This window comes from Paenibacillus sp. XP01 (genome assembly GCF_057364885.1).
Map to the genome: position 1 here is coordinate 4,657,068 of NZ_CP139481.1, position 115,343 is coordinate 4,772,410.

The window sequence follows — 115,343 nt, forward strand, 5'->3', positions numbered from 1 at the left end:
CAACGTTTGAATGATCAAACCGTTCCAGCGCTTGCCCAAAAACGAAAACGCCGTTTCAAAACGCGGACACATCCGCAGATCTTGGCCTTCCACATTAATCACCCCTTAATGAATCATTACAACTTACATTTCGTTAGTATATATAATAATAACACATTTGCGTCACATTTAAAACGTCTGCGTGCAAAAAGTTAAGCAAAGAACGTCCAAATGCAGCTATACCAGTATACCTCACCGCGTTCCCGGGGGCCATGGGGAATTTTCTGCTAACACTTTTTACCATAAACGATTCCAAAAAGAACCCTGCCGCCATAGTCGTTCTGACTCGGAGAAGGGTTCTTAGTGTGACTATGCTGTTTATATAAACCGAATTAATCAATCACACTAGGGCACTTCGAGTCAGTACCATCTTCCGATCGCTATTATCCCCAGATTTTTTTGATTCCCTTTTCCAAAGGGAAAATCCGGTGATAAACGCGAACACTTCGCTTCTCCAGATTGGTTCTGCCTCTCTGTTAACGTGTAGATGTTTTTGCGGTTTATATAGTTATATTGTTGTCTGTTAAAGTCAGACAACTACGCCGCCAAACGGTCTGACAGGTGCGCTGTTCCCGTATTCAGGCTTCACGTTGCGAGATGGATACGCCCATTTGATCGCATTGCCGATGACTTTCAGCACGTCAGGCTGGTAATACGTCGGATACGTTTCGTGGCCTGGGCGGAAATAAAAGATTTTGCCCTCGCCGCGTTTGAACGTACACCCGCTGCGGAACACTTCTCCGCCTTGGAAATTGCTGACGAATACAAGTTCATCCGGTACCGGAATATCGAAATATTCGCCATACATTTCTTCATGCTCCAATACGATTTTTCCTTGAACGCCCTCCGCAATCGGGTGCGAAGGATTGACGCACCAAATGATTTCCTGTTCGTTCGCCACGCGCCACTTCAGATCACAGCTGGTGCCCATAAGCGCCTTGAACGGTTTGGAGAAATGGCCGGAATGCAGCACGATCAGCCCCATCCCGTTCAAAACCCGCTGAACCACCTTGTGCGTAATCTCGTCACTAACGCGATCATGTGCCATATGTCCCCACCATACCAGCACGTCTGTCGTATCCAGCACCTCGCTGCTCAGACCATGGTCCGGCTGATCCAGCGTCGCTGTCCGGATGGCAAAACCTTCGCCGCCCAGACCGTCAGCCAGTGCCCGATGCAGTCCGTCGGGATACACCTCCCTCACTTCATCATGAATCTTCTCATGGACATACTCATTCCAAATGGTGACGTTGATCATGCTTTAATTTCCCCCTAAAATGGCCCTACACCCACCACATTTCCCCCAGCGGCTCTTCGATCAGCACTTGCTGGAGATTTTGCACGGCTTTGGAGAAGCCTTCTTCGACAGACATCAGTCCGTCTTCATGTTCGATGCTAACGACATAATCATATCCGACCAGACGCAGGGCACTGATGATGTCGGCCCAAGTTTTGTTGTCGTGGCCGTAACCTACAGAACGGAACTGCCATGCCCGATCAAGCATGTTCGTGTAATCCTGCATATCGGTCAATCCGTATTTGTTCACATTCACCGGATCGATCGTTGTATCTTTCGCGTGGAAATGGTGGATAGCTCCTTCGCGTCCAAGAATATGAATCGCTTGCACCGGATCGATGCCTTGCCACCACATGTGGCTCGGATCCAGGTTGGCGCCGATGACTTCGCCCGCTGCTTCGCGGAGTCTCAGCAAAGTTGCCGGTGTATGCACCGAGAAGCCACCATGCAGCTCCAGACCGATTTTTACGCTGCGGTCCGCGGCGAATTTGCCCCACTCCGTCCAGTAAGGAATGACTTTGTTTTCCCACTGCCATTTCAAAATTTCCTGATAGTCGTTCGGCCATGGCGCTACAGGCCAGTTCGGGTATTTGGCGTCCTCATGGTCCCCAGGGCAACCGGAAAATGTGTTAACGACAGGCACTTCGAGCTTTTGTGCCAGTTCCACCGTTTTGACAAAATCGTCATGGAACGATTTGGCGATATCCTTTTGCGGATGAAGCGGATTGCCGTGTACGCTGAGCGCGCTGATGATCAAACCGCGGGATTCCACCGCGTTTTTGAAGTTTTTGAGCGCTGTCTCGTTTTCGAGAAGCTCAGCCGGGTTGCAGTGCGCATTGCCCGGATATCCTCCGGTGCCGATTTCCACGGCTTTCAGCCCTTTTGCAGCTACGTAATCAAGTGCGTCCTCCAGTTTGCGTCCACCGAACAGTACCAAAAATACGCCAAGTTTCATTTGAGATTCCTCCCTGGATTATAAGTTAAATAAATGGTATGAATGCTTGCTGGTCCGAATCCCGGTTCCGCCGTTATGCCCTTTGCATTGTACTTATTGTGGAAAATCAGGCCTCATTCTATCCTGAAAGCCAAAAATTCAAAGCACGGCTGCATGAATGGCGGCAACGGAGTCCGGATGTAGTTCAAATAAAATCTGCTTACGCATAGGTGCTCTCAAGCGCAATGTGTTTGCCTTCCAACGAAGAGCGCTGGAACGCATGCATGGCCTCCAATACATGATAAGCGAGCTTGCCGCTTGCCTGATGCTCTCTTCCGGCCCGTATCGATTCCACCATCTCCGTGACGCCGATGCCGCGTTCGTTGTGCCCGCTTTCGAATGCCGGAGGCAGCACCTCCCATTCATCCTGTCCCGGTCTGCGCAGCTTCACGTCCCCGTTGAAAAAGTTCGGGTCCGGCACGCTCAGCACGCCTTCGGTACCGTAGATTTCGATCCGCGGCAGATCCGATCCGCCCCGAATATCGAAGCTGGCAATCATCGTGGCGATGGCGCCCTGCTCAAAATCGATCGTGCCTGAAAGATGAGTCGGCGTTTCGACTTGCAGCGAAGTGCCTTCCTTCGGCCCCGAACCAATTTTGCGATCCGCGATCTGGATGCCCGCAGAAGCGCTGATCCGGCGAATCGGTCCAAGAAGTTTAATCAGGGCGGTCAAATAGTATGGCCCCATATCAAACATCGGTCCGCCGCCGACGGTGTAGAAAAATTCCGGATTCGGATGCCATGCTTCCGGTCCGCCGCCCATGAAAAATGCCGTTGCGGCAACGGGTTTGCCGATCAAGCCGTCCTCGATGGCCCGGCGGGCCGTCTGGATGCCCGAACCAAGGAACGTATCCGGCGCAGAGCCGACATACAGTCCTTTTTGTTCCGCCAGTTCAATGACCTTGCGTCCGTCCTCGAGCGAAATGGCGAGCGGCTTTTCGGCATACACATGTTTGCCGGCCTCCAGCGCAGCCAGATCGGTCATGGCATGGCTGCCCGGAATGGTCAGGTTCAGCACAAGCTCGATGTCTTCGTTTTGCAGCAGTTCATCTACATTGTAAACGTTTGCGATATTAAATTCATCTGCCCGTTCCTGCGCGCGTTCGCGGATCAGATCCGCTACGGCGACCACTTCAATGACTGGGCTGTTCTTCAGGTTTTCGAGATAAATGGCGCTTATGTTGCCGCACCCGATGATGCCTGCTTTCATTTTCTCCACTATGAGGTCATCTCCTTGCACGTTGAGTAGCTGTGCTGAAAATCTTGCTAACAACTTCCTCTATGGTATTCCGTTTCACCTTCGATTAAAATGAATAATATGATCGAAACATGAACTATCTGGTCATAATTTTCAAGTTGCAAGGAGAGTGCCAATGCAATCCGATCACGCTTGTCAGGTTCTTACAGCGGGCTTTTCGTTTCACCGTAAACCTTACAACTCCATCATGCCTGAAGGAGTTAAAAACTATTTGCTTCGCCTTCAAACCGATGGCCGCTGCCGTGCCCGTGTGGACGGATCGTTGTCCCTGGTGGATGTGGGTGATCTGCTTTTATTCAGTCCGGACGAGCCTTACGAACTCAAAATCGATGCAGAGCTGAATCCGCTCGGAGAACGTCTGGTGGAGAGCGGCGACTATCACATTTTTTTCAACGGACCATGGGTGGACGATTGGTGGCATCACCACAAGCGGCCCAACCGCATCAAGGTCGAATTGACCGAGAGCCTGCTGACGCTGTTTCGCCAGTTGGTTCTGGAACAGCGCCGAATCTCCAACCCTTATCCCGAAATTTCCAGCTATTATATGCGCATTCTGTGCCTCGAAGTAGACAGGCTGCTCTCAGAGCACCCCACCATGGCCAAAACCAATTATGTGGCTTACGAGATCAAGAGCTACATCGAGGAGAACGCTTCCTCCCTGTTCAAACTTGAAGATATCGCTTCCCATGTCGGGATCAGCGTTTCGCGCGGAGTTCATTTGTTTAAGGAAGTGTTCGGCAAAAGCATCATGCAGTACGCGCTCGATGTACGGCTGAACATGGCGCGGGAACGCATCATTTTCAGCCCGATGACGCTCGAGCATGTCGCCGAATCCTCGGGTTTCAACAATTATACGTATTTCCATCGCGTGTTTCGCTCCCGCTTCGGCATGTCGCCCAGAGAATTTCGGGCCATCCACCGGGAACAAATGTAACCACCAGGCGGGAAGCCCCCGATCGGGCACTGCGGAAACGCAACGTTTAAAAAAAACGGCTAACGAGCCGCGGGCTCTTTATGGGGAAAATGGATCTCCTTCATAAGAAACTCCGCTTCGTTAGCCTGTCATACTTGCACAACGACCTGCTTTCTCACTTTCGCGCAGAGATCGTTTCGGCCACAACCATGGCCAGATCATCGTTGCCAAACATGGAAAGCACGCCGAGCACCGTCTCGTCCGGAATGTCGCCGGCTTCCTCCTTAGGCACGACCAGCTTCAGCACTTGCTGCAGCCGCTCGTTGCCCTGTTGGTTCGGGTAGGCCTGCCGATACAGCTCCTCCGGATCAACTCCCTGGTTAACGCACCATTGCGCGAACACAAGGATCATCATTTCCTCTTCCTGCTTGTAACTTTCGATCACCGCTTCTTCGATTTGTTTGCTGCGTTCCTTCGATTCCATCGTGCAGACAACCTCCACTTTCCCTTGGTTCTTCGTTCTTGCTTATTTGCGGAGCAATTGCTCGGCCAACTCATGACTATCCATCACATGGGTCGCACTAATGATGCATTCGTCCGGCGTTTCCAAACACTGCAGGAAATCGTTCACGGCCCCGGCAAACCCTCTGCGTTTCAAAATATCATCCCAGCTGCCAAACGTTTCACGCTGCTCCAGAGCACCGCGCTCCGTATACACGGCCTTCTCCATATTGACGACTTCGACGGACCTGCCGCCGCCATGCAGCTCCAGTTTCTCCAAATCAGCCCCTGCTTCACGCACCATATCGAACCGGCCAATCGCATGACGTCCCAATCGGGCTGATCCGGCGGCATGCAGCAATCTGCCGGCGTCGTTCGTGCGCAACCAATGCTGAACCAATTCCGTATCATGACCCGAGTACCACATCATCAGATCGAGAATATGGATCAGGTCGTCATAGACCGTTTCCGCAGCCGGACGATCTTGAATGCTTGTCCGGTGCTTCGTCACCGTCAAAGACTCAAAGCCCTTTCCCGCCTGCATCCATTCCTTCGCCTTTTGGTACATCGGCGCAAACCTGCGGTTGAATCCCACCGCGAGCAGCAGTCCCTGTGCTTCGGCAAAAGCCGTCATCTCCTCCGATTCCCGCAGCAGATAAGACAACGGTTTGTCCACGTATACGGACAAGCCGCGTTCCAAGCATTGCATGACGAGCTCAAAATGCGCTTCGGTTGCCGTGTGTATGAACACCGCATCCAAATCCCAAGATAACAGTTCCTTTATATCGGTCGTCCCCTGCTCCAGCCTGTACAGCTGCTTTGCAGCGTCGGCCGGCCCCGGGGAGCGGTTCATCGCGCCCACAAGCTCCACGTTCGGATGGGCGGACAGCAGCGGCAGGTAGACCTTGCGCGCAATGCCCCCCAGACCGACGATGGCGGCACGGGTGCGTTTCGTTGTTTCCGTCATGATCATTCCACCTTCAGATGAGTTCTTCGTATCCACGCCCTATAGTGTAACGCTTCCTGCAGCAACATGCCAGCTTTCGCGCAAGCTTTACGGACGGTTGGCGAGCAGGCGTATCCATATCGAGAATTCGATTCGGAAAGCCTCCGCTTGCGCGGTCTCCTGCTCTATCTCGATCGTGATCGAACGTGGTACACTTGAACGAGAAATCAACGTTCAGGCAATTCCCTTATTTGGCGGGTTGTTGAAAGGAGCTTTTTGGATTTTGCGAAAATGGTTATGGATTCTGCTTTATGTTTTGCTCGCAGGAGCCACGTTTATTTACAGATATGAAGTGCTCGCCTGGACGGAGGCCCACCAGTCCATCCCGCTGCTCATCCTCATTGCCATGCTGTTTGCGCTGGTTCCCGTCATTCCGTACAAATTCGTCATCGTTGCCCTGGGTTACGGATATGGCGCCACAACGGCCGCCTGGGTCAGCTGGATCGGTACTTCGCTGGCTGCGCTGCTCATCTATGCGGGAGCGAGAACCGTGTTCCGGAGCCAGGCGCGAGCCTATCTGGAGCGCATTCGCGGGTTGAGCCGGTTCACCGCATGGATGGAACAACACCCGTTCATGGGCGTGATGACGCTGCGTCTGCTGCCGATCGTGCCCCAGGTGGCCGTCAATATTTATGCAGGCATGACGTACACCCCGGTCTGGACGTTTATGCTGGCAACGGCGATCGGCAAAATCCCGGCCATCGTTGTCTTTGCTTTTGCCGGAGCGCAAGCGGGAAGTTCCATCTGGCTCAGCCTGCTCATCTTGGCCGCTTATCTGACGCTCATGGCCCTGGTGTTATTCGGGTTCAGGCTCCGTTCGCGAAGCAAACGTTAACCGGCTCTGGGCTCCGTGCTTTAGGCAGAAGTTTTCTTTGTAATATTTGGTTCTCGGCATTTGGTAGTTGACAGCTTCTGATATTATAATAATGATGCAGCAAACATATCGTTCTTCAAGAAATGGAGTGAATCATACATGGAACAACATACAAGCGAAAAAGCAACGTTTGCAGGCGGGTGCTTCTGGTGCATGGTATCCCCGTTCGAGGAGCTGCCAGGTATCCAGGGAGTTGTATCCGGTTATACCGGGGGGCACACCGAGAATCCGACGTATGAAGAGGTCTGCTCCGAGACGACAGGACATGTGGAGGCCGTTCAAATTACGTTTGACCCGGCCATCTTCCCATATAGCAAGCTGGTCGAGCTGTTCTGGCAGCAGATTGATCCTACCGATGCGGGCGGACAGTTCCATGATCGCGGTTCTTCGTATCAAACGGCCATTTTTTACCACACCGAGGAGCAGCGCGAGATCGCGGAAGCCTCCAAGGCCGCGCTAGAGCAGAGCGGACGCTTCGACAAACCGATTTTCACGCCGATTCTGCCTGCCCAAACGTTCTATCCTGCAGAGGAGTACCATCAAGGGTACCACCGCAAAAACCCGGGCCACTACAAACGGTACAGCAAGGGTTCCGGACGTGAGGACTTCATCGAACGCAACTGGTCGGGCAAACTCGACAAAAGCGACCTGAAGGAACGGCTCACGCCGCTGCAATACGAGGTCACCCAAAACAACGCCACCGAGCGCCCGTTCGAAAACGAATTTTGGGACCATCACGGCGAGGGCATTTATGTGGATATCGTCTCCGGGGAACCGCTGTTCAGCTCGAAAGACAAGTACGATGCCGGTTGCGGCTGGCCTAGCTTCACGCGTCCTCTCCGCGAATACAGCATCAAGGAAAAAACGGATCTCAGCCATTTCATGATTCGTACCGAAGTGCGAAGCCGCGAGGGAGATTCCCATTTGGGTCACGTATTTAATGACGGTCCTGGCGAAAACGGACTGCGTTACTGCATTAATTCCGCTGCGCTGCGTTTCGTGCCGAAAGAAGACCTGGTCAAGGAAGGATACGGCGAGTACGCCATCCTGTTCAAATAAGAGCCGTATGGGACGGTTCGGATTGGTTTCCGCATCACCGTCCATAGATCAAGAGCATGGGCCCCAAGGGTCCATGCTCTTTTTATCGGGAATCGACACGCCCCGGCTCCAGCCGGTGCCATATTTATTGCGGCTCGTCGTGTATGCGGCCGGAACGAAAGGATTCACTCCAATCCATACTTTCCGCCCCTTTGCCTTACCCCATCAGGCTGACAACCCATCCGATCCAGTAAGCAAAGGGAATCAGCAGCAGCTGCGCCAACAGGGTTCCGAACAATCTCGATACGAGCATGCAGCCGTAAATTTGATTCATGCGGTCCAGACGGATCTCCCCGCGCAGCGATTTGTCGCTGAGCAATGAAATGCGCGGATCGATCAGAATCGTCAGCAATATGGTGGCCATGCCGTTGATCAGCCCCGTGGACTGCGATGCCGCAACAGCCCGGTCGGGATACAAATAGGCCGCATACAGGCTCGAAAGCACCCCGGTCGTATAAATGGCGGTTACGGCTGCATTCAACGCCATCAGCCTTCTCGGCATGCCGTGCTGCACCAGCCGCTTGGCCATCGTCCAAGAGGGGGGAGTAACGTAATGCATGGCGTTTCTGATCTTATCCCGACTGAGCAAGCGACGCCCCATCGCCGGAATGGAGCCGGCCGCTTCGAAATGCACGACCAAGCGGGACGCCAGCTTCACCATCGTCGGAAAACAGAGGATCGCGATGAGCGTGCCGACGCTGGCCGCTGCCATCAGCCAGTGCAATTGGCTCGAAAAGGGGAGATGGCCCCCGCTGGTCGCATTGTCGACCAACCTGCCGACCATAGGGCCTTGCGCCATATTGGACGTGCGGGAGACGAGCAGCAATATGCCTGACAACGACAGCGCGAGCGCAATGCGCCGCGTTCTCAGCCCTCCGAGACGCAAAGCATAAGACAGGCTGTCAGCTGCATGAATGACCATCGTAAACATCATTGGAATCAAAAGACTCATCGTTATTATCAATGCTGTCCTTCTCCTTTGTCTTGCTTTTTATGTACATAAACTCATCTCTGCATTATACGCCTCATGACTCCCATTGTATATCATCCCCAATTTACCCATTATCGACATATCCCTTGAAGTTGGACCACCTGATTGAAGCCCCGGGCTGCAGCTTTCTCGAAACCTCGGGCTCCCCAACGTCATGCTCCCCGGCGTAGTGGCAGGAAGTCATCGTTTATCGCTCCCCATGCAGGGTAATATATCACTAACCGCTATTGCAGAGGAGGAAACGATATGCCTTGGAACAAACGGGATTACCCTGTATCGATGAAAAATTTGAAACCGCGCGTGAGGCATAAAGCCATCGAGATTGCCAACGCCCTGCTGGATGAAGGATATGACGAAGGCCGCTCCATCGCCATCGCTACGGCAAAAGCGGAGGAATGGGACGCGAATCATCCAGCGGATGAACATTCTGCCTCCGATTCGGACAGGCACGGCCATCCTTCAGGAAACTCCCGTGCCTCTTCCGGACAAGGCCATTCCGAGCCCGTCTCTTCTTCCAAGAACCATGCCAACATTCATGTCGTTCCGAACGACGATGACGGCTGGTCCATCAAAAAGGAAGGAAAGGCGCAGCCCCTTTCCACGTACCGCACCAAAAACGAAGCGCTGAAGGCCGCACGCGAAATGAGCGGCAAACAAAACATTCGGGCGATTATCCATAACCGGGACGGCCAGATTGCTGCATCCTTCCGTGCATGACCGATGGTTCGGTTCGCTCGTCTTTGAACCAAAAAAGTCCTTTCGCTGCCAGACCGGCGAGCAAAAGGACTTTGTGATTTTCGCATGGTTTGCGAATCATCCAATATAAATTAATGCGTGACACCTCTTGCTATCGTAGGACGCGGGGCCGACGCGCCGGCAACCGCTTTGGGTGCGGATGGCACAGGTCGTTTGACCGCCGAAGTCGTGACCGTTTGAGGCGTACGAACAGTAACTACGAAAGTGATGACTTTGCTGGCAATCCATACGGCCAGAATCGTGAAAAGCGTTTCTTTGACCGGCAGGAAGAAAAGCGAGAGCAACAGCACGACGGCGTCGCTGACAAAAAATACCGTACCGAGCTTCCAGCCTTTCCAGCGGCTGACCAGCACGGCCAGAATGTCGTCTCCACCCGTGGCTCCGCCAAAGCGAAGCACGATTCCTGCACCGATTCCCGTCAGCAATCCGGATAGAATTGCGGGAATCCACAGATTGCCGTTAAATGAAATAACCAATGTGGAATAACGTTCGAATCCGTCGTAGAACAGGGAAAACGCAGCCGCGCCTATCAGCGCTTGAATCATGAATTTCCAGCCTTTGATGAACCAGGCCAGAATCATGACGGGTATATCGAGCAGCAGTATGCCCACCGCAGGCGATAATCCGGTTGCGTATTTAGCAAGCAATGCCAGACCGACAAAGCCGCCTTCCGATAATTCGTTTTGAAAATTAATGTGATAATAAGCAAACGCCAAAATAAAGGTTCCGAGCAGCATGAGGAGCAATTTCCCCGCTTCTGCCCTGATGTGTTGCAACGATGTTCTCTTCATTCAGAATCCCTCGCAGTTGGTATAGGTTGGTGTAAACCGACCGTACCCTGCAAAAGGCAAGTCTGGAAGGAAACATCGTGTTCATCCTTCGACTATTCATTCCAATCCCCTCTTTCGCAGAGTCAGCCGTTTGACGACGGTGATTTACCCTGCAGAGGAGCTAAGTGTAAGATAGATCGTAACGTTTCCAGATCATCCTTGGGGAGCTTATCCTTCGGGAGCTCATGGTATCCTGATCCTTTCTGCCAGTTTGTTGTTAACGGGCTGAGTTCGTGAAGTGAACCGTCTAGACGTTCTGTTCATTTTCCCACCGCTAACTAGCTTGTTATTTAATTATATAACACCAGCGAAGCTTGGTCTAAACAGACTTCCTCGCAAAAAACAGCCTTATTCCACTCTGTTCTGCCTAAGAAGCCGAATCCTTGAGCCAATGCAAGACAATCTTGCTAATGGTTCATCTTGCTCCTTCATTCTATGACATGAACCGGCTTCTAGAACTGTCCAGTCACCTAACCGCTGCAAATTGGGGCATTTTTTTATTTTAGGCAAAATTCACTGGAATCCTTTCGCGTCTCCACATACACTGTAACAAACGAAAACCGGCGCCTCGCCAAATATTACCAGCCTTTCCTAACTATTTATGGTATAATGTAACAATTCACTCCAATACCGTTTAAGCGAGGCGTATCCATGAAAACGTTCAAGCCAAGAGTATTTATTGGCTGCTCGCTGGAAGCGAAGCCGGTTGCAGCCGCCGTGCACGAAAATTTGCGTTTCTCTGCCGAAGTCACTCCCTGGTTTTCCGGGGTATTCCAGCCCAGCAGCTATACCATGGACGATTTGGAAGCCGAGGTCCGCACAACGGATTTTGCCATTTTTATTTTTCATCCGGATGACATATCCAAAATACGCGGCAAATATTATGCTTCCGTCCGTGACAATACGATGCTGGAAATGGGCTTGTTCATGGGCCGGTTAGGCCGCAAACGTATTTTTTTCATTCTTCCCGAACATATTACGGACAGCAAGGACGATACGAAGGTCGAGGGTCTGCGGATGCCTACCGACCTTCTGGGATTGAACCCGTTAACGTACGAAATCCGCTCCGACGGCAAGTGGGCTCCGGCCGTGTCCGTCGCCTGCTCGAAAATCGCCGACAGCATCGAGGAGCAAGGACGCTGGAGCGATCCCGAACTGGAGAAGCGTTTGGCCGAATTGAAACAAACCGAGAGCGAAGCCCGGATCCAGCTGCTTAAGCTGCTGCGCTTCTTCAGGGAATTGCTGCGTTCCCGCAGGCCCGATCCGGCCATGCTGGAACGCATGAGCGATGCACTCCGCACCGCTTTTGTCTCCCATCCCCCTTTTGCCGTACGCGGCACGGCGATCTACCGCAAGGACGATCAGGGGTATATCGAACAATTGTGCGGAAATGTTGGAGAACCGGGCAGAAGATACGATTTGACGGCCAACGACGACAAACCGCCTGATGATCCGAAGCGAATTTTGGTTATTGATTGTTATAAAGAAAATAAAATCAAGATCAATCTGTTTGACGATTACCTTGAGAAAGAATATTTGCTATGCTATCCTGTAGCCAAGAGGTATGTAATTACGGTGCATATCATTGGGCATACGGAAGCAGACGAGGCCGTTTTTCAGCAAATGGACATACAGAACCGTCAGCTGTTCAACGCCATCAACGATTTATTAGGAGGCGAACCGGAATGAAACCGGAAATGAAAAAAATAAGCAAACGCTGGGGCAGCGAAAAAAAAGTACGCCTCAGTTCTGCGCACGATTCATCACGGCCGGTTCCGGAACCCAAGGAAAAGGATAAGGATCGCTTCCACAAGCCAGCCGTACCGCTTACGACCATAGGCCCTTCCCTCAAGGGCAAAGAACGGCCTTACAAGGTCATTCTGGAAAAAGAAGCTTTATACGAAAAGCCGCAATATTTGGCTTAACGCTGCTAGAGCAACGCTGCCGTCTGTTCGGCAGCTTGGACCCGCCCCGTCTCCGGACAGGGCTTTTTTGTTTTTACCTTCGCGGTCGAAATCATGCCTTTGCATCTGCGCGATGTGGTCCGCACTTTTCGTTCGTTCCAGGTCTTCTATGCTTAGATTGCCTGCAACCCCCGCAAATTATACCCACATTTTGGAGAGGCTCGTCCCTTTTTCGCAGGCCCCTTTTGGGCTCCCGCCAATTCGGCGCCATATTTTTCCGCTTGTTTTTGGGTATGCCCCCTGCATATATTGAATATAATATAAGAACGTACGTTCCGAATATAATATTAATTCCGATTTCAGGTTAAGGAAGTGAAGGCGCATGCCCCTCCCCTCCTCCGTTCCCTCCCCTGCGGACGAAGACCACCATCTGGTCAAAAGCATCGTCGTGCGCACGCTGCTGCTGGATGTGCTCGAGCGCGATATGCGCACGCTGGGCACGCTGCCGCTGAAAATGCCCGAGGTCTACGTCCTGTCCCTGAAGAAGGTGCAAAATGACGTGCTGCGAGAAATGCAAGCCTTGCGCAAGCGGATGCGGAAGCGCGGCGTCAAAATTTTCGCGGAAAACCGTCAGGTCCAAGGCATTGAAGCATTATATTTATGCCGGGGATACCAACAGAGATTCTATATGTTATGGTCTTTTGCGCGCAGCGAGGTCAAAAAAGAGTTAAGCCTGCATCTTAACGTCGATTTGACGCAGACAGAATAGTTCATTCTCTCTCTTGATCACGATGATTGAAGTGGACTTCGGTGCAAAACAGGTTGACCTTGTCAGGAAGGGTTCATTAAGATGATAGATGTAAACGAAACCTTCCATCCATTCATCTGATTTCGACCCCGAATGCAGCTAAAGCACAAACAGGCCCGTCCGCCATTGGCGAACAGACCTGTTTGCAAGAAACGATGTTTGGGCGTGAACCTTCAAGGAGCTGGACCAACGTGAACTTACCTGTCAACCCTAAAGGCGTGGCTGCCAATGTCACCGAATTGATCGGCAACACCCCGGCCGTGAAATTGAATCGGCTTGCCGGGCCGGAATCGGCCGACGTATACGTCAAGCTGGAATATTTCAATCCGAGCGGCAGCGTCAAGGACCGTGCCGCCTATAACCTGATCGCCCAGGCCGAGAAAGCCGGGCTGCTGCGTCCCGGCGCAACCATCATCGAGCCGACCAGCGGCAATACGGGCATCGGCCTCGCCATGAACGCGGCGGCGAAAGGCTACAAAGCCATTCTGGTCATGCCGGACAACATGTCCATGGAGCGCATCAACATTTTGAAAGCCTACGGCGCACAGGTCGTGCTGACGCCTGCGGCCGAGCGCATGCCCGGCGCCATTCGCAAAGCGAAAGAGCTGCACGCGGACATTCCGGGCAGCTTCATTCCGCAGCAGTTCGAGAATCCGGCCAACCCGGACATTCACCGGGTTACGACCGCGCCGGAGATCATGGCGCAGATGGAAGGCCGGCTGGACGCGTTCGTTGCGACCGCAGGCACGGGCGGCACGATTACCGGCACCGGCGAGGAGCTGCGAAAGCAGCTGCCCGCCATCCGCATCTACGCGGTCGAGCCGATGGGCTCACCGGTGTTGTCCGGCGGCGAGCCGGGGCCGCACAAGCTCGTCGGTACCAGTCCGGGCTTCGTGCCGGACATCCTGAATACCGACGTCTGGGATGCCATCATCCAGGTGTCCGACGAGGACGCACTGGAGACGATGCGGCAGCTTGCCGCCCGCGAAGGGCTGCTGCTCGGCCCTTCATCGGGCGCCTCGGTGTGGGCATCCTTGCGCATCGCGCAGGAGCTTGGCCCGGGCCGCCGCGTGCTCTGCATTGCGCCCGATACCGGGGAACGGTATTTGAGCACAGGTTTCTTTTAAACGGAACGGGGCAGTACTGTCCATTCCACCCCTTCGGGAAGCAGGGCCGCGATGCGGTCCTTGGCTTCCTTTTTGCTGTGCAGCGTTTCGTCGAGAATGGCCGCCATGCCGGAGTCGGAGCTCGTCCGGATCAAACGTCCCAATCCCTGCTTCACCCGCAGCAGCATATACGGCAGATCGATCTCTTCGTACGGTGCGGCCGACGCTGTGCGTTTGGCGTTAAACACAGGATCCTGCGGCGGATAAGGGAGAGACCAGATGATGACGTTCGACAGGGACGGTCCCGGAACATCCAGCCCTTCCCACAGGTTTACCGAACACAGCACGCTCTCTTCGTCTTCCTGGAAAGCGGCGATGAGATCACTTATTTCGCGATCCCCTTCAAACATGAATCGCAGCCCGGAAACTTCCGGCATGCCCGCGATGTCCTGCTTGAACGTCCGCAATTCCTCCATCGTCCGGAACAGAATCAGCGCGCGACCTCCGCTTTGCTGCAATAACGAAACGGCATCTTGCATGCGGCGCGCATTTTCAGGTTGTCCCGTGGCAGTCTCAGCGGCAATGCGCATTTGCATTTTGTCCGCATATGCATACGGCGAAGCGACCGAGAAAGACACGAAATCGGAGATGCCAAGGCTATCCGCAACGTACCGGAACGATCCGTCCACGGACAGCGTTGCGGAGGAGAACACGATCGGCATGTTTTTGTTGAACACGCGTTCGTTCAAAATCTCCTTCACCGTGCGCGGCATGATCGACAGCGTCGTTTCCTCGTCGTTTTCCTCCGCCCAGCAAATGTAGCCGTCCTGCTTGCGGAACAGCGACAGCGCCGTTTGGATCATATCCAGATGCTCCTCGACGACGCGCATTTGATAACCGTCCAGCGAGAAGAGGCCGCTCTCGAACACGAGCTCTTCCCCGATGGCATCCAGCACGCTCGTCAGGCGTTCAATGGCTGCCAGCAAAGGCGCGTCCACGCGCACTTCTTTACGGTCCGACCCCGGAATGGCTACCGTGCTGCGATCCAGCAAAGCAAACAGCTGCTCGCTGCTCTCGATCGCTTCGTCGATGCGCTCCGCGAGCGATTCGCGGATTTCGCCTTCCAGCAGGCGGGTCACCAGTTCCTCGAAGATGCGATGTTTCAATTTATAGCTCAGCGCGTTCAGCGCAGCTTCCTCCAGCAAATGCCCTTCATCGAACACCACCGAACTATGATCCGGAAGCAGCGGCAGTTGACCCTCGCGTTTGCGCGCTTCATATGTCCACACATGCTCCATGTAATAATCATGGGAACAGATAATGATATCGCGCGATCGGCGGTAATGGTCACGAGATAACGTCAAGCCGCAGCGCTGCCGTTTGGGACAGACAAAACAGTCCTGGAACGGGTCCCAGTTGATTTTGCTCCACTGGCGGTCATTCAGGTGCGGATATTGCTTGCGATCCCCGTAAGGATGAAACGCCTGCAGCGTGCCCGGCGAGTTGACGAAATCCGGCAAGCTGTCGTGCACGTCTTCAATCACCGGCGCGTCCTCATCCGCGAACCGCACTGCGCTCAGTTTGTTCAAACAGATATATTGGTCGGGCGATTTGCCCAGCCTTGCATCCACCTGCAAATCCAGATGGCGCGCCAGCTTTTCGATATCGCCACCCGGTTTGACGAGCTGTTCGATCAGCGATTCGTCCGCGCAGGCGATGACCGCAGGTTTGCCCGTATACCGTGCATAACATACGGCGTAGAGCAGGTACACGAGCGTTTTGCCCGTACCCACGCCGGCTTCGGCCATAATCGTTTTTTTGTCTCCGTAAGCCCGCTCCAGCTGGTATGCCATAAAAATCTGCTCATCCCGAACCTCGAAGCCGGCCTCCGGCAAAATATCGTAAAACACATCGGCAACCCATTCCCCGAGCCGGGGAACGAACGATTCTGCCGGATCATATGCAAAAGGATAACGTTGTTCCATAGCCAATCCCGTGTCAGCCTCCATTCTTATACAAGCGGTCTGGCGGAACGGATTCCGTTTCGAAAAAAGACCGCTAGGCAAAAGTTAATTATCTCATGTCAGGCGCAGGCTGACAAGGTGTTTTTGTCTCCATTATGCATAGAACCACCGATCAGGGAAAATCTATACGGGAATCCAATGTCAGGAAAGGTGGGTTTTTCCATCATGAAAGAACATCATCCCCCTTCAGTTCAGTTTACCCCATCCGCAAACGACAGCGACATCTTAACGAACCGGCAGGGCCATCCCGTCACGGACAATCAAAACGTGCGCACCGTGGGCCGCCGCGGACCGACAACGCTGGAAAATTACGATTTTCTGGAGAAAATCACCCATTTCGACCGCGAGCGCATTCCGGAACGCGTCGTTCATGCGAGAGGCGCCGGAGCGCACGGCATTTTCGAGGCTTACGGCACCGCCGGGGACGAGCCGATCTCCAAGTACACAAGGGCACGCCTCTTTCAGGAGAAAGGGAAACAAACGCCGGTGTTTGTACGTTTCTCCACCGTCATTCACGGCGGGCATTCGCCCGAAACGCTGCGTGACCCGCGCGGATTCGCGGTCAAGTTCTATACCGAGGACGGCAACTGGGACCTGGTCGGGAACAATTTGAAAATCTTTTTCATCCGCGATCCGCTCAAATTTCCGGACATGGTTCATGCCTTCCGGCCCGATCCGCTGACGAACGCGCAGGATATGGAACGATTCTTCGATTTTATATCCCTTAGTCCCGAAGCTACGCACATGATCACGTTTGTTTTCTCCCCGTGGGGCATTCCGGCAAACTACCGCCAGATGCAGGGCTCCGGCGTGAATACATACAAATGGGTCAACCAGGAGGGCGTCGGCGTGCTCGTCAAATACCATTGGGAGCCCCTGCAGCAGGGGATTCGCAACCTGCTGCAGAAGGAAGCGAGCGAAATTCAGGGCATGGATTTCAACCATGGCACGCTGGATCTCTATCAGGCCATCGAGCGTGGAGATTATCCGGAGTGGGAGTTGTGCGTGCAAATCATGGAGGACGACTATCATCCGGAGCTCGACTTCGATCCGCTTGATCCAACCAAGCTGTGGCCGACCGATCGGTTCCCGTTCCTGCGCGTCGGCAAAATGACGCTGAACCGCAATCCGGAGGATTATTTCACTGAGGTCGAACAGGCAGCGTTCGGCACGGGCGTGCTGGTCGACGGGCTTGATTTCTCGGACGACAAGCTGCTGCAGGGCCGCACCTTCTCCTATTCGGATACCCAGCGGCACCGGGTCGGCACCAATTATTTGCAGCTGCCGATCAATGCGCCGAAGGCACCCGTAGCGACGAATCAAAGCGGCGGACAGATGCAGTACCGCGTCGACCGTGCCCCGGGGCAAAACCCGCACGTGAACTACGAGCCGTCCTCCCTCGGCGGGCTGAAGGAGGCGACCCAGCCCGGCAAGGAGCATGAACCGCTGGTCGAAGGGCGGCTTGTCCGCGAAAAGATCGACCGCACGAACGATTTCGGCCAAGCCGGGGATACGTATCGTGCGTTCGAGGATTGGGAGCGCGATGAGCTCATCGGCAATCTCGTCGGCGCGCTGGCGAAGTGCAAGCCGGACATCCGCGAGCGCATGATCGGCTACTTCACGCAGGCGGACGCGGATTACGGCCGCCGCGTGGCCGAAGGCTTGGCGTCGGTGCCGACCGACGACAGCGCCACCGTTCAGCCGAAGCGCTCCACAGCCGCCGAACAGGCGGAGCAGCGCGGTCGCGAGGCCGACCGGTATTGACCTGAAAGAAGCCAGGCGGGTTCCCGGGCATGCCTGCTTCGGCAGGCACGGGGCGTTGTCGCTGGCTTCTTCTTCCCCCTGGATGCACGCAGCCGCCGGCTGCCCGGCTTTAGGGGGATTTTTTTTGCAAGTACAACGTACGAAGTCAAAAAATAAACCAATGAACATCGAGCCCGATTCGAATTGGTTTATTTTTGTGCTGTATATGTAATTTATAATTGTCTATCGATGATTCGGGCCCATTCAGGCAATTCGTTTGTATAATATTTTATCCCACTTTGATCTGACCCTAGAATCATCTCGCCATCGTGTTTACTATTATCAACAACAATTAACCGATCAATAAGATCTAAGTGAGATAACAGATTATTCATACTTGTTACATGGCGTCTAACAATATCCTCGGTTTCAATATGATGACCACCATTCTTCACGCGCAAAGCCACACGTTCAATATTAAGTCGAACATCCCCTAGTCCCACATAAAACATCATGATTTCAAAGCCTTGTTCCTTTGCGGCTCTCATCTGCCTTATGACGTTGCCACCCGCTAAAGTGGTTTCCACAGTGAAGTCCCACTTATTTCGGATACATTCCCTTGCTATTCGGATGGCTTCTTTCCCAGCAGATACTTTACTCTTTTCAGGATGTCCATGATTCATTCTACGAGCGAGTGCATCCGGATCAATGTTTATACTTACCCCAAGCCGGTCAACAATCAAGTTACGAATGGTGCTCTTACCGCTTCCATTATTACCGGCAAACACAAACATCGTTGCAGTTGTCTCATTCATGGGTAAAGTCCTGTTCATTCATTTTCTCAATCTTACCCGTACTATATTCTCTAACAATTTGCCCATCAGTTGTCTTATATACTATATATGTCCCATTTGCTTTAGCATCCAATTTTGCACGGTCACCTGTCAGTCTGATTAATTTGGCAAGATCCTGCGTAAGGTCCGTCATATAGAAACACCTCATTTTCACTTTTATTTGGAGTATACCACAGTACCACATTCTATATCTGCCTAAAGCTTTAAGCATAAATGAGTCGGTGTCCTGGCCGATGCGGCCGGCAACACCCTCTTTGTCAAGCTCATCGAGATATCGAGAATGCGGTAAATGTTACTTGTTTTCTATCCTCAGATCAACTTCCTTCATTGACCGTCCATTTCCGAGCCGAAATATCAATTAGAGTGATCTCATTGCCTTCTTTATCCATCGGGAGGGTCATGAAGCGATACATCTTTACGTTTTTTCAAAGACCGAAGGTGCATCAAAATTTCATTTTCAATGCAACGGTCGGAAAAAAGTGGAAATCTTTCTCCCATTGGCGAGTCAAATCACTCTCAATCGCTTTAATCCAATCTTATCGTGCCGATGGAAATTAGGTCTTCTATTTCTTCGCTGGTTTACCAACATTCTTTGATGATTTCTACAAGATGAGCGAGCGTTGTACCATCCGTTTGATCCGTGAAGACTTTCATTTCATCCGTTTGGCCTTGGAACGCAGCGAGAACATAGTTTTCATCCACGATATAGTAGGTGGCATATCTGGTGAAGGAGTATTTGTCTTGTTGGGCCGGAGCTGTTCCTTTTTTCACCGAAACGACAATGTTCATGCCTGGCTTCAAATCAGGTTCAACGCCCTTGAAGTCCGCATTATAAAATAATTGAACGTGCCCTTCCACCTTCTCTCCCACAATCGTTTCCCGAACGTTTACGTTATAAGACACAAATGTAGGCTGGTATGGTTCGCCCCCTTGCTGCCGCTCCTTTTCTTTCAAGTCAGCTTCGGGAGTTCCGGGTTCTGCCGTTAAATCAACTTTAAAATCCGCGTCCTGCTGCAGAACTTCGGCAATAATGACCGCATCGGAATAATCCAGTATTTCGTCGAAAGGTACATCCCTCATCTGTATATTACTGGGATATCCTGTGGAGAAAGGATACTCCTTGCGCAGTTGTTGCATTCTTTCGTCTGAAAGACGGGGTGGCACATCTGGAACGGTTGAACAACCTGACACAATCAGGAAGGAAATGATCATCCACATGGTCCATCGAATCTTTTTCAATACGCCCACCTCCTTTACTATCATCGATTCGCCGTTTATCAGATCATACCTCCCTATGGGTAGCCGTCGTTTTGTACCTTGACTCACCTCGCCGTGTATCATTCTCAAGTTCAAACCGGAACAGCCAGGGTAATGACAGCACAAATCACATGCAAAACCCGGAAAAAATACGTTCAATCCAGCTGATAAAGCGTTAAAAACAAACGATAACCCGAGTAGGGGGATGGTTTCTGTATACCTAATCAAATGATTATTTATGGTAACGTTTACAACATTTACGATAAATATGTGCCGCAGGTGCTTGCCGCACATATTCCATCCAAGGAGGTTTTTGCCATGAATATCGCTTCCGTTTCGCCCACATCCCGTGACCGCTCATCTGCCCATCGCTCGTTGAAAAAGAAAATGACGCGTTTCTGCCTGGGTGCCGCCCTGCCTCTATTATTAATTAGCGGTGGAACGGCAGGTGCAGCTGACCTGAATCCGCCAACGTTGGCTGAGCCCTCCGCCATCGCTCAGGTGCTGGCCGCCGGGGATTTATATGTCGCGCCGAACGGCCTTGCCAGCAATCCGGGAACGCTGGACAGCCCCACGTCCTTGGCGAATGCCTTAACCCAGATCGCACCTGGCAAAACGATCTATTTGCGCGGCGGCACGTACAGCTTTTCCGAAACGATCACGATTCAGCGCGGCAACAGCGGCACGTCCGGGCAGCGCAAAGGGCTGGTTGCCTACGGCTCCGAGAAGCCTGTCCTCGATTTCTCGGCACAATCGTTCGGCTCCGCGAATCGCGGCTTGCAAATGTTCGGCGATTATTGGTTCGTCAAAGGGCTTGAAGTGAAGGGAGCCGGAGACAACGGCATCTTCATCGGCGGCAGCTACAACCGGTTGGAGCAGATCGAAGCGCATCATAATCGCGACACGGGCATCCAGCTCGGACGTTACGCTTCCACCGCAGCAACGAGCGAGTGGCCAGCATACAACGAAATCATACGTTCTTACTCCCACGACAACTACGATCCGGACGATGGCGAGGATGCCGACGGTTTTGCGGCCAAGCTGACCGTAGGCCCGGGCAACGTGTTCGATGGCTGCATCGCGGCCTACAATGTGGATGACGGTTGGGATCTGTACAGCAAAACAGACACAGGCCCCATTGGCGCTGTGACGATCCGCAACAGCATCGCCTACAGCAACGGCGCAACTTCCGACGGTACATCCACCTCCAACAGCGACGGCAACGGCTTCAAGCTGGGCGGCGAAAAAATCGCTGTAAACCATATTGTCGAGAACAGCATTGCGTTTAACAACAAAAAACACGGCTTCACCTATAACAGCAATCCCGGTTCCATTACGATGAAAAACAATACGTCCTGGAACAATGGGCAGAGCAACTTTGCCTTTGATGTCGGCACCCATATCTTCACCAACAACCTGTCCTTCCAAGGCGGCGCCAGCGACAAAACAAGCGGCACGGATGTGGACAGCACCAACGTTTGGTGGAAAAACAAAAAAAGCGTCAACGCCAAAGGACTGCTCGCAAGCGCGGACGATTTTGTCTCCCTGACACCGTCCGTCACCCGCGGCAGCGATGGCACGCCTGTGCTGGGTAATTTCCTGAAATTAGCCACCGGCAGCGACCTGATCGGTTCGGGTACGCCTTCGGGTACGAATATCGGTGCCAGGTAGGCGTTTCAATAAATCATAAATTAATAGTAAAGTCCCCTTCCCCGTGCAGACCTAAACGATGGTCATGGAGAAGGGGATTTTTGAATTGCCGTATGCCCCCTGCTAATTTATAGGATTATAAATACTCATGCTTGCCTAAAATCTCGATGATGAGTCTGCCGCCTGTGCGAAAACCTTGCTCGAACGCCGCTTCCACGTACATGGATGTGGATTGTCCGATTAAGTCTACCAGTTGCTCCAAGGTATCGTATTCGCTCTCGTTAAGTTGTTTCTTATAATCCTGCATAAGGTCTGATATTCGATGATTAATCTCTTGATACTCGGCATGCTCAGGATGAATCGACTCATCCAACCGCAGGTTCCCATGAAACAAATCTTCGATCAGGGTTGACATGTTATCCATCATGGTAAGGTCACCTCAGGAAGATTGTACATCAGAAGATGAGCTGATATGGGAATTTAGCGGGAAATCCGCTAGTATTGTTTTTTCGCTTTTGGTGAGATTGAGCCAAAGTTAAACGATGCCTCAACACCAAATGTCCGCTTAACTTGGCTGTAGTCAACGTGTATATGGCAAATACGAAAGTGGTGAGTTGGACATTCCTACAGTTATGTTATAAAGCTGGGCTGATTATCATCAGAACAGCAATGTTAATAGATTAACCCTATCTAACGATCTCCCATGTCGATAATCAAGACCAAGTGAAGGAAGTGGCGTGTCTAGCATGTTTTTGATGTTTTCCAGTGCCTTCTGCCCGCCCTTCTCATCACTACCACCTGTTTCTTGGCTAAATGAAAGAGGTGTGTCTCCCATAAGCAAGAAATTGTAGAGCGCATGAGAAATGTCTGGATGAACAGGAAGAACTTCAAGTAACTCTTCCGCTGTGTGATTCTGTAGCTTAGTCAGGTCAATATTGTGTGCGCTCTGATACTTTTTCGGAAGCTAGTTGAAAATATCCCAACTATTAGATGCTTTCAGCGTTGCCCTTCCAGTACCCATCATCTGACGTTTTCCGCAGCCGATAGAACCGCAATAGCAAGTGAATATAAAACTTTATGATACCATTTCAATGTTTCATCTCCAGATACAAAAATAGAAGGCAGGAAAAGTTTCCTTATCCTCTAAGTTCTTCGTATTTCTATGGATTTATAATATCATCGACTTAACGTTTGGCTTCAGCATGGAATCTAACGAATCTCCATTACTCCTACGATAGCAGAGAACTGAGTGGTAATTTCCCTTCTAGTACGAGATCAACTTTTGTGGGATCTATGACTTCATTCATTGTCTTCATCAGTTCATTTATTAAGTGTGTATTTACCTGTTCAATAACATATTCAAATGAGCATAGTTTCTTTGCTGCGTTAAATTTGGAAGGAAAAGTGTGATCTCTACCGTGGAATATTGGATTTCTTTCATTGTAAAGTTCATCACAGAAGTAGAATAGTAGGTCTTGATCCAAAACCTTTCCAAACTCAGATTGTTTGAGAAGATTTCCGACAGTATAATTGTCCATCTCCTTATCATTTGCGGTTAAGAGATAACGTTTATTCCCCTCAATTCTGTATACATTATTAAATTTCCGATTGAAGATTTCCGCATAATCCCAGATAACACCTTCAATTTGAGGTATTATTAGAGAGATGGCAGCACCATAGAAGCCCTGTTTATAACATTCAATCGCCTCTTCTATCAACGAGCAACGATTACTAAATTCCGGGAAATAGTGATCTTTAATTTGATCTATTAATCTTTCAAATCTGCTTTCATCATCATATCGAGAAGTAAAAACAGCTGAGTAATCTTGTCCACTTTTATAGTAGGTAAATAAGAGTCTGACATGAGCAGGAGACATTTGATTTACAAGCCATTTTAAAGGGAAGTCTTTCCACTCATCTTCCAATTCAAAATCGTTCGTAAGCACTTCGGGATGAAGAATGATATATGCATAGTAATTTATAAATTTCTCATCGTACAATATGTCGGGATGAAGCGAAAATGAATTATCTATGAAGGAAGTACTTAAATCAATTAATTCTATCTTTGCAGTGAGTTCAGGATGACTGTTGTAGCAAGATTGAGTTATACTTTCAGCGATTTGTTTTTTATGCTCCTCACCTGATTGCAATAGGTGTTCGATTTGTTGTCTTTTATCTTTAAATATTTCTCTCTCTAAGCTAAGTTTTAAGTCCTTAAATTTCTGGATTATTAATTCTTTTTTCTGAGTAAATATCTGTGATAGTTCATCTGGAATTTCATCTGTTTCCTTAGCAACAAGGAGCAATGAAACTACATATTGAAACTCCAGATCTCCTAGAACTTCTTCTAAGAAAGGCTTTGGTACAACGGAAGTGGCAATAATTGCTGAGTACAATATTCTTCTATCAGCTGTTGATAAGTTTTCAATTTGTTTTTTCTTTGTACTATTTTTAAGAAATTCGCTAATTAACCTTTCAGAAAAATTCATTTTTCTTAGCCCCCGTCTTCTTATTCTATATCGAAAGCAGCAATCTTCAGTTGTAATATAAGGCGCTCCATTCATTCACATGAAATTCATATCGTTTTGCTGCAAGCTATCTCCCCTCTGCTTGCACGAAAACATACGTGTTCTCGTCCGATCGTTCTTCTGAAAAACTAAAGTTCAGCCGATCGAAGCTTTTGACATCCTTTACATCTGTAATTTTATGCTCTGCCATATAACGTACCATCTCGCCTCTGGCCATCTTGGCCCGGGTTGCCTTTTCCACGACCTTCCCCTCTACCAATTGACCGAATACACAGGTGATGAACCGTGCTTCCTCACTCAGAAAAGGAATGATGTTTTTACTATACTCTTTGGAAGCCAGATTCAGGATACAGTTGCTTTCAGATAAAAGTTGATCCGCCAATTTCCTGCCCCAAAATTGATAGAGGGAGCTGAAACCCGGACCTTGCAGCTTTGCCTGCATCTCCAGCCGATAAGGATTTACGCCATCAAAAGGCCGTAACAGGCCATAAAAACCGGATAATATGCGTAAATGCTGCTGAAGATACTCCAGTTCCTCTTTTTGAAAAACACCAGGCGCCATATATTGATACTGAATGCCTTCATAGGCATAAATGGCTGGCGTAAGATTGTCCTTTAAGTTCATATTCCGAATCCGCTCCATATTCAGCTCGGCGATGGCATCGTTACACTTCCACAACGCTTTGAGTTCGTCATAGGTTAACTTTTGAAGCGTGCGAAGCAGCTGTTCTGATTCGGCCATAAAGTGCGGCATCTGTTTGCAAGCCATACTATCATTGTCTATCTTCATCTTTTTTGCAGGTGAAATAATAATTCGTATCATGCTGATCCATCCTTAATCTACCGTTGTTATTATCGTCATTCATTTTACATGACTGGTTAGGTGAATCCAACGTCGAAGTACATTCATTCGCATCGTGAACCCTTTTATTCATTATGAATTAGGCGCTAGTTGCACCTATTATTTTCGTTATTCAAAAAGAATACCCCGGTGCGTGCCTGCATTGAGCAGCACTCGCAACCGGGGTTTATTATTATATTCAAGCACTGCCTACTCTCTCATCCTATCTCACCGCGTAAAATCATGCTGCCCGATCGTCAGCAGCGTTGGCCTGCTCTTGCTCCACACGGACGTTGCAATCTTCGGGTTGTAATAATACAGCGCACCATTCGTCGGGTCCGAACCATTCAGCGCAGCGCGGGCGGCACGATACGATGTCTGGGTCGGCTTCTGGTTGAACTGGCCGTCATCGATCGCGGTAAACTGCCCTTTCTGGAAAATGACCCGCGAAATGGATGACGGGAACTTGCCGGACTGCACACGGTTGAGCACAACCGCACCGACAGCCACTTGTCCTTCAAACGATTCGCCCCGAGCTTCGCCGTGAATCAGCTTGGCGAGCTGGCGTAACGTACGGCCCTCAGCCTTTATTTTGGCATTCAGCTTGGTTAACGTCTTCGGGCCAGCGATGCCATCCGCGCTCAGACCAACATGGCGCTGGAAATTACGTACTGCACTCTTGGTCACCGATCCGTAATATCCCGTCAAACCTGCATTAAAATAGCCCAGGTCGCTAAGTTGTTCCTGCAGCTGCAGCACCTGATCACTCTGCACGCCTTGCGCCAGTTTCTGGGCCCCCGCCGAAGGTGTACCCACCGAGAAGGCCAGGCCTGCTGCCAACAGGCATGTGCCAAGCAGGACAGCTCCCCTCCCCGCACGTTGGTTGCGAGCTTGGCCGCGCTGCGGCCGCATGGGCTCTCCCAAGCTTGCTGTCTGAAGCGTCACCGATGGATGCTGCTCCAGCACATTCGAGGTTAAGTTATGCATATCGTTTGCGTCTATCGTATTTCGCGCGTTTTTCAAGTTTTTGAGTTGAATGAGTTTTTTCAGATCTTTCATCGATTTCAGCTTGTTCATCATTTCGGATTACCTCCACTTCAATGCATCCGGATTGGCTTCATGGATCGTTCATGCCGGTGAACGTTCCACGTTCTATAATCTTAGGCAATGCCGGAAACGAAGTCTATCGGACCGATGGAGCAGAGGCACACGCTCTGAAAACACAACGCAAAAAGGCATGAGTCCTTGGTCACGCCAAGCTCACGCCTTTCTTCTAACATTGCATTAAAACTTGCCCAATCGCGTATGACTTAGGCTGGCAGACCTGCACAGGGAATGATTGGTTTTCTTATGCCGTCTAATCCTCCAGCTCCCGCCCCTTGGTTTCCCGGCCCAGAAACAATACCGCCGCGGCTCCGATCAGGATCGTGACGAAGAAAATGGTGAAAATCGTGCTGATCTGCACCTCTCGCTGCACTAGCATGCCGACCATGAACGGGGCGATGACGCCGCCGATCCGGCCGACCGATGTCGCCAAGCCCACGCCCGTCGAACGCACTGATGTCGGATAGAGCTCCGGACTGTAGGCGTAAAGCCCGCCCCATGCACCGAGGTTGAAGAAAGAAAGGAAAATCCCTGCCGTCAAAATCGCCGCTTCCGTCGTTGCCAATCCAAAGGCAATCGCGCTCACTGCGGTCAGGGTCAGGTAAACGACCAACACAAACTTGCGACCAAACCGTTCAATGAAATACGCGGCGGTGAAATAACCCGGCAGCTGTGCCAGCGTCATGATCAACACGTACTGGAAGCTCTTCACCAGCGTGAAACCTTTGGCCATCACGACCGAAGGCAGCCACAAGAACATGCCGTAATACGAAAAAATGACGGTAAACCACAGAATCCACAGCATCAGCGTGGTACGGCGATGCGGAACGGACCAGACAGTAGCCACTTTTTCGCGGAACGTCGTTTTGCGGATGGTCGTGTTCTCCTTGAACCGTGGCGGGTCTTGGATGACTCTGCGCAAATAAAGCGCATAGATTGCGGGCACCGCGCCGATCGCAAAGGCAATGCGCCAGCCGTATTCCGGAATGACAAAGTTCGCCACCAGCGCGGATACGATCCAGCCGCCCGCCCAGAAGCTCTCCAGCAGCACGACGGCCCGGCCGCGTTCCTTGGTCGGAATCGACTCGGATACCAGCGTCGAAGCTACCGGCAGCTCTCCGCCCAGACCGATGCCGGCCACGAGGCGCAGCACGCACAGCACGGCGAATCCGGTGGCAAGCGCGGACAACCCGCTTGCGATCGTAAAAATTAACAGCGTCCAGATCAGGATCGCCCTGCGGCCGTAGCGATCGGCAAGCGCTCCCGCAAGAAGCGCGCCAAGCGCCATGCCGATGGAATTAATGCTGGTGAGCACGCCCACCTGACCTGCGCTCAGGTTCCATTCCTTGGCCAGCGCAGCCACGATGAAGGAGATCATGCCTACCTCCATCGCATCGAACAACCAGCTCATGCCGGCACTGAATAGCAGCTTGCGCTGCTTGGGATTACGCAATACTTCCAGATTGCTCATTCGATCATTGCTCCCTCGATCTCGTAATCGTCATAATGACACTAACCCATTATTATGCAGAATGATCCAGAAAGCAATGAAAAATACGTAGGAATGACCAACCGTTTACAGCCTGGTTGCGGCATTCATCCTGTTAATGGGAGAAAATAAAAAAACAGGATGCAACAACTCCTTGCACCCTGCGCCCTTACCTTCAAATTTGCCCTTTAAAATTTATATTCTGATATAAACCGCAAAAAAATATCCGCATGTTAACGGAGAGGCAGAACCAATCCGGAGAAGCAGAGCCGTCGCTTGAAAGCCTTCTGAAAGAAAGCTGCGTCGGAAGCATAGACTGTTCTCCGGATTTTCCCTTTGAAAGATGGAATTTGAATAAATCTGGGGATCCCAGCGATCGGAAGATGTTTCTAACTACGTAGTGGCTCCGTGTAAAAATCATTGGTTCAACTGATCTAATCGCTGCGAACCGTGGATAAAGAAACGAGAACCGGGCTGGCAAAATCGGATGCTTCCTCGCCTTTCGGATTATGAAGGCGGAACAGGAACGCATCTCCCGTTTCCGATTCCCACACCATGTAGTCCCACACTCCGTCCTCGCCCGAGGTTTGAAGATACAGCGCCGCAAAGCCCAGCGGATGTTCCACCAGTTCGCCGCTGTAATCGGCCACCTCGCCGTGGGCACCCAGCTCTTTCTCGCCCGCGGCCCGAAGCTCTTCCAGATTGTATCCTTCAGGCAGCGGTTCGATATCTGCATAATAATCAGCGTTTTTTTCCAGCGACAGACGGCCTTTCTCCGCATCAAAAGCAAATCCGTCAAACACGTACAGGGAAAATCCTTCGCCCTGATGAAGCTGGGCGGTCAGCGTCTGATTACCTTCCGGCGTCAACAGGCCAAAGCTTTCGCTCTGCGGACGTTCTGTTTCTGTAGCCGACGGTGACGTTCCCTCATGATCCTCACCCGGTTCGTTGCCCGGATTCGGTTCTCCTTCCCCAGCAGAAGGGGAAGACTCGGGCGCCTCCGTATTTTGCGATGGAACAGATGATTCAGGCGAAGAAGACGGTGCGTTCGTTCCGGAACAAGCCGCAAGCATAAACACCAAGGCCAACATCGGTACGCTCTTCCATACGTTAGATAACGAAATCATGGCAGATCTCCCTTTCGATTCGGTAAGCTCACTTACCTTTGTTACACTTACATACCCAAACGCGCTCTGGATTAAAAAGGTTACCGATATAAACGAAAATAGGTCCTCGTCCCTCCATTTCCCATATTACAAACCATAAACATCCTTTTAGTTTTTTACCTACCCATATACCTTGCAAGCACTTCATTGGCAATTCAGCCAGAATGCAACGCTCACAAAAAACCGGATCGAACGTTAAGTTCGATCCGGTTTCATGCATCTTTCTATCCTTTCAGCGATCCCGCCGTCATGCCTGCCACGAAATACCGCTGCAGCATGATGAACAGCGCGATCATCGGAACGGCCGTGATCAACACGCCGGCGAGCAGCATCGGATAGTTGGTGACATACTCGCCCCGGAACTGCATCAGCGCAAGCGGCAGCGTCAGCTTGGACTTGCTGCTCAGCATCAGCATCGGAATCAGCAGGTCGTTCCAGACCATCACGAGCAAAAAGGTGGTCGTGGCCGCCAGGGACGGCGCGGCCAGCGGCAGCGCGATGCGGGTATACAGCTTCCACTCACTCGCGCCGTCCATGCTGCCTGCCTCCAAAATTTCGGCATTCAGCATGCGCATGAACCCGGTCAGCATAAAGACGGAAACCGGCATCAGCATCGCGGCGGATACCACGATCAGCCCGGTCAGGCTATCCGACCACCCCAGCGTGCGCGTCAAGGAATAGATCGGCAGCATGCTGACCTGTGAAGGTACGATGAGCCCTGCCACGAACATGGCAAACACCACCTTGCCCACACTGCCTCCCCAACGGACGATGGCGTAGGCGATCATGCTGCTGAGCAGCAGTTCGATCGCAACGGTCGAGAGCGTGACGATCAGGCTGTTGCCAAAGTACTGCCACATCGGCTGGTTGCGAAACATGCCCGTGATGTTATCCCATGTGAACGGGTCCGGCCAGCCGAAGGGGCTCGTGAAGAAATGGCTGCTTGTTTTGAACGACGAGATGAATACAAAGTACAGCGGCACCAGAACGAGCAGTGCATAAATGAGCAGAATCAGGCGGCTAAACCATTTAAACAACTTGAAAACTCCCTTCTGCCTCGGCTCAGTGACGGATGTTCCGATATCAGTAGCTGACGCGATCGGCGCGCAGTGCTTTGAATTGCAAGAGCGTCAGCAGCGCAAGCAATACCAGGAAGATCATGGACCCCGCAGAGGCCAGACCAAACGAGTAACTGCCAAAGGCGGTATGGTAAATGTAGGTCGTCAATATTTCGGTCGCATAGTTGGGTCCGCCATCGGTCATCGTGAAGATCAGGTCGAACGCCTTGAACGATTGAATCGTCGTATACGCCACCACAATCGTTGCCGATGGAGCGAGCAGCGGCCAGGTCACGTTGCGGAACACCTGCCATCTGCCGCCTCCGTCCATGCGTGCCGCTTCGTACAACTCGACCGGGATGCTTTGCAGGCCGGCAATGAAAACGATCATCATTTGTCCGGCATGGGCCCACACCTGTACAAATGCAATGGAATAAATCGCGATGGACGGATCGCCGATCCAGTTGCGCGCCATGCTTGTCAGGCCAATCTCATTCAAGCCGTAGTTGATCAAACCGATGGACGGATCATATAAGAAAGCCCAGATCAGGCCGACCGATACCGAGGACAGAATGGCCGGCAGGAAATACAAAGCCCGTAATACAACGCTTCTTTTGCTATTGCGCACGAGCAGCAATGCCAATACCAGCGAAATAAACGTTTGCGCGATGACCACCGTCAGCATGAACTTGACATTGTTGCCAAAGGCTTTGTGGAAAACGATGCTGCCGAGACTGTCCTTGTAGTTGTCCAACCCCACAAATGCATAGGACGGGGAAACCCCGTCCCAATCCGTAAAGGAGTAGAACAGCCCCGTCAACGTTGGAAACACGAACAGCGCAGCGTACAGCAGCAACCCGGGCAGCAGGAACAGGGATAGCTGAAACCGATTTTTCATGGCTTATTTCCCGATATTCTGATCAATGATCGCCTGGGCTTGCTGCGCCGCCTCTTCGGGAGACGTGCCGCTCAGCACGGCCTGGATCGAGTTGGTGACCGCCTTTTGGTTGTCCCCGTTCAGAATCGTAAAGCGCGGCTGGAATACCGTTTTTTTGCCGGACCAGCCGCCTGCCACCTGTAGCTCCGGCGAATCGTATTTTACGTTGTCCACCGTTACGTTCTGTCCGGTCGCATTGGCATACTCGGCAGCCACGTCGGGCTTGCTCAGGAACTCGATGAACTTCTTCGCTTCCTCCGGATGTTTGGATTTGCTGTTCACTGCCAACATAAATGTGGTGGTATGCACGCCCTCATATTTGGCCTGGTCGGCGCTGACCGTAATCGGAGCAAGCAGCCCTTGTTCCAGATTCGGATTCTGCTGCTTGTTCTGCGCGAGCTGGTATGAACCGCTGGCCAGCATGGCCGCTTTCTCTTGAATGAAGAGCGCTCCGGCCGCAGCGTCTTTCGTTCCGAGCGCGTTCGGCTGGAAATATCCCTTGTCGTTCAATTCTTTGATTTGGGTCAGCGTTTTGACCCAGAATTCGTCGGTCAGCTTGGCTTCACCGGCTTCTACTTTTGTAAAAATGTCGTCACTCGGCGCATTGTTCATGACCATGGTGTTCATGAATTGCCCTGGTCCGATATCCGCTCCGGCAAAAGCAATCGGAATAATGCCATTATCCTTCAGCGTTTGGGCTGCCTTTAGGAAACCATCCCAGTCTGTCGGCGGCGTGAGGCCGTATTTTTCGAACAGTTTGACGTTATAGATTGGCATGTTGTACACGAGCTGGTATGGAATGGCATACTGCTTGCCATCCTTCTGCCCGGCTTCGATCAGTTTCGGATTATAAGACGACAGGAAGGAAGATCCCGTCAGATCGGTGAACAGTCCTGCTTTGGCAAAGGCCTCGAACTGCGCGCCCGGAAACGAAGTAAACACGTCGCCTACCGAACCGTCACCCAGCTTGGACTGCACCGTGGACTGATACTGATCGGAAGGAAGGGTCTGCATTTCCACCTTGATGTTCGGGTTCTCCTGCTCGAAGGCGGCAATCGTTTTGTTCAGCGCCTCGGAGTCTTCCCCGCGCCAGTGAATGAAGCTGATCGTCACCTTGCCCGAAGAATCCGAGGAGCCGTTTCCTCCTTCAGCCGCCCCGCTGCCGCAAGCGGACAGCACGATGGACAAGATGAGCAGGCTGACCAGGGGAAGCAGCATTTTTTTATGTTTTTTCATAAACATTGACCTCCAGATGAATAGTGAAATGAATTCGCCAAACCTTATGGCTGCGGCTGATGCTGCTTACGCCGTTCGTTCCATTTGCTGTGGATGAGCGGAAGCGTTGTGCGGCCGAAATTCTCAGCCTCTTCCAGGTGCGGGTATCCCGACAGGATGAACGTTTTCACGCCAAGGTCGGCATATTCCAGCAACCGTTCCGCGACCTGGTCCGCCGTACCTACGATCAGAATGGCACCCCCGGAACGAACGACGGACAATCCGGTCCAGAGGTTTGGTCCAACAACAAACTGCTGTTTCTCGGACAACTCCCGCAGCTCGTTCTGTCTGCGCTGATTGGTAGCATCTGTCTCGGCAAATGCCGCCTTCGCTTTTTCGATCGCTTCAGGCGGCACCTTGCTGATAATCTCCCACGCGGCGGCCCATGCTTCTTCTTCGGTATCGCGCACGAGCACTTGCGCCCGCATGCCGTAACGCATGTCGCGCTTCTGCCCCGTCTCCTGACGGATCTGCTCGCGGATCGTTTCGATTTCTTCGATCTGTTCCTGAATCCAGTCGTGCGGTTCTCCCCACATCAGGAACGTGTCCGCATGTTCCACCGCAATGCGTTTGGCAATGGGCGAGCTGCCTCCCAAATAAAAGGGCGGGTGCGGGTTTTGCACCGTTTCCGGCATGCCTACCGGCGCTTTGAAGTGGTAATATTTCCCCTTAAACTCCGTCTGCGATCCCTGCTCTTCTTCGCCTGCTCCGCTGCCTGTGAATTCCGTCAGATTCAGGCCGGATGCTTGGGTCCAGGATCGTTTCATCACTTCCATGTATTCGCTCGCCCGTTCATAACGTTCATCATGGGCATGAGCGAGCGGGTCGCCGAGCTCTTCCAAATCTTTGACCGAACTTCCGGTGACCACGTTGATCATGGCCCGTCCGCCGGACAGCTGATCCAGAGCCGCCCCCATCCGGGCAGCGAGTACAGGAGCCACCAACCCGGGCCGCACGGCGACGAGCGGGCGCAATGTCTGCGTATGGCTCATGACGGCCGAGCCGACAACCCATGCGTCCAGACACGCTCCACCCGTCGGAATCAACACGAATTCAAAACCAGCCGTTTCCGCCGTCTGAGCGACCTGCACCAGGTAATCCAGGCTTGGCTCTCTTTCCGGCGCAACGCCTACATATTTTCCGTCTCCCGCCGTCGGCAAAAACCAGCCGAACGACAATTCCTCGCGTTTGCTCTCTTCGTGTTTACTCAACATGGTCATTCCTTTCATCCGATAATTCTCCTGATCCCCTTTTTCAAAGGGAAATTCAACTTATATAGCTACTCATCGCTCTGATCATCATATTCTCAAATGCCTATTAGTTAACTTGGTTTAATAAGGTATGCACATCATAACAATTGATTTGTCTGTGATCAATGTCATTTTACGGCGACTTAAATTTGTCATTTTGTGGTCAATATAAAAAATGAAACGGATTCCATCTTGAATATGTACAAAACCCACCTGTATAATAGGTTATATACTTCTAGGGATAAAAGAGGTGTTCCCATGATTGAGCGCATGAAGGAGGACCACCACGAATTTTTGGATATCATTTTTTTCACTCCATCCGAATTCGAAAAATCCGGCGGAGCCTGGCCGATCCGCATCGGCCGCAACATGGCCAAAACCAACTATCACATTGGACCGCGGACCACGCCGTTCCATTATTTGTTGTTCGTGCTGGAGGGCGAGGGTACCTTCATTCAGAACGGGCAGCGTCATGCACTGCGTGCGCGAGATGCCTTCTGTCTTTTTCCCCACATCACGCACGAATATTGGACCCATCCGGAAGAACCTTTGCAAAAAATTTTCATCGCTTTCGACGGAAAACTGGCGACCGAGTTATTGGCACGCATCGGCCTTACGCCAGACTCTCCACACCGCTCAGGCGTACTCACGCCGGAAACAGCGAATGGCATGCGTGCTTTCATGGAGGAGGTTCGCGAGCCCAAAGGAGGTTCAAGCGACCTGGGCCGGCTTACCCGTTTTCTGGGGCTATTCGACCGGATCAGCCGTTCACCGGCAGCCCGTGAGCTTCAGCCCGACGTCTCCATCCCCTGGCTTCAAAAAGGCAAGGAGTACATGGACATTCATTTTGCGGGAGGCATTACGGTGGAAGGCGTATCGACGCATGCCGGGGTGGATCGCACCCATTTCGCGAAACAGTTCCGCAAAGCCTACGGTCTTTCTCCCGTGCAGTATATCCAACAGCTCAAAATGAACCAGGCCAAGCGTTTGCTTGTTCAGACACCGCTGACGTTAACCGAAGTCGCGCACTCGGTCGGTTATCCTGACTTGTTTTCGTTCTCCAAAGCGTTCAAAAAGCAGGTCGGGCAGCCGCCCAACCGATACCGGGTGATGGAGCGCAGCAGAAACTAAGCTTCTATTTCTATTTCGAATGTTTGGACATTTGACGGAGTATTCAACAAAAAAAGGCTATTTTACTGTCATGAATATGACCGTAAAATAGCCCTCAGTCCCTTTCTCACCTCCTCCCATCCCCCTACAAAAAGTGCAATGGCATAGAAATCCTTCCTTAGAGTTTTGCCTCTTGAGGGGTTACAAAGTTAACATGGCATAATCAGCCGGTAACTGTGATGTCAGTGAAGAAGGCCAATTCGCAATATCTGTACCATAAGTTTCCAAAATTGCATACACCCAACGATCGATTCCAAATGCCACACAACCGGAGTGAAGAAACTCATTTTTTGCGTTCGTTATCAAAAATTCTTTGCAAAGTGTATCTTTCACATTATTAAAGGACGCGATAGAAAATGCAGAACCGCGATTTTTCATTTCAGCTATCAACTCAAACTTCATACTTGACATTAGTTGATATTGCTGTTTGATTGCATCCTTAGGGAAATAGAATGGGTCATGTGCAGTCTCAATCTTCCCTGACATCCCTAGTCCCACAAAAAGTTCCCATATATCTTTCATAATGGCTGTGCGTGTTTCTTCAACAAAATCGGGTGAACCGATAAACACGATTTCCCTCATTTTAAATTCGCTTAATCGATGCTGCCCTAAACGCCAAGGAACCTCATGCCTGAAACAGTTACCTGCAGCTGTCAAAAGCACAGGTTGTTCCAATGTACGGTTCTTATACTCAGCATAGCAATGAAAACATACTGCCGGCGAAAGCAGTTTAGTAGAGTCCCTAAGATGTTGCTGGTAATTGTCATCCTCTCTCACTTTTTCAAGCGTGACATTGCGATGTGGAAATTCCGAAACTGCATAAAGATTTTGGGGGAAACTTTTAATATAATTACAAGTCTCCAAAACATCTTTATCAATCATGGAGGGGTACGATCTCAGAGATGCCTGCAGCGATTTGGCATACTGGCTAATCTTTTCGTCAATTGCCTCGTACAATATGACTGCAGCATCTTTTTTTAGGTTTCCATTAAATAACTCTGAGAGCTGTTCTTCATCTATGACATGTGAATCTAAAGAAAATCCATCATGCTCATGCAACGTCTGGACAGCAAATGGCCGGATCCCCTGTTGCTGTTCTATGAGTCGATTGACCGTTTCATCTATGGCCTCCAAGTTGGCCTCTGCTTTTGTTTCAATACATATAACCCCTTGATCTGTATCCAAATAACAATTTGACACTTCTTCGATACTGTATATAAGCTTAGAGAGGAGTGCCTCAGCTTGTTTTGTGGACAATCTCCCCTTAGTGACATAGGTTCTTTTCATTCTTCTTCCCCCTTTAACGTTATTTTCTTTTTTCAAGCAATTGGGCTATTTTTAATACCGTACGGAAATTTTCCAATAATAAATCCTCATCCTCAAACGTAACTTGAAACTCTTCTTCAAGCGAAACCAACATCCGGACCGTACTCATCGAATCAAGTCCGTAATTGGTCAAATCGGCATCATCATTGAATGCCTCCTCTATAGCTAGTTCACTAGCAACCTTAGATTTTACTGCTGTAATCAGTTCTTGACTGGTTAGTATATTTCCGCTCATGTAATCGCTCCCTTAAGATTTAGTGGATAAAGATTGTTTATAGCTATCAAGCTTGCTTCCAGAAGTCAATTGATCTCTGTTCGAATCGCTGAAAAATCTTTCAATAAACGGTTTTTCCCATTGGACTTTACGGTTGTAATCCGCCTGTCCGAACTGATCAATTTCAGTAATGTTCATCTCTTGTACATTAGCCATAAATTCATTTCCATAGTTTTCTCTATACAAAAAATTGCAAAAAAACAAACTGTAATACATGGAACTAACGGCATTTAACTGTTGTGCACGTTTATACACCATTTGCCAATCCAACTGTTCATTTATGCTCAGCAAATATTCTCTGAAATCGCAAAATTTAATAAGCGAAAGCTCTTCACCCATCGTAATCCACTTCACATTGCTTGCCTCTTTATATAAATGAATGGAAATATGGAGTAAAAAATCAATTTGATCTAATCTGTCAACCTTTATTTCCAATAACGTACTTTCCTTGGCATTCTGCATTAAGGATTGCGTTGCCTGAAAATCCTTTTGCAGATCCACATCATAGGAGAAGTCTACCCTTACGCATTTTAAGAACGGGTTTTCAACCATTTTCACATGAGGATGCAAATTACCTGCGTTCATTTTCCACATTAAAGCTTCTTCTTTCTTAGCGGGAATGATCTCTTGAGAAGCCCAATCATAATCGCCAATATCATATCCTTCTTCAAGCAGGGCGTTGGAGACCTTGGTTCGATCTTCCGGTCGAATGATGAAATCGATGTCATTCAATGTTCGAAGACCATAATCGCCATACAACTCGGGAGCAAGGATTACGCCTTTGACCGGAATCACCTTGATCCCCTTTTTCGCAAAGTGTCTGAGAAGGTTAGCAAGTTCTAGAAACAACAGATTGTTTTTTTCCTTGTTGCCCAAATAGTTATATTCGAAAAGCCGCTTGTACTGCATGTTCACTTTATCTTTATGGTCCAATCGTATAACATGGCGACTGGAAAGCTGCAGCACTTTATGTTTTACTGCAATGGCCGTATACCTTCCCACATCGAAACCTTCTTCAATTATAGTCCCGATCTGCTTCTCTTCTTCTGAGGTAAGTGCGATTTTGGAAGTCAACAAGATGAGTCGTTCTTCATTGTTTAACTGGTCATAATTTAAGTGATTCATACTATACGCTTTCCTCCAATCGAATAATCGCTTTCTCTGTAAACAAAACTTCCTCTTCATCTTTCAACGTTTCATACATCTCACCGCTAATCATCGCAGGGATCCCCGCCTCACGAAGCAAAATGCTCAAATGACATAAAACGGCGCCTTTTTCAAATATGAATCCGCTAACATAGGGAATCAGCGGTGCTAATGATCTTTTGGGAAAATCGCTCACCACGATAGGTTTATCGGATCCGATGCTATTAAAAATAGCTTGCTGGAAATGGCTTGAATTTATCTTTTCAATATAAGCTTGGGTCGGAATCACATTAATTTCATGAATTGTGCTAAATAAATTATCGAGTGCGTCGGCTGAAAGTCTTTTGACTTTACCTTGGCACGATCCATCCGATAAAATATTGAATGCGGTAGAGAATTGTGAATTCTTTTCCTGAGAAAGATCGAAAAATGTAACGCCTCCTTCCACTGGGGAAGAGGTCCACTCCACGCTTGCATTACTCAACTTGCTTTCAAGCAGCGTCGTTAATTGGACGATCTGCAAAATCTCACTTTGTTGTAAGATACACTCCGTTTCATCCTTCAGTTCGCATCTTTTCCATGCCCCTCTATCGGCATCGTATGCATAATAGAAGGCTGTACTATGAATTTCTGAAGATAGAACTGTTCCCTCCAACGTTACTTCATAACGCGACGGTATGCCCCCATCCTTCCAAAGCGCATTGAACCCACCGTTAATAGCCTCAATATAAATTCGATCGCCAACCTGCTTGGAATAACCGGACTTTCCTGCATGCAGGAATTCCGAAACGCATATGGTTGAAACTCCTTCACTGCACGAAAACATGGGGTTTCTTAATGCTTTCAATATATCTTCAGGGGTATTAAAAGTTCGAATAAGCCCATGATCCGTTTTCAGCTCAACCAGCTTGGTCTTGCAATGTCTCCCTATTACTTCAACATCCTTCATCGTTAATCTCGCAGTATCGACACATAAAAAACCTAGTACCGCAATCCGAATATGGTGTCTCTTTAAAACAAGCCTAGTCCAATACTTTTTGTTTAGATGCTGATTCAATAGTTCAAGGCAACCTTGATTGGGCTGAGCGAGCAGGAAATGCAGCGATTCCTCTTCTATCCATGTTCCATGTTCTAATGTTTTAACTGCCGCCTTACTAGTTATAGGTCTGCATTGGGTAATGTAGAGTTGTTCCTGTTTGACCCCCCATTCCAAATCGACGTGGCACCCCATGATCCTCTCTAATTCGAATATAAGCATCTGCAGTTCGGTCAATATTTCCTTGCTGAGTTTATTATCTTTCTTAGGCACTTCCCATCGGGACATTTTACAGACATGCGGAACAGCAATTCCATCCACTAGTTTCCCACATTCTCCCTCAACCATTTCAATCCATATGCATTCATCCGCATCGATTGTTTCTTTGAAAGAAGAGAACGCAACACCTGAAACATCAAACTCCACGAATTCTTGGATAATTAAATGGATACTTTCGGGATAAGTTCCGGTTACGGAATATACTTTGCTCGAAAAGGCGCTGTTCCAGCAAGCAACCATTCCTTGCCAAATTGTTGATGCTTCACCTGACACGATATGGCTCTCATAGACACCCGCCATACTACTTGTTTGCGTATCCTCATTGTCAGCCGAACTTCTTATGATGAAAGGCGGCTTAAGAAATTTCGAAATATCATTTAATAAAGATTCCGTATCACTATCCATAATAAGATTGTCTAACAAAGATTCGAGAAGAGAGTCACGATATAAAACCCATTCCCCTTGAATGACATCCATAAATTCATTGTATTTTTCGTTGTAGTGAAGTAACTTCGTTAATATGCTGAAAGGTATAATAACTCCTCGCGGCACCGTTATATCATGCCGGATTAATTGCCCCAGTGCGTTTGCTTTGCCACCTGCCTCAATATGTTCACCTAAATGGATAAAGGAATTTTTCATCTTAACCTTCCCTTCAGCTAGATCGCTTTTTGTTGCAAAAACATGTTTCGGTACACATGATTTTTTTCCAAAAGCTCATCGTGTTTTCCGCTTATCACGATTGATCCCTGATCTAGCAATACCGTGCGATCCGAAAACAACACGGATTGAAGACGATGGGTAACAATAATTAAGGTTATCCCTTGCAAGTGATGTTTTACGTCCCGAAGTAAACTATACTCGGATTCATGATCTAATTGAGATGTTGCTTCGTCAAAGACTACGATTCGGGGCTTCTGCAAAATTACCCGCGCAATCGCCAGCCTCTGCCGTTGACCGCCCGACAAATTGATTCCACGCTCACCGAGCATCGTTGAATACTGATCCGGTAATCCTTCCACCCAAGTATCAATCTGCGCGATTCGACATGCTTGACGAATTTCATCCATTGAAGCTTTTGGATTGGCAAGCAGCAAATTTTCTTTGACCGAAAGATTGAACAGAATACTTTCTTGCATAACGATACCGATGTTTCGGTTGATCTGTTCAACAACAGTTTCATGTATGACAACTGACCGATTTAACCACACTGCGCCATGGTCAGGTTCAACAATTCCCAATAGTATCTTTGCGATCGTTGACTTCCCACTACCGCTCCTTCCTACAATGGACACACATTCTCCCGCCTGAATATTCAATTGGATATTTTTCAGCACTGCATGCTTGGCTGCCGGATAAGTAAAACTAACCTCTTTAAAAGATATCTCCCCGTTGAAATGAACCGGTTCAACCCAGTTCTTCTGTTGCTTCATCTCAATATCCACGCTGTCCAGCACACGCTCTATACTTGGCCTTTGTTCCTGAAGTTGGATATCCAACTCATTGACATTTCCCAAACTTCGGAACGTTAAATCGTAATAACTCATAAACAATACCAGACTGCCAATGCTCAACTCACCATAGATAATAAGAAGGCCTCCGACAAAGTAAATATTCAACTTGGTAATAAAAAAGTCCTTAATAGAAATAAAGGTTCTATTCATACTCCAAAAAAGCTGTTTATTAAAGAACAATTGACTTAATCGATGCCAGTAGGAAGTGAATTGAATTTCTTGTTTCTGTTCTAATCCAAAGGACTTAATTTCCTTCCATTCTTGTAACACTTCCTTCAACCATTCTTCGTATCTCCCATAGACATGACGATAAGATTCAGATGTGCGATATACCGATTTTCCCAGCCATTTCGTCATCCAGAAGGACAGCGGAATCGATACAAAACCGATGAGAGCAAGTTTCCAGTTAATGCACAGCATAACAACAGAAAATGAAACGATCAGAACAACATGATAATAGTATTGAATGATATGTTTGTCTGGATACATCGCAAGCAAGTCAACATCATTGTCGATGCGATTTTTCAATTCTCCTGTTCCTAGAGATTGGAATTTCCCGTTGTAGTCGCGCAAATAATTATTCCACATCTTTTTTCGAATCATAATTGCCAGCAAGTTAGATAACCGATTTGTTTTTTGGGCGGAGTATGTTAATAACCCTGTTTCAAAAACATAGGAAACGATGTAGCCTGTGATAACGATCCACAGCAGTTCCAATTGGCCTGAAATGAGCACACCATCTACTAACAACTTGTATAAGTAGGGCGTTCCCAGGACGATTAATAACAACAAGAAACGGATCGAGCTCAGCAATACATAGGGATTCCGGCTGCCAGCAATATACTTGTTGATCTGCCTCATGAACTTGATTCGATCGGATTTAAGTACGTTCATATGCTGCATACCACTCCTTCTGTTCCGAATACAAATCATGGAATACTGAACAATTTTGCATGAGTTCTTCTATCTTCCCCATTCCCGCAACAGATCCCTGATCCAGTACGATAACTCTCTCTGCCTCTGCGATCATAGAGAAATTATGTGCAATTGTGATAATCGTTTTTCGAGATCTCAAAGACCGGATAACTTGACGTAAAGCTTGCTCCGATATGCCGTCCAAGGCAGAAGTCGCCTCATCAAATACAATAATTTCGGGATTCCTGATCAGCACTCTGGCAATGGATATCCGTTGCTTCTGTCCTCCAGACAGGCCTTCACCGTTGCTGTTTAAAAACGTATCTAACTGGTCAGGAAGCTGCTCTATTTCATTTGCAATGCCAGCTTGCCTGCAGGCCTCCCATATGGCGTCATCCGTGAAATGTTTTTCTCCCATACAAATGTTATGGCGAATGGTTCCTTTGAACATTACGGGCCTTTGATGTACTACTCCAACCATTCTCCGCAGCTCCTTCAGCGGATATTGTTGGATAGGAACTCCGTCCAGTTCGACGACACCTTCATCCGGTTCATAGAAACCCTGCAGCAATTGGATCAAGGAACTCTTCCCCGTCCCGCTTTTACCTACTATAGCAACATGTTCTCCATACCTTATAGTGAAAGAAAGCTGATCAAAAACAGGCTTTTCATTGTAAGCAAAGCGTACATTCCGAAAATCAATGCTCGTTCTGGTAGAATAACAACCATCTCCTGTTTTGCGTTCCTCACTTTGTCCCAAAATCGCAAATACACGATTGACCGACACAAAATTTTTCTGTAACCGCATATGCGCCTGAGCAAGATTACGAAACATATCGCTAATGATCGTGTAGTACATTAATGTCGCGATAACCCCTCCGACTGAAAAGGACCCGTTAACCACCAGAATACTTGAAAAAATAAACAAGGTAAGCTGAACAAGAAGTACCACCAATACATTTATTCGTTCTGATATGAATTCAATCCGATCTTTTGCAATTTTGGCCCTAGTAAGCTCCACATGTTTACCGATGAAAACAGAGTTGTTTCTTCTAACTTGCCCAAATATTCTTATTTCCCTCATACCCGATAACATCTCGAGCACCCAACTCGAAATCTTTCCATACAATTCTCGATGAATAAACGTTTTTTTGTACGCTCTCTCATTTATTTTCTGATTGATAAAGTAAGAAACCGGCACCAATACAGCAACTACAAGAGCCACTTTGACATTCAACACAGCTATAAAACAAAAAGCGCTAATCACTTTGATGGAGTTGGCGATTAAATAAAAAATATTCCAGTGAATCAAATTCATAAATTCATCTGTATCTTGGTTTATATTGACCATTGCTTCGCCAGTTTCCATTTGGGAGAGCCTGTCTGCCTGTGCGCGAATAAACTTTCGAATGACTTTTCTCCTGATCTCATAGACGAAACGTGTCATCAGGTATGACCATACGGCATTAAGCACGAAATGGAGAGACTGCTCTCCAATGAATACAACACCATAGCTAATTACAATAAGAATAAAAAAATCAATACTTTTCTTATAGAAGACCTCGTCTATCAACAAACTAAATATATAGGGATAGCTCATTGCGATGATGGAGGTCGCCACAACACAAATAAATAAGTTTACAAAACTCCACCGGAACGGCTTCATGAGCTTTAAGACTATTCCTATTTTCCGCTTTTTATCCATCACTCACCTATTTTCTAGACAACTTGTCGATAATTCGTTCCTGGCCTATCTTCAAGCTAACTTGAAGAGACTGTTTTGATAGATTTTCCTCGTCACTAAATTCATGGATAATGTCTTCAGTTAATGCTTGTGCTTGGATGCGAGTTCGAGTTCCCTCTCTAGACACCGTTATAATTTTTGCTTTATATTTTTGGGACGAGCGGTACCAGTTAACATACGAGGTAGCTTGGGCGTCTAGTCCTCCGTCAATCCAAAACTCCAATACGTATTCATTCTCTATCGATGATGGCTTGGGGATTAGATTGGCATTCACTGTATTTTCAATGTCCACCTTATATACGAACAAGGAATAAAATACAAAAACCGATATCGAAAAAACTAGTGCAAGCGATATCAAAGGCGTCTTGACCGCTAAGTGAAAGATTACCCTTGAAACACGATTCTGTTTTCTCATAAAGAAGCACTTTGCTTTTCCAGCAAATAATCCCCGAGTACAAGATAATCTAAATCAATTCTTAAAAAACACTGGACGGCATCCATTGGGCTTTCTACAATGGGTTCGTTATTATCGTTAAACGATGTATTTAATAGTACGGGTACACCTGTCAGCTCATAGAAGGAATTTAAAAGCTGATGAATCCTTGGATTCAGTTTTTTGTTGATCGTTTGAATCCTCCCGGTTCCGTCTTGATGTGTAACGGCTGGAATCACGGAATGCTTCGTTTCGTGAATTGGCGGAACAAACAACATATAATGAGACGGATGGTCCATATCTACATATTCCGTTTGATATTCTTCCAGAACAATTGGAGCAAATGGTCGAAAAGCCTCCCGATGTTTGATTCTTTCGTTAATAATATCTTTCATTTTGGGATGGCGGGCATCCGCGAGTATACTTCTGTTGCCCAATGCTCTTGGTCCAATTTCGGATCGTCCATTAAAAAAACCAATAATATTGCCTTTTGATATAAGGTCTGCGACCTTTGCATACAAATCCGACGGCCGACTCACTTTAATTTTCTCTTTAAAGGCGTCAAGTGCAGCCTCTACTTCGGTTGAAGTATATTCTTTTCCCAAGTATGGACTGAATATTTCATTTAACGGAGCCCATTGCTGTTTTCCTAAAATATAGTGACCATACATGGCACTTCCTACCGCTGTTCCAGCATCCCCGGCCGCAGGTTGAATAAATATTTGTTTAAATGGCGTTTGTGATAAAATTTTATAGTTAGCCACGCTATTTAGCGCAACACCTCCAGCTAAGCACAAATAGTCCAATTTTGTTCTTTTATATAAATAATTACTTAGCTGAACCATCGTTTTTTCAACATGATGCTGCCCTGCGTAAGCCAAATTTGCCTTAATTATAAATAACTCTTTATCGTTCGCAGCCCCATTCAACTGCAATTTAATATACTCAGCCATGCCGGCAGCTTGCTCCTCCGAAAAGTGGTACTCCCCTTCATCCCCACATCTGTAATACTCACTCATTTCTCTGATGAAACGGCTGTCACTGCCATAAGCAGCTAACCCCATCGTTTTTCCTTCCTGCAGGAACTCGAAACCTAGTCCCCGAGTTAACGTCAAATAAAACGCCCCAATCGAATTTTCGAAAACAGGATACTCTCTATCGCGATTAATCCTTCCAGAAACTTGGGATAACAGCTCAATAGACGAGCCACTTGCATGATAGAATGAAATGGTTTCATTCATGTCCGAATTTTGGCTTACCGGGCTCCCATATCCATCAACCACCAGAACCGCCGATTTCTCTAACCCCGAGGCGTAATAGGAACTTGAAGCATGCGCCAAATGGTGATTCATTAGTATGATGCGATCTTTAAAGCGTTCATAATACTTGGGGTCGAGAATATCATTCCCAACGATAAAATCAATATCATCCAAAGATAAACCAGCATGGTTTAACAGATAATCCGCCGACCGACATCTGACCGCTTTTAGACCTAATCCCAAAGAATGCTTTATTCTCGTCAAACGTTCCTCTTCTATTGCTCCTTGAACAACACCATCCACGATCAAACAAGCCGCAAAGTCGTGATTAGATCCACCAAGCCCTAACACTTTCATAGATATTACCTCTTTCTCGGTTATGATAAGGTGATTGAAAATATATGTACGTCTTCATTGGAAGAAAACGTGAGCGCAGCAACCTGAGATGCCTCGCTCAGCTGAAACCTAAGCGCATAAATTCGTCCTAACTGCGGCAACAAACGAACCTCTTCTTTTTCATATAGGGCCAATTGACCCGAGTATCCGATGTCTTTGCTAGAATCAGCCTGGCTGGTTATCCAGTGGTCCCCTTCCATAAGCCATTCTTGAAGCTCACCCAACGAATTTTCAATGAAAACCTGACAAGAGGTTTTTTTCGTGAAAGAAATAAGAAGATCGATCTTCTCAAAATATTGATCTGATCCAATTTCTACTCGTTGACCTCTCGCAATCATATTATCGTGACTGTAACCATCATAGTTCTGCATTAAAAAAGTAGTAGTAGATACTCCCCATATCGCCGTTGATGGCAAATCATGTGCCAAAAAGAAGATGTTATTGCAAAAATCAACCGGTGTATCGAATGAACCGAAAGCCCGATTATTCATTAAGTCACGTATCTCAACATGGTGGTAGCGTTTGACCGGTTGATGTCGAGTTTCACTTGTTTGAACCATGTCTGAAAATTGCTGCAGAATTTGAGCTTCGTCTTCAGCCATATCCTCAAGCTTACTTGCGACTCTTTGCAACATGACCATCGGATCAGCCAAATGGCTGGATTTCAGCAACATAACCCTTAAATTTTCCCAATTCCGGCTGGCCTGCTTCATCTCGGTTACAATGGGGCTCAATCTAACATCATTCATAAAGTTAAGAGCTTCGGCAAACAACAAACGTCCTTGACTTACTTTTATCAAACGTTTGAATAAAGGAGACGCCCACCACTTATCTTTGTACCGCCCAATTTCTTCTTTATAATTGAAATGCTTAATGATATCTTCGGAAAAAGAAATGATCGCTTCCTTCATCCCGTATTCACCCGAGAGCTTGTTCAAAGTATATATTGCGACCTCTTCTATCGAAGGAATAATTTGTTTTTTTTCGACATTCCTGATTGAATAACACACACTGCAATATTGATGCAAATCCTTTAAGGGCAAATGCTCGCGGTGTTTATCATAGAATCCGTCGACACAAATAAAATATTCCTTCTTCTCATCAATGCCAACAACAATCACAAAATGCATATTATGGTATGTCTGATATCCTGGATCCCATGGGCACCAATACGAATCAACGAATAATACTATGGGGATGTTCTCTGCTAGGTATAATCGTATTAAATCCATCATTGCAGAGGTCTTCCCAACCTGATGCTCTTCAATTTTTATGCCGTGATAATACTCCAAAGGTATAAAAGTGTCGTCCATTTGTGTCAGGATACGGTCTCCAGTTATGCTTGCTGTATCGTATTCCCTGTTTCTGAAAGAAAACCCCCACTTCCCCAAAAACATAAGCTCATATCTTTTATTCCATGACAACGCTATAGAGATGATTTGCGACTCTAAACAGTTAAGCGTCTCGTGCTTGAAAGGAGTAATTGCCAAACTCAATGTGGTTCACGATCCTTTATGGAAGTTTTAAAATATGGAATAATATGCTCTCCGATAACCTTACAGACTCCAGCATCCAAATATCCAGAAAAAAGAAAATAATCCACACCTGCCGAGTGATAGTGCTCCAGCTTCCTGCATACTTCCTCGTAGCTTCCTATCACGGTTAATCCTACAGAGCGGCTCACTTTCGAGAGTCCTGCCCAAAGATGGTCTTCCACCCATAGTTTATCGCATTCTGCATATTGCTTGTTTTTGCGAATACCTACCGAATCCACGCTATTGAGGTACATTTTAATCATTTTCTGCTGTGCATCCGTATACATCTCGAATTTCCGATTTGCGATTTGAACTGCTTCTGCCGTATTTTCCGCTGCTAAAATATCCACATACATTCCTAATTTCAAGCTTCTTCCCATAAGTAAAGCCTTTTGTTTCAATACGCTTGCTTTCTCTCTAAAATTCCCGACCGTATCCGCATAACAAATCAATACATCTCCCTGTGCCGCCGCGATATTCAAAGCCTCGTCCGAGCTTCCAGCAATGAATACTCTGGCATCTCGTGTATAGGGAGGTTCAATGGTCAATTGGTTGTAGTTGAAAACGGAACCTTTATAACTTGCCGCTCCTCCCTTTAACAAATGAACACATTTCACAAACTCCTTCGTGCGAAGGTAACGATCTTCGTGGGAAGCAAAATCTGCAGTTGAAAGTGCCTCTTGCTGAATACCACCTGTGACTATATTGATATCACATCGGTTTCCGTAGATCTGCGACACGGAGTTAAGGGCTTTCATAGTTATGTGCGGTTGAAGCAAATTGGTATTTTGAGCTACAAGGAATCGAACTCGACTTGTATATGTAGCAAGTAACATGGTCATAATCCATGGGTCCGGCGCCTGCTTGGCACTAGCTATTAAAATGCTGTCGAATCCACTGACTTCGGCTTGAATAGCCTGCATTGTACATTCATTGACGTTTGATACAGGTAGCGCCCAACAAAATTCCATAAGACCTCCGTCTAATTGTACTTATTTACCATTCGATAAAGCTTTGGTGTAGTGCGAAATTGACTTTTAAACATCTGACAGAAGTGCGATGACGATACATACCCTACTTTGGTCGCTACCTCTTTGATGGAAAGATCGGTTTCCAACAACATTTTTTCAGCCTGCCGAAGACGAATATCATTTAAATACTTTATTGGTGATTTATTAAACACCTTCGAAAAAGTATTGCAAAGGTAAACTGGGTTGCAGTCGATCAATTTTGAAAGATCATATAAAGATATAGGCTGGTTGTAATGCTCCTTAATGAATCGACTAACCAGCAACAATCTTGCATCAATTTTTGTATTTTCAGTTACATTTTCAAGCCGTTTTTTTGTTTCTTTATTCAAGAAAGTCTCTAAGGTTTCCACCAGCAGATCATGTTTTCCAGTTATAAAATATTTTTTTGTAGCGCTTTCAATGTATTCCAAGCTTTCTCTAAACCTTGCGGCATTAGGCAACGTGTACTGACAACACCTTACGGTTACAGCTTCCATAGAACTGTTAACAAGCCTAAACATCAATTCGTTTTGTGTGACGATTTTAACTTTTTCTTTTTGCAATTTTTTTATTTGTGAGGCTATATGAAACTCGATATCTTGTTCTGGAAAAATCATTGTGCAGGTGTTCTTCGGATTAATAAAAATAAACCCTGCCTTAGATAGCATATTTATGTTTATTATTGTCATATTTGACACAGACCCACCCCAATTCCAAAATTACAAAGCAATGATAACACCGCAAAACTTAATAGCCAAGTAAATCTGTAGAATTAAATATGTAAAATATTTTAATATACTCAAAAAGCGCATACCAAGACATACTTCCACAGAAATTTATTGTCGCTTTTGTTTTTCTAAAACGTTTTATAATTCTACCCTATGTAAATCTCCAATTTAGTTTTTTACACTTTTAACATTCTCATTTTTCATCATAGTAAAACATGCCTGTCGATGTAAGGCTTATTTTGTCGAACCTCTTTTTCGTTTCTTGTAAATAAATTAATACTTATAGAAATCATTTTTTTATGCTGCTTTTATCAGCCCTCTGAAATCAAAGTCTCGCTTTTAAAAAGCATGACAGTATTTTCCCTTGACAGTAAATGTATCATTCTGATTAAATAGAACTAATTTTATTAAATTTTTGTAAATTTATGTATTTCATTCTTCCATACTCTATTTGCACTATTTCATACATCTTCATGAATTTTGTTAGAATTTTAAAGCTAATTAAATTGACTGATGTGAGGGAGATATTATGAAGAAAAAACAGTTGCCTATGAAAAAACAAGATCTAATTTCCACCTACAATATAGATGCTAGCTTTGTTTCTATGGCTCTTAGTTATGAATTAACCGAGCCATGGTTATGCAGCAATTTTATTCAATTAAAAAGTTTCAAAGGTAGTCCTCAAAATTTCTTTTATGAATGTCAGCATGAATATGATACGCCATTCTTTGCTGTACAACGGATAGGTAAAGATCTAATCAACAAAAAATGGGAAGATATCATTCAATTTATAATAGATTGTATAGACACTAATTATTACATACTCATGATGGTGAACAAGAAACACCTTTCGGTTTACAAAAATATGGATATCCCTGAATTCATTCACGATGTTTTCATTTACGGATATGATTCCGATCAAGAGCTTGTTTATCTAGCAGGAAACTTCCTTAACGGCAAATACGCCTTTGTAACCTGTACTTTTGAAGAAATAAGAACCGCTTATATCCTTTCTTTTAAAGATGAGTTGTTTGATTGGCTCTTTGGCGTTGTATTATATCAATACCGCGATTCAGAGAGACAAAAAGTGGATCCTGACATTCGGTCACGCATTAAAACTTTACTTGAACATTATCTTAATTCTACTCATATGAATTTACTTGATCTTAATAGAACTACTCATTATGACCGCGAGCAATTACTGTTCGGACATGATGTTTATCGTAATGTTATTGACCACTATGCTTCCAATGAAGATCCTCATATTGATATTCGACCTTTTCATTTATTTCTTGATCATAAAAAATTTATGCTCCATAGATTCAATTTCCTAATTACGAATCAATATATCGAAAAAAATGCAATTGATTTAGCATCTCTTTCAGAATTGGTAACGCTTGCTGAGATTCATAGAAATCTAGTCCTGCGCTTCAATATAACAAAAGAAAGCAAGTTGAAAAATGATGTCTTGAACCGTTTAGATTCCTTCATAGAGAAAGAGCAAGCAGTTTACAAAAAGATAATTTCATTCCTTTAAAACTCCTTTGATTGCAAAAATTCAATATCTCTTAAGACTAGACTTCATACGAGCGCTTGTTATTGTTTTATAAAGAAGAAGATGATCTCCGTATACAAGGGAGATCATCTTCTTCACGTTGGATCCTTTACTCTGGATCCTTACTCTCTCGAAGTATAGCTATTCATTTTGATCGAATTGGCTTGCATTTTTAGCTGCATTGCCTTTTGCCAGCGGAATGCCGTTTTTCTTGGCATACCAGGCTTGGTAATGATGGATTGCCACCCCTGCAAATGACGAATGTTCCTTTCCAAGGCGGAACACGTTCGCAATCTCTTCATCCATATTGCTCAGCGTTTTGTTGTAGAAGGTCAGATGCTCCCCTTCATGCGTGTCCCCGAGTTCAGCGCCGATCCACACCTTTTTGCCGAGTTCATCCGCTTCGTCGAGCTCCTCGCGGGAAAGGTCATACATCTGCTGTCCGCTGTCCCGGTAAGCCATGATGGCCACGGCGTCGAAGCTGTTAATGATCCAGCGGCTGAGCGTGCCGCCGCCATTTGCCGCTTCGCGCCCATCCAGCCAGAACGGGATCGCCGCGCTCATGTACAATCCCGCTTCCTTGCCCTCGGCGGTCCAAGCGCTCATATTGTCCTGCCATTCCGCAATGACCTCACTCTGCTCTTGCTCCCAGCGCTGAAGCTGATACGGCTCCACGTCGAATTGAATGCCCGTGAACCGTTCTTCCGGTGCTGATGCCTCATTATAGGCCTTTACTTTGTCCACGAACGCAAGACCCTCTTCGCGCTTCTCCGTATAAGCCCAATCCGCATGGCCGTTCAACGCATGCACTTTCATTCCGGCCTTGTGCGCGGCAGCAACGAAATGGCGGTATGCATCCTCCGTGACCTCATCCTGCAGCTGCAAGAAAATGACTTCAATCCCCTGCTCTTTCGTGAACGCAATGATCTCCGGCGTTTGCTCGGCAATGATCGACGCATCCCACAGCCAGGTCGACTTATGCTCCTCGGTGGCGAACCACCGGAAGAGCCAGGGCAGGAGCAGCAGGCAGAACGTCAGTGCCAGCACAGCCCATTTTGCCTTGGCCGGCATCTTGCCCTTGAATGTCATCGGCTTTAGACGAGCAGCGCTTCGCTATGTTCGAGCACAGGATGTTGAACGGAATGGCCAATTTTGTAAATATGCGGCTGCGTGTAGCTGCGGAACGCATTGCGCGTGTCCAGAATCGGCACGCCGAGGTCGGCAATGTCGCCATACGGCAGGTCTTTATGGTTCGTGATCAGCACGATGCAGTCATATTTCTTGAACTGCTCCAGGCTGAACGGCACGCTTGGCACGGTCTCTCCATGCTTGTCGCGGAAGGAAGCGGCATATGGATCATAGTAGCTGACGTTGGCTCCGCTCTCTTTGAACAGCTCGTATACCTCAAGTCCCGGGGATTCACGCAAGTCCGCAATGTTAGGCTTGTACGCCATGCCGAGCAGCAGCACGTTCGAATTGCGCACCGACTTCGCGTATTCGTTCAGAATGACGGAGGCTTTGTTCAGCACGTAATACGGCATGTTGTCATTGGTGGACTGCGCCAGTTCAATGAATTTGCTGTAGAAACGGAAGCCCTTCGCTTTCCAGGACAGGTACATCGGGTCGAGCGGGATGCAGTGGCCTCCAATGCCCGGGCCCGGGTAGAACGGCATGAATCCGAACGGCTTCGTCGCCGCCGCGTCGATGACTTCCCAAATATCGATGCCCATGCGGTCGCACATCATCGCCATTTCGTTCACAAACGCGATGTTAACGCTGCGGAACGTGTTTTCGAGCAGTTTGGACATTTCAGCCACTTTCGGGGAGGATACCGGAACGACGGTTTGCACGTATTTGCTGTACAGTGCCGTTCCGAGCTTCAGGCACGATTCTGTCGTGCCTCCGATGACCTTCGGCGTATTGAACGTCGTGAAACGTCCGTTGGACGGGTCCACCCGCTCCGGCGAGAAGCACAGGAAATAGTCTTTGCCTGCTTCATGCCCGATCTTGTCCAACTCCTGCTGGATGAGCTCTTCGGTCGTTCCCGGGTAGGTCGTGCTTTCGAGCGTGATCAGCATGCCTGGCTTCATGTGCCGTTTGATCTGGTCCACAACCGTTTCGATGTAGGAGGTATCCGGGTCCTGATTCTCGCTCAGCGGCGTAGGCACGCAGATGCTGAGCGCATCGATCACGCGCAGCAGGCTGTAATCCGTCGTCGGCTGGAAACGGCCGGTTTGCATCACCTTTTTCAACTCGTCGGACGAAATGTCATGAATGTAGGAATCGCCATGATAGATACGATCCACCTTCGATGCATCCAGGTCGATGCCGATGACCGTGAAGCCCTGATTGACCATTTCCACGGCCAGCGGCAGACCTACGTAACCGAGCCCGACAACGCCGAGCACCGCTTCTTTATTCTCAATCGCATTCAGTAAAGTGTGAACATGTTGATTCTCCATGGTATTCCCTCCAGGCTGTATTTTTGGTTTTTTGTATTTATATAAGCCGAAGATGTTTCGCACCAAGACACTTCGAGCACAGTACCATCTTCTGATCGCCGTTATCCCCGGATTTTGTTGAATCCCCTTTGGCTAAGGGGAAAATCCGGGATAAGCCTATGCTTCCGATGCAGCTTTCCTTCAGAAAGCTTTCAGAACGCTCCGCTTCTCCAGATTGGTTCTGTCTCTCCGTTCATGTGCATACGCTATTTTCGCCTTATATAATGGTTCGTGGTACGTCTCGGCAGAGACTAGTATCCGGCTGTTATGCACTGTTCATGATGGATTGTCGATCATCTGAACCTACTCAGTGCAGGCACCGCCGGATTCTCGCATCCAGTTCTACCGGGGAGAACGGTTTGGTCATATAGTCATTCACGCCGCTGCTGAAGCATTGGCTGATCGTTTCCTCCACTCTTTGCTCGGTTAACACCACGATTTTGGGCGGGTGTTCCACCTCCAGTTTCTGAATGTGATGAATAAACGGGAGGCCATCGATGCCGTACAAGTTCAGTTCGGTCAATACCAGGTCAGGCTCCACCTTTCCGATCATTTCGAGGGCTGCGAGTCCATCCACCGCTTCATAGGTTTCGTACCCCTGCATCTTCAGCCGCAATTGCAAAAATTCGCGGATCGTCGGATCATTATCGACAATCAGGATACGCTCCGCCCGTTCTGCCATCTGATCCGGCGTGTAGATCTGGATGTCGGCGGAATCGACCCGTCGGGCGAATTCCGCCATTTGCTGGATGACCGCCTGGGACGGCCGATCCTTGTCCTTGAAGCTGGCTACCACGATCTGCGGCCGTGCTCCCGGAACGGTTTCCAGCAAATGATGTTTGATGCATAGACCCTCATAGTGGACCTCATCCAACAGCAGACCTGGCAGCAGCACGCCAACCGTTTGGGTTGTCCCATCCTGCCATAGCTGAAAGCCATACTCGTTCGTTCGCTCCAGATACGTTTGAACCTGCTGCTCCGGCGGGGATTGCCCTGCACAATGAATGAACATGAGGCCGCATGCTCCGGCCCCGATTCCCTTTACTTCCTGCTCCATGCTTCGGTACACGTTCGCGGCAGCTTCACGCTGCAATGTCGCCGCATTCGACATGTTTTCTCCACCCTTCTCCTTTGGATTATCTATCATGGTCTTGCCGTATTGCTTCCGTTAACGCCGGCTTGCCTGAAGCCGGCTCATGCTTGGATCACGGCGCGAGCTCAAGCCGCTTCGGTTGTGTCCTTGCTTTCTTCGGACCAGCTCTGACGCGTCATCGTGCCCCAGGAGTTGTTGTTTTGCAAAAACTGGATGTGTCCCTGCAATCTCCACAACACGCCGAGCTGATGGTAACCGACGAACTTCAAGGCCGAGAATACAAGCATCTTGCCCAGATCGGACAGCTTGTTGTAACGTCTGAATGCGATCTCCTCCAGAATGAGCGCCCCGATGCTCAGCAGATAACCGCTCACCAGGTTAAGGGCACCGAACAATACGAGGATCGGCCACTGTGTCATGTCCAGCAGCACGTATCCGACCAGTGCCAGCAAACCGGTAATCCGGAAGTAGGGGTTCAGCGCTTCAAAAATGACGTTATACGGCATCGTGATGAGTCCCATCACCTTGTACTTCGGGTTGAACAGCATATCGCGGTTTTCCAGCATGTTTTTGAGATTTCCGCGTCCCCAACGCTTGCGCTGGCTGGACAGGATCCGGTAAGAATCCGGCGCCTGGGTCCAGCAAACGGCCTCGGGACAGAACGCCACGCGGTATTTCAGTTTATTTTCCAGCATGTAGCGATGCAGCTTGATAATGATGTTCATGTCCTCGCCCGGGTACCCGTCGCGATATCCGCCGACGGCAATGACGTAATCCTTGCGGAACAGGCCGAAGGCTCCCGAGACGATGATCAGGCCATTGATATGGCTCCAGCCGATCCGGCCTCCCAAAAACGCTTTGAGATACTCGATGGACTGGAACATCGGCCACATTTTGCGCGGCAGCGAAACGTCCTGCACGGCCCCGTTCTCGATTTTGCAGCCGTTGGCGATGCGCACATCGCCTCCGATGGCCACCGTTTCTTCCGGATTCTCCATGTACATGCGCGCCATGCGAATCAGGGCGTCCTTTTCGAGCAAGGAGTCGGCATCGATGGAAGAAATGAGCGGATAGTGCGACAAGTTGATGCCCGCATTCAGCGAATCGGCCTTGCCTCCGTTTTCTTTGTCGATGACGTACAGGCCCGGGAACTCGGGGTTGTGATAGATGCCGCGAATCGGCTGGCAAGGAATCTTGCCCCGAACCTGGGCATTGGATATCGGCTTCAGCTTGTATTCTTTCAGCAGCAGCTTCAGCGTATTGTCGCTGGAACCGTCATTGACTACGATGACCTCATACGTCGGATAATTGAGCGTCATCAGGCAGTTTACATTTTCGATAATCGTCAGTTCCTCATTGTATGCCGGTACCAGGAGAGAAACGGAAGGCACCAGCTGCGAACCGGACAATGTGTTGTACTTCGAATAATTCGATCGTCTGAAGATGGTCCAGATGTTGCGGAATGACAGGGCCATAATCGAAAAATAAAGCGTATTGACAAAGACGACGTAATAAATCGCCACCATGCCGTAAATGAACAGCAGATCCCTAAGCAGTGTAATCCCCTCCTAACGCGGCTACGCCTGCGCGTTTCTTGTTTGTCCTGCCGGCTTTCATGGGACCAAAATACCGCTCGTACAACAGTCGTTTTTGGTTATGTGCAATCATCTGCTCCACGCCGCGATCGCCGGGTCCGGGATGCTGCATGATGCTCTCGACGTGCTGTTTGGCAATCTCGCGTTCGGCTCCCGTTCCATGCATGGCCGCCTGGCACAGCGCCTCGAATCCCGGTTCGCCCAACTTGCCGAGGCTCTCCGCGCTGTTATGACGCACACCCCAGTCTTCGTCGCGCAGCGCCTTGCGCAGCAATGGAATGCTGCCCGCGGCATGCTTGGAACCAAGCGCCTGCGCCACTTCGGCGCGCACTTCCGGGCTCTCGTCCTGCATCAGCCGGAGAATGGTTTCATCGCTTAACGTCGGACTTGCGCTGAGATACAGCTTCACCGCTTCGGCACGCACGTCCTGATGCTCCGCACCGACCAGCTTGCCTAGCGCAGGCATCACTTCCGGTACTGCCTGTCCCCACATGGCGACAAGGCCTACCTTCACAAAATCCGGCTTGTCCGATTCAAGCAGCTCGATCAACAGTTTGCTGGGGTCCAGACGGGTTTCCAGCAAGATATCCGCCGCCAGGTGGTGAATCGATTTGCCCTTGGTCAGCAGCAGCTCCAGCATCTCCTTCAGTTCACCCTGGCGTGCGGAACATCTTGCGATCGAGCGGGCGATCATAATCGCCATCGGTCCCGGCTTCTCGTCCCGGAGCAGTTCCATCAGACCCGGCACCGCCTCGGGACAGCGCATGCCGCCCAGGCGGTATGCCGCATCGATCTGGCGTCCGTATCGCAGCCTGCCGAGCTCCTTCAAATCCTGTTCCACCATGCCGGCTTCCCGGCACAATGCAATCAGCTTGTCGCGGTACTCGCCTTTAAACTGGTCGATCCATTCGATGAGCCTGTTTTGAATCACCCGCCTTTCGAGCGGGGCCAGTTTGCCTGGCGGCAAACGCAGCGGACGTTGTTCCGCCAGCGCTGCCTGCAAATACGCGAAGTAGTCGCGCTGCTTTTGCTCATAGTACTGCGCCTTGCGCTCTTTGCCGTTATGGGATATTTTCATCGCAAACAGCAGAATGACCCCGATCACGACAAGCGCCGCACAAATGTATAGAAACAGGTAGGCCAAAGCCAGATTCGAAAACATGTGACAAAGCCCTCCTCATTCTTTTTTCTTAGTTATTCGCCTTGAAAACTAGGTATTTGTTCGAAGCGTTCCCGCATGGCATCATAGCTCAGCTTCAGGCGTTCGCTATAGTTTACTTGTTCCCACGGTTTCCAGCTGTAGACCGGCAGCGTCCGTAAATCCAGCGTATTTTTCTCACCGCCTGGCCATGCAACTTTTCCGGTGGCACGATCCGTCAACCATGGAACGATGGTGATGCCTTGGGTCGTTTCCGTCTCAAACGTTCTTCCTCCCGGCAGAGGTCCGTATTTGATGACTTGCAGGGAGCTTGGATCGCCGAAACCGAGCAGCATCCACGGAATTCGCATTTCCACCTGGTTCCCGCTGTACTGCCAAGCGGTTAGCGAATCTTCGTCCGCTTGGCCTGGAGCGTTGGTGCCACGTTTCAATATGCCCACCTCGGCATCGAGGAACGGATGTGCAGATCGTGTATCGGGCGGAGTCATGGTCAGGCTGACCGCCAGTTTCCAAGGCTGAAACGGATCATCGGATAACTCCTCTTCCTTGGGAAGCATATTGTAGCCGTCTTTCCCGTACAAGCGCCTGTTGAAATCATAGTCCCGCGCGATTTCCACTTCGGATTCGTCATCCTTGCCCAGCGTGATCACCGTTTCCAGACCGTCGCTCATCGTCCGGCCCGGAAGGCGCTTGCCCGGCTGATTGCCGCCGGTCAGCGTGTTCGTGCCAAGACGGAGCAGCGTTTGCTTCGGATCGAATGGCTTGTCCAGCGTAACGCCAATGTAAAGGTAGGCTTCGTCATGGGTCATTCGGATTTGCTGAATGCCTCCCACCTTGCCCTGCCAAACGTTGACCTCGCCTTCTTGCAACGCGTCCCAATCATCCAGCTTGCCGTCGATGGTCAATCGATCCTGTTTGCCGGGATCCATGGCGAGCAAGCCGAACATCTTCTCGTTGGTCAGTACATTAAGCCAATACGCGCGCCGATCCGCCGGAATTTCAAACGGCATCGTGTTCCACGTTTTTTTGAACCATTCGTCCTGCCACATGAACAAGATGGCTCCCGCGTACCCTTCGTCGTAAATATCCTGGGTCAGCGAAGCGTCGATCTCGCCTTGCTCGGTCTCATTGTGTCCCCCTTGGTCCCTTCCGCCCATGCCCAGATGGGAAATGCCAAGCGAGGAAGGAACGCCGTATTCTGTAATCATTACAGGCATATCGGAAAACTCGGCTTTCAGTTTGCGCAAATAACTTTTGTACGTATTGTACTCCCCGTTTTCATCCTTGATGGTCTGCAGCGTCTGATCCGTATGGAACAAATCGGGATAATACGGATACACGTGATACGCCGCGAAATATCCCCCTTGCCAATCCACCGGCTTAATGTGGCGGGCATCCACGCTGACAAGATCCTCCTCGTACAACGGTTCTCCCGGATGTTCGAGCACATCGGTCGTCACCCAGTTGGTGAAGGTGACCGGATGTTCCCAGCCGTATGTTTTCTCCAACCCAGCGGTGTAATCCAGCAGTTCAGCCAACCAGTTCTCGAACGGCGAAGCATCCGCCGTGCCCGCAAACTGGGCTCCCTTGTACTGCGGAACATCCGCATGCTTGGCATTGGTATTCTCCACCATGGTCGGGTCCCATTCCGTGCCCACATGCCAGGCCATCAAATATTTCCCCGCATCGGCCGTATATTCCCCGCTCGAAGCCCCTTGCTTCTCGGGAACGTCCGCATCCCCGTAAACGGCGGAAACCGCCTTTTCGATTTCCTGTTTGAACGTCTGCACGATGTGGTCGGCATAGGCGTCCTTGCCCTCGATCAACTGCTCCTCCGGCGACCATATGCCCTGTATAAAATATAACGGTTGCTCGCGGCCGCGATTGTAATCGACCAAAGCCGAGTAAAAAATCGGTTCATGGACCGTATAAATCCGGATCACATTGGCGCCCAGCTCCTGAATCTGCCCGAACCACCTCTGATAATCCTCCTTGGTCAGCGGAAACTCTCCCGGATAATGGCCCGGCGACGTTGCGCCCAAATTCACGCCTTTGACGAACATTTCCCGCCATATGCCATCCTGGCCATACTCCATGAACTTGGCTCCCTCGGTCTTGAACTTCATTTCCGCACCATTCTCCGCCGTGTACGTCGCGAGCCGGGGCTGCATAAACTGCCAGCCTGCCAGCACTCCGCCGGCCAGCACTGCCGTCCCAGCCAGCAACGTCAGCATCCAGCGCTTTCGTCTTCGTCTGCTCATGGCCTTCGATTGCCCACCTCACTATTATGCAATTTATCCTCACGCCTCTCTTTTTGCAGAAACCAGGAGGAACGCGGAATTTCTCGCATTCATGCTCGTTGACATCGTTCGGGATGTCTGCGGTGTAGTCTCACTATAGCGCCAAGACTCTGCTTTTGTAACTAGGCTGATGGAAGCAAACCTGAAAATGAAACATTTTGCCTATTATTCTCAAAAAATCAAGTAATTGAGCGTTTTGAGAAGCCTGCACCATCCATGAAAACAAAGCATGCATCGCCGCGATTGAGCACCCGTCCACATCTTTTCTTTCAGCCGTGTCCCCGCCCGAGGAAGTTATGTGTATGGCGGGTTGAAGCTGACGTCAATCTTGGACGCTTACCCCATTAAACGCCTGTCATGTTGTAAAGTTGCGCTTTATTTTTACAGTATTAACCATAAAGATTACAAAATTGATACTATAGTCCGATAACGCAGCAGCGGAAAACCGCATGGCATCAAGGTTTTCTGAAAAGAGCAGAAAATGAAAAAAAGGACATCAGTCCCCCTATGGGACCGTGCCCTTGATCATATTTCTTTACAAACATCAAAACGACCGCCCAGACATCGCCCAGAGGTCACAGATAGATAACATATAATGTAAAAACACACTTCTTATTCCCTATATTTCTCCGTTTTCGCTCTTCTGCCCATCCCCTTTCCCATTTGCAAATAATTCCGGTTGTCGCAAGAAGCATTCTCGGATATGCTTATAAAAAGAGAACACTTGTTCTATACTATGGATAAATGATCATATACTACACTGTTCGCACGTCTAAAGACGCCGCGATCCTGCAGGCCGATGTTCATTCGGAATATCCTGCCCACCAATGGACAAAGGAGAGAATCGCATGGAACGCCAAAAGGGGCCTGTCATTATGCTGGCCGACTGCCAGTCATTTTATGCCAGCGTTGAGAAATCGGCACATCCCGAATATAAGGACCGTCCCCTGGTGGTAGCGGGTGACCCCGCCCGCCGTTCGGGCATCATTCTGGCAGCTTGCCCTCTCGCCAAGTCGTACGGCATTACGACGGCCGAACGGCTGGGCGAAGCCTTGGCCAAGTGTCCGGACGTCGTCGTCATCCGCCCGCGGATGGCCGAATACATTCGGGTGTCGCTGCACATTACGAACATTCTGCAGTCCTATACCGACCTGGTCGAGCCCTACAGCATTGATGAACAGTTTCTGGATGTCACCGGAAGTCTGGACTTGTTCGGCGACCCGGAAACGATTGCCCGCAGCATTCAGGCACGGGTCATGGATGAGACGGGCGTACGGATTCGCATCGGCATCAGCGATACCAAGGTCGTGAGCAAGATGGCCTGCGACCTTTTCGCCAAAAAAATGCCTGGCGGCATCTGCACCCTGCCCCGGAAGGATATGCCGGCACTGTTATGGCCTAAACCCGTCCGGGACATGTTCATGGTTGGCTCCCGAATGGCGAAGCATCTGTACAACATGGGCATTCATACGATTGGCGACCTCGCGCAGACCCCTTTGCCCCGGCTGAGGGAACGCTGGGGAGTGAACGGCGAGGTGCTCTGGCGCATTGCCCGCGGCATCGACGATTCGCCCGTAAGGCCAGGAACCTATGCCCATCAGCAGCAAGGGATCGGCCACCAAATGACGCTGCCCCGGGACTACGATACTTGGGCGGATATTAAGGTCGTGCTGCTCGAATTAGCCGAACTGGTATGCAGGCGTGCCCGGGACAAAGCGCTCATGGGGCAGGTTGTGTCGGTCGGCTGCCGGGGGCATGATTTCGATCGGCCCACCGGTTTCTCCCGCCAAATGAAGGTGGGGGAGCCCACCAACATCACGGACGAAGTCTATGATGCTGCGGCCGCACTCTTCTTGCGCCACTGGGACGGTCTGCCCATCCGCCGCATCGGCGTATCCTTGACAGGTCTTATGTCGGATGCCGAAGTACAGCTCTCCTGGTTCGATGGACGGGATCGCAAGCGGGAACTGGAACGGGCCACGGACGGCATCAAACGCAAATTCGGGGACACCGCCATCATGCGTGCTTCCTCGCTGAATGCATCCGGGCAGGCTCAGGATCGTGCCCACAAAATCGGAGGTCATTACAAATGAGCAAAAAATTACAGCATAACGGGTTATTCGAATCTTCGCGCATGATGCTTCCCGAACATCGGGAGGCCTATATTTTGCATCAGGAGCGCCTTGCTCCCCGCAGCCGTCCTTCCCTCGATATGCAGGCGACCGAGGAAATGTCGCGTTTGCTTAGCAGTTCCATGGTGCTGGGAGACCGAATCACGATCACCTTGTTCCACGAATACGACGATGTGCGCGTGACCGGTCAGGTCGTTCGTTTGGACCGTCCCGCACGTACGCTCCGCATGCAGACGGAAGACGGGATGCGTGATGTGCAGATGAATCTCATTACGGATGTTGCTCTGGCGGACTAGACGCATCACTCTCTCCAGAATCATGAAACGTGTTCTTGCCTTGGAGAAGATGGGCCCGTAGGTACTTGGGCTTGGCTCGACCCTTGATCCGGAAACCGGATGCGGTCATCGAGAAGGTGCGGTCAAACGAGGAATGAAACAGGCCGGGTTACGGGTCGCGATGGAATGATGGCAGTAACTGCAATATATAAGAAGCCTGATGCCCGGCTTGCAGGACCGTGTGCCTAGCATGCCAAACCTTTGATGTGTCGCAGCCTGCTCCCTGCACCGGCATCCATCGCTCGTTCGAAAGAAGCAATTTGGTCCGTGACGGTTTTGCAGGCTGCCACCAAGGGTAATGATAAAGTTACGGCTTCAGCTCGGCTTCAATCAGAACATGCTCCACTGAAATTCCTTCGACAAGCGTTCCAACAAATGTACGCCCGCGATGCTGTTGCCCTTCCGGTTCAGTGCAGGACCTACCAGGCCGATGCCGAATTGCCCCGGAACCAGGGTCAGAATGCCTCCGGACACCCCGCTTTTGGCCGGCAATCCGACCTGAATCGCAAATTCGCCGGACGCGTTGTACATGCCGCAGGTGGTCATGAACGTTTTGGCAATTTGCACATAACGGCGCGGAATCAGTTCTTCCCCGCTAATGGGATCGGTTCCGTCATAAGCAAGCACCAGCGCCATGCGGGCCAAATCCGTACAGGTTACCTCAATCGAGCAGTGGCGGAAATACACGGCCAGCACATCTTCCACATCGTCCTTAAGCACGCCGTTATGCTTCAGGAAGTAGGCGAGCGACCGGTTCAAATGTCCGGTTTCCGACTCGGATTGAAATACGGCTTCGTCGTAGCCCAGCCGGTCGTTATGCGCCAATTTCCGGAAAAAATCCAAAATGCGCTGCGATTTTTCCGTTTTGCAATCCCCGGCGACGAGAGAAGACACGGTAATGGCACCGGCGTTAATCAGCGGATTAAACGGAATGCCGGGTTCGACCAGCTCCAGCTTGATCATCGAATTGTAGTCATCTCCGGTAGGTTCCATGCCCACATTGAAAAAGACGGCCTCTTCTCCGTGGTCCATCAAGGCCAGAATCAAGGTAAATACTTTGGAAATGCTCTGCATCGTAAACGTCACGCCGCAATCTCCTGCCGACACGCTCCGGCCCTCGGCGTCCATGATATGAATGCCCAGACCGTCAGGCGAAGCCTTGGCCAACTCGGGGATATACGAGGCGACTTTCCCTTGTCCTGTATGCAAGCGGCTGGTCTCCAACCATTCCGGCAAGAGCAGATTCAAGCGTTCCATCGTTGTGTTGCTCACTTCCATCTCCTCCAACTCCTTCTGATGTCTATGTATCACGCCCTAGATCTGGTGTAATCTCTATCTTTGACGTGTCAAATCCAATTCCAATATTTCACCCGGGAGACCGTCGTAATCGCCCACCCACACTGAAGCAAACTGCTGTTTCGTCAAAATACGGCGCGAAGCTGCATTCGAAGGATCAATAATGGCGTATAATACGCCAATTTGCCTATATTCTAAGGCAGCCTGCTCAATCAGGCGTGCAGCAATCTTGGTGCCATACCCTTTTCCCCAGTGCTCCGGCAAAATCATGTAACCCAACTCGGCCCGAGCCAGATCGGTTGCATCCGGAATCAGTTTCGCATAACCAACAGCGACTCCGGCAGTATCCATTACCCGATAATATCCGCCAATATGCCCGGCATTATAATCAAGCATCTGCGCGAACTGCGTTCGGGCTTCGGGTTCGGGCGTCGTGCACTCCGTGATCTGTTTCATGACTTCCATATTGGAGACAAGCGCGTAATAGTCATCGAAATGGGATGCGGCATATTCGACGAACTTCATTTATGTCCTCCTTTTGTACAGACACCAACCCGTACTGCGATGATGTAGATAGAGTATATCAGATGCCATATCATCCGTGCACGCCCGGAGAAAAGAAATTGGATACGACATGCAAAACAGGCGGCCTCATGCGAAGCCGCCTGTTTTCTTTCATACGATCTATATCTGTTTGACTCTATTTTGCCGAATCGATGATTTGGATAGTATCTTCAACTCGCCCGGGAAGAAGGATTAAAGCTCATTTTCCGTTCGCGCTGTCTCATACGGCGGCTTTGACCCGGAGGCGTAACGATCAGCGCAAGCAGCAGCGAGATGGCGCAAAGTACGGCAATGACGATAAACGTCAGATGAAATCCGCCCAGCATGGCGCTAATGAACGACCCGGCCAGTGCGCCAAAACCAAACCCCTGGTAGATGACGCCGTAGTTTTTGCTTTGATTCTTCAGCCCGAAGTAATCAGCCACAATGGCTGGGAAGACGGTGATGTTTCCGCCGAAACAGAAGGCCACGGCTGCCACGCAGGCAAAGAAGATGCCAAAGTTCAATGGAACCAGGCTTAACGTCATAACGGCGATGGCCGTCACGAGCAAAGCACCGGCAATGACTTTCATGCGCCCCACTTTGTCCGAAAGCGCCCCCAAAATAATGCGTCCAGCGGTATTAAAAATCGCGACCATCGCGACCGCATTCGCCGCAGTAGCCACGTCCAGCCCGGCCAATTGTACGCCAATGTCTTTGACGATGCCGATCAGGTACAGGCCGCTCATGCAAGCCGTGAAAAAGATGACGAACAACATGTACGCTTCTTTCGTACGCAGCATTTCTTTCACCGTATATTGATGGCGCGCATTCACCTGTGCCGTTCCTTGGGCCGTGTCGGCAGAACCCTGCTCACGCATAACGGCTTCCCGAATCAGGAACGAACCTGCCACGATCAGCACCAAAACGATGATTCCCCAATACATGAATGCCTGCGCGGGACCAACCGAACCGATCAGCGCCGAGTTCACGTATTTGAAGAGCAAACTTCCCGTGCCGAAAGCACCCACCGAGATTCCCGAAATGAATCCTTTGCGCTCGGGAAACCATTTGATCAGATTGGACAGCGACGTAATGTAGGCCGTACCGTCGGCGAAACCGACCACGAAACCGGCCAAAATATAAAGCAGGGTCAACGAGCTCGCTTGCGAGCTAAGCATAAGTCCCAGCCCAAGCACTACCCCGGCGATGCGGATAAGTCGTCTCAATCCCATTCGTTCCTGCAGTCTGCCGGCAAACAAGGTTGCAAATGCCAACGCAAAACTGGTGATCGAAAACGTAATCGCAACCGAGCTGACATCCCAGCCGAAGCGATCGGCCAGCGGTTGGTTGAATAAACTCCAGGTGTATATGGTTCCCAGTCCCATCTGTACAATGATGGTGCCAAGCACGATGAGCCACCGGTTCACGTTGATTGTTGTAGTGTCGGATTTAGCTCCGGATGAAATTGCCGCATTCATGATGATCTCCCCTTTATGGACGTCTGCTTCGCTGAATACCTTTCCTTTACAAACCCATCATACATGAAAGGGGATTCATAACGTCCATTTCGGCATGAGTTGCATCAAATGCGGAATGAATTGCCGTCAAATACGCATGAGCTGCCTGAATTCTTTGACCTTTCCGCGGCTGACCGGAACTTCGGCCTCCAGATCCCGCAAGCGAAGCAGGTACGTATTGTTGAACCAGGGCACGATTTCGCGAATCTGGGACAGATTGACCAAATACGAGCGATGGCACCGGAAGAACATTTCCTGAGGCAAACGTGCGTGAAAATCCGAAATGCTGACAGGCATCGTGTACTCCCCGCTTTTGGCATACACCTTCGTGACCTTCTCTTGCGCTTCCGCATAATAAATGTCCGCCGGATCCGTGACGATGATGTTGTCATTGCGCAGCAAATTGATTTTGCCGCTTGTTACGCTCGTGCCTTGTACAGCAGCGGAATGCGTTCCAGTTCCAGCATGCTTTTCTCCGGAACTCGTTCCCCCTTCCCCCACATGTCCGCCGATGCCAGGGTGCTCCATGTTTGGCTGTCCTTCAACAGCCTTCATTGGGACAGCATGTACATTCGAGGCCGTTTGACTCGCGATTTGTGCATATCCGGATTCCACGGTTTCCGAGGTTTTTGTACCCGCGCCTAGTTCTGCATGGTCCCGTCGAAAAGCAGCCTCTAATTTCTTCAACATGGCAGCAATCCGCTTCTCATCATACGGTTTCAGAATATAATCAAAGGCCTCCAGCTCAAAGGCTTCTGCCGCATGCTCCTTATATGCTGTGGTAAATACGATGTAGGGCTTTCGGGCAAACATGCCGATGTGGTGGGCCAACATCATGCCATCCAGGGACGGAATGTTGATATCGAGGAAAATGACATCCACTTCCTGCTCCTGCAAAAATTTCAGCACATCCAGCCCATCCTCCAAGCAGTCTACCACTTCAATAGCGCTATGCGCGCGAATCAGGTAATTCAGTTCCTCGCTAGCGGGGATTTCATCTTCAACAATGAGTGCTCTCATGTTCCGCTTCACCTCTTCAGCCATTATCTTTTCGGTACATCAAAACGAATTTCCGTCCCTTGCTCAAGCCGCCGGATCGTCAGCCCTTGTCCATACATCAGTTTCACGCGCCGGTGCACGTTGTATAACCCGATCTGATTGCCAGGCATACGGTCATGGTACACCTTGTCGATAATATCCTCGCTGATGCCTGCGCCCGTATCGCTAACGCTGATCCGCACCGCGTCCGGCTGTTCCCGCACCTGAATGCATACCGTCCCAGGACCTTTCGTTTTGAGTATGCCGTGAATGATCGCGTTTTCGACCAATGGCTGGATGACCAAGCTTGGAATGTGCACGGCCACCTCGTCAATATCGTAGATCACCCGCAGCCTGCTGCCAAAACGTGCCTTTTCGATCTCCACATAGTTCCGGACCTGTTCCAGCTCCTTGTGAATGTCGATCAGTTCATCCGATAACTCCAAATTGTATCGCATGTAACCGGAAAGATTAACGATCAACTCGCGGGCCCGATCCGGGTTCGTGCGAATCGAGGAACCGATCGCATTGAGCGCATTGAACAGGAAATGCGGATGGATCGTCGTCTGGAGCGCGCGCAGCTCCGCTTTGTTCGCGGCAGCCTTCATCTCTTCGACCCGGGATACCTCCATCTGGGTGGAGATGATCTGGGACAAACCTACCGCCATCGTTTGCAGCGGGTATGTGATTTTGTACGCTTTGCGGTAATAGAGCTTGAGCGCCCCCGTCACTTCCCCGCGCTCCTTCAGCGGTATGATGAGCAGCGAATGGATGTCCGGCGTTTTCTCGTCGGTGACATCATTGCTGATCGTAATCTCGCCGCTCGCAATCGTGCGTTTCGTCATCTCGCTGATGATTTCGTTGCCGATATGGTACCGTTCCTCGCCAAATCCGACATAAGCAAGCACATTCCTCGTATCCGTAATGGCTACGGCATCTGCCTGAATGTCGTCCCGAATGATGCGGCAGATCGTGCGCAGCGAATCTTCGTCGATGGAACGGAAATAGGGCAGCGTTTTGTTGGCGATCTCCAGTGCCAGCTTGGCCTGGCGGGCTGCGATCATTTCTTTTTCCCCTTCCACGCTCTGCACCAGCAGCACGATCAATCCGATGTTGATTTCACCCAGAATCATCGGCAGCGCAATCTTCGATACGATATCAGCCCCCACAGGATCCGGATAGGAATATAACAAAATAAGCAGCATCGTCAGCGCTTCACAAATCATGCCGGCCGCAATGCCGACCAGCCAGCGTTTGGACTTGGGTGTGTATTTATGAATATAGCCCGACACCAATCCAGCGAGGATGCTCGTAATCAAGCATGGAATGGCTGTCACGCCATTCATGTCGATCAGATAACGATGCACTCCAGATACAAGTCCTGTAATAATCCCTACTGGCGCGCCGAACAATATCCCTCCAGACATGATCGCGATAATGCGAACATTCACAAGCGAACCTTCCACATTGATGCCCGTATACGTACCAAAGATGGCAAATGCGCAAAACAGAAGAGTAACCACCGTCACTTCCTGCCACCGCAGCTTGTCCTTCTGCAAAATTTGCCTGAACCGCGGCACCCGCGACAGAAAGAACAAAAAAATGATCAGCAGCGCCGCCCGCTCGAACAACCCAAGCAGCATCGTAAATATTTCGCCCAACGGCGCACCTCCTTCAAGTCCGAAACAAAAATCATAACATTGATATTATAACCCAAACGTCAATCGACGTACGTTTCATGGAAGCAGGACCTACAAAAAACAAAGACGGCCATCTCAAAAATGGCCGCCCCCTATTACTTCCTATCTCATCGATGAAATGCATTTTTAAAAGAAGTTTCTTTTGTTACACCAAACGGAGAGGACAGAAAAAAACCTGGAGAAGCGAAGCGCTCGCCTAAAAGCTTTTCTTAAAAAAAGCTGCATCGGAAGCATAGGCTTAGCAACAAATCCTAACCTTTAATCATACTCCAGTTCGATATAAGCCATTTTAAAAATAGTCCACGTTTACGCGTAACGGAGAATGCAGAACCAATCTGGAGAAGCGCAGCGTTCGCCTTTAGCAACGAATTTCTACCATAATCAAATTTTAAATCAGAAGAAATCCGGGGATAACAGCGATCGGAAGATGGTACTGCAGTCGGAGTGGCCACACGTCAACCTAACGCCAATCACGTATGTTTCATCGAAGCAGGACCTACAAAAAAACAAAGACGGCCATCTCAAAAATGGCCGCCCCCTATTACATCCTATCTCATCGATGAAATGCACTTTTAAAAGAAGTTTTTGTTACACCAAACGGAGAGGACAGAAAAAACCTGGAGAAGCGCAGCGCTCGCCTTTAGCACCAAATTTTAACCTTATAAAACTAATCAAAAAAATTTGGAGATAACAGCGATCGGAAGGTTGTTCTGGCATCGCAGTGCTCTCGTGTAACATAATGAATTTCTTTTAACCATTTGCCTTACATCGATCCCCTCACCTAAACATGCCCCACAGCTTAATCAAATGAAACGTATTGTTCGGATCGATCTTCTGGGCAATGACGAAATTGACGAACTGCTCCTCTTGCGCCGGCGAAAAATGCTCGTTCATGATAAGCGCCGACGACTTGATCAGCCTGCGGACCTTCGCCCGGTCCTGGAGATCCGTCTTGGTCACACCTTCAATCAGCTTTTTGACCCGCTCTTTGATGGCAGGATTTTTCATTTTCAATTTGACCCGCTCCACCAGCTGCGGACTGATTCCATATTGTTGATAACCCAACGTCTATAGCACCTCCCGAAGTTTGAATCACTGTCTATACTTATGACGGGAGGGCTTGTACAGTTGACCCTTTTCAGAAGAAGATGTGCAAAACGTTTGAGACGGCCATGCTTAGTCGATCAGATCCCCTTGAAATACTTGCTGTTGCTGTAAATAGTCGCGGAGCGGGGCATACTGGGCAGAGGTCCAAAAGCCGGGATCGGCAATAAGATTGGAAACATCGTCCCGGGTTTGCTCCAATACGGCGAAATCGGCAACCATGTCCGCCAGCCGAAACTCCGGCATGCCGCTTTGCTTGGTTCCGAAAAAATCACCCGGCCCGCGCAAATCGAGATCCCGCCGCGACACCTCGAAACCGTCATCGGTTTCGGTCATCACCTTCATGCGTTCCTGCCCTACCTCGGATTTGGGATCGGCAATCAACACGCAAAAGGAAGCATGGGCGCCACGTCCTACCCGACCCCGCAGCTGATGCAGCTGGGACAAGCCAAAGCGGTCGGCATCCATGATGACCATCAGCGTGGCGTTCGGCACGTCGACGCCAACCTCGATGACCGTAGTGGAAACCAGCAAGTGCGTTTCATTGTCATAGAATGAACGCATGACTTCTTCTTTTTCCGAAGCCGTCATTCGTCCATGGAGCAAACCCACCTTGTAGTTCGGAAAATGCTGCTGCATCTGTACATGCAAATCGATCGCGTTTTGCACGTCCAGCTTGTCCGACTCCTCGATGAGCGGGCAAATGAGATACGCCTGCCGACCCTGATCCACCTCGCGGGAAATAAATCCGAGCACCCGATCCATCTTGTCATGCTTGACCCAATACGTGGAGATTGGGATACGGCCTTTCGGTCGCTCGGAAATGGTCGATACGTCGATATCTCCGAACGCCGTAATCGCCAGCGTGCGCGGGATCGGCGTCGCAGTCATCGTCAGCACGTCCGGATTATACCCTTTACGCCGCAGAACGCTGCGCTGGTTCACCCCGAAACGATGCTGCTCATCCGTCACAACCAATCCAAGCGCGCGGAAAAAAACGTCCTCCTGGATCAGTGCGTGCGTCCCCACAACGATATCGATCAAGCCCATTTGCAGGGACGCGATCAGGTCCTTGCGTTTGCGTCCATTTACGCTGCCTGTCAGCAGCCCGACCGTCACGCCGAATGGTTCGAACAGTTTCTGCAAAGACTTCATATGCTGCTCCGCCAAAATTTCCGTCGGCACCATCAGCGCCCCCTGAAAGCCGGAGCGAACCGTCGTATAAAGCGCGATGGCCGCAATAATGGTTTTGCCTGAACCGACATCCCCTTGAAGCAGCCGATTCATGGAATACGGGGAACGCATGTCGTGCAAAATCTCCAGCTCGACTTTTTTTTGCGCATCCGTCAATTCAAACGGCAGACTGCGCACGAACTCCCGGATCGTTGCATTGTCGGTCGTGTGTACAACCCCATCCATACGATCGCGGTTCAAAGCGCGATAGGCCTGCATCTTGAGCTGGAACAGGAACAGCTCCTCATAAACCATGCGCTGCCTGGCTTGTAGTCCATCCCTGTTATCCTGTGGATGATGGATGCCGGCTATCGCTTGTTTGCGCGGCATGAATCCGTATTTGCTCATCAACGAAGGTGGCAAAATTTCGGGAATCATGTCGCCGAATTGAACGAGCCCTTGATGAATCGTTTTGCGCATCCAAGATTGCGTAATTTTGCCGGTCACCGAATACACCGGCTGCAGCGTGCCCGAACGGCCCGTTCCCTTGTCCGGAAATTCCGAGTCCGCCACGGTCAGCTGCATTCGTTTCTGTTCCCATTTTCCCGTCAAAACGATTTCGCGGTTCGGCGTCAGCTGGTCTTTCAGGAAATGACGATTAAACCATGTTGCCGTTATCATCCATTCCTCTGTCATCACTTTACAGGTAAGACGAGACTTTTTGCCATACCGCTGCAGTACCGGCACGCCCATCACTTTGCCTTGTACCGTTATTTTATCACCGTCTTTCACTTCACTGAGCGAGCGAAGGCGGTAATCCTCGTATCGAAACGGATAATATTCAAGCAGGTCTTTGACAGTAGAGATGCCAAAGGCGTGAAGCTCTCCCTCTTTGAGAGCACTCACGCCGTTAATTTGTTTTACCGATATTTGATCCAAATTCATCATTCATCCCTCATTCCGGAACAGGCCACATAAAGATGGCAATGACACCCGGACCAACATGGCTGCCAATGACGGCCCCGATATTGGTATAGACCACTTCATTCAGCGTAAAATGTTCCCGCAATTGCTCGGCGCAGGCTAGCGCAGCGTCAGGATCGGCCGTATGACCGACTGCCACGTTCACGCGCGCTCCCGCAAAATCCTGCTGAAACAGCTCAATGATGCGTGCCATCGCTTTTTTATGGCCTCTGACTTTCTCGACGGCATAAATGATGCCTTCGTCATCAATGGAAAGGATCGGTTTAATATTCAGCAATGCGCCGAATATGGCCGCAGCCTTGCCGATCCGCCCACCTTTTTGCAAATACTCCAGCGAGTCCACCAGGAAAAACAGCTTGCGGTCCCGCTGCAGCGCTTGAACGGCGGTCTTGATATCCGCGGCAGACTTGCCCTGCTCTGCCAGCTCAGCCGCCTGCACGACAAGCAAACCGTATCCGTACGACGCGGACTTGGAATCCAGCACCGTAATCATGTCCGACTCATGTTCGAGCAGCGATTTGCCGAGCAAAGCCGACTGATACGTACCGCTCATACCGGATGACAAATGGATGGAGACGATGGGCCTTTCCGGATCTTCATCCAGCAATGACTGGTAGACATTCATGAATTCCGTCGGAGAAGGCTGGGACGTCGTAGGCAGGGCTGCGGCTTGCCCCAGCTTGGTGTAAAACTGCTTCGGGGTCAGATCCACCCCGTCCGCATAAGTCTCTTCCCCAAAAAGCACGCGCAATGAAACGACATGAATTCCGTATTTGCGAACCAGTTCCTCCGGGATGTCGGCGGTGCTGTCGGTGACGATGGCTACCTTGTGGCTCATGTGATTCCCTCCTCGTCGCAGTAGGGCCGAGTGTTATGCCTCTACCGAGAACAGATAATAGTACACGGGCTGTCCGCCGGGATGAACCTCAATCTCTGCATCAGGGTATCGTTCTTCCATCCACGCGACCAGATCGGCGGTAGTTTCCGGATTGGCTTCCTCCCCTTCCAGGATGGTAACCACTTCATCCCCGTGATCCATCATCTGCTGCATCAGACCTTCGCAAGCCTGAAGCAGACTTTCGTCCGCAGCCACGATTTTGGAATTGTGGATCGCGATATAGTGCCCTGCCTTGATGTCCAGCTCATCATACTGGGTATCCCGGACAGCATGAGTTACCTGTCCTGATTGAACACGGCCGATCGCTTCAAGCATCTGCTCGCGGTTCGTCTCCGGAGATTCGTCCTCCTGGAACGCAAAGGCTGCTGCCATTCCCTGCGGAATCGTTTTGCTCGGAATGACCGTAATGCGGCGTTCGCCTTCCAACAATTCACGGGCCTGCTCAGCCGCAAGCACGATGTTCGAGTTGTTTGGCAAAATGAATACCTGTTCAGCCGCGATGGAACGCACTGCATTGACGAAGTCCTCCGTGCTCGGATTCATCGTCTGTCCGCCAGACAGCACGATGTCCACGCCAAGACTTTGAAAGATATCGGCAATGCCCTCTCCGGAGGAGACAGCAATAAATCCGTATGGGGCCATTTCGACTGCCGGAGGTTCAGCCGTTTCCGGGCTGCGTACCTCTTCCGGCGGGATCTCCGCAAACAACTCGGGCGAAGGAGCGATATCCATGCCTGCCGTCAGCAGCTCACGATGCTGTTCCCGCATGTTGAGGATGTGAATTTGCGTAATTTCGCCATAGCGAAGCGCTAGGTTAAGCACATCCCCTGGCGTTTTGGAATGCACATGGACCTTAATGACTTCGTCATCGGCAATTACGATAATAGAATCCCCATTGACTGACAACGCTTTCCGGAATGCCTCGTCATCGAAATCGGTTCCGGCGTGATCTCCCAGCTGGCGATTAATGAAAAATTCCATATCGTACAGGAATTCGATATCTTCCGTATCCAGGCGAGCCTGAGCCGACAACGGCATTTCCGGAGCGATGACCCGCTGTGCCGCCGGCATGTGAACCGGTTCAACGGCTGGCACGGATTTGACCGGAGCCGCCGGGGCAGTCTGTGGTGCCTCGGGTTTGGAAACAAAGCCGCTGCCATCGGTTTGCCGCAGCGCTTCCATAAATCCCTCATAAATATATACAAGCCCCTGGCCACCAGAATCCACGACGCCGACCTGTTTAAGCACAGGCAGCAATTCGGGAGTTTTGGCCAACGCCTCTTTTGCTTTTAATAAGACTTCGTTCATCAATTCCGTTACGTCATTCGTCCGTCTAGCGTAGTACGTGGCATGCTTGGCTGCCTCTTTGGCTACGGTAAGAATGGTTCCTTCGACGGGTTTGACCACGGCTTTGTATGCCGTATCCACGCCGCTTTGGAGAGCTGCGGCAAACTGAAGCGTGTTCAGTTCATCCTGGGAAGCCGCTGCACGGCTGAAGCCGCGAAACAGCTGCGACAGAATAACGCCCGAATTGCCCCTTGCACCCATCAGCAGCCCTTTCGAAAGAATCCCGGCTGCTTCGCCGATGGAAGCCGAACTTTTGCGTTTGATTTCGGCAACGCCGGCGGTCATTGTCAAATTCATGTTCGTTCCCGTGTCGCCATCAGGCACAGGGAACACATTCAGGGAATTGACGTGCTCTGCATGCTGTCCAAGTTGTTCCGCTCCGGCAAGGACCATTGCGGTAAAATCTGTTCCATTTAAAGAACGTATACTCAAGTGAGAATTCCCCTTCCTAGCTTGATACACGAACATCTTGCACCAAGAAGTGTTCTGGTCTGTTCATGCGTGACGCTCGTCACGCCATTCTTCGTCCATACCTTGTCCGGCACAGGCATACAATTTCATGATGTCGTCCCGAATCACGGTCTGGGCGGCCAGGCCACCGAAAGCCCGTGAACTCGCATCCCCCATCTCGGGGCATACGGATATGCACCGGTATCGAGAGCCGGCATGAATGCCGCATGGAGACTGGTGCCAGTGATGGGTTCACGGTGCACAGCATTGCCAAACAGGAAGAACGTCGGCCCCAGGCCGATATTGCTCTGCTTTACGCGGCAATGACTCCTCACCGCTATATTATGGACTATTCAACATTGTACTATATTAGACATGAGAAATAAATAAAGTTTTTGGATCAGTTGACGAAGCTTTTTTCAATATGATATTATATTCGAGTATTGTTTTATGCAGGTTTAGTAATGGAAATGATCCGGCCATGCCGGCTTGAACAACGCCATTAGCTACTGGAGCCTGGTCTTTTCGATCAGGAAGAACAATTAGTCCATTCGGAATGACACGAGTCTTCCCCTTGGACAACTGGTTATTATGGATAGGAGGTGTAATCTATGTCTCGCAAATGTTATGTGACAGGTAAGAAACCGGGCACCGGTAACCACGTATCCCACGCTAACAACCGTAACCGTCGTTCTTGGGGCGTAAACGTTCAAAAAGTACGCATTCTCGTGAACGGTAAACCGAAACGTGTATACGTAAGCACCCGCGCACTGAAAGCCGGTAAAGTGACTCGCGTATAATTTCACGCATAGCACCCTTACATCGGATAGCAAAAAGCACCTTGTTCTCATGCAGGTGCTTTTTTCGTATGCCGAAATCGTTCCAAAACATGAAAACAGCCGCCGCACAGCGCTGCCGGGACTCTGTCCAAGCCCGAATCCTTTCACTGCTGCCCGCGGCGGTATTCGTCTGAAACATGCTTCAATTTTTCTGAAACGTATTAAGAATCGCCTTGACAAACCCTCCCAGAAACTTCGGCAGTTTGAATGTGTAAAATTTCATGCTTCACCCTCCCTATCATGCTCATGCATCCGCCCTATCCTATGCTTCATGCCTTGCTTGCCGCCCATTAACCTCTACGACAAAAAAGGCTACATGAGAAACCTGCTCACGTAACCATACTTATGCGAAAAGCGTTGTCCCTATTCCACCGTGACAAGCCCGAATAACGGACCGGTCATGCTTGGGGAGGAACATATTGATAAACGGCGATCATGAATACACTTAACAAATAATACAGAATGCTGAAAATGACGAAGGTAACCCGCAGCCCGGTCCGGTCGAATTTGCGAAAATACATGATGACCACGCCGACCCCGACCAAGGACATGATGGCATTAAACGGGGATTGTACGACCGCAAAAAGCGCGAGTACCAAACCGGTTGCAAGGCTTGCCCCCATCGTCCATAGCGTTTCCCTGAGGTTCATGCCTTACCCCTCGTAACTACGGCGGATATCCGCAATCGCAGCCGCGCGATCCTCACGGCCGAATACCGCGCTGCCGGCAACCAGCACGTCTGCTCCTGCCTCCACAACAAGCGGTGCCGTATCGGCCGCAATGCCGCCGTCCACTTCGATATGTACGTCTTGACGGCCTCGTTCATTCAGCCAGGTACGAATCTGTTTGATTTTGTTCAGGGTGCCCGAAATAAAGGCTTGTCCGCCAAAACCGGGATTCACGGTCATTACGAGAACCAAATCCACATCGTCAAGCACTTCCTGGATAGCCGTGGCTGGTGTCCCCGGATTAAGGGCCACGCCGGCCTTGATGCCGTATTCCTTGATCAAGTGAATGACCCGGTGCAGGTGCACGCAAGCTTCGGCATGCACGGTAATGACTGCAGCTCCCGCTTTCGCAAACTCCTCGACGTAACGCTCGGGATTCTCAATCATCAGATGCACGTCCAGCGGCAGGCTGGTATGCGGAGCAATCGCCTTGACAATCGCTGGTCCCAGCGTAATGTTGGGAACGAAGTGACCGTCCATGACGTCGACATGAATCCAATCCCCTCCCGCTGCTTCGGCTGCGGCAACTTCTGCGCCAAGACTGGCAAAATCGGCTGACAATATGGATGGAGCAATTTTAATCATGTTAGTACCTCCGCTTCTTTTCTTTCATTTCGTTTAAAAACTGTTCATAGTGCCGGTATCGGCTCTCTGCAATCGACCCGTCCTCTTTGGCTGCAATGACTCGGCAGCCCGGTTCATGGGTATGGGTACAGCCGCGGAATTTACATTCGTCCGCATACTGGGCGAATTCCCGGAAGCAGGTGGACAATTCCTCCACCCCGATTTCGAGAAAATCCAGCTGGCTGAACCCCGGCGTATCGGCGACAAAACCGCCATTATGGAGCGGAATCAATTCCACATGCCTCGTCGTATGCCTTCCCCGGCCAAGCCGCATGCTGATTTCACTCGTTTCCAACGAAAGGCCCGGGACCAGCGCATTCAGCATGGATGATTTGCCCACGCCCGACTGACCCGAAAATACGCTGATTCGACCTGCCAGCCGCTCTTTGAGCAGTTCGCTGCCCTCTCCCGTTCGGGAACTGGTCGAAATGACCTCATAACCGATCTGTCCATACATGGCCTTCACGTCGGCAACCGTGTCCCGGCCATCGGCCTCGGGATCGGCCAAATCCTGCTTGGTCAGCACGATCAGGGCATCCAGCCCCGCTTGTTCGATATGAACGAGAAACTTGTCCAGCAAGTTCAGATTCATATCCGGCTCCTTGACGGAAAACAGCAGTACCGCCAAATTGACGTTGGCTACAGGCGGACGAATCAGCTCCGTCTCACGGGCATGGATCCGATCCACGGTTCCTTCGCCGTTTTCGGTCAGCACGTAATCCACGCGATCGCCCACGAGCGGGGAGATTCCCTTTTTCTTGAACACGCCCCTGGCTCTGCATTGAACGGCGGAGCCTTCAACCGAAGGCACCCCTCCGTCTTCCAGTGGCATGACATAGTAATAACCGCTTAGCGCTTTGACAATGATACCCTCCGGCATTAGCTCCGTCGCCCTCCTTTTCGTTCTGCGCGATATGGCATAGACCCCAAACGCCAGCATAAGCCGTCCTTACGGACGGCCTGATGCGTTAATAACTTCCTTTTTCTTGCCTTTCTCCTTGTTACCATGGCTATTGATCGCCGACGTGTCGGAGGCTTCTCCTTCTACGTCTCCTTCTTCTTCACCATCTACCGGCGTGGACGGCTCTTCGGTTCCTTCATTCGCCGCTCCGCTGCCGTCGTCTATGCCTCCGCTTCCGTCTTCGGCACCGCCTCCGCCTCCACTTTCGCCACCCGTTTCAGGTTCCTGCTTTTCAGGCGGCGGTGTAACGTTCTCCGGTTCGATCGAAGGCACGTTTACCGTTCCGTTTTTGGCTTCCCCGTAAGATACGAGATACGTATCCAGGAACTTGCCGTCGCGGTAAACGGAGACAGCCCCATTTTCATTCGGAGCCAGCACTAGCGGTACGCTGAGCGTCTGGGTGGAGTTAATGGATTGCGTTCCCCACTCTTGGCTCTTGCCGCGGGCATCCTCAAACGTAATCCGGATTTTGCTGGTTTTGCCTTCTTCTTTTGGCGCGACCATAATGTTGAAATTGTATCTTAAGGCTTCAGGCGGGTATCCCGTGCTGACATAGATCGTAATTTTGTCGCCGGGACTTACTTCCCCGCCAGCTTCCACAGGCCACTGCTGGGTTACCTTGCCGGAGTCAACCGTATAACTCGGCTCTTCCTTCACCTGGGCGAGCGTTAGTCCGGCGTTTTTCAACATCTCCTCCGCTTCGCTGCGGGTTTTGTTTTTCAGATCCGGCATTTTGACCGTTTCTACACCTTGGCTTACGGTTAGAACAATTTCACCGGCCTCGAGGTCGAAATCCTCGTTTACGCCAGGCGTCTGCGAAATGACATTGCCTGACGACACCTCGGTTGAATATGCGTTATCCCGCTTGATCTGGCTTTCCTTGATGCCCAGCTCGCTGGTCAATCTTTTGACGGCCTCGTCGTACGGAATGTTCTTCACGTCGATCATTTTGACGGATTCCTTCTCCGCCCCGACGCTCAGCTGAATCTCGGTGCCTTCCTTGACGATTTCCCCCTCATTACGGCTCTGGGCATAAACCATCCCCGGGTCAACGCCTTCTTGATACATCCGGATCACTTCATCGCTTACGACTAACCCTTTATCCTGCAGCGTTTGGCGCGCAGCTTCCTCCGTCTGGTTAACGACATTCGGAACGGTCACTTCCGGAACCACCAGCATGCCTTTGACATAAATGACAACACCGACCATTGCGGCCAGAATAAGAACAGTAAGCGAAATGAGCAATGTCGGCTTTTTCCAGCCTTTGGACTTGCTTTTATGTTGTCCGGCCTCTTCCTTTGGTTCCATCGTAGGCATTGCGCCCGTCGTGGTCACGCCTCTCGGTTCAGGCTTAATGGCTGGCATAACGCGGGTCTGGTCCGCATCGTCCTCATCGGCAAAATCGATTTTGGTTTCGTTCCGCCGCTCGGGAAGAAGACAGGTTTCCAGGTCCTCTTGCATTTCCCTGGCGGACTGATACCGCTCATGCGGATTTTTGCGCATCGATTTCAGAATGATGTTTTCCACGCTTTGCGGGATCAACGGATTGAATTTGCGCGGTTCATCAAACTCTTCCTGAAGATGCTTCAGGGCAACGCTGATCGGACTTTCGCCCAGGAACGGAAGCTGGCCAGTCAGCATTTGATACAGCACGATGCCAAGCGAATACAAGTCCGACTTCTCTCCGGTAACGATGCCTTTGGCATGCTCCGGCGAAAAATAATGGACCGAACCGACCACCGAACCGGTCTGCGTGATCGTTGTGGACGTCACAGCCCGTGCGATGCCGAAATCGGTGACCTTTACCCGGCCGTTTCTGCCGATCAAAATGTTGTGCGGCTTAATGTCTCGATGAATGATTTGGTTATGATGCGCATGGTCCAAAGCGTCCGCAATCTGGGAAGCGATGCGCACCGCCTCGTCGACCTGCAGGGGCGCCCGTTCTTTGATGATTTCGTTCAGGTTTTTGCCTTCCACATACTCCATGACGATGTAGTGGACGTCATCCTCTTGGCCGACATCGTAAATGCTGACCACGTTCGGGTGCGAAAGCGATGCCGCCGATTGCGCCTCCCTGCGGAAACGGCGGATGAATTCTTCGTCATGAACAAACTGCTGGCGAAGCACCTTGATCGCCACGAACCGATTCAGCAGAAGATCCTGAGCTTTATATACGAGAGCCATGCCGCCGCCGCCGACACGTTCGATGATTTCATAGCGTCCGCCTAGCTGGTGCCCGATCATGATTCGCACCCCGTTTCCGTTGCTGCGGAATCCTTCTGCATTTCAAACAAGGCCACGGTGATATTGTCGTCTCCCCCAGCAAGAAGGGCCAGCTGCAGCAAACGATCGGCTCGCTCTTCCAGCGGCAGCTCCAGATTGCCCGCAACCCGAATGATCTGCTCATTGCTGACCAAGTTGCTGAGTCCGTCGCTGCACAGCAGCAAGACCTCCCCTTCTTCCAGCTTGACGTTATCCATGTCGACCTTCACTTCGGCATCCGTGCCGAGGGCCCGGGTCAACACGTTGCGTCTGGGATGATGCGTAACGTCCTCTTTGCTGATCTGACCGTTTTTGAACAGCTCGTTGACGAGGGTATGGTCCTCGGTCAGCTGGATCATTTGTTGGCCGGAAATTTTGTAAGCCCGGCTGTCGCCGATATGTCCAATGACGCCTTCGGCATCGTTCAACAAGGCAGCAACGACCGTTGTGCCCATATTATGGTATTTGTCATTAGCGGAGGCCGTACTGTAAATAACCTCATTGGCATGGAGGATCGCATCGCTAAGCGCAGCGGACAAGGATGCATGGGACAGCCCCGGTTCCAGCGATCTCAGGTCGCCCACCAACGTTTCCACCGCAAGGCGGCTTGCCGTGTCGCCAGCAAGATGCCCGCCCATGCCATCGGCAACAATGCCCAATATATAGCCCGTTTCCAGGTCGCGAATCCAGGCAGAGTCTTCATTGACGGAACGCACGCGTCCGATATGGCTTGCATGAACTGTTTTGATCAAAACGCTCTCACCCCAACTCCATATGCTTTGCACGAAGCTGACCGCAAGCGGCAGCAATATCATGTCCCTGTTCGCGGCGAATGGTTACGTTAATGCCCTGCTCCGAAAGAATGCGTTGAAAATTGAAAATGTCCTTGCGGGACGTTCTCACGTATTTACGCTCAGGCACATGGTTGACCGGAATCAAATTGACGTGGCACAGCATCGTTTTCAGCACGCTCGCCAGTTCCATTGCATGCTCCGGTTGATCGTTCATGCCGCCGATCAGCGCATATTCAAACGTGATTCTGCGGCCGGTTTTGGCCAGGTAATAACGAAGCGATTCCATCACGTCATCAAATGGAAAACGACGGTTTACCGGCATCAGTTTGGAACGGAGCGCATCGTTCGGCGCATGGATGGAGATCGCCAGGTTGATCTGGGTATCCTCGTCCGCAAAACGATAAATATTCGGCACGATGCCGCTCGTGGATACGGTGATATGCCGCTGACCGATATTCAGCCCTTTTTCGTGGATCATGATGCGCAGGAACGTCATCGTTGCATCATAGTTTTCGAACGGCTCGCCCGAACCCATGATGACGATGCTGCTGACCCGTTCACCGCGTTCGTCCAAAATTTTCTGGGCCTGCACAACCTGAGCGACGATTTCGCCTGCAGTCAGGTTCCGTTTCAATCCCCCCAGCGTGGATGCGCAGAACGTGCAACCGATTCGGCAGCCCACCTGCGTTGTGACGCAGATGCTGTTGCCGTAGTTATGTTTCATGATCACCGTCTCGATGGCATGGTTGTCATGAAGGCCGAAGAGGAATTTTACCGTGCCGTCCTTGGACTCGAATTTGGTAATTTCGTTCAGCGTAACGAACTCGAATTGATCGGCCAGTTTGGCGCGCAGCGCCTTGGACAGATTCGTCATTTCGCTGAAGTCATTCACCCGCTTCACGTAGATCCAGTCGAAAATCTGACCGCCGCGGAAGGCTGGCTCCCCGTTGTCCACAGCCCATTGCTGCAGTTCTTCAAGGGTGTAATCGTATATAAAAGGTTTCATTTTGTTGTCAACACCTATTCCTTCTTTATCTTTTCATTCTTTCTATTCTATCACAAAGACCGCCATACATCCATGTATACCCTGGCAACCCGCGATTCATGCATGATCACATCCGACTTGTACTATCGCATCCTATCATTAAGGGAGGTTCAGGGCAAGTCCGTTGGTTAGAAAAATAGAGCAAAAGCCGTTGAACAGCGCCATATGGACGGTGTTGACGCAAAAAATCCGCCATAGTCTCCTAAGGCGGACATCATTGCTGGCACGATCGGAGGTTCAGTCCGCGATACGTCTCAACCTGGCGATGAAAAAGCCGTCGCTGTGCGCATCTTGCGGCAATATCTGAACACCGCCGCGAAGGGTATTCCACTTCGTCGCCTCGGCTCCGGACCAATCGGCGTTCTCGGCACGGTACTCGGGATGCCGGTTCAGGAAGTTTGCTACCATGCGCTCGTTCTCGTCCGGCTCAATGGTGCACGTGCTGTAAACCAGAATGCCGCCCGGTTTAAGCAGCGGGGCAATCCGGTCAAGCAGCTCGCTCTGCAATGCCGCGATATCGGCGATATCGGCGGGAGATTTGGTCCATTTGACATCCGGCTTGCGACGGATCACGCCCAGGCCAGAGCAAGGTGCATCCAGCAAAATTCGGTCAAAGGACCCGGCCGGATACCTTTCGTCCAAGTCAAGTGCATTGCCGGTGATCGCATCGATGCATCCCAGTCCCAAACGTTCCGCCTGCTCCATGATCAAACGGCGTTTATGCGCATGCAGATCATTGGCTACGATCCGGCCGCGATCTTTCATCTTTTCGGCCATATGAGCGGTTTTGCCGCCCGGTGCCGCGCAGCAGTCCAGCACGACATGGCCTTCTTCCGGCGAGACGGCTTCGGCCACCAGCATGGAACTTTCGTCCTGCACGGACAACAGGCCGTCCCGATACCAGGACGTTAGCGCCATATTTCCGCCGCTGCGAACCAAGATGCCATCCGGGCTAAGCTTGGAAGCTTCCACTTCGACTCCCGCGCTTTCCATTTCCTGCATCAGCTTGTCCCGCGTCGTCATCGTTGTGTTCACGCGCACGCTGACGGCCGGAGGTTCATTGTTGGCCTTGCAGATCGCTTCTGCCGTTTCCTCGCCATACTGGCTGATCCAGCGTTCGACCATCCATTGCGGGTGGGAATGCTGCAGCGCGATCCGTTCGGCGGCCGGCAAATGGTCGGGAATGCGCAGTTCGTCGCGCTGGCGCAGCATGCTGCGCAGCACGCCGTTTACCATGCCCGAGATGCCTTGGTGCCCCATTTTTTTCGCCAAATTGACCGCTTCGCTCACAACGGCATGCTCCGGAATGCGATCCAGATACATGATCTGATATACGCTGATCCGAAGCAGGCTGCGCACCCAGGGCTGCAGCTTGGCCAGTCCTTTGGCAACGAATTTTTCCAAGAAATAATCAAGCGTATTCCGCCGCGCAATCGTTCCGTAGACCAACTCGGTCGCAAGTCCCGCATCGGCCGCGCCAAGCCCGGCTTCGTTCAGCCGGCGGTTAAGCTCAAGGTTGCTGTACGCTCCCTCCTGCTCCACTGCGCTAAGCACGCTGACGGCAAGAGAACGCGCGGTAACCTTGGCTTTCCCCGACCGCCGATCGGCCTGGGCTCCCCGGCCAGCCGGAGCAGGACGCCGCGTGTCGCGCGAACCGCCCGGCTGCAGCCCCGATGTATTGCCGCTCATCGCAGCACCGTTCCCGGCTTCAGCGTGCCTCCGCGGGCAAAGTCAGCCGCCTTCATCGCCTTTTTGCCTGCCGGCTGGACTTCGGTCAGCCAGATCGAACCGTCGCCGGTGCGGACCTCGATGCCGTTTGCATTCGCTTGCAGCACTGTTCCAGGCTCGGCTTGTTCGCTGCCGGAAACCGAAACTTCGCCCGGCTCGCCCGGTTTGGCCACCGCCCACACTTTGAACACCTGCTCGTCCCAGAGGGAAAATGCGCCCGAAAAAGGCACCAAACCGCGCACCTGATTGAACAGTTCGCGCGACGTGCGCGACCAGTCGATTTTTTCGTCCTCGCGCGTCAGATTGCGCGCGTATGTCGACTGTGCATCGTCCTGCGGCACAGCCTTCGTTTCGCCTGCGATCAGACGCGGCATTTCTTCGCGCAGCAGTTCCGATCCGGCCTTGCTCAGCTTGGCAAACATCGTTCCGGACGTGTCTTCATCCGTAATCGGCACTTCCACGCGGGAAATCATGTCACCGGTATCCAAACCTTCGGCCATGTACATCAACGTAACTCCGGTTACGGACTCGCCATTGATAATGGAGCGTTGGATCGGCGCACCGCCGCGGTATTTCGGCAAAAGGGAGCCGTGTACGTTCACGCAGCCGCGAACAGGCATGTCCAATACCGCTTTGGGCAAAATCTGCCCAAACGCTGCCGTCACGATCAAATCCGGCTTCCATTCGGCCAAGCGGGCCACGGACTCCGGATCGCGCAATTTTACCGGCTGGAATACGGGCAGCCCGTGACGCTCGGCTGCCACCTTCACCGGAGTGGGCGTCAATACCTTTTTCCGCCCCTGCGGTTTGTCGGGCTGCGTCACCACACCCACGACGTTATATCCCTCGTTCAGCAGCATTTCCAACGAAGGAACGGCGAACTCGGGCGTACCCATAAATACAATGTTCAAATCGATCACTCCTTAGTTGCGTCGAGGTCCGTTCTGATCCGCCGAAATTTCGTACACCTTTTCGGCAATATCGGTGAAGAGCACGCCATCCAAGTGATCAATCTCGTGCTGGAATGCGCGGGCCAGCAAGCCGCTGCCCGTAATGATCAACTCGTTGCCTTCGCGGTCCAGGCCTTTAACTGTCACCGTTTCGCTGCGGCGAACGTCACCATTAATGCCAGGAATGCTCAAACATCCTTCCGGTCCGAACTGCTCGCCTTCTTTTGCGACGATTTCCGGGTTGATCATCTTGATCAATCCGTGCTCGTCCCCGGCATCGATGACGATGAGGCGTTTCAAAATTCCTACCTGCGGCGCCGCAAGTCCGACGCCTTCGGCGTCATACATCGTATCGGCCATATCGTCCAGCAATTTTTGCACATTTGGCGTAATTTTTGTGACTTCTTTGGCTCTTTTGCGGAGCACCTCATCCGGTTCTTTCACGATAATACGAATCGACATGTTGTAAGCACCTTCCCAATGGTTATCATAATTTCAGGATATCAAACTGTTGTTATCTAATTTATGTTTGGACCGCTTGTCTCCGTCCGCTTTTTTTGTCATTGCGGGCCATTCCCGCAAGCGAATTTCTTCCCGCCCTTATGGCGCAAAGCTTACATCAACATTTGCGGGTCTACATCCAGACTGATCTGCAGCTTCTGTGACTGGACATCATCGTCCATGCGACGCGCTGTCGCCAGTGCAAGTCCGATGGCGTCGACATCCCCCCGCCATTTTATCATACATTGGAATCTGTATCTATTCTTGATGCGCGGGATCGGGGAGGCGACCGGTCCAAGCACGTCAAGCGCTTCGCTGCTGAATCGGTCCAGGCTGCCCAACCAACCGGCGCCGTGGGCACGTTCCTTGAGCATCCGCACATAATTCTCCGCCAAACGAATGAGCACGGGCAGCTGCTCGTGCGAGAATGTGACCAGAATCAAACGGCAGTAAGGCGGGTACTGCAAATTGCGTCGGTGCAGCAGCTCTTCGCGTACAAAGGACAGATAGTCATGTCTGCTTGCATGTCCGATGGAATAATGCTCAGGGGTGTACGATTGCACGAACACCTCGCCAGGCAGCTGATGCCGGCCTGCGCGTCCGGCCACCTGCGTAAGCAGCTGGAACGTTTTCTCCGCTGCCCGGAAGTCAGGCAGGTTGAGCGCCGAATCGGCAGTAATGACGCCGACCAGGGTAACGTCGGGGAAATCGAGCCCTTTGGCAACCATCTGCGTGCCCAGCAGCACGTCCGCCTTTTTCTCCCGGAACTGCTTCAGCAGCTTTTCGTGAGCGCCTTTTTCCGTCGTTGTATCCACGTCCATCCGAATGACCCGAATGCCGGGGAAAAGCTTCGCCAGTTCTTCTTCGACCCGTTGGGTTCCGGTTCCGAAATAGCGAATATGCTCGCTCCCGCATTCGGGACACACTTCCGGCGCCGCTTCCGCATAACCGCAGTAATGGCAGCGCAGGTTGTTGGAGCGCTGGTGGTAGGTCAAGGAAATATCGCACTCGGGGCATCCGGCCACATAACCGCAGCTCCGGCACATGACAAAGGTCGAGTACCCCCTGCGGTTCAGCAGGAGCACCGACTGCTCGCCTCGTTCCAATCGCTCCTCAATGGCCTTATGCAATGAACGGCTGAACATTGAGCGATTGCCTTCTTTTAATTCTTCACGCATGTCCACGATCCGCACGTCAGGCAAATTGTTGCCCAGCGCACGGGTGTGCATTTCAAGCAACAGAGGGGCGAAATCGTCATTGCTTTGCGAACGGGCCGCATAATAGCTTTCCAGCGATGGCGTTGCCGAGCCGAGAACGACCACGGCCTGATGCTGCTGTCCTCGTTTGACAGCCACGTCGCGGGCATGGTATTTCGGCGTTTCCTCCTGCTTGTAGGAGGTTTCGTGTTCCTCGTCCATAATGATGAGACCCAGGTTGCGAAAAGGGGCAAATACGGCAGATCGTGCGCCGATCGCCACTTTGACGCGGCCTTCACGGATCTTCCGCCACTCGTCATAACGTTCGCCGCCGGACAGGCGGCTATGCATCACCGCAACCTGGTCGCCGAATCGCCCTTTGAAACGTTCCACCATTTGAGGGGTAAGCGCGATTTCGGGTACAAGCACGATGGCCTGGCGATCCTGTTCGATGCAGCGCTGAATCGTCTGGAGATATACTTCGGTTTTGCCGCTGCCGGTTACGCCATGCAGCAAAAAAACGCCATGGCGTCGTTCCCGCAAACGGCCGCTGATACTCTCGTATACCGTTTGCTGCTCCGAAGTCAGCGCAAGAGGTTCGGTAGCGCGGAATCTGCGCCCTTGGTAAGGGTCCCGGAATACTTCGACGTCTTCGGTCACGACCAGCCCTTTTTCCTCAAGCCCTTTGACGGTAGCAGCGGATACCTGCAGCGTGGACAGCAATTCCTTCATCGGCATGGGCAGCAGCTCGTGCATCTCCAGCAAAAAGCCCAGCACTTCTTTCTGGCGCTGCGCCTTGGCCGGAAACGAATCCATCGCTTCCTTCGCAGCTGCGGCATCCACAGCGAGAGCAACGGATTTCAATGTTTTTTTACCCATTTTATCCTTGATGAGCTGGCTTTCGAGCAGCACGCCGGTGCGCAGCAGATTTTTGATCAGCTCTGCGTGATGGGGATACTTTCGGCTCAGCTGCTGTAAAGGCACTTGGCCCCGGTTCTGCACGAAGCGGATGATGTCCGTCCGAACCTTTTCGGAAGAGGATTCTTCGCCCCATGCCCACAATACCTCTTCCCCGGAGGTTGGTTCATTCGCTTGACCGTCGATCCCTTCCCCCATGGAGATGTACCGCTCGGCCTTTCCTTTCAGTGCTGTGGGCACCATAACCTGCAGCGACAGAATCCGGTTGCTGGCATATCGCTCGCTCATCCATTCCGCAAGCTCCACCAGGTCCGGGGACAAAGGCGGAACCAAGTCAAGCAGCTCCGCAATGGGTTTGAGCTTAAAGTTCTCCTCCCCCGTTCGCGGCACCAAATCGACCACAAAGCCCTGCACAGTCCGGTGCCCGAAAGGCACCCCGACCCTGCTGCCGATCTCGATCCATTCACGCATGGATTCCGGCACCAAATAATCGAACGGCCGGTCCGTCTGTTTCACGGGCACGTCGACGATGACCTTGGCAATCTCCATCTTAATCCCTCCCGGTCATGCGCTCCGCCGCAATGGCCAACAGCCGGTGTGCCACCGCTTGCTTGCTCATCAACTCAAGCTCTTCCACCAGGCCTTCCCGGTCATAGATATTCACCTTGTTCGTATCTGTGCCGAAGCCGGCATCCGTCCGGCTCACGTCGTTGGCGACGATCAGATCGCAATGTTTTCGCTCCAGCTTCTCGCGGGCGTATCTTTCGACATCATGGGTCTCTGCCGCAAAACCGATCAAAAATTGATGGTCCTTCCGTTTCCCGAGCGTCTCCAGAATGTCTATGTTTTTCACGAGCTCCAAGGACAGCGTATCGCCCTTTTTTTTGATTTTCTGGAATGCGACCGTTTGAGGGCGGTAATCGGCAACGGCCGCGGCCTTGACGACGATGTCGGCATCTGCCCATTCGGCCAGCACCGCTTCATACATATCCTGGGCCGACTGTACGGCAACAATCCGTACCCCTTCGGGAGGCGTTGCCTGGGTATTGCCCATAACCAGCTTTACCTCGGCTCCCAAATCGCGCGCAGCCGCAGCGATCGCAAACCCCATTTTGCCGGAAGAATCATTCGTGATATAACGTACAGGGTCAATGCGTTCAATGGTACCGCCAGCTGTAACCACCACTTTTTTCCCCGAAAGCAAGGCGGTGTGCAGCGAAGCCGATTCTGCTTGACCATCTGTCAGCCCCCGTGATTCCAGCGTACCCGACTGTTGTTGCTCGAAGTACTGCTCGATCACTTCCACGATCGTTTCCGGCTCCTCCAGCCTCCCTTTGCCAACATAACCGCAGGCAAGCAGACCTTCGCCAGGTTCGATCATCATCGTCCCCCGCTCCACGAGCAGCTGCATGTTGTGACGCACGGCCGGATGGTCATACATATGCACATTCATGGCCGGAGCAACCATAACCGGAGCGGTTGTGGCAAGCAAGGTCGTCGACAACATGTCATCCGCCAGTCCATTTGCCATCTTGGCAATGGTGTTGGCCGTAGCCGGGGCTACCAGCACCAGATCCGCCAGGTCCGCCAAATGAATATGCGACACGACCGCAGGTTCCCGTTCATCGAACGTATCGCTGTATACAACGTTTCGGGTCAGGGTTTGCAGCGTCAATTCGGTAATAAACTGTTTTGCGGAATCCGTCATGATGACGTGAACATCCGCCCCCTTTTGCACCAGTCTGCTGCATAATGTAGCCGCCTTGTAAGCGGCAATGCCTCCTGTTACGCCGAGCACGATTTTTTTACCGTTCAACATTGGTTACTTCCCCCGATATATAAGACGTAGAGAAAAAAATAACAACCTTGCGGTTGTCGAATGAATCCGGCCATGCCGGGTTATGCAATTGGAAGAAAAGCCGCAAGCGGCTTACTCTTCCTCTTCTTCGTCTTGCCCTTTGACAACGACGAGCAGATCACCATAAATTTCTTCGAGCGCCACGCCAACCTGCTTATGGGATTTCGGATTTCTCAGCTCCGATTTTTCCCCTTCACGCAGCTGTCTTGCACGACGGGATGCGGCAACAACCAACGAATATTTGCTGTCGACTTTGTTCATCATTTCATCAATAGAAGGATACAGCATGTTAACAAAACACCTCTTTGCATTAGTATAACCCCGGTCGCCGCCGCGGCACTTTTCTCTCTTTCCAGAATATATGCATGCGGCAGCGCCTAGATTATTTCCTGATCTTACAATGTTCGGCGATAATGATGCTTTCTATTCGTTTGCACGCCAGATCGATCTCATCATTGACAACCGCATAATCGTACTGCTCCAACAAATTAATTTCGTCGACCGCTACGGACATCCGGTGATCAATCGTCGCCTGACTCTCCGTACCGCGCCCCTGAATCCGATCTTTAAGCTCGTCCAACGAAGGAGGAAGCAAAAAGACAAAGATCCCTTCCGGGAACTTCTCCTTCACTTTCAGCGCGCCCTGGACCTCAATCTCCAGGATGATGTCGCGGCCTTCATTGATCGTATTTTCCACGAAATCACGAGGCGTGCCGTAATAATTCCCGACATACTCGGCATGCTCCAACAATTGATCCTGTTCGATCATGGCCATAAATTCTTCACGGGTTCTAAAAAAATAGTTCACGCCATGCTCTTCGCCAAGACGCGGCTGACGGGTCGTCGCCGATACCGAATAAATCAGTTCCGGCACCCGTTTGCGCAAAGCGCTGCATACAGTACCCTTCCCGACCCCAGATGGTCCGGACAACACAATCAGTAATCCCTTAGACATATTACACTCCATTTTATTCGTCGTTATCATCGTCTTTCGAGGAAAGACGATGGGCAACCGTCTCCGGCTGAACAGCAGACAGAATGACGTGGTCGCTATCCGTAATGATCACGGCACGCGTGCGTCTTCCGTACGTAGCATCAATCAGCATATGGCGGTCTCTGGCCTCTTGTATAATTCTCTTGATCGGCGCGGATTCCGGGCTTACGATAGAAATAATCCGGTTCGCCGACACGATGTTACCGAATCCAATGTTAATGAGTTTGATTGCCATAATCAGGTTCTTCCCCCTATACTTGCGACTCTTATGCCGAAATATGGCCGTTCATTCGATATTCGCCGCCTGCTCGCGAATCTTCTCCAGTTCCGCCTTCATTTCGACAACACGGTTCACCAGAGCCAAATGGTTGGCTTTTGAGCCAATCGTATTGACCTCCCGATTCATCTCCTGAATAAGAAAGTCCAGCTTCCGGCCTACCGGTTCATCACTTCTCAGCAGTTCCCTGCATTGTCCAAAGTGGCTCAGCAGACGCGTAAGCTCCTCCTCAATGTTGGAACGATCGGCAAATACAGCAATTTCCATACCCAATTTATGCTCATCAAAAGGGAAAGAGCCTTCTTCCTGCATTTCCGTTAGCCTTTGTCTAAGCTTGTTGCGGTAGTCACTGACGACAGTGGGCGCAAGAGCAAGCATCTCGGTATGCAGCGATTCGAGATGGGCGATTCGCCGATCCAGATCACTGGCCAGATGAAGACCCTCTCGGGCACGCATCTGTTCAAGCCCGGTCAGCGCTTCTTCCAATCCGGCATGCAGTACGCGCTCCCACTCCTGCTTTTCTTCTTCCGTAAGCAGGCCCACTCCGTCCGAATGAACCATGACGTCAGGCAACGCAAGCATGTCCTTGATGGTGGGTTTGCCCTGCATTCCGAAGCGTGATTCCAGTTGCTCCGCGGCCTGTAGATAGGCCCTGACCGCCTGCTCATTCAGCACGGCAGGCAGAGCCTCGTCCTCATCCTTTTCCTTCATTACATAAACATCAATCCGCCCGCGCTTCAAACGGCTCTGCACTTTCTTCCTCAAGCCGTCCTCATAATACGTCCACTCCTTCGGCAGGCGCATCATAACCTCGCAGTAGCGATGATTGACAGACTTGATCTCGAGCTGTACCTTGTAGCCGCCGAAATGAAAGGCGGATTGACCGTATCCGGTCATACTGAATGACATCGGCATCACATCCGTTACACTATTGTAATTGATTATTTGGGTTGAAACAAGTAGGACATTGGTGGGCGGATTTCTCCCACACATATCTCGTCAATTCCGCCGTCATGCCATAGAACATGAAAGGTGTCATCAAATAGATTCCGTTAAATTGCTCGGTTGCCACGTCGAGCAGCTCTTTGGCAATCGTCACGCCCATGGCTCGGCCTTGTTCGCCCTCAAGGCCCGCCATGCGGGAACGAACTTCGTCCGACAGCTGGATGCCCGGCACTTCATTATGAAGATACTCCGCATTTCGTCCGCTTGCGAGCGGCATGATCCCGACAAAAATAGGCACTTCCAGATGTTTCGTCGCTTCGCGCATCCTTACGATCAATTCAGGATCATACACCGGCTGGGTCATGATATAGTCCGCTCCCGAAGCGATTTTTTTCTCCAGCCGCTGCACGGCTTTATCCAAATGCTTGACGTTCGGGTTGAAGGCGGCCCCGATCACGAAGCCCGCTTTTTGTTTGAGCGGTTTCCCCGAGAAAGCGATGCCGTCGTTCAGCTGCTTGATCATGCGAATGATTTCGAACGAAGTCAAGTCGTATACAGAGCTGGAGCCCGGAAGGTCACCAAAGCGGGCCGGGTCACCCGTAACGGCAAGCACATGGTTGATGCCGAGCGCGTCGAAGCCCATCATATGCGACTGCGTTCCGATCAGGTTTCGGTCGCGGCAGGCGATATGCACGAGCGGCCGCAAGCCTGTCCGATCCTGAACGAGGTGGCCGAGGGCCATATTGCTCATACGGGTCACCGCAAGGGAATTGTCGGCAAGCGTCAGCGCGTCGGCACCCGCCGCCTTCAGTTCTTCCGCGCCTTTCATAAATTTTGCGATATCGAGGTCGCGCGGTGGATCAAGTTCCACAATGATCGTATGGCGCTGTTTGACCAGGTCAACGATGGTCGGCTGTCCGCCTCGGCCGGAACGCTCATCGAGATGTTCGTGCAATACAATGCGCGGTTTCGGCTCGGCCGGATCCGGCTCGGCAATCGGCAGCGGCGTATACTCGGCCAATGCGCGGGCCATGGCCGAAATGTGGTCCGGCGTCGTGCCGCAGCAGCCGCCGATAATGCGCGCGCCCAGTTCGGCGAATTGAAGCGCGGTCTGGCCGAAGTATTCCGGAGACGCGCCGTAGCGGAACTGACCGTCCACGTAATCCGCGGCACCCGCGTTCGGGTAAACCGACATCGGCAGTCCGATTTTGCCGGACACGGTTTCCATGGCACGCATGATTCCGTTCGGACCCGTGCGGCAATTAAAACCGATCACGTCGGCTCCCTGTTCGCGCATGATTCGAAACGCTTCAGGCATGGTGTAACCGTCAAGCGTGTGTCCGATGTTTTCAACGGCAAACTGTCCGATGACCGGCAGATCGCTCAGCTTCCGCGCTTGCCGCAATGCGATATCCATCTCCTCGATGTCATAGAACGTTTCAAGCAAAATGCCGTCAACGCCTTCGTCAAGCAAGGCGAAAATCTGTTGTTCATAGAATCGCTTCAGTTCGCTCGTGGACACGTTGGTCCGCTTGCCTCCGCGGATGGAGCCGACCGCGCCAAGTACGTAACCGTTGGCCCCGGCTACCTCCTTTGCAATCCGCACTCCCTCTCGGTTGACTTCCCCCACCTTCGATTCAAGCCCGAACTTGGACAGTTTGTCATAGTTGGCCGAGTAGGTGTTCGTCTCGAAAATTTCAGTCCCCGCGTCGCGATAACGGCGATGCACTTCCGCCACCACCTCGGGTGAAATCAAATTCAATTCCTCATAAGATATCCCCACAGGAAACCCCATCTGGTACAGGAACGTCCCCATCGCCCCATCCCCAATGAGAACCCGTTCCTGCAATGCGCTGCGCAAATCCGCCTTCATCCTCTTCCTCCCGCCTAACTGCAATCATTTTCATACTAATGTAACACAAAAAAAGCCCAAAAACGAAGAAAAACAAAGAATTTTCGGGATTAAACCCGTCACTTCATCTATTTGCGTTTTAATGTGTACTTCCCGCATGAGCGCGAATGGCTGAATAGGCTGCAAAATCCACGCATCATCTTGTTCGATATAAACAAATGGACGGCGCAACTCCCAAGGAGCGGACCGGGACCAACCATCGTTTGTCTCGCCATGACCAAGAGCAGAAATGCAGGATTGCAACCGAAAAAAGAGGCCCGCAGGCCTCTCTTGCTTGAATAGCGCACCGCTTATGCGATGACTCCTTTGAAAACAACTTCCGCCGGACCTGTCATGTACACATGGTTGTCCGACTCGTTCCATTCGATATGCAGATCGCCGCCTTTGAGGCTGATGACCGCAGTGCGATCCGTGTGCCCGTTCAGCACGGAGGACACGAGCGTTGCACATGCGCCTGTTCCGCAAGCCAGCGTTGGGCCGGCTCCCCGCTCCCATACTCTCATATCCACATGTCCGCGGTCGCGCACGGTCGCGAATTCAACGTTGATCTTTTTCGGAAACATCGGGTGAACCTCAAGCAGCGGGCCCCATGTCGCCAGATCGAAATGGACCGCGTCGTCCACATAAATAACCGCATGAGGGTTGCCCATGGAAACGGCGGTAAATTTGAACTCGCGTCCGTTCGCTTCAATCGAGTGATCCAGTACCGGATTGGCATCCACCGTCGTCGGCACCTGAAGCCCGTCCAAAATCGGCTCGCCCATGTCGACGCGCACGGATGCGACTTTCCCGTCGTTAACGTTGAGGGAGACCGGCTGCACGCCGGCGCCAATCGTTTCGATCGTGATCTGCTCCTTGCTCACATGGCCGTGGTCGTATACGTATTTGGCTACGCAGCGGATGGCATTTCCGCACTGCTCCGCTTCCGAGCCGTCCGAATTGATGATCCGCATCTGAAAGTCCGCCTTTTCGGAAGGCAATATATAGACGAGCCCGTCCGCACCGATGCCGAAAAACCGGTTGCACCATTGAATAGCCCGTTCAGGCGCATCGGCGGGAAGCTGCTGTTCTCCATAAATCACGATAAAATCGTTGCCAAGCCCGTGCATTTTCGTAAATTCCATTGGCTGTACACTCCTTTTGGCATCTGCTGCCAAAGCGTTTATCGGCGTAAAAAAAGCTATCCGCCAAAATGCCGAAGCTCTCGCCCCGCATCATTTTGAGGATAGCATACCCGAAAACGGGCTTTATACGGTATTGATTTTATGCCGAAATTTTTGTACTTTTCGGTACGATGCGGCCCGGAGGGCCCATACGGCGGCGGTTGCGGCGACCGCCCCATACGCTTCCCGCACCCATGAGAAACGTGGGAATCCCTGCGGCTACGATCGAGATCGCCCATTCGCGCAGGCCGAGCGGAACCGTCTTGAAGATCGGCTGCAATGGCGGAGCGTACATGACGACCAGCATCAGAACGACCGATGAAATAACCGCCAGCACGAGGTATTTGTTCTGCAGCGGGTTCCGGTGGAAAATAGAACGGGAGCTGCGGCAATCGAATACGTGAATGAGCTGGGCCAGAACCAATGTGGCAAACGCCACGGATTGGGCTTTGATCAGCTGGCCGGGATCATTCGGCGCTGCCTGCAGCGTCAGCCAGAACGCGCCCAACGTACATATGCCGATCAATACCCCTCGGCTGATGATTTTCCACCCGAGCCTGCGGGCAAAAATATTTTCTTTGGCCCCGCGCGGCTTGTGTTCCATCAAATCCTTTTCCGGTTGGTCGACTCCAAGCGCCATTGCCGGCAATCCGTCCGTAACCAGATTCACCCACAAAATTTGAATAGGCACGAGCGGCAGCGGCAATCCCATCATCATGGCGAAGAACATCGTCAGGATTTCTCCCACGTTTGAAGCGAGTAAATATCGGATGAACTTGCGGATGTTCTCGTAAATATTGCGTCCTTCTTCGATGGCAGCGACGATCGTCGAGAAATTGTCATCGCTCAAAATCAGCGCGGAGGCTTCTTTGGTAACGTCGGTACCCGTGATGCCCATCGAAATGCCGATATCCGCCGCTTTGATGGCCGGAGCATCGTTGACTCCGTCCCCCGTCATGGCAACGACGTGTCCCTTGCGTTGGAATGCCTTGACGATGCGGAGCTTATGTTCCGGGGATACCCGCGAGAAGACATAAGCGTTCTCCACTTGTTTGTCCAGCTGTTCGTCCGTCATGCCGTCCAGCTGCTGCCCGCTCAAGGAACTGCCTCCGCGCGGGAGGATGCCGAGCTGATGTGCAATCGCCTCGGCTGTCGTGCCATGATCCCCTGTAATCATGACGGTGCGGATGCCGGCACGGCGGCACGTGGCTATCGCATCCCGCACTTCCCGGCGCGGAGGGTCGATCATGCCTGCCAGGCCAACGAAGACAAGCTGGTTCTCGGCGGCTTGCTCATCTTCGACTCTCTCGTCAGGTCGGACCTCCCTGAAGGCCATGCCCAGTACGCGCAAGGCGGAAGCGGCCATATTTTCGTTGGCTGCCATTACCTTTTGGCGCAATGTGCCCGTGAAAGGCACCACTTGACCTTCCCATAAAATGTAGTTGCACTGTCCAATGAGCAAATCGGGGGCTCCTTTGGTATATACCATCCGGCCGCCCTGATGATGAACGAGAACGGACATGCGTTTTCGCTCGGAATCGAACGGGAATTCCACTTGACGAGCGTACAGATCTTTCAGGCTGGCGGGAGAAAGTCCCATTTTCGTGGCCAGCGTCACTAGCGCGCCCTCGGTTGGATCACCTTTCAATTCCCAAATGATGTTATTCTCGCCGTGCTCGACGTCGCTGATTCCCTTTTTGGCATCCTTCTTGGCGTCTTTGCCTTTCTTTTTGTTTCGCTGATCTGCATCGCTGACCGGTGAAATGCTGGCATTGTTGCACAGCGCGCTGATTTGCAGCAATCGGCGCAGCGTCTGATCGCTCTTCAATTCCAACGTCCGTCCATTCTCCAGCATCTGCCCCTCTGGAGCGTATCCGTCTCCGGTTACCTTGATGCTGCGGCCTTCCACCCACACGTCCGTTACCGTCATTTTGTTCTGGGTCAGCGTGCCGGTCTTGTCCGAGCAAATGACCGAAGCACAGCCCAGCGTTTCAACGGAAGGCAGCTTGCGGACGATCGCTTTCCGTTTGATCATGCGCTGTACGCCGAGCGCAAGGGCAATTGTGACGATGGCTGGCAGCCCTTCGGGAATTGCGGCCACGGCGAGGCTGACCCCGGCCAGGAACATGCCCACCGCAGGCTGTCCATGCAGGATGCCTGCTACGACAACCATCACGGTTAACGCCAGGGCAACCATGATCAAAATTTTGCCCAATTGCTCCAGACGGTGCTGCAGCGGCGTTTCCTGTTCTTCGGTATTTTGGATCAGGTCGGCGATTTTGCCCATTTCGGTATCCATGCCGGTACGAATGACAATCCCTTTTCCCGTACCCCGGGTTACCATGGTACCCATAAAGCCGATGTTTTTCTGGTCCCCGAGCGGCACTGCCGCATCCGGGATCGGGTTGCAGTGTTTGCTGACGGGCACCGATTCACCCGTAAGGGCGGATTCCTCGACGTCCAGGCTGTTCGTTTCGAACCAACGCACGTCGGCCGGGACGCGATCACCGCTTTCCACAAACACGATATCGCCCGGCACCAACAGCTTGGCTGCCAGATGAACCTCTTTTCCCGATCGCCATACCTTGGCCGCAGGAGCGGACAGCTGTTTCAAGGCCCGCAGTGAACGTTCGGCCCGAAATTCCTGTACGAAGCCCAGAATGGCGTTAAGCACAATGATGGCCACGATCGTGATCGCATCCAAATACTCTCCCAGCAACCCGGATACCAGCGTTGCCCCCATCAGCACCAGTACCATGAAATCCTTGAACTGGTTCAGCAGCAGCGTGATCGGGGATATGCGTTTTCCTTCGCTCAGCTCGTTAGAACCTGCTGTTTTCCTTTTCTCCGCCGCAGCTTCATCCGTTAAACCAACCTCCGGACTGACGCCAAGCATTTGCTGGAGCTCCTCAACCCTCAGTTGATGCCAATTGGTCTGTTCCATGCTTCCAGATTCCCTCCCAATCTGTTTTCCCGTGCGAGACGTTCGGTCATGCTCCGCCGACACATGGCGTACAGGTTGTACGCCCTGCCGGACAAACTGCCTGCTCTATATCTATTCGGACATGACCCCAATTATCACCCGGAAGGCGAATCCTTTCCCTGATGCCCGGAATAAGCTAAAATAAAAGTCTGAGGAAAACCCGTGACGGTTGCCGTGATTCCGTTTCGCCACCAGGCCGCCCGGGCAAAGCAGATTGAACACTTTTTACATATCCGCAAATGCAACGTGTTCAAGGAACGATCCACAGATTACCGACAGAGCATTTCACGAAATGCTTGCATAGAGAGGAAGTTGAAAAACATGGCATTGGACGGCATCGTTACACGCGCCATCGTACATGAACTCCAGGGCTGCAAAGGCGGCCGCATCAGCAAAATCCATCAGCCGAACGATCATGACGTGGTCCTGACCTTGCGCGCGCAGCGAGGAAACAGCAGGCTGCTTGTCTCGGCAAGCCCGACGTACCCGCGCGTGCATTTTACCGAAAAAACGTTTATCAACCCCGCCGAAGCACCGATGTTCTGCATGTTGCTGCGGAAACATTGCGAAGGCGGCATTATCGAGGACATTCGTCAAGTCGGCATGGAACGCATCATTCACATCGACGTGCGTCAGCGCGACGAACTCGGAGATGTCTCGAGCAAACGCATCGTCATCGAACTGATGGGACGCCACAGCAATATTGTGCTGCTCGATCCGGCTACCGGAACGATTCTGGACGGCATTCATCATGTTACCCCTTCCATCAGCAGCTACCGGGTCATCATGCCCGGATTTTCCTACACTGCGCCGCCGGAGCAGCACAAACTGAACCCGCTTGAAGCCACACGGGAACAATTTGCGTTCAGCTTGCAGTCTTCCGAAGAGGAAGCCGCCCGCTGGTTCGTCGGTTCGTTCAGTGGGCTTAGTCCCCTCGTCGCCGGAGAAATCACATATCGCGCGTTCGGGACAGACGGGGAGACGTCGAATGGAACGAAAGATACGGAGCAATTATGGAATGCATTTCGTTCCGTCATGGACGATGTGCAGGAAAACAGATACACGCCGATGACGGGGGCCAATGCCAAAGGAAAATTTGTCTTCTCCGCCATCTCGCTGCATGGGATTCAAGATTCCGTCAAAACCTATGACACCATCAGCCAATGCATGGAAGATTTTTACGGCGACAAAGCCGAACGGGACAGCGTCAAGCAAAAGGTCAGCGACCTGTTGCGTTTTATTCAGAACGAGCGGAGCAAAAACGTCAAAAAACTCGACAACCTGCACAAGGATTTGCTTGAAGCCGACGACGCGGACAAATACAGGATATGGGGCGAGCTGCTGTTTGCCTCCTTGCACCAGATCAACAAAGGCGACACCCAGGCCGAGCTCGTGAACTTCTATGACGAGGACCAGGCGACCGTCACCATTCCGCTGGACCCGCTGCTGACGCCGTCGGACAATGCCCAGCGTTACTTCAAGCGTTACAACAAATACAAAAACAGCCTGGCGGTCATTCATGAACAACTCGGCAAGACGAAGGAAGAAATCGTCTATATGGACAACCTGCTGCAGCAGCTTTCCAGCGCATCCATGAGCGATATCGAGGAAATTCGCGACGAGCTGGTACAGCAGGGTTACCTGCGCGACCGGGCCAAAAAAGGCAAAAAGAAAAAGAAGAACGATCGCCCTACCGTGCATCAGTTTACTTCCTCGGAAGGCATCGACATTCTGGTCGGCAAAAACAATCTGCAGAACGAATACGTGACGAACCGCTTGGCTTCCGCCAACGACACGTGGCTGCATACCAAGGACATTCCCGGCTCTCACGTCGTCATTCGCAGCCAGGAATTCGGCGATGCCACGCTGGAAGAGGCGGCCCAGCTGGCCGCATATTTCAGCCAAGCCAAGGAATCCAGCAGCGTGCCCGTCGACTACACATACATCCGCCATGTTCGCAAGCCGAACGGGGCTAAACCGGGCTTCGTCATTTACGATAATCAGAAAACGCTGTTTGTTACACCGAACGAAGAGTTGATTAAAAGCCTGCCTTCTACCGTCAAGAACGGTTAAGGGTGTTGCTCCCCCATTTATGTACCGATGATGCATACGCATTAAAAAATCCCGCAAGCAGCCTTGTTTGACTGCTCGCGGGATTTTTATGTCGTTTCGTGCCAAAACAAGGCTCTGGTTATGTGTCATGGTTAACTGTGGAGACGTACATTGGCGCCTAGCTAACGCCTGTTTCATTTCGCTCTGCTGCAGCCTTCAGCTTCGCGAGCACATCGGCAGAGACCGTCCGGCTTCCCAAATCGCCATGAAAAACAACCCCTTGCCGCTCACCATGATAATCCGACCCTCCCGTCTCGATCAGGTCAAACTCGCCGGCGAACTGCGCGTACCTGCGTTCTTCCTCTGGCCCATGGTCGGAATGAAAGACCTCGATGCCATCAGGCTTGGCCTGGTGCAATATATCCCTAACCAGATCATCATCGCCGTACAGGCCCGGATGTGCGATCACCGCCGCACCGCCCGCTTCCCTGATCCACTGGCATGCATCTTGCGGCGTTACCCGGGGTACCGATACGAAGCCCGGCTTGCCTTCAGCCAAATATTGATCGAACGCGTCTTTCATGTTGGCAGCGTATCCTTTGCGTACCAACACGTCAGCCATGTGCGGTCTGCCGATGCTTTCGTCGGGCTGAAGCGGCCGTCCAAGTGCATCGATGACTTCTTGCCATGTGATATCCAGCCCCAGTTCCCGTAATTTCGCGATGATTTTATGGTTGCGCTGGTCTCTTGCTTCCCGCAGGCCGCGAAGTCTCTCCAAAAACCGAACATCGTTCGGGTCCATGTAATAACCGAGTACGTGAATGTCCTTGCCGCCGGCACGGGTACTGATTTCCACGCCAGGCACGACGTCGATCCCTTCTTCCAATCCTGCTTGAACCGCTTCGGCAATGCCCGCTACCGTATCATGATCCGTAATCGCTACCGCAGCGAGTCCCTTCCGCTTGGCCAACTTCACGTTCTCCGCAGGCGGCTGCATGCCGTCCGAGGCTTGCGTATGGGTATGCAGGTCGCATTGTCCGTTCAGTGGTTTCATCCTTAACATCTCCTTTATCATCTATATAAACCGCACTAAACAATCACACAAGGCACTGCGAGTGCAGTACCATCTTCCGATCGCTTATTTATCCGTCCCCTGCTCCTGGTGGCGAAGATAATTGAGGAAAGCTATTGCCGGCAGCGGCGGGAGTGATGACTTCAAATGAATGGCGTAGAACTGGCGCTTGAACTCCAGTCCGCGAATATCCACGATCCGCACCAGCCCTAGAGCGAGTTCATGCTGCACCGATGAGGGGGACAGCATCGTGATGCCCACGCCCGCCTCGACTGCGGATTTTACGGCTCCCGTGCTGCCAAGCTCCATCACAACATGAATATGCCGGGCATCAATATCTCGTTTTAGCAGCTCATCCTCCATGACTTGGCGGGTTCCCGACCCTTTCTCACGAAGAACAAACGGATAAGCCAACACTTCCTCAAGCTCGACTTCTCCACGATCAAGGGCGTGTCCTGCCGGGACTACCAGCTTCAGTTCATCCTGCATAACCGTCTCCACGACCATGTCAGGGTGCTGTACGGGTGCCTCGATCAGCCCCAGATCAAGTTGATGTTTCAGGATATCCTCCATAATTTGTGCAGTATTCATGACCTTCATCACGATCGAAGTATCGGGATATTTTTTGGCAAAGGGTCCTAACATCCGGGGCAATACGTATTCGCCGATGGTGAGGCTTGCTCCCAGCTGCAGCCTGCCTTGAAGTTTCTCGGTAAAGGCGGACATCGCTTCGTCCGTCTGCCGCACCAGCTCAACGCTTCGTTTCGCATAGGGCAGTAAAGTCAGCCCCGCTTCGGACAGCTCCAATTTTTTGGTGGAACGATGCAGCAGCTTGATACCGAAATAGTCCTCCAGCGACTGGATCTGCATCGTTACCGCAGGCTGGGTCATATGAAGCGCTTGGGCTGCAGCCGAAAAGCTACCCCTCTCTGCCACCGTATAAAAGATATGTAATTGATGAAAATTCATGGCTTCGCCCCTCTTCTTTACACTCTCTCCATTGTAGCCCATTTCTTCGATTCCAACAAAAAAAGCATGCAGCTTGTCTGCATGCGATGTAGCCTAATGCTATGATGGTATACGTTCGGGATAAGGTTACTCCTAATCGTTACTTGTGCTTGCGGCTGTTTTTCACCAGCGTCATCCTTCTGGAATGTCTCAGCCAGGAATAATACGATTTCAAATCGCGAAGCTCGATCGTCTCCGACATCCGTCCGAGAAACGTTACGATGATCATTTTGTGCAGCGGATTGCCGGCAATATCGTATTCCCCTTCAAGCTCGGAAAATTCAGCAACCACTACCAAATCGTCATCAATCAGGTATACATCCTGCTCATTGCGGTAATATGGCGTAATACGGTCTTGCTTCAGGCACTCCCATAACCATGTCGCAATATGGTCATCGTCATTATGTTTCGGCTCGATCCGGTCCGTGTACCGAATCTTGGCATGGTGGGTAATAACGATGTCGGCCACTTTTTTGTCTCCAAGAGCCACAAAGAAGGGCTCGTACGTGCTCCAACGTTGCATCACCTTATCACGCATGGGAATCACTCTCCACCAGATAGGACTTTCTATCTATTTGTTAACCAATATATTACAACATAAGTCCCGCAACCTCAAGGCATATGTTTCATTTTTTTCACAAAACAAGCTTGCTGCATAATGGAACAAAAGAGCGGCCCCGAAAGGCCCCTCCATAAAGACGTTTTCCTGCATCGGCCATGGGCTTCGACGCTCAGGCGCGACAGCGCAGGTCACAATCCGTAATAACTCGTTTTATCTGCCGTTTTGCTTGCATACTCCGTCTTGATTTCGTTCCGGTAGGAACGCTCGATTTTGCGCACATAGGAAAGGCGCTTCACGTTTTTCATCGTATCGTCGGCCCGATCGGCATTCACGTACATGACCACATAATGCATGCGGCGGGATATGTAGTGAACGGTGCCATATTTATCGAGATTGCGGGCAGCTTTTAAATCGCTGACCCAAATAATGAATCCTGTTCTTTCGGCAAACATCATCTTTCCCGCCTTTCTAAAATGGAGGCCGGACGCTGCATCGGGTCCGGCCTGTCTGATATTATCGTTCCCTTCTCCGTGCCAGCGCCGGCTCAGCCGCCACAGCCGCATTTACCCCCGCTGCCACAGCCGCCTTTGGGGTTCGGATCATTGCTTGGAACCTTGATGCTGGAGGATACCGCAAAAGCAATCGTCTCCGACATTTGGTGCAGCATGTCATCAAGCCGGCTCTCCGCTTGTTTGAAACGAACCACTGCTTCGAACTGCTCCAATTCCATCTCCACGTCGCGAACCTGATCTTTGGCCGCATGGTAATCCGGATGAAAATGCCCAAAACGCTGCGTTTCCTCGAAAAGCTGCTTTTTGCTTTCCAGTTTGCGGATCCCCGCCTGGATGTCGGGATTCGTATCAACTTGCTGCTTCCAATATAAATAATCCGATACTTCGGCAGATTGATTGATCATGTCGGCCAATTCATATGCGCCCGTCAACACTTGGGCCATATCGACCGTGTTTATTTCCGCTACGCTCATGAAATCATCCCTATCTATATATAAAGTTCTACGTAACGTAGACTACTTTATCATAGCATATCCCTGATGGGTTAAGAAGAGTTTTTCCTGCATTTAGAAAACAGGGCGCAACAACGACACCCAAATCGAAAACGCCGCATGGGAAGCATGGACGCAGCTCATTTTCACCATTCGATGCGGGGAACTACATCTCAGGTACGAGGATGCGCATTTCTTCCCAATCGCAGGGCGAGAAGTTTTCGCGTATGACTTTGCCGTCAGGCGCAGATACGTTCCATCCGGTCAACGTCCATGATTCATGGCCATGGATCTTTTCGGGAATCACGAAAACTAGCTCATCCTTCATCTTCATGACCAGTTTTGTCTGCCACTCAATGGCTTGGGCCGCGATTTGGCGCGCCGTGGATAGATGATACCGCCTCCAGTCGTTGTGCCACACGTCCGGCACCCGGTCCAAATCCGGCAGTATATCCTCCTTTTGATTCCGGAAGGGGACGGATTCAAGACGAAGCCATCCGCGGCTGGACTCGACAAGCCCATCACCAAGGTGGTCGCGAAACGCAATCCGGTCGGGCTTTTCCTTCTCGTGGCCGCCTTCGACCGGATCCTCGCCGTAAACAACGCCCATATCCGCCTTTGGCACCTCATGCTTCATGAGCAGCGCGCCGCCTCGCCTTTCCGACGGATGGCCCCCTCCCCATTCTTCAAGAGCAAGTTGGATGTGGGGATGAAGCTCCTCCATCGCATTTAGCGCGAGGCAGCGGATAACCTCTTCCGCCGATGTTCCGAAGTGCGCAGCTTTGGCAAAGCTCTCTCGGCTTAAACGATATACGCTAAGGCGATCGCGATGAACCAATTCGGCACAGCACTCTGCCACCCAATGCACGGAAGGGGCTGCCTCGCTAGGAACGAGCAGCTCGAAATCAGGTTGAATGATGATACGAGGCAACCGCGCATCCTGTGTCCCATCCTCCCTCTCCGTTCCATACAACAGCGAATGGGGATCAACAAGCCAGCGAAACACGCTCCCTTCCGCAGCGTCTTGGCCGATTTCGCCAAAGCCCCAACCCGCCAATGCCTCCAACCACCCCAGAATTCGGGGGAATACATGGTCCCATTCGGGTTGCCACCCCGGATCAACCGAAATCGAAACGGTTTTGGCATGTTCATGTTCATGGGGAGCAGCAGCATCGCGCCATTCGCGGATGAACGGCAGTACCTGCCGCAAACCAAACCATTGGTCTTTGCCCGGCGCGAGCAACAGCAGGCGATACTGCACATGCTGCATGACGGGGTTCATTGCAGCATACCTGTCCGCGCACAGCCCATAGATCTTCCTGTGCATCGCGCTCCAGGGCAAATCCAGCCATGAACTCAGCCGATCTTGGGATATGGCGTACACGTCCTCGTTCTTTTGAATAAGCCCCAATGAAAGCAGCAAGTCCAGCATGATCGCAACGTGGCGCGGATAAACCTCCTGATGCTTATACTGAAAAACCAGGCCATTCACATCTTCCGGCCGCATGCTGGTCATACGGTCAAGCTGGTTTATTGCTTTTTTGTGCAGTATGCCCTTTCGGGTCAATGGCAGACCTTTGCTTCCGAACCAGGCAAGCACGTGCAGCAGATCGAGGGCTATGTTGGTTTTCCCTTCCCGCCATACGGCCATGCCCACGCGATGGGGCGAAGGGCATAACCCCCCGCCCTGAAGCGGCGAAACCGAGCTGGAGGAGAAAGGCGGGACACCTTCCAAAGCGCGGCCGATTCTCCGTTCAAAGGCTGCTGCGAGTATAGGGAGGTGGGCAGCCGGGATGTAGTACAAACATTCGCCCCAAGCTTTGCGGACGGCCTGTATCCATCCCTTCTCCCATAATGAGGCAAACGCCGCTCTCGCCTCCGCCCGGCTAAGTCCTTCTTCGGCCCAATCAGCCGCAGCCATTACCGACGCGAAGGGTTGGCCTGCATGCTTGCAAAAAACGGCTCCCAATACCGTCTGCTCCATTGCCGGCAATGCTGAAACCATGTTCGCCCCGCATGTATCTTCGAAATGCATCGAACCACTACGCCCTCCTTTTCAGAAACATTCAGAAAACAGGGAACTCACAACGCTATATATCCTCATGTCTAATCGTGTATTCATAACCTTGCTCAATCAGAAACAGTTGTCTGTTTATCGCAAACTCTTGTTCCCTGCTGTTCTCGGATACAAGCGTATAAAAGAAAGCTTTGTTCTCGCCCGATTTTGGTCGCAAAATACGGCCGAGACGCTGCGCTTCTTCCTGCCTTGATCCAAAGCTTCCCGATATTTCAAGGGCAACAGCCGCATCGGGAAGATCCACGGCAAAGTTGGCGACCTTCGAAACAACAATCGTTTTTATTTCACCGCGCCGAAAAGCCGAAAACCACTTGTTTCTTTCCGGTTGCGACATTTGACCCGAAATCAGGGGGGCGTTAATTTCCCGGGCAATCCCCTCCAGCTGATCCAAATACTGACCAATCACCAGCGCCGGAAGCTCTGCGTGAGTATCGAGCAGCCTGCGAACGACCTTGGCCTTGGCCGGATTTTCGGCAGCGATGCGGAACTGGTGTTTGCTGCCTGCCCGATCGTATTTCGATCTCCATTGAGGGGATAATGGGACGCGGATTTCCTGACACTGCACGTTAGCAATCCAACCTTGATGCTCCAGCTTCTTCCAAGGCATATCGTACAGTTTGGGACCGATCAATGAAAATACATCCTGCTCACGGCCGTCCTCGCGAACCAGCGTAGCCGTCAGCCCAAGCCTCCGCGTGGTCTGGATATCGGCAGTGGCCCTGAATACAGGGGCAGGCAGCAGATGTACTTCATCATAAATGATCAGCCCCCATTTCCGTTCGCTGAGCAATCGGATATGGGAAAATTCCGCTTGTTTCGATTTGCGGTGGGTCAAAATTTGGTACGTCGCAACCGTAATCGGTCTTATCTGCTTTTTCTGACCGGAATACTCCCCGATCTGTTCGGGAGCAAGCTCCGTTTTATCCAACCATTCAGCAATCCACTGACGAACCGACGTCGTGTTGGACGTCAAAATGAGGCATTCGCATTGCAGCCGCTGCAATACGGCCATGCCAATGACGGTTTTGCCTGCCCCGCAGGGCAGCACCAGCAGTCCGCTTCCGTTCATGGCGTCGCTTCCGCCAAAAGCTTCGACCGCTTCCTTTTGATAGGGACGCAACGAAAATGCACCATCACGCCATCCAATGGACAACGGCGTTCCCTCCCGATATCCGGCGTAATCCAGCACGGGATATCCAAGTCGTGTCAGCTCCTGCTTCAGCAGGCCCCGATGCTCGCCGCCCAGCACGAATTCCGCACGGCTTGAGCGCTTCAGGCCAAAAGCGGATAAGGAACGAGCTTCGGCCAACTCGTCGAGCAGTTCTTCATCACCGACCAGCCGCAACTGCTGCGATTCCTCGCTTGCGTGCAACTGCAGCCTGCCATATTGGTTCATCGTTCTGCGAATAAACTCCGCCAAGGATGCGGGCATGTCCCAGCGCGAATGCTGGTTCAGGCTTGCCATGATTCCATCTGCATTCCATCCCATGGCCGCAGCGTTCCATAGCGATAAAGACGTGATCCGATACGTATGCCATGCAGACGGCGTTTTGATCAACTCTGCGTAAGCCGCCAGCTGCGACCTCGCCTGCTCGCTGCCAGGGTGATCCGTTTCCAGCAAAATCGTAAAGTCCCGCTGCACGATGCAAGCCCCTGTCGTTTCCATGCTTTCCTCCTATGAATATCACATTGACCCGAATTCATCCTTTTCAACACGTCGAAGAAATTCCGGTCGACGCTACAAATAAAAAAAAACACCCTATTCCTTAGGAATAGAGTGCCCAATACTGGAAAAATCATTCGAAAGACGAAGCATACCCCTTGGCCATCGCAATGAACAACTGAACGCCAAGCTGCATCGCGTCTTCATCGAAGTCAAACTTCGGATGATGATGGGGATACACGGCCCCTTTCTCCGGATTGCCTGCCCCCACAAACATGAAACAGCCGGGAACCTGCTGCAAATAATACGCAAAATCCTCCGCAGGCATCAGCATCGGCGTTGTCTGGACGTTGCTTTCACCGAATACCTGAACGGCTTCACGGAAAAAACGCTCCGATTCCGTTTTGTCGTTCACCACAGGCGGATAACCCATGATGTAATTCACATCGGTTTGCGCGCCATAAGCCGCGCCTGTCTGGGCAACGACCGTATGTACCCTCTCCTTCATCGATGCCCGGGTCGCCTCGTCAAACGTCCGGATCGTCCCGCTTAGTTTGCAGGATTCGGCAATGACATTTTGAGCCGAACCGGCTTGCATCGTGCCAATGGTCAGCACAGCCGGACAGAGCGGGTCCACGGACCGGCTGACTACCGTTTGCAGCTGCATGACCAGCGCCGAACCGGCGACCACGCTGTCCACCGTCGATTGCGGCATGCCTCCATGCCCGCCTTTACCTGTAAGCGTGACGTAGAAATCGTCCGCCGCAGCCATCATCGGTCCTTCCTTGCTGGCTGCCACGCCCACCGGAAGCGGTGTCCAGAGATGAATGCCATAGATGACGTCCACACCTTCAAGCGCACCGTCGGCGATGACTTTGACTGCTCCGCCGGGAAGAAGCTCCTCCGCAGGCTGAAACAAAAAACGGATTTCGCCCCGAATGTCGGACCGATGGCGACTGAAATACAGTGCCGTTCCCAGCAGGATCGAGACATGGCCGTCATGACCGCAGGCATGCATGGCCCCCGCCGATTGCGAAGCGTATTCCACGTCTTTTTCATCCTGAATCGGGAGCGCGTCCATGTCGGCACGAAGCATGACGACCGGCCCGGGCTGTTCCCCGCGCAGAATGCCGATGACGCCATGTCCGCCCACATGGCGCTGCACTTCAATGCCGAAGCTTTCCAGCATGTCCGCGATGAAGGTCGACGTCTTCTCCTCATGAAAGGAAACCTCAGGATTACGGTGAAGGTGACGGCGCCATTCCACCATATGGATCTGCAGATCCTCCCACCATATTTTGTTTGTCATTTCTCCCATCCTTTCTTTCTTGAGCAGAGCTTCTATCAGGCCCGCAACAACCTTGGCAAACCTATTGCTGTATATTGTAGCAGAATTGGAAGAAATCCGATACGAAACGGTGTTCGAAAGCTTGCACGGGAAGGGGAAACATACTATCATGAATGAGAGAATGCACGAGAAAATACACTCGGAAGCTTGTGAGGAGGAGCAGACGCTTATGATTTTTAAAAATACAGGCTTAGATGGCTTGAAAAGCGACTTGGCATACCTGGATGAAAGCGCCGAGAAAGTCGGATTTATTCGATGGCAATGGGAATATTACCGGGCTACATATGACTACAAAATTGAAGACGAATCCACCAAATCGGAATATTTCGTACGAATCAACACCCGCGTTGTTGACGGCAAATTGGAAAAACCGGACAGCATTCTGGCGGTAGAAGCCGTGTATCTTGGAAAAGCAACGTTCCCGCACGGCCTGGACTATGACTCTTCCGTTCCGCAGCCAGTCGTGAAGCTGGCGAACCAAAAACTGCAGCAGCTGTTAGAACTGCTTCAGGCATAGGCTGGGACCATACGATGAAACAACAAACGGCCCAGAAGAGAACGAAGAGAGGCACGCCGGATTTTCAACTGCTGATCCTCACTCTATTGTTGGTGGGCTTTGGACTGGTGATGGTATTCAGCTCCAGTTCCAGCATTGCAATTGCTAACGCGGATTATCACAATGATGCCCTTTACTTCACGAAAAAACAACTGATGTGGGCGGTTATCGGCCTGTTTGGCATGTTCTTTGCCATGAACATTCGTTTCAACAAGTATAAGAAGCTGTATGCACCCTTTTTCCTGTTTACAACGGTTATGCTCCTGCTGGTCCTGATTATGGGCAAGGTGCTTAACGGGGCGAGAAGCTGGATCCACATTTTCGGATTCAGCGTGCAGCCTGCCGAGTTCGCGAAGATTGCCATTATTCTGTACCTGTCCGCGCTAATTACCAAAAAAGGCGAGCGCTTCAGGGATTTGAAGACAGGGTATCTTCCCGTCCTGATTATTGTGGGATTCGTAGCCGGGTTGATTATGCTTCAGCCTGACTTCGGTACGACTTTTATTTTGGTCGCCACTTGCGGATTGGTCATTTATGCAGGGGGAGCCAACATGAAACACATCATGGGATCCATTCTGCTGGTGGTGCTTGGGGCTGCGCTGGCTTTTGGAGGAAACGCTCTCCTTTCAACCTTATCCCCCTCGGACAACGCAGCCTCCACCACGGACGCTGCAGACGCGTCAAAGTCGAATTACAAGGTTGGACGGTTTCAAGCGTTCCTCGATCCGATGTCTGACCCGAACGGAAGCAGCTATAACCTCTATCGCTCGTTAGTCGCGATCGGGGACGGCGGCTTTACGGGTTCCGGAATCGGGCAAGGCACCATTAAATTGCATTACTTGCCCAATGCGTACAATGACTTTATTTTTTCGGTCATTGGCGAAGAGCTCGGTTTTTTGGGAAGCATGCTCTTCCTGCTCGTCTATCTGTACTTCATATGGCGAGGCATCATCGTCTCCTTACGCTGCCCCGATCCGTTCGGAACGCTCGTCGGCATCGGCATCATGGGATTGATCGCCATCCAGGCCTTCATTAATATCGGTGGCGTGACTCAAACGATTCCGGTGACGGGAGTTACCCTTCCGTTTATCAGTTATGGCGGTACTTCCCTCTTCATTATGATGGTGGCCATGGGCATTTTGCTGAGTATTTCACGCACCAACAACCTGGATGTCATCAAGGAAGAAAAAACGAAGTCCGTCACGATTCAAACCCAAACACGCACTTCTCCGGCGGTACGTTCCCGCCAGGCCATTCGTCGCGTTCGTTAATCGGTGAATGGATAATCGAAAAAAGACTTCACATCCCTTGGGATGTGAAGTCTTTTTTCTTACCGCATATGGATGATTATACGTCGTCACCTTTGAAAGAAACGCCTTCGACCTTGACGTTGACTTCAACAACACGCAATCCGGTCATGCTTTCAACCGCTTCCCTTACGTTTTGCTGAAGCATGCGGGATACTTCATGAATCGGGGTCTCGTACAGGACGATGATGCGCAGATCAATGGCTGCTTCCAGCTGGCCGACCTCAACGCCCACGCCTTTCTGTACGTTTTTACCGCTGAGGCGCTTGGCCCAGCCCTCCGACAATCCTCCAGACATTGCGGCAATTCCGGGCGTCTCGAGCGCAGCCATTCCGGCAATTTTCGCCACGACGTCATCCGCAATCCGGATATTTCCGCCATCCAGTTGAAGTTGTTCTGCCATGCCACATCCTCCTTCACTTCGTTACTCGTATTTTATCCGGTTTCCATACCAAAAAGCAAATGAAAGTCATTTGCGGCGTTTACAATCCAGGATGATTTGGGTATATTGAGTTATAAAAATATTCTCATATGCTTTTCCATTTCAAATTGAAATAAATACATAATGCCGAGGTGTTAGCTTGTGAAAAAACGGATTTCATCAACCTTGCTGATCGTAACCTTCGTACTCAGCGCCATTGCACATTATGCGAACTGGAATCCGGTCCTGCAATTTGTAGTCTCGGCCCTTTCGGTCATTTTCGTTGCCGGATTTCTGGGCAAGGCTACCGAATCCGTTGCACATTATGCCGGACAACGGCTGGGCGGATTTTTGAATGCCACCTTCGGCAACGCGGCCGAGCTGATCATCGCCATATTTCTCGTTAAAGAGGGATTGTTCGACATGGTCAAGGCCAGCCTGACAGGCTCCATCATCGGAAACCTGTTGCTCGTGCTTGGATTAAGCATCTTTGCCGGCGGCCTCAAGTTCAAAATCCAAAATTATAACGTTTCACTGGCAGGCCTTAACGGTTCACTGATGATTGTAGCTATCATCGCGCTGTTTATTCCCGCCGTCTTTCTGAACACCCATTCCATTACGCAAAAGGATACCGACACACTTAGCCTGGTCGTGGCAGGCTTGCTCATTCTGGCTTACATTGCCTGGCTCTTGTTCTCCATGGTGACGCACAAAACGTATCTTGCCGATGTGACGGAAGACGAAGACGAGGAGCTGCCGCATGAACATGCGCCGGTATGGTCCAAAAGCAGATCTATCCTGTACCTTGTGCTCGCTACCGTCATGGTTGCTTTTGTCAGCGAATGGCTTGTCGGCACGCTTGAGGTGTTTACGGAACAATTCGGATTGAGCGAGCTCTTTGTGGGTGCCTTCCTTGTGGCCATTATCGGCAATGCAGCCGAACATAGCGCGGCCGTCATGCTTGCCATGAAAAACAAGATTAGTGCCGCCGTGGAAATCGCGGTGGGCAGCAGCCTGCAAATTGCCCTGTTCGTGGCACCCGTGCTTATCTTTGTCAGCTACTTTATCGGGGACACGATGGATATCGTATTTACAACGATTGAGTTGGTCGCCATCGGGGTGTCCGTATTTATCGCAAAATCCATCACGCAGGACGGCTCGACCAACTGGTACGAAGGCTTGCTGCTGCTGGTTGTCTATGCCATTCTCGGTGTATCGTTCTTTCTTGTCTAGTCCATTAACACAACAAAGAGGAGCTGTCCCTGGTCATTCTGTTTTGACCTATGAGACAGCTCCTCTTTGCTTTGGCAGCGGTCTGCCGATTCTCCCGGAATCCGCACACAAAAAAAGCATGCATAGCCGCTGCATGCCTTCTATTCGGACCCGCGCGAAGGCAGGCTATTGCTCATTCTTCTTGTTCAAAGCCTCATATAAAATAGCCAGATTCCGCTCAAGGGCACTGACCATCTGCTTACCCGAACTTTCCGGGAGAAGCCCTGCGCGAACAGCAAAATCCACTTCCTTGGAGAACCCATACATCTGTGTATCCAGTACTTCCTCGTAGAGAGGGCAGTAGCGGGTAGCCAGATTCTCCATCTGTACTTCAATAAGCTTCTGTATTTTATCTGCATCTTCTTGAAGAAGACTGATCGCTTTCATATTCAGCTGTTCCTGCAGATCAGATGAAGTCATGCATTTCCCCCCCTATGTCCCAAAAATCGCGTAAAGACGTTCTACCCCTAATATTAGACGAAATCAGAAGCTAATACAAGAACTTGACCAAAATAACCACCTAATCCGAGTCCAGTTCGATGAAATAATACCCTATAGGCGTATTTATGGAAATCGGAGAGATCCATACGTCTCGGGAACAACGCAAAGAAGCACCTCCGCCACGTTAGGCAGAGATGCTTCCCGAACCATTACTCGGACGCGATCGTTACATTGAGGCCGTGCTTGGCAAACACTTCCGCCATCGCTTTTTTGGCTTCATCCTCATCCGGGCCATGAACGTGCAGCTCATAGCTGTGCGTGCTCACCAACGTTGTGAACAAACCCAGAATGCTTTTGACGTCGATATACTTGTTGTCCGAATGCAATACGATTGAAGATGTAAACTTGCCTGCTGTTTGAGCAATTTCCACTACCGCAGCGTTATTACTCGACATAGGAATCCCTCCGTCTTTTCACTAAATGGTATCATCTATGAATTACCCCTTCATGATACCGTGAATCCGCTTTCCTAGCAACAGCAAAATGGCAAGGATTACTTCAATTGATCTGGATTAAGGCATTCAAGCTCAGGGACAACGAAAATGCCGTCTTTGCGAATCAATACATCGTCAAAATAAATTTCGCCACCGCCGTAATCCGGACGTTGGATCAATACGAGATCCCAGTGGATTGACGAACGGTTGCCGTTATCGGTTTCCTCATAGGCTTGCCCTGGGGTGAAGTGCAGGCTGCCCGCAATTTTTTCGTCGAACAGGATGTCCTTCATCGGATGCAGGATGTATGGGTTGAATCCGATCGCGAACTCGCCGATGTGGCGCGCGCCTTCGTCGGAGTCGAGGATTTCGTTCAAACGTTTCGTATCATTGCTCGTCGCTTCAACGATTTTCCCGTCTTTGAAGGTGAATTTGATGTTTTCAAACGTAATGCCGTTGTACAGCGTGGCCGCATTGTAGCTGATTGTACCGTTGACGGAATCGCGAACAGGCGCGCTGTAAACCTCGCCATCCGGAATGTTTTTTTGGCCGGAGCATTTCACGGCGCCAATGTTTTTGATGGAGAAGCTCAAGTCCGTGCCAGGTCCGGTAATGCGGACTTTGTCCGTACGGTTCATGAGATCCGCGAGAGCATCTTGCGCTTTGTCCATTTTGGCGTAATCCAGATTGCAGACGTCGAAGTAAAAATCTTCGAAGGCTTCCGTGCTTGTGTTTGCAAGCTGAGCCATGCTTGCATTCGGATAACGCAGCACTACCCATTTGGTATGTTTGACGCGTTGTTCGCTATGTACCGGGTGGGAATACAGCGCATTGTACATCTTCATTTTGTCTTCCGGCACATCGGACAGGTCGTTTACGTTTTCCCCGGCGCGAATGCCGATGTAGCAATCCATCTGCTTCATCCGGTTCAGGTCGATTTCCGCCCACGTTTTCATCATGTCTTCGGTGGCGTTTTTGAGCATGGCGCGCTGCACCGTTCGATCGGTCAACTGCACAAAGACGTTTCCGCCTTTTTTGCCTACCTCTTCAATGATGGCGTTCATCAAATCGCGTTCCGTTCCGATCATCTCAACGAGCACGTTCTCCCCAGGCTGCACGTCTACCGAGTAGCCGACGAGGTTTGCTGCGAGTTTCTGAATCCTTGGGTCCTTCATGTCGTAACATCCTCCTGTCATCCGCCATTCTTTAAATTGAACAACGGTAAATTACGTTAACTATTGTAGCACGCTACAGCGTTCCCGTCAGCAGGCAGTGCTCAATTCCCGTTTTCGGCCTCCCAGAACTGCGACGAAATAAATTACCTCTAATTCCTTGCAGCTTCTTAGTTATAGGACTTGAAGTTAACGTCCGTCACAAGCGCTTCCTGACTTTTCTTGACGCCGTCTTCCTCAAGACTTACCTTGCTTTCGGACGATAATCGCAGCGGCAAACTGCTTCTCCGGTCTACGGTAAGATGATAAACGGTCTGCACCTCAGCGTTTTGCATCATCTGCATCAACCTGTCCTCTCCTTGTTTCCAAACCTTGTCCAATTCTTTCTCCATTGCTGGACGATTCTTCCCCCCGCTTGCAGCCGCTTTATGCAGGTACTCCGCCCGTATGGCTTCCATCTCGCCGTTCAGTTGGGCGACGGCCCAGGCCTTCGCGTCTTTCGGGGCCAGTTCAATCCGCAAAATCCGCGTGCGACGGCCTGATCCATATTCCGAATGGATGGTTTTGTTCATGCGATCAATGTTCTCCAATTGGGCAATCGGATTGAAACGGGATAAAGATCCGCGCAGCGGTTCATGCTCAGCGGATAATGCCTGCCATTTTCCACCCTTTCGCGCAAAAGAAGCGCTAAACCCTCCCTTCTTCCCATTGAGAGGCTTTCCATCCAGAGGCGCAATGCCGGATTCCTTACCGGCAGCCGCAATCGTTCCGGGCACTCTCGTCTGCAGCGTCAGGCGATCATGGTCTTCCAGCTTGCCTTCAAATTTGAACTGATTCTCGAACCGGGCGCTGTTCTCCCTGCGTAATCCGGCCTCTCCTTCGAAAACCAACCTTTCCTTTCCGGCAATGCCGGAAACCGCACGCGAAAATACTTCCTCAGGAGTTTGCTCCTTCTGGAACATTCCGCAACCACCCATACATAACGCCAAGACGATCAGCAAAAATGCAGTCGGCATATGACGTCTTATCCACACCCACATCTCGAATTCCACCTTTCGGACAAACGTTCTTCATAGCCTGCCCCGTGGGATTCGCCTTATACTTTGTCAGTATTGTAAGAGGGATGCCCCCATCCATCGCAAAAAGAGGACCATCCCGCACAACGGAATGTCCTCTTTTTATCGGTTGATCTCCTGTTTTTCGAGCACGATGCGATTGCGTCCCCCGTTTTTTGCTTCATACAGGGCCATGTCTGCGCGGTAAAACAACGATTCCACGGTCACCTTATCATCCATGCAATTCCACTCGGCAATCCCGCTGGACACTGTCACAAGCGGTCTTGTTTCTTCCGCCACTCTTCTACGGATGGTTTCCGCATAATGCCGAGCCTGATGTATTCCGACTTGCGGCATGTAAATGGCCAGCTCCTCGCCCCCCCACCTTGCGCATACATCCTCGGGGCGAGCCGAACTTGTCACGATATCACTGACCTGCTTCAGCACCTGGTCTCCGGTTTGGTGCCCAAATGTATCGTTCACCTGCTTGAATTGGTCAATGTCCACCACGATCAAAGAACCGCAAAATTCGTGAGCCTGACGTTCATGAATGATATTATCCAGATAATGCCTGACGTATAGCCCCGTCAACATGTCCAGATTGGCAAGCCGCCGCACTTCGGCGTGAAGCGTAGCGTTCGAAAGGGCCAGTCCGATATGAATGGACAACATTTGAAGCAGCCGATAGTTGTCATACGAAAAATAATGCTCGCGCCGGTGGGACAGCAAAATAAAGCTTTTCACCACACCATTCACTCTTACAGGCGCAGCCATGAGCGAAAGCGAATGGGTAACCTCCATAAACACGGAAGTCAATTGCCCGTACTCGGCATAGTTGGAAAGAATGATCGGTTCCTCGGTTTGGCGCAGCAATCCGGCAAATCCATAATCCAGAGGAAACGTTTTATGGGCAAAATCGGGTATATTCGAAGACATGACCTCAAATTGGTCTGTATCCTCCTTTAACTGCAGGATGCAGCACCATTCGGCTTGAAAAATGGCTAACAGCTCCTGGACCGAAAAATCGAATATTTCCATGAGCTGCAAACTTTTGTTCAATCGCTGTGTCAGGTCATTCATCAGGCGCAGCTCCTGGACGAGCATGTTCGACTGTTCATGCAATTTGGCATTTTCAAATGCCGTTCCCGTTGTGTCAGCCATCATGGACACCAGCTGCAGATCGGACTCCTCGATCGTTTCCTCGTTCATTTCCATGTGGAATACCCCGTATACTCCCTGGTTTCCCTTAAGAGGAAAAGCCACCTCGGCAATGCGATTTCCCGGTTGTTCTGAACGGAGTACGATCATCTTCCCCTCTTTAAAGGAGCGCACGCAAATATCATTTCCTCGTTCGCGAACCAATAACGGCTTGATCCGGGAATGGGGGCTTTTCTGATCCTGCGACATGTACAAATTCATCCGGGTGGCCGGGTACAAGTAATCGATGCTTTCAAACACCTTGTCCAAAATCGCATCCGCATTCATCTTGTCATTCAACCGCTGAATGATCTGAAACAGAATTGATCTGCGATGTTCCTCGCGTGCCGTTTGTTCATGGGCTTTCAACAGATCCGTCATAAATATGTATTCAAATCTTCGGTAGAAGCAAGTACGAAAGTGCGCCGCCTCAGATCGAACTACAGCTTCAGACGTTTCATATCGATCAGGTTCGTGAATCAAGGCCGTGAAGACAGCAAACAAGTCTTGATTGATTCTCGAGTACAACGGCTCTGCAAGCATCGCATATTGGCCATAAGCGCCCAAGTTTCGAGCGATTCGCGGCTGTCCGGAATCCAGACATTCCGAAACCAATTGCACGACAGCCCCGATACTCTCCTGTTCAATTGGAGCGACGCATATGCCTTCGGCATTCCAGACAGAATACTTCGTTTGCGAACGGCCAAAGTCCGTTAAACGCTGTACCTGCCAATCGGCAAAGGCTTGTTGCAGCAACGTGTCAAGATAGCAGAAGTCAAAAGGTGTGATGTCCATATGCTGCATCCAGAGCGTATGCTCTTCATGTGATTTTTTGGAAAATAACGTTTCGGTCGAGTTAGGCGAATTGACGCTCTCTGGCAACCTTCCTAGATGTTCCAACATGTCAGGCGCTCCTTTGCACCGTT

100 protein-coding genes and 1 pseudogene (1 of these 101 only partly in view) are annotated in these 115,343 nt (G+C 50.9%); 19 read left to right on the forward strand and 82 right to left on the reverse strand.

Going from position 1 to position 115,343, the window contains the following annotated elements; genetic code table 11:
• From SNR34_RS20960 to SNR34_RS20975, 4 genes are all read right to left on the reverse strand, one after another.
• Nucleotides 1-72, reverse strand: partial view of a winged helix-turn-helix transcriptional regulator gene (locus SNR34_RS20960; protein ID WP_236420112.1) — the 5' portion only. 225 nt of this gene lie to the left of the window's left edge; 72 of the gene's 297 nt are visible here — the first part of the coding sequence; its start codon is at nucleotides 70-72; the stop codon falls past the left edge of the window.
• A gap of 496 nt (nucleotides 73-568) precedes the next feature.
• Nucleotides 569-1,297, reverse strand: coding sequence for a ThuA domain-containing protein (locus tag SNR34_RS20965; protein WP_343261005.1), 729 nt, complete (start codon nucleotides 1,295-1,297; stop codon nucleotides 569-571).
• Between the two features lie 25 nt (nucleotides 1,298-1,322).
• Complete coding sequence (locus SNR34_RS20970) at nucleotides 1,323-2,291, reverse strand: sugar phosphate isomerase/epimerase family protein (RefSeq protein WP_339273388.1); 969 nt, start codon at nucleotides 2,289-2,291, stop codon at nucleotides 1,323-1,325.
• A 199-nt stretch (nucleotides 2,292-2,490) separates the two neighbouring features.
• Nucleotides 2,491-3,549 (reverse strand): Gfo/Idh/MocA family protein, encoded by a 1,059-nt coding sequence (locus tag SNR34_RS20975; RefSeq protein WP_236420057.1) that lies wholly within the window; start codon nucleotides 3,547-3,549, stop codon nucleotides 2,491-2,493.
• A gap of 154 nt (nucleotides 3,550-3,703) precedes the next feature.
• Between SNR34_RS20975 and SNR34_RS20980 the strand changes: the two genes are divergently transcribed.
• Entirely contained in the window at nucleotides 3,704-4,522 is an 819-nt protein-coding gene (locus tag SNR34_RS20980; RefSeq protein WP_236420059.1) for an AraC family transcriptional regulator, read from the forward strand.
• Nucleotides 4,523-4,676: 154 nt separating this feature from the next.
• Here the strand turns inward: SNR34_RS20980 and SNR34_RS20985 are convergent, their stop codons facing one another.
• Both SNR34_RS20985 and SNR34_RS20990 read right to left on the reverse strand, forming a co-directional pair.
• Nucleotides 4,677-4,985: a hypothetical protein gene (locus SNR34_RS20985; protein ID WP_236420061.1), complete on the reverse strand. Its 309-nt coding sequence runs from the start codon at nucleotides 4,983-4,985 to the stop codon at nucleotides 4,677-4,679.
• A gap of 42 nt (nucleotides 4,986-5,027) precedes the next feature.
• Nucleotides 5,028-5,969: a Gfo/Idh/MocA family protein gene (locus SNR34_RS20990; RefSeq protein WP_486180105.1), complete on the reverse strand. Its 942-nt coding sequence runs from the start codon at nucleotides 5,967-5,969 to the stop codon at nucleotides 5,028-5,030.
• Between SNR34_RS20990 and SNR34_RS20995 the strand changes: the two genes are divergently transcribed.
• On the forward strand, nucleotides 5,968-6,843 hold the full coding sequence (locus tag SNR34_RS20995) for a TVP38/TMEM64 family protein (protein WP_486180106.1): 876 nt from the start codon (nucleotides 5,968-5,970) through the stop codon (nucleotides 6,841-6,843). The genes SNR34_RS20990 and SNR34_RS20995 overlap by 2 nt on opposite strands.
• 138 nt (nucleotides 6,844-6,981) lie before the next feature.
• Nucleotides 6,982-7,941, forward strand: coding sequence for a peptide-methionine (S)-S-oxide reductase MsrA (gene msrA / locus SNR34_RS21000; RefSeq protein WP_236420066.1), 960 nt, complete (start codon nucleotides 6,982-6,984; stop codon nucleotides 7,939-7,941).
• Nucleotides 7,942-8,137: 196 nt separating this feature from the next.
• Here the strand turns inward: msrA and SNR34_RS21005 are convergent, their stop codons facing one another.
• Nucleotides 8,138-8,944 carry a lipid II flippase Amj family protein gene (locus SNR34_RS21005; RefSeq protein ID WP_236420068.1) on the reverse strand — a complete coding sequence of 269 codons (807 nt, stop codon included), beginning with the start codon at nucleotides 8,942-8,944 and terminating at the stop codon, nucleotides 8,138-8,140.
• A 273-nt stretch (nucleotides 8,945-9,217) separates the two neighbouring features.
• Here SNR34_RS21005 and SNR34_RS21010 point away from each other — a divergent pair, with 273 nt between their 5' ends.
• Nucleotides 9,218-9,688, forward strand: coding sequence for a DUF2188 domain-containing protein (locus SNR34_RS21010; RefSeq protein WP_339273398.1), 471 nt, complete (start codon nucleotides 9,218-9,220; stop codon nucleotides 9,686-9,688).
• 110 nt (nucleotides 9,689-9,798) lie between these two features.
• Here the strand turns inward: SNR34_RS21010 and SNR34_RS21015 are convergent, their stop codons facing one another.
• Nucleotides 9,799-10,518: a YitT family protein gene (locus SNR34_RS21015; RefSeq protein ID WP_339273400.1), complete on the reverse strand. Its 720-nt coding sequence runs from the start codon at nucleotides 10,516-10,518 to the stop codon at nucleotides 9,799-9,801.
• Nucleotides 10,519-11,208: 690 nt separating this feature from the next.
• On the opposite strand from SNR34_RS21015, the gene SNR34_RS21020 reads away from it, so the two are divergent.
• The 4 genes from SNR34_RS21020 to cysK all read left to right on the forward strand — a co-directional run bounded on the left by SNR34_RS21020 (nucleotide 11,209) and on the right by cysK (nucleotide 14,396).
• The gene (locus SNR34_RS21020) at nucleotides 11,209-12,246 is read left to right on the forward strand and encodes a nucleotide-binding protein (protein ID WP_236420074.1); all 1,038 of its coding nucleotides are present in this window, start codon (nucleotides 11,209-11,211) and stop codon (nucleotides 12,244-12,246) included.
• Nucleotides 12,243-12,482, forward strand: coding sequence for a hypothetical protein (locus SNR34_RS21025; protein ID WP_236420076.1), 240 nt, complete (start codon nucleotides 12,243-12,245; stop codon nucleotides 12,480-12,482). The genes SNR34_RS21020 and SNR34_RS21025 overlap by 4 nt, the downstream gene beginning before the upstream one ends.
• Before the next feature lie 361 nt (nucleotides 12,483-12,843).
• Nucleotides 12,844-13,230: a YhjD family protein gene (locus tag SNR34_RS21030; RefSeq protein WP_236420078.1), complete on the forward strand. Its 387-nt coding sequence runs from the start codon at nucleotides 12,844-12,846 to the stop codon at nucleotides 13,228-13,230.
• A gap of 230 nt (nucleotides 13,231-13,460) precedes the next feature.
• Nucleotides 13,461-14,396, forward strand: coding sequence for a cysteine synthase A (cysK, locus tag SNR34_RS21035; RefSeq protein WP_339273403.1), 936 nt, complete (start codon nucleotides 13,461-13,463; stop codon nucleotides 14,394-14,396).
• On the opposite strand, the gene SNR34_RS21040 is transcribed toward cysK, so the two are convergent.
• Nucleotides 14,393-16,360, reverse strand: a complete 1,968-nt coding sequence (locus SNR34_RS21040; RefSeq protein WP_486180107.1) for an ATP-dependent DNA helicase — start codon at nucleotides 16,358-16,360, stop codon at nucleotides 14,393-14,395. The genes cysK and SNR34_RS21040 overlap by 4 nt on opposite strands.
• Before the next feature lie 204 nt (nucleotides 16,361-16,564).
• Between SNR34_RS21040 and SNR34_RS21045 the strand changes: the two genes are divergently transcribed.
• On the forward strand, nucleotides 16,565-18,163 hold the full coding sequence (locus tag SNR34_RS21045) for a catalase (protein WP_486180108.1): 1,599 nt from the start codon (nucleotides 16,565-16,567) through the stop codon (nucleotides 18,161-18,163).
• A 212-nt stretch (nucleotides 18,164-18,375) separates the two neighbouring features.
• Here SNR34_RS21045 and SNR34_RS21050 read toward each other — a convergent pair whose 3' ends face one another.
• From SNR34_RS21050 to SNR34_RS21065, 4 genes and pseudogenes are all read right to left on the reverse strand, one after another.
• On the reverse strand, nucleotides 18,376-18,957 hold the full coding sequence (locus SNR34_RS21050) for an ATPase (RefSeq protein ID WP_486180109.1): 582 nt from the start codon (nucleotides 18,955-18,957) through the stop codon (nucleotides 18,376-18,378).
• A complete protein-coding gene (locus SNR34_RS21055; protein WP_486182496.1) occupies nucleotides 18,950-19,129 on the reverse strand; it encodes a hypothetical protein in 180 nt (59 codons plus the stop codon). The genes SNR34_RS21050 and SNR34_RS21055 overlap by 8 nt, the downstream gene beginning before the upstream one ends.
• 96 nt (nucleotides 19,130-19,225) lie before the next feature.
• A pseudogene (locus SNR34_RS21060) lies at nucleotides 19,226-19,575 on the reverse strand (sigma factor); the annotation flags it as partial.
• A complete protein-coding gene (locus tag SNR34_RS21065; RefSeq protein ID WP_486180110.1) occupies nucleotides 19,576-20,547 on the reverse strand; it encodes a hypothetical protein in 972 nt (323 codons plus the stop codon). It lies immediately after the preceding pseudogene.
• 24 nt (nucleotides 20,548-20,571) lie between these two features.
• On the opposite strand from SNR34_RS21065, the gene SNR34_RS21070 reads away from it, so the two are divergent.
• Nucleotides 20,572-21,924 carry a right-handed parallel beta-helix repeat-containing protein gene (locus tag SNR34_RS21070; RefSeq protein ID WP_486180111.1) on the forward strand — a complete coding sequence of 451 codons (1,353 nt, stop codon included), beginning with the start codon at nucleotides 20,572-20,574 and terminating at the stop codon, nucleotides 21,922-21,924.
• Between the two features lie 115 nt (nucleotides 21,925-22,039).
• Here SNR34_RS21070 and SNR34_RS21075 read toward each other — a convergent pair whose 3' ends face one another.
• The 10 genes from SNR34_RS21075 to SNR34_RS21120 form a co-directional block, all read right to left on the reverse strand.
• Nucleotides 22,040-22,330 carry a DUF6809 family protein gene (locus tag SNR34_RS21075; protein ID WP_486180112.1) on the reverse strand — a complete coding sequence of 97 codons (291 nt, stop codon included), beginning with the start codon at nucleotides 22,328-22,330 and terminating at the stop codon, nucleotides 22,040-22,042.
• A gap of 802 nt (nucleotides 22,331-23,132) precedes the next feature.
• The gene (locus SNR34_RS21080; protein WP_486180113.1) at nucleotides 23,133-24,392 is read right to left on the reverse strand and encodes a hypothetical protein; all 1,260 of its coding nucleotides are present in this window, start codon (nucleotides 24,390-24,392) and stop codon (nucleotides 23,133-23,135) included.
• Between the two features lie 106 nt (nucleotides 24,393-24,498).
• Complete coding sequence (gene yaaA / locus SNR34_RS21085; RefSeq protein ID WP_486180114.1) at nucleotides 24,499-25,254, reverse strand: peroxide stress protein YaaA; 756 nt, start codon at nucleotides 25,252-25,254, stop codon at nucleotides 24,499-24,501.
• A 246-nt stretch (nucleotides 25,255-25,500) separates the two neighbouring features.
• Nucleotides 25,501-26,184, reverse strand: coding sequence for a cell wall hydrolase (locus SNR34_RS21090; protein ID WP_486182497.1), 684 nt, complete (start codon nucleotides 26,182-26,184; stop codon nucleotides 25,501-25,503).
• Nucleotides 26,185-26,629: 445 nt separating this feature from the next.
• Nucleotides 26,630-27,847, reverse strand: a complete 1,218-nt coding sequence (locus tag SNR34_RS21095; RefSeq protein WP_486180115.1) for an MFS transporter — start codon at nucleotides 27,845-27,847, stop codon at nucleotides 26,630-26,632.
• Nucleotides 27,848-28,299: 452 nt separating this feature from the next.
• Entirely contained in the window at nucleotides 28,300-28,992 is a 693-nt protein-coding gene (locus SNR34_RS21100; protein WP_486180116.1) for a hypothetical protein, read from the reverse strand.
• A 263-nt stretch (nucleotides 28,993-29,255) separates the two neighbouring features.
• Nucleotides 29,256-30,068, reverse strand: a complete 813-nt coding sequence (locus SNR34_RS21105; protein WP_486180117.1) for a carbohydrate ABC transporter permease — start codon at nucleotides 30,066-30,068, stop codon at nucleotides 29,256-29,258.
• A 46-nt stretch (nucleotides 30,069-30,114) separates the two neighbouring features.
• Complete coding sequence (locus tag SNR34_RS21110; protein WP_486180118.1) at nucleotides 30,115-30,987, reverse strand: carbohydrate ABC transporter permease; 873 nt, start codon at nucleotides 30,985-30,987, stop codon at nucleotides 30,115-30,117.
• Nucleotides 30,988-30,990: 3 nt separating this feature from the next.
• Nucleotides 30,991-32,262 carry an ABC transporter substrate-binding protein gene (locus SNR34_RS21115; protein WP_486180119.1) on the reverse strand — a complete coding sequence of 424 codons (1,272 nt, stop codon included), beginning with the start codon at nucleotides 32,260-32,262 and terminating at the stop codon, nucleotides 30,991-30,993.
• Nucleotides 32,263-32,306: 44 nt separating this feature from the next.
• On the reverse strand, nucleotides 32,307-33,521 hold the full coding sequence (locus SNR34_RS21120) for an LLM class flavin-dependent oxidoreductase (RefSeq protein ID WP_486182498.1): 1,215 nt from the start codon (nucleotides 33,519-33,521) through the stop codon (nucleotides 32,307-32,309).
• 288 nt (nucleotides 33,522-33,809) lie between these two features.
• Here SNR34_RS21120 and SNR34_RS21125 point away from each other — a divergent pair, with 288 nt between their 5' ends.
• Nucleotides 33,810-34,682 carry a helix-turn-helix transcriptional regulator gene (locus SNR34_RS21125; protein WP_486180120.1) on the forward strand — a complete coding sequence of 291 codons (873 nt, stop codon included), beginning with the start codon at nucleotides 33,810-33,812 and terminating at the stop codon, nucleotides 34,680-34,682.
• A gap of 180 nt (nucleotides 34,683-34,862) precedes the next feature.
• On the opposite strand, the gene SNR34_RS21130 is transcribed toward SNR34_RS21125, so the two are convergent.
• The 10 genes from SNR34_RS21130 to SNR34_RS21175 all read right to left on the reverse strand — a co-directional run bounded on the left by SNR34_RS21130 (nucleotide 34,863) and on the right by SNR34_RS21175 (nucleotide 48,205).
• Entirely contained in the window at nucleotides 34,863-36,008 is a 1,146-nt protein-coding gene (locus tag SNR34_RS21130; RefSeq protein ID WP_343261023.1) for an aminoacyl--tRNA ligase-related protein, read from the reverse strand.
• Between the two features lie 19 nt (nucleotides 36,009-36,027).
• On the reverse strand, nucleotides 36,028-36,282 hold the full coding sequence (locus SNR34_RS21135; RefSeq protein ID WP_343261024.1) for an acyl carrier protein: 255 nt from the start codon (nucleotides 36,280-36,282) through the stop codon (nucleotides 36,028-36,030).
• Nucleotides 36,283-36,294: 12 nt separating this feature from the next.
• On the reverse strand, nucleotides 36,295-37,446 hold the full coding sequence (locus SNR34_RS21140; protein ID WP_343261025.1) for a nucleotidyltransferase domain-containing protein: 1,152 nt from the start codon (nucleotides 37,444-37,446) through the stop codon (nucleotides 36,295-36,297).
• 1 nt (nucleotide 37,447) lies between these two features.
• A complete protein-coding gene (locus SNR34_RS21145) occupies nucleotides 37,448-39,424 on the reverse strand; it encodes a PEP/pyruvate-binding domain-containing protein (RefSeq protein WP_486180121.1) in 1,977 nt (658 codons plus the stop codon).
• 17 nt (nucleotides 39,425-39,441) lie between these two features.
• A complete protein-coding gene (locus SNR34_RS21150) occupies nucleotides 39,442-41,157 on the reverse strand; it encodes an ABC transporter ATP-binding protein (RefSeq protein ID WP_486180122.1) in 1,716 nt (571 codons plus the stop codon).
• A 19-nt stretch (nucleotides 41,158-41,176) separates the two neighbouring features.
• Nucleotides 41,177-42,916, reverse strand: a complete 1,740-nt coding sequence (locus SNR34_RS21155) for an ABC transporter ATP-binding protein (RefSeq protein WP_486182499.1) — start codon at nucleotides 42,914-42,916, stop codon at nucleotides 41,177-41,179.
• A 450-nt stretch (nucleotides 42,917-43,366) separates the two neighbouring features.
• On the reverse strand, nucleotides 43,367-45,004 hold the full coding sequence (locus tag SNR34_RS21160; RefSeq protein ID WP_343261029.1) for a carbamoyltransferase family protein: 1,638 nt from the start codon (nucleotides 45,002-45,004) through the stop codon (nucleotides 43,367-43,369).
• A 20-nt stretch (nucleotides 45,005-45,024) separates the two neighbouring features.
• A complete protein-coding gene (locus SNR34_RS21165; protein WP_486180123.1) occupies nucleotides 45,025-46,539 on the reverse strand; it encodes a BtrH N-terminal domain-containing protein in 1,515 nt (504 codons plus the stop codon).
• Nucleotides 46,536-47,549 carry an LLM class flavin-dependent oxidoreductase gene (locus tag SNR34_RS21170; protein WP_343261031.1) on the reverse strand — a complete coding sequence of 338 codons (1,014 nt, stop codon included), beginning with the start codon at nucleotides 47,547-47,549 and terminating at the stop codon, nucleotides 46,536-46,538. The genes SNR34_RS21165 and SNR34_RS21170 overlap by 4 nt, the downstream gene beginning before the upstream one ends.
• 11 nt (nucleotides 47,550-47,560) lie before the next feature.
• Entirely contained in the window at nucleotides 47,561-48,205 is a 645-nt protein-coding gene (locus tag SNR34_RS21175) for a helix-turn-helix transcriptional regulator (protein ID WP_486180124.1), read from the reverse strand.
• A gap of 640 nt (nucleotides 48,206-48,845) precedes the next feature.
• Between SNR34_RS21175 and SNR34_RS21180 the strand changes: the two genes are divergently transcribed.
• Nucleotides 48,846-49,853 carry a hypothetical protein gene (locus SNR34_RS21180; protein WP_486180125.1) on the forward strand — a complete coding sequence of 336 codons (1,008 nt, stop codon included), beginning with the start codon at nucleotides 48,846-48,848 and terminating at the stop codon, nucleotides 49,851-49,853.
• A gap of 159 nt (nucleotides 49,854-50,012) precedes the next feature.
• Here the strand turns inward: SNR34_RS21180 and SNR34_RS21185 are convergent, their stop codons facing one another.
• The 6 genes from SNR34_RS21185 to SNR34_RS21210 all read right to left on the reverse strand — a co-directional run bounded on the left by SNR34_RS21185 (nucleotide 50,013) and on the right by SNR34_RS21210 (nucleotide 58,480).
• Nucleotides 50,013-50,942 carry a hypothetical protein gene (locus SNR34_RS21185; RefSeq protein WP_486180126.1) on the reverse strand — a complete coding sequence of 310 codons (930 nt, stop codon included), beginning with the start codon at nucleotides 50,940-50,942 and terminating at the stop codon, nucleotides 50,013-50,015.
• Between the two features lie 23 nt (nucleotides 50,943-50,965).
• On the reverse strand, nucleotides 50,966-52,333 hold the full coding sequence (locus SNR34_RS21190) for a nucleotide sugar dehydrogenase (protein WP_236416375.1): 1,368 nt from the start codon (nucleotides 52,331-52,333) through the stop codon (nucleotides 50,966-50,968).
• Between the two features lie 346 nt (nucleotides 52,334-52,679).
• A complete protein-coding gene (locus tag SNR34_RS21195) occupies nucleotides 52,680-53,519 on the reverse strand; it encodes a response regulator transcription factor (RefSeq protein ID WP_486180127.1) in 840 nt (279 codons plus the stop codon).
• A 71-nt stretch (nucleotides 53,520-53,590) separates the two neighbouring features.
• A complete protein-coding gene (locus SNR34_RS21200; RefSeq protein ID WP_343261037.1) occupies nucleotides 53,591-54,991 on the reverse strand; it encodes a glycosyltransferase family 2 protein in 1,401 nt (466 codons plus the stop codon).
• Between the two features lie 22 nt (nucleotides 54,992-55,013).
• A complete protein-coding gene (locus SNR34_RS21205; protein ID WP_236416381.1) occupies nucleotides 55,014-56,222 on the reverse strand; it encodes a HEAT repeat domain-containing protein in 1,209 nt (402 codons plus the stop codon).
• A 32-nt stretch (nucleotides 56,223-56,254) separates the two neighbouring features.
• Nucleotides 56,255-58,480 (reverse strand): hypothetical protein, encoded by a 2,226-nt coding sequence (locus tag SNR34_RS21210; protein WP_486180128.1) that lies wholly within the window; start codon nucleotides 58,478-58,480, stop codon nucleotides 56,255-56,257.
• A gap of 887 nt (nucleotides 58,481-59,367) precedes the next feature.
• Here SNR34_RS21210 and SNR34_RS21215 point away from each other — a divergent pair.
• Nucleotides 59,368-60,612, forward strand: coding sequence for a DNA polymerase IV (locus SNR34_RS21215; protein ID WP_236416385.1), 1,245 nt, complete (start codon nucleotides 59,368-59,370; stop codon nucleotides 60,610-60,612).
• A complete protein-coding gene (locus SNR34_RS21220; protein ID WP_486180129.1) occupies nucleotides 60,609-60,947 on the forward strand; it encodes a YolD-like family protein in 339 nt (112 codons plus the stop codon). Before SNR34_RS21215 ends, SNR34_RS21220 begins: the two co-directional genes overlap by 4 nt.
• A gap of 369 nt (nucleotides 60,948-61,316) precedes the next feature.
• On the opposite strand, the gene glsA is transcribed toward SNR34_RS21220, so the two are convergent.
• The 10 genes from glsA to SNR34_RS21270 all read right to left on the reverse strand — a co-directional run bounded on the left by glsA (nucleotide 61,317) and on the right by SNR34_RS21270 (nucleotide 73,216).
• Nucleotides 61,317-62,264, reverse strand: a complete 948-nt coding sequence (gene glsA, locus SNR34_RS21225; RefSeq protein WP_236416389.1) for a glutaminase A — start codon at nucleotides 62,262-62,264, stop codon at nucleotides 61,317-61,319.
• 54 nt (nucleotides 62,265-62,318) lie between these two features.
• Nucleotides 62,319-62,807, reverse strand: a complete 489-nt coding sequence (locus SNR34_RS21230; protein ID WP_486180130.1) for a GNAT family N-acetyltransferase — start codon at nucleotides 62,805-62,807, stop codon at nucleotides 62,319-62,321.
• A gap of 209 nt (nucleotides 62,808-63,016) precedes the next feature.
• A complete protein-coding gene (locus SNR34_RS21235) occupies nucleotides 63,017-64,306 on the reverse strand; it encodes an L-lactate MFS transporter (RefSeq protein WP_486180131.1) in 1,290 nt (429 codons plus the stop codon).
• A gap of 126 nt (nucleotides 64,307-64,432) precedes the next feature.
• Nucleotides 64,433-65,365 carry a LytR/AlgR family response regulator transcription factor gene (locus SNR34_RS21240; protein ID WP_486180132.1) on the reverse strand — a complete coding sequence of 311 codons (933 nt, stop codon included), beginning with the start codon at nucleotides 65,363-65,365 and terminating at the stop codon, nucleotides 64,433-64,435.
• Nucleotides 65,366-65,388: 23 nt separating this feature from the next.
• Nucleotides 65,389-67,026 carry a LytS/YhcK type 5TM receptor domain-containing protein gene (locus SNR34_RS21245; RefSeq protein WP_486182500.1) on the reverse strand — a complete coding sequence of 546 codons (1,638 nt, stop codon included), beginning with the start codon at nucleotides 67,024-67,026 and terminating at the stop codon, nucleotides 65,389-65,391.
• An 834-nt stretch (nucleotides 67,027-67,860) separates the two neighbouring features.
• Entirely contained in the window at nucleotides 67,861-68,148 is a 288-nt protein-coding gene (locus tag SNR34_RS21250) for a stage VI sporulation protein F (protein WP_236416404.1), read from the reverse strand.
• A gap of 111 nt (nucleotides 68,149-68,259) precedes the next feature.
• On the reverse strand, nucleotides 68,260-70,308 hold the full coding sequence (gene recG, locus SNR34_RS21255) for an ATP-dependent DNA helicase RecG (RefSeq protein ID WP_339273459.1): 2,049 nt from the start codon (nucleotides 70,306-70,308) through the stop codon (nucleotides 68,260-68,262).
• A gap of 7 nt (nucleotides 70,309-70,315) precedes the next feature.
• Nucleotides 70,316-71,182, reverse strand: a complete 867-nt coding sequence (locus SNR34_RS21260; RefSeq protein WP_486180133.1) for a DegV family protein — start codon at nucleotides 71,180-71,182, stop codon at nucleotides 70,316-70,318.
• Between the two features lie 33 nt (nucleotides 71,183-71,215).
• Complete coding sequence (locus SNR34_RS21265; protein ID WP_343261046.1) at nucleotides 71,216-73,021, reverse strand: DAK2 domain-containing protein; 1,806 nt, start codon at nucleotides 73,019-73,021, stop codon at nucleotides 71,216-71,218.
• Nucleotides 73,022-73,084: 63 nt separating this feature from the next.
• The gene (locus SNR34_RS21270; RefSeq protein WP_486180134.1) at nucleotides 73,085-73,216 is read right to left on the reverse strand and encodes a hypothetical protein; all 132 of its coding nucleotides are present in this window, start codon (nucleotides 73,214-73,216) and stop codon (nucleotides 73,085-73,087) included.
• 434 nt (nucleotides 73,217-73,650) lie between these two features.
• On the opposite strand from SNR34_RS21270, the gene rpmB reads away from it, so the two are divergent.
• The gene (gene rpmB, locus SNR34_RS21275; protein ID WP_024631107.1) at nucleotides 73,651-73,839 is read left to right on the forward strand and encodes a 50S ribosomal protein L28; all 189 of its coding nucleotides are present in this window, start codon (nucleotides 73,651-73,653) and stop codon (nucleotides 73,837-73,839) included.
• Nucleotides 73,840-74,020: 181 nt separating this feature from the next.
• Here rpmB and spoVM read toward each other — a convergent pair whose 3' ends face one another.
• From spoVM to SNR34_RS21370, 19 genes are all read right to left on the reverse strand, one after another.
• Nucleotides 74,021-74,101: a stage V sporulation protein SpoVM gene (gene spoVM / locus SNR34_RS21280; RefSeq protein ID WP_019424875.1), complete on the reverse strand. Its 81-nt coding sequence runs from the start codon at nucleotides 74,099-74,101 to the stop codon at nucleotides 74,021-74,023.
• 175 nt (nucleotides 74,102-74,276) lie between these two features.
• A complete protein-coding gene (locus SNR34_RS21285; protein WP_236416411.1) occupies nucleotides 74,277-74,528 on the reverse strand; it encodes a hypothetical protein in 252 nt (83 codons plus the stop codon).
• 3 nt (nucleotides 74,529-74,531) lie between these two features.
• Nucleotides 74,532-75,191: a ribulose-phosphate 3-epimerase gene (rpe, locus tag SNR34_RS21290; protein ID WP_486180135.1), complete on the reverse strand. Its 660-nt coding sequence runs from the start codon at nucleotides 75,189-75,191 to the stop codon at nucleotides 74,532-74,534.
• A gap of 1 nt (nucleotide 75,192) precedes the next feature.
• The gene (rsgA, locus tag SNR34_RS21295) at nucleotides 75,193-76,110 is read right to left on the reverse strand and encodes a ribosome small subunit-dependent GTPase A (RefSeq protein WP_486180136.1); all 918 of its coding nucleotides are present in this window, start codon (nucleotides 76,108-76,110) and stop codon (nucleotides 75,193-75,195) included.
• 69 nt (nucleotides 76,111-76,179) lie between these two features.
• Nucleotides 76,180-78,435: a Stk1 family PASTA domain-containing Ser/Thr kinase gene (gene pknB, locus SNR34_RS21300; protein ID WP_486182501.1), complete on the reverse strand. Its 2,256-nt coding sequence runs from the start codon at nucleotides 78,433-78,435 to the stop codon at nucleotides 76,180-76,182.
• Nucleotides 78,432-79,205, reverse strand: coding sequence for a Stp1/IreP family PP2C-type Ser/Thr phosphatase (locus tag SNR34_RS21305; RefSeq protein ID WP_236416415.1), 774 nt, complete (start codon nucleotides 79,203-79,205; stop codon nucleotides 78,432-78,434). Before SNR34_RS21305 ends, pknB begins: the two co-directional genes overlap by 4 nt.
• A gap of 7 nt (nucleotides 79,206-79,212) precedes the next feature.
• Nucleotides 79,213-80,253 carry a dual-specificity RNA methyltransferase RlmN gene (gene rlmN, locus SNR34_RS21310; protein ID WP_236416416.1) on the reverse strand — a complete coding sequence of 347 codons (1,041 nt, stop codon included), beginning with the start codon at nucleotides 80,251-80,253 and terminating at the stop codon, nucleotides 79,213-79,215.
• A 276-nt stretch (nucleotides 80,254-80,529) separates the two neighbouring features.
• Complete coding sequence (gene rsmB, locus SNR34_RS21315) at nucleotides 80,530-81,981, reverse strand: 16S rRNA (cytosine(967)-C(5))-methyltransferase RsmB (protein ID WP_486180137.1); 1,452 nt, start codon at nucleotides 81,979-81,981, stop codon at nucleotides 80,530-80,532.
• The gene (fmt, locus tag SNR34_RS21320) at nucleotides 81,978-82,931 is read right to left on the reverse strand and encodes a methionyl-tRNA formyltransferase (RefSeq protein WP_339273470.1); all 954 of its coding nucleotides are present in this window, start codon (nucleotides 82,929-82,931) and stop codon (nucleotides 81,978-81,980) included. The genes rsmB and fmt overlap by 4 nt, the downstream gene beginning before the upstream one ends.
• A gap of 12 nt (nucleotides 82,932-82,943) precedes the next feature.
• A complete protein-coding gene (gene def, locus SNR34_RS21325) occupies nucleotides 82,944-83,432 on the reverse strand; it encodes a peptide deformylase (RefSeq protein ID WP_236416423.1) in 489 nt (162 codons plus the stop codon).
• Nucleotides 83,433-83,584: 152 nt separating this feature from the next.
• The gene (gene priA, locus SNR34_RS21330; protein ID WP_236416424.1) at nucleotides 83,585-86,134 is read right to left on the reverse strand and encodes a primosomal protein N'; all 2,550 of its coding nucleotides are present in this window, start codon (nucleotides 86,132-86,134) and stop codon (nucleotides 83,585-83,587) included.
• 1 nt (nucleotide 86,135) lies between these two features.
• Nucleotides 86,136-87,404, reverse strand: coding sequence for a bifunctional phosphopantothenoylcysteine decarboxylase/phosphopantothenate--cysteine ligase CoaBC (gene coaBC / locus SNR34_RS21335; RefSeq protein WP_343261049.1), 1,269 nt, complete (start codon nucleotides 87,402-87,404; stop codon nucleotides 86,136-86,138).
• Nucleotides 87,405-87,515: 111 nt separating this feature from the next.
• Nucleotides 87,516-87,731: a DNA-directed RNA polymerase subunit omega gene (gene rpoZ, locus SNR34_RS21340; RefSeq protein ID WP_236416426.1), complete on the reverse strand. Its 216-nt coding sequence runs from the start codon at nucleotides 87,729-87,731 to the stop codon at nucleotides 87,516-87,518.
• 94 nt (nucleotides 87,732-87,825) lie between these two features.
• Complete coding sequence (gmk, locus tag SNR34_RS21345; protein WP_236416427.1) at nucleotides 87,826-88,398, reverse strand: guanylate kinase; 573 nt, start codon at nucleotides 88,396-88,398, stop codon at nucleotides 87,826-87,828.
• Nucleotides 88,399-88,411: 13 nt separating this feature from the next.
• Nucleotides 88,412-88,672, reverse strand: coding sequence for an extracellular matrix/biofilm regulator RemA (gene remA, locus SNR34_RS21350; protein ID WP_006209218.1), 261 nt, complete (start codon nucleotides 88,670-88,672; stop codon nucleotides 88,412-88,414).
• A gap of 51 nt (nucleotides 88,673-88,723) precedes the next feature.
• On the reverse strand, nucleotides 88,724-89,623 hold the full coding sequence (locus tag SNR34_RS21355; RefSeq protein ID WP_236416428.1) for a YicC/YloC family endoribonuclease: 900 nt from the start codon (nucleotides 89,621-89,623) through the stop codon (nucleotides 88,724-88,726).
• Between the two features lie 19 nt (nucleotides 89,624-89,642).
• Nucleotides 89,643-91,532 carry a bifunctional homocysteine S-methyltransferase/methylenetetrahydrofolate reductase gene (locus SNR34_RS21360; RefSeq protein WP_236416429.1) on the reverse strand — a complete coding sequence of 630 codons (1,890 nt, stop codon included), beginning with the start codon at nucleotides 91,530-91,532 and terminating at the stop codon, nucleotides 89,643-89,645.
• Nucleotides 91,533-91,861: 329 nt separating this feature from the next.
• Complete coding sequence (gene dapF / locus SNR34_RS21365) at nucleotides 91,862-92,695, reverse strand: diaminopimelate epimerase (RefSeq protein ID WP_343261050.1); 834 nt, start codon at nucleotides 92,693-92,695, stop codon at nucleotides 91,862-91,864.
• 139 nt (nucleotides 92,696-92,834) lie between these two features.
• The gene (locus tag SNR34_RS21370) at nucleotides 92,835-95,678 is read right to left on the reverse strand and encodes a calcium-translocating P-type ATPase, SERCA-type (RefSeq protein ID WP_486180138.1); all 2,844 of its coding nucleotides are present in this window, start codon (nucleotides 95,676-95,678) and stop codon (nucleotides 92,835-92,837) included.
• Nucleotides 95,679-96,038: 360 nt separating this feature from the next.
• On the opposite strand from SNR34_RS21370, the gene SNR34_RS21375 reads away from it, so the two are divergent.
• Nucleotides 96,039-97,790: an Rqc2 family fibronectin-binding protein gene (locus SNR34_RS21375; RefSeq protein ID WP_339273483.1), complete on the forward strand. Its 1,752-nt coding sequence runs from the start codon at nucleotides 96,039-96,041 to the stop codon at nucleotides 97,788-97,790.
• 157 nt (nucleotides 97,791-97,947) lie between these two features.
• Here the strand turns inward: SNR34_RS21375 and SNR34_RS21380 are convergent, their stop codons facing one another.
• The 8 genes from SNR34_RS21380 to SNR34_RS21415 form a co-directional block, all read right to left on the reverse strand.
• The gene (locus SNR34_RS21380) at nucleotides 97,948-98,823 is read right to left on the reverse strand and encodes a PHP domain-containing protein (RefSeq protein ID WP_236416437.1); all 876 of its coding nucleotides are present in this window, start codon (nucleotides 98,821-98,823) and stop codon (nucleotides 97,948-97,950) included.
• Between the two features lie 84 nt (nucleotides 98,824-98,907).
• A complete protein-coding gene (locus SNR34_RS21385) occupies nucleotides 98,908-99,810 on the reverse strand; it encodes a selenium metabolism-associated LysR family transcriptional regulator (RefSeq protein ID WP_486180139.1) in 903 nt (300 codons plus the stop codon).
• Between the two features lie 139 nt (nucleotides 99,811-99,949).
• Nucleotides 99,950-100,387: a hypothetical protein gene (locus SNR34_RS21390; RefSeq protein WP_236416443.1), complete on the reverse strand. Its 438-nt coding sequence runs from the start codon at nucleotides 100,385-100,387 to the stop codon at nucleotides 99,950-99,952.
• A gap of 212 nt (nucleotides 100,388-100,599) precedes the next feature.
• Nucleotides 100,600-100,863, reverse strand: coding sequence for a YlbG family protein (locus SNR34_RS21395; RefSeq protein WP_236416733.1), 264 nt, complete (start codon nucleotides 100,861-100,863; stop codon nucleotides 100,600-100,602).
• A 92-nt stretch (nucleotides 100,864-100,955) separates the two neighbouring features.
• Nucleotides 100,956-101,396, reverse strand: a complete 441-nt coding sequence (locus tag SNR34_RS21400; RefSeq protein WP_236416445.1) for a YlbF/YmcA family competence regulator — start codon at nucleotides 101,394-101,396, stop codon at nucleotides 100,956-100,958.
• Nucleotides 101,397-101,580: 184 nt separating this feature from the next.
• Complete coding sequence (locus SNR34_RS21405) at nucleotides 101,581-103,449, reverse strand: helicase-associated domain-containing protein (protein WP_486180140.1); 1,869 nt, start codon at nucleotides 103,447-103,449, stop codon at nucleotides 101,581-101,583.
• Nucleotides 103,450-103,504: 55 nt separating this feature from the next.
• Nucleotides 103,505-105,157 (reverse strand): DNA repair helicase XPB, encoded by a 1,653-nt coding sequence (locus tag SNR34_RS21410; protein ID WP_236416452.1) that lies wholly within the window; start codon nucleotides 105,155-105,157, stop codon nucleotides 103,505-103,507.
• Between the two features lie 130 nt (nucleotides 105,158-105,287).
• Entirely contained in the window at nucleotides 105,288-106,463 is a 1,176-nt protein-coding gene (locus tag SNR34_RS21415; protein ID WP_236416454.1) for a M20 metallopeptidase family protein, read from the reverse strand.
• A gap of 208 nt (nucleotides 106,464-106,671) precedes the next feature.
• Between SNR34_RS21415 and SNR34_RS21420 the strand changes: the two genes are divergently transcribed.
• On the forward strand, nucleotides 106,672-107,019 hold the full coding sequence (locus SNR34_RS21420; RefSeq protein ID WP_236416457.1) for a YugN family protein: 348 nt from the start codon (nucleotides 106,672-106,674) through the stop codon (nucleotides 107,017-107,019).
• Nucleotides 107,020-107,033: 14 nt separating this feature from the next.
• On the forward strand, nucleotides 107,034-108,329 hold the full coding sequence (gene ftsW / locus SNR34_RS21425) for a putative lipid II flippase FtsW (protein WP_236416461.1): 1,296 nt from the start codon (nucleotides 107,034-107,036) through the stop codon (nucleotides 108,327-108,329).
• A 76-nt stretch (nucleotides 108,330-108,405) separates the two neighbouring features.
• On the opposite strand, the gene SNR34_RS21430 is transcribed toward ftsW, so the two are convergent.
• Nucleotides 108,406-108,768, reverse strand: a complete 363-nt coding sequence (locus SNR34_RS21430) for an Asp23/Gls24 family envelope stress response protein (RefSeq protein WP_236416464.1) — start codon at nucleotides 108,766-108,768, stop codon at nucleotides 108,406-108,408.
• A gap of 180 nt (nucleotides 108,769-108,948) precedes the next feature.
• On the opposite strand from SNR34_RS21430, the gene cax reads away from it, so the two are divergent.
• On the forward strand, nucleotides 108,949-110,019 hold the full coding sequence (cax, locus tag SNR34_RS21435) for a calcium/proton exchanger (protein ID WP_486180141.1): 1,071 nt from the start codon (nucleotides 108,949-108,951) through the stop codon (nucleotides 110,017-110,019).
• A gap of 165 nt (nucleotides 110,020-110,184) precedes the next feature.
• Here the strand turns inward: cax and SNR34_RS21440 are convergent, their stop codons facing one another.
• The 5 genes from SNR34_RS21440 to SNR34_RS21460 all read right to left on the reverse strand — a co-directional run bounded on the left by SNR34_RS21440 (nucleotide 110,185) and on the right by SNR34_RS21460 (nucleotide 115,320).
• Complete coding sequence (locus SNR34_RS21440; RefSeq protein WP_236416467.1) at nucleotides 110,185-110,478, reverse strand: Fpa/YlaN family protein; 294 nt, start codon at nucleotides 110,476-110,478, stop codon at nucleotides 110,185-110,187.
• A 230-nt stretch (nucleotides 110,479-110,708) separates the two neighbouring features.
• Entirely contained in the window at nucleotides 110,709-110,954 is a 246-nt protein-coding gene (locus SNR34_RS21445; RefSeq protein ID WP_236416469.1) for an HPr family phosphocarrier protein, read from the reverse strand.
• A gap of 98 nt (nucleotides 110,955-111,052) precedes the next feature.
• Nucleotides 111,053-112,168, reverse strand: coding sequence for an aminopeptidase (locus SNR34_RS21450; protein ID WP_236416471.1), 1,116 nt, complete (start codon nucleotides 112,166-112,168; stop codon nucleotides 111,053-111,055).
• 167 nt (nucleotides 112,169-112,335) lie between these two features.
• Nucleotides 112,336-113,181 carry a hypothetical protein gene (locus tag SNR34_RS21455; RefSeq protein WP_486180142.1) on the reverse strand — a complete coding sequence of 282 codons (846 nt, stop codon included), beginning with the start codon at nucleotides 113,179-113,181 and terminating at the stop codon, nucleotides 112,336-112,338.
• A gap of 162 nt (nucleotides 113,182-113,343) precedes the next feature.
• Nucleotides 113,344-115,320: a sensor domain-containing diguanylate cyclase gene (locus SNR34_RS21460; RefSeq protein ID WP_486180143.1), complete on the reverse strand. Its 1,977-nt coding sequence runs from the start codon at nucleotides 115,318-115,320 to the stop codon at nucleotides 113,344-113,346.
• Nucleotides 115,321-115,343: the final 23 nt, after the last annotated feature.

What these genes read in the sequence shown, in the direction of transcription:
- SNR34_RS20965 (WP_343261005.1), bottom strand. Translation starts at nt 1,297, where the DNA reads ATGATCAACGTCACCATTTGGAATGAGTATGTCCATGAGAAGATTCAT.
- SNR34_RS20970 (WP_339273388.1), bottom strand. Translation starts at nt 2,291, where the DNA reads ATGAAACTTGGCGTATTTTTGGTACTGTTCGGTGGACGCAAACTGGAG.
- SNR34_RS20980 (WP_236420059.1), top strand. Translation starts at nt 3,704, where the DNA reads ATGCAATCCGATCACGCTTGTCAGGTTCTTACAGCGGGCTTTTCGTTT.
- SNR34_RS20985 (WP_236420061.1), bottom strand. Translation starts at nt 4,985, where the DNA reads ATGGAATCGAAGGAACGCAGCAAACAAATCGAAGAAGCGGTGATCGAA.
- SNR34_RS20995 (WP_486180106.1), top strand. Translation starts at nt 5,968, where the DNA reads ATGATCATTCCACCTTCAGATGAGTTCTTCGTATCCACGCCCTATAGT.
- SNR34_RS20990 (WP_486180105.1), bottom strand. Translation starts at nt 5,969, where the DNA reads ATGACGGAAACAACGAAACGCACCCGTGCCGCCATCGTCGGTCTGGGG.
- msrA (WP_236420066.1), top strand. Translation starts at nt 6,982, where the DNA reads ATGGAACAACATACAAGCGAAAAAGCAACGTTTGCAGGCGGGTGCTTC.
- SNR34_RS21010 (WP_339273398.1), top strand. Translation starts at nt 9,218, where the DNA reads ATGCCTTGGAACAAACGGGATTACCCTGTATCGATGAAAAATTTGAAA.
- SNR34_RS21015 (WP_339273400.1), bottom strand. Translation starts at nt 10,518, where the DNA reads ATGAAGAGAACATCGTTGCAACACATCAGGGCAGAAGCGGGGAAATTG.
- SNR34_RS21020 (WP_236420074.1), top strand. Translation starts at nt 11,209, where the DNA reads ATGAAAACGTTCAAGCCAAGAGTATTTATTGGCTGCTCGCTGGAAGCG.
- SNR34_RS21025 (WP_236420076.1), top strand. Translation starts at nt 12,243, where the DNA reads ATGAAACCGGAAATGAAAAAAATAAGCAAACGCTGGGGCAGCGAAAAA.
- SNR34_RS21030 (WP_236420078.1), top strand. Translation starts at nt 12,844, where the DNA reads ATGCCCCTCCCCTCCTCCGTTCCCTCCCCTGCGGACGAAGACCACCAT.
- SNR34_RS21040 (WP_486180107.1), bottom strand. Translation starts at nt 16,360, where the DNA reads ATGGAACAACGTTATCCTTTTGCATATGATCCGGCAGAATCGTTCGTT.
- SNR34_RS21045 (WP_486180108.1), top strand. Translation starts at nt 16,565, where the DNA reads ATGAAAGAACATCATCCCCCTTCAGTTCAGTTTACCCCATCCGCAAAC.
- SNR34_RS21050 (WP_486180109.1), bottom strand. Translation starts at nt 18,957, where the DNA reads ATGAATGAGACAACTGCAACGATGTTTGTGTTTGCCGGTAATAATGGA.
- SNR34_RS21055 (WP_486182496.1), bottom strand. Translation starts at nt 19,129, where the DNA reads ATGACGGACCTTACGCAGGATCTTGCCAAATTAATCAGACTGACAGGT.
- SNR34_RS21065 (WP_486180110.1), bottom strand. Translation starts at nt 20,547, where the DNA reads ATGTGCGGCAAGCACCTGCGGCACATATTTATCGTAAATGTTGTAAAC.
- SNR34_RS21070 (WP_486180111.1), top strand. Translation starts at nt 20,572, where the DNA reads ATGAATATCGCTTCCGTTTCGCCCACATCCCGTGACCGCTCATCTGCC.
- SNR34_RS21075 (WP_486180112.1), bottom strand. Translation starts at nt 22,330, where the DNA reads ATGATGGATAACATGTCAACCCTGATCGAAGATTTGTTTCATGGGAAC.
- SNR34_RS21080 (WP_486180113.1), bottom strand. Translation starts at nt 24,392, where the DNA reads ATGAATTTTTCTGAAAGGTTAATTAGCGAATTTCTTAAAAATAGTACA.
- yaaA (WP_486180114.1), bottom strand. Translation starts at nt 25,254, where the DNA reads ATGATACGAATTATTATTTCACCTGCAAAAAAGATGAAGATAGACAAT.
- SNR34_RS21090 (WP_486182497.1), bottom strand. Translation starts at nt 26,184, where the DNA reads ATGCGGCCGCAGCGCGGCCAAGCTCGCAACCAACGTGCGGGGAGGGGA.
- SNR34_RS21095 (WP_486180115.1), bottom strand. Translation starts at nt 27,847, where the DNA reads ATGAGCAATCTGGAAGTATTGCGTAATCCCAAGCAGCGCAAGCTGCTA.
- SNR34_RS21100 (WP_486180116.1), bottom strand. Translation starts at nt 28,992, where the DNA reads ATGATTTCGTTATCTAACGTATGGAAGAGCGTACCGATGTTGGCCTTG.
- SNR34_RS21110 (WP_486180118.1), bottom strand. Translation starts at nt 30,987, where the DNA reads ATGAAAAATCGGTTTCAGCTATCCCTGTTCCTGCTGCCCGGGTTGCTG.
- SNR34_RS21115 (WP_486180119.1), bottom strand. Translation starts at nt 32,262, where the DNA reads ATGAAAAAACATAAAAAAATGCTGCTTCCCCTGGTCAGCCTGCTCATC.
- SNR34_RS21120 (WP_486182498.1), bottom strand. Translation starts at nt 33,521, where the DNA reads ATGACCATGTTGAGTAAACACGAAGAGAGCAAACGCGAGGAATTGTCG.
- SNR34_RS21125 (WP_486180120.1), top strand. Translation starts at nt 33,810, where the DNA reads ATGATTGAGCGCATGAAGGAGGACCACCACGAATTTTTGGATATCATT.
- SNR34_RS21130 (WP_343261023.1), bottom strand. Translation starts at nt 36,008, where the DNA reads ATGAAAAGAACCTATGTCACTAAGGGGAGATTGTCCACAAAACAAGCT.
- SNR34_RS21135 (WP_343261024.1), bottom strand. Translation starts at nt 36,282, where the DNA reads ATGAGCGGAAATATACTAACCAGTCAAGAACTGATTACAGCAGTAAAA.
- SNR34_RS21140 (WP_343261025.1), bottom strand. Translation starts at nt 37,446, where the DNA reads ATGAATCACTTAAATTATGACCAGTTAAACAATGAAGAACGACTCATC.
- SNR34_RS21145 (WP_486180121.1), bottom strand. Translation starts at nt 39,424, where the DNA reads ATGAAAAATTCCTTTATCCATTTAGGTGAACATATTGAGGCAGGTGGC.
- SNR34_RS21150 (WP_486180122.1), bottom strand. Translation starts at nt 41,157, where the DNA reads ATGAGGCAGATCAACAAGTATATTGCTGGCAGCCGGAATCCCTATGTA.
- SNR34_RS21155 (WP_486182499.1), bottom strand. Translation starts at nt 42,916, where the DNA reads ATGGATAAAAAGCGGAAAATAGGAATAGTCTTAAAGCTCATGAAGCCG.
- SNR34_RS21160 (WP_343261029.1), bottom strand. Translation starts at nt 45,004, where the DNA reads ATGAAAGTGTTAGGGCTTGGTGGATCTAATCACGACTTTGCGGCTTGT.
- SNR34_RS21170 (WP_343261031.1), bottom strand. Translation starts at nt 47,549, where the DNA reads ATGGAATTTTGTTGGGCGCTACCTGTATCAAACGTCAATGAATGTACA.
- SNR34_RS21175 (WP_486180124.1), bottom strand. Translation starts at nt 48,205, where the DNA reads ATGATTTTTCCAGAACAAGATATCGAGTTTCATATAGCCTCACAAATA.
- SNR34_RS21180 (WP_486180125.1), top strand. Translation starts at nt 48,846, where the DNA reads ATGAAGAAAAAACAGTTGCCTATGAAAAAACAAGATCTAATTTCCACC.
- SNR34_RS21185 (WP_486180126.1), bottom strand. Translation starts at nt 50,942, where the DNA reads ATGCCGGCCAAGGCAAAATGGGCTGTGCTGGCACTGACGTTCTGCCTG.
- SNR34_RS21190 (WP_236416375.1), bottom strand. Translation starts at nt 52,333, where the DNA reads ATGGAGAATCAACATGTTCACACTTTACTGAATGCGATTGAGAATAAA.
- SNR34_RS21195 (WP_486180127.1), bottom strand. Translation starts at nt 53,519, where the DNA reads ATGATAGATAATCCAAAGGAGAAGGGTGGAGAAAACATGTCGAATGCG.
- SNR34_RS21200 (WP_343261037.1), bottom strand. Translation starts at nt 54,991, where the DNA reads ATGGTGGCGATTTATTACGTCGTCTTTGTCAATACGCTTTATTTTTCG.
- SNR34_RS21205 (WP_236416381.1), bottom strand. Translation starts at nt 56,222, where the DNA reads ATGTTTTCGAATCTGGCTTTGGCCTACCTGTTTCTATACATTTGTGCG.
- SNR34_RS21210 (WP_486180128.1), bottom strand. Translation starts at nt 58,480, where the DNA reads ATGAGCAGACGAAGACGAAAGCGCTGGATGCTGACGTTGCTGGCTGGG.
- SNR34_RS21215 (WP_236416385.1), top strand. Translation starts at nt 59,368, where the DNA reads ATGGAACGCCAAAAGGGGCCTGTCATTATGCTGGCCGACTGCCAGTCA.
- SNR34_RS21220 (WP_486180129.1), top strand. Translation starts at nt 60,609, where the DNA reads ATGAGCAAAAAATTACAGCATAACGGGTTATTCGAATCTTCGCGCATG.
- glsA (WP_236416389.1), bottom strand. Translation starts at nt 62,264, where the DNA reads ATGGAAGTGAGCAACACAACGATGGAACGCTTGAATCTGCTCTTGCCG.
- SNR34_RS21230 (WP_486180130.1), bottom strand. Translation starts at nt 62,807, where the DNA reads ATGAAGTTCGTCGAATATGCCGCATCCCATTTCGATGACTATTACGCG.
- SNR34_RS21235 (WP_486180131.1), bottom strand. Translation starts at nt 64,306, where the DNA reads ATGAATGCGGCAATTTCATCCGGAGCTAAATCCGACACTACAACAATC.
- SNR34_RS21240 (WP_486180132.1), bottom strand. Translation starts at nt 65,365, where the DNA reads ATGAGAGCACTCATTGTTGAAGATGAAATCCCCGCTAGCGAGGAACTG.
- SNR34_RS21245 (WP_486182500.1), bottom strand. Translation starts at nt 67,026, where the DNA reads ATGCTGCTTGGGTTGTTCGAGCGGGCGGCGCTGCTGATCATTTTTTTG.
- recG (WP_339273459.1), bottom strand. Translation starts at nt 70,308, where the DNA reads ATGATGAATTTGGATCAAATATCGGTAAAACAAATTAACGGCGTGAGT.
- SNR34_RS21260 (WP_486180133.1), bottom strand. Translation starts at nt 71,182, where the DNA reads ATGAGCCACAAGGTAGCCATCGTCACCGACAGCACCGCCGACATCCCG.
- SNR34_RS21270 (WP_486180134.1), bottom strand. Translation starts at nt 73,216, where the DNA reads ATGGGGGATGCGAGTTCACGGGCTTTCGGTGGCCTGGCCGCCCAGACC.
- rpmB (WP_024631107.1), top strand. Translation starts at nt 73,651, where the DNA reads ATGTCTCGCAAATGTTATGTGACAGGTAAGAAACCGGGCACCGGTAAC.
- spoVM (WP_019424875.1), bottom strand. Translation starts at nt 74,101, where the DNA reads ATGAAATTTTACACATTCAAACTGCCGAAGTTTCTGGGAGGGTTTGTC.
- SNR34_RS21285 (WP_236416411.1), bottom strand. Translation starts at nt 74,528, where the DNA reads ATGAACCTCAGGGAAACGCTATGGACGATGGGGGCAAGCCTTGCAACC.
- rpe (WP_486180135.1), bottom strand. Translation starts at nt 75,191, where the DNA reads ATGATTAAAATTGCTCCATCCATATTGTCAGCCGATTTTGCCAGTCTT.
- rsgA (WP_486180136.1), bottom strand. Translation starts at nt 76,110, where the DNA reads ATGCCGGAGGGTATCATTGTCAAAGCGCTAAGCGGTTATTACTATGTC.
- pknB (WP_486182501.1), bottom strand. Translation starts at nt 78,435, where the DNA reads ATGATCGGGCACCAGCTAGGCGGACGCTATGAAATCATCGAACGTGTC.
- rlmN (WP_236416416.1), bottom strand. Translation starts at nt 80,253, where the DNA reads ATGAAACCTTTTATATACGATTACACCCTTGAAGAACTGCAGCAATGG.
- rsmB (WP_486180137.1), bottom strand. Translation starts at nt 81,981, where the DNA reads ATGAGCGGCAATACATCGGGGCTGCAGCCGGGCGGTTCGCGCGACACG.
- def (WP_236416423.1), bottom strand. Translation starts at nt 83,432, where the DNA reads ATGTCGATTCGTATTATCGTGAAAGAACCGGATGAGGTGCTCCGCAAA.
- priA (WP_236416424.1), bottom strand. Translation starts at nt 86,134, where the DNA reads ATGGAGATTGCCAAGGTCATCGTCGACGTGCCCGTGAAACAGACGGAC.
- coaBC (WP_343261049.1), bottom strand. Translation starts at nt 87,404, where the DNA reads ATGTTGAACGGTAAAAAAATCGTGCTCGGCGTAACAGGAGGCATTGCC.
- rpoZ (WP_236416426.1), bottom strand. Translation starts at nt 87,731, where the DNA reads ATGCTGTATCCTTCTATTGATGAAATGATGAACAAAGTCGACAGCAAA.
- gmk (WP_236416427.1), bottom strand. Translation starts at nt 88,398, where the DNA reads ATGTCTAAGGGATTACTGATTGTGTTGTCCGGACCATCTGGGGTCGGG.
- remA (WP_006209218.1), bottom strand. Translation starts at nt 88,672, where the DNA reads ATGGCAATCAAACTCATTAACATTGGATTCGGTAACATCGTGTCGGCG.
- SNR34_RS21355 (WP_236416428.1), bottom strand. Translation starts at nt 89,623, where the DNA reads ATGTCATTCAGTATGACCGGATACGGTCAATCCGCCTTTCATTTCGGC.
- SNR34_RS21360 (WP_236416429.1), bottom strand. Translation starts at nt 91,532, where the DNA reads ATGAAGGCGGATTTGCGCAGCGCATTGCAGGAACGGGTTCTCATTGGG.
- dapF (WP_343261050.1), bottom strand. Translation starts at nt 92,695, where the DNA reads ATGGAATTTACGAAAATGCACGGGCTTGGCAACGATTTTATCGTGATT.
- SNR34_RS21370 (WP_486180138.1), bottom strand. Translation starts at nt 95,678, where the DNA reads ATGGAACAGACCAATTGGCATCAACTGAGGGTTGAGGAGCTCCAGCAA.
- SNR34_RS21375 (WP_339273483.1), top strand. Translation starts at nt 96,039, where the DNA reads ATGGCATTGGACGGCATCGTTACACGCGCCATCGTACATGAACTCCAG.
- SNR34_RS21380 (WP_236416437.1), bottom strand. Translation starts at nt 98,823, where the DNA reads ATGAAACCACTGAACGGACAATGCGACCTGCATACCCATACGCAAGCC.
- SNR34_RS21385 (WP_486180139.1), bottom strand. Translation starts at nt 99,810, where the DNA reads ATGAATTTTCATCAATTACATATCTTTTATACGGTGGCAGAGAGGGGT.
- SNR34_RS21390 (WP_236416443.1), bottom strand. Translation starts at nt 100,387, where the DNA reads ATGCGTGATAAGGTGATGCAACGTTGGAGCACGTACGAGCCCTTCTTT.
- SNR34_RS21395 (WP_236416733.1), bottom strand. Translation starts at nt 100,863, where the DNA reads ATGTTTGCCGAAAGAACAGGATTCATTATTTGGGTCAGCGATTTAAAA.
- SNR34_RS21400 (WP_236416445.1), bottom strand. Translation starts at nt 101,396, where the DNA reads ATGAGCGTAGCGGAAATAAACACGGTCGATATGGCCCAAGTGTTGACG.
- SNR34_RS21405 (WP_486180140.1), bottom strand. Translation starts at nt 103,449, where the DNA reads ATGCATTTCGAAGATACATGCGGGGCGAACATGGTTTCAGCATTGCCG.
- SNR34_RS21410 (WP_236416452.1), bottom strand. Translation starts at nt 105,157, where the DNA reads ATGGAAACGACAGGGGCTTGCATCGTGCAGCGGGACTTTACGATTTTG.
- SNR34_RS21415 (WP_236416454.1), bottom strand. Translation starts at nt 106,463, where the DNA reads ATGACAAACAAAATATGGTGGGAGGATCTGCAGATCCATATGGTGGAA.
- SNR34_RS21420 (WP_236416457.1), top strand. Translation starts at nt 106,672, where the DNA reads ATGATTTTTAAAAATACAGGCTTAGATGGCTTGAAAAGCGACTTGGCA.
- ftsW (WP_236416461.1), top strand. Translation starts at nt 107,034, where the DNA reads ATGAAACAACAAACGGCCCAGAAGAGAACGAAGAGAGGCACGCCGGAT.
- SNR34_RS21430 (WP_236416464.1), bottom strand. Translation starts at nt 108,768, where the DNA reads ATGGCAGAACAACTTCAACTGGATGGCGGAAATATCCGGATTGCGGAT.
- SNR34_RS21440 (WP_236416467.1), bottom strand. Translation starts at nt 110,478, where the DNA reads ATGACTTCATCTGATCTGCAGGAACAGCTGAATATGAAAGCGATCAGT.
- SNR34_RS21445 (WP_236416469.1), bottom strand. Translation starts at nt 110,954, where the DNA reads ATGTCGAGTAATAACGCTGCGGTAGTGGAAATTGCTCAAACAGCAGGC.
- SNR34_RS21450 (WP_236416471.1), bottom strand. Translation starts at nt 112,168, where the DNA reads ATGAAGGACCCAAGGATTCAGAAACTCGCAGCAAACCTCGTCGGCTAC.
- SNR34_RS21455 (WP_486180142.1), bottom strand. Translation starts at nt 113,181, where the DNA reads ATGCCGACTGCATTTTTGCTGATCGTCTTGGCGTTATGTATGGGTGGT.
- SNR34_RS21460 (WP_486180143.1), bottom strand. Translation starts at nt 115,320, where the DNA reads ATGTTGGAACATCTAGGAAGGTTGCCAGAGAGCGTCAATTCGCCTAAC.